Annotated in this window: 97 protein-coding genes, 1 tRNA gene and 3 pseudogenes (1 of these 101 running past the window's edge); 46 read left to right on the plus strand and 55 right to left on the minus strand. The window is 70.3% G+C overall.

The genetic code is table 11. The features are described 5' to 3' along the window. Positions 1-146 precede the first annotated feature (146 nt). The 4 genes from ABZX90_RS22200 to ABZX90_RS22215 all read right to left on the minus strand — a co-directional run bounded on the left by ABZX90_RS22200 (position 147) and on the right by ABZX90_RS22215 (position 3,818). On the minus strand, positions 147-1,043 hold the full coding sequence (locus ABZX90_RS22200; protein ID WP_351119378.1) for a class I SAM-dependent methyltransferase: 897 nt from the start codon (positions 1,041-1,043) through the stop codon (positions 147-149). 38 nt (positions 1,044-1,081) lie between these two features. Continuing rightward, complete coding sequence (locus tag ABZX90_RS22205) at positions 1,082-2,233, minus strand: glycosyltransferase family 4 protein (RefSeq protein WP_355207533.1); 1,152 nt, start codon at positions 2,231-2,233, stop codon at positions 1,082-1,084. Positions 2,234-2,301: 68 nt separating this feature from the next. Further along, the gene (locus ABZX90_RS22210; RefSeq protein WP_351119093.1) at positions 2,302-2,700 is read right to left on the minus strand and encodes a 6-carboxytetrahydropterin synthase; all 399 of its coding nucleotides are present in this window, start codon (positions 2,698-2,700) and stop codon (positions 2,302-2,304) included. Positions 2,701-2,837: 137 nt separating this feature from the next. Continuing rightward, positions 2,838-3,818, minus strand: coding sequence for a zinc-binding alcohol dehydrogenase (locus ABZX90_RS22215; RefSeq protein ID WP_351119092.1), 981 nt, complete (start codon positions 3,816-3,818; stop codon positions 2,838-2,840). A 108-nt stretch (positions 3,819-3,926) separates the two neighbouring features. Here ABZX90_RS22215 and ABZX90_RS22220 point away from each other — a divergent pair, with 108 nt between their 5' ends. Beyond that, complete coding sequence (locus tag ABZX90_RS22220; protein ID WP_351119091.1) at positions 3,927-4,736, plus strand: CDP-alcohol phosphatidyltransferase family protein; 810 nt, start codon at positions 3,927-3,929, stop codon at positions 4,734-4,736. 86 nt (positions 4,737-4,822) lie between these two features. Here the strand turns inward: ABZX90_RS22220 and ABZX90_RS22225 are convergent, their stop codons facing one another. After that, positions 4,823-5,821 (minus strand): hypothetical protein, encoded by a 999-nt coding sequence (locus ABZX90_RS22225; RefSeq protein ID WP_355207237.1) that lies wholly within the window; start codon positions 5,819-5,821, stop codon positions 4,823-4,825. Between ABZX90_RS22225 and ABZX90_RS22230 the strand changes: the two genes are divergently transcribed. The 4 genes from ABZX90_RS22230 to ABZX90_RS22245 all read left to right on the plus strand — a co-directional run bounded on the left by ABZX90_RS22230 (position 5,799) and on the right by ABZX90_RS22245 (position 8,573). Beyond that, positions 5,799-5,963 (plus strand): hypothetical protein, encoded by a 165-nt coding sequence (locus ABZX90_RS22230; RefSeq protein ID WP_351119089.1) that lies wholly within the window; start codon positions 5,799-5,801, stop codon positions 5,961-5,963. The genes ABZX90_RS22225 and ABZX90_RS22230 overlap by 23 nt on opposite strands. 92 nt (positions 5,964-6,055) lie before the next feature. Further along, complete coding sequence (locus ABZX90_RS22235) at positions 6,056-7,195, plus strand: ABC transporter ATP-binding protein (protein WP_355207241.1); 1,140 nt, start codon at positions 6,056-6,058, stop codon at positions 7,193-7,195. Beyond that, positions 7,192-7,902, plus strand: coding sequence for an ABC transporter permease subunit (locus ABZX90_RS22240; RefSeq protein WP_355207244.1), 711 nt, complete (start codon positions 7,192-7,194; stop codon positions 7,900-7,902). Before ABZX90_RS22235 ends, ABZX90_RS22240 begins: the two co-directional genes overlap by 4 nt. Then, a complete protein-coding gene (locus tag ABZX90_RS22245; protein WP_355207247.1) occupies positions 7,899-8,573 on the plus strand; it encodes an ABC transporter permease in 675 nt (224 codons plus the stop codon). Before ABZX90_RS22240 ends, ABZX90_RS22245 begins: the two co-directional genes overlap by 4 nt. Before the next feature lie 44 nt (positions 8,574-8,617). On the opposite strand, the gene ABZX90_RS22250 is transcribed toward ABZX90_RS22245, so the two are convergent. From ABZX90_RS22250 to ABZX90_RS22265, 4 genes are read right to left on the minus strand one after another with little or no spacing between them, the layout of a single operon-like run. Next, the gene (locus ABZX90_RS22250) at positions 8,618-9,145 is read right to left on the minus strand and encodes an ATP/GTP-binding protein (protein ID WP_351119376.1); all 528 of its coding nucleotides are present in this window, start codon (positions 9,143-9,145) and stop codon (positions 8,618-8,620) included. A 34-nt stretch (positions 9,146-9,179) separates the two neighbouring features. After that, a complete protein-coding gene (locus ABZX90_RS22255) occupies positions 9,180-9,611 on the minus strand; it encodes a DUF742 domain-containing protein (RefSeq protein ID WP_351119085.1) in 432 nt (143 codons plus the stop codon). Positions 9,612-9,669: 58 nt separating this feature from the next. Next, positions 9,670-10,143 carry a roadblock/LC7 domain-containing protein gene (locus ABZX90_RS22260; RefSeq protein ID WP_351119375.1) on the minus strand — a complete coding sequence of 158 codons (474 nt, stop codon included), beginning with the start codon at positions 10,141-10,143 and terminating at the stop codon, positions 9,670-9,672. Positions 10,144-10,145: 2 nt separating this feature from the next. Beyond that, entirely contained in the window at positions 10,146-12,593 is a 2,448-nt protein-coding gene (locus tag ABZX90_RS22265) for an ATP-binding protein (protein WP_355207250.1), read from the minus strand. Between the two features lie 454 nt (positions 12,594-13,047). Here ABZX90_RS22265 and ABZX90_RS22270 point away from each other — a divergent pair, with 454 nt between their 5' ends. Together ABZX90_RS22270 and ABZX90_RS22275 are read left to right on the plus strand one after the other, a co-directional pair. Then, positions 13,048-14,007 (plus strand): ABC transporter substrate-binding protein, encoded by a 960-nt coding sequence (locus tag ABZX90_RS22270; RefSeq protein WP_351119083.1) that lies wholly within the window; start codon positions 13,048-13,050, stop codon positions 14,005-14,007. A 101-nt stretch (positions 14,008-14,108) separates the two neighbouring features. Further along, positions 14,109-15,788, plus strand: a complete 1,680-nt coding sequence (locus ABZX90_RS22275) for an aromatic amino acid ammonia-lyase (protein ID WP_355207254.1) — start codon at positions 14,109-14,111, stop codon at positions 15,786-15,788. Positions 15,789-15,910: 122 nt separating this feature from the next. Here the strand turns inward: ABZX90_RS22275 and ABZX90_RS22280 are convergent, their stop codons facing one another. Next, positions 15,911-17,392: an MFS transporter gene (locus tag ABZX90_RS22280; RefSeq protein WP_355207257.1), complete on the minus strand. Its 1,482-nt coding sequence runs from the start codon at positions 17,390-17,392 to the stop codon at positions 15,911-15,913. Between the two features lie 314 nt (positions 17,393-17,706). On the opposite strand from ABZX90_RS22280, the gene ABZX90_RS22285 reads away from it, so the two are divergent. From ABZX90_RS22285 to ABZX90_RS22295, 3 genes are all read left to right on the plus strand, one after another. After that, positions 17,707-18,285, plus strand: coding sequence for a helix-turn-helix domain-containing protein (locus ABZX90_RS22285; RefSeq protein WP_355207260.1), 579 nt, complete (start codon positions 17,707-17,709; stop codon positions 18,283-18,285). Between the two features lie 167 nt (positions 18,286-18,452). Continuing rightward, entirely contained in the window at positions 18,453-20,015 is a 1,563-nt protein-coding gene (locus tag ABZX90_RS22290; protein WP_355207262.1) for a serine/threonine-protein kinase, read from the plus strand. Between the two features lie 137 nt (positions 20,016-20,152). Continuing rightward, positions 20,153-20,593 (plus strand): PAS domain S-box protein, encoded by a 441-nt coding sequence (locus ABZX90_RS22295; protein ID WP_355207265.1) that lies wholly within the window; start codon positions 20,153-20,155, stop codon positions 20,591-20,593. Positions 20,594-20,753: 160 nt separating this feature from the next. On the opposite strand, the gene frc (ABZX90_RS22300) is transcribed toward ABZX90_RS22295, so the two are convergent. Further along, entirely contained in the window at positions 20,754-22,010 is a 1,257-nt protein-coding gene (frc, locus tag ABZX90_RS22300; RefSeq protein ID WP_351119077.1) for a formyl-CoA transferase, read from the minus strand. Positions 22,011-22,075: 65 nt separating this feature from the next. Beyond that, entirely contained in the window at positions 22,076-23,827 is a 1,752-nt protein-coding gene (gene oxc / locus ABZX90_RS22305; RefSeq protein ID WP_355207269.1) for an oxalyl-CoA decarboxylase, read from the minus strand. Between the two features lie 296 nt (positions 23,828-24,123). Between oxc and ABZX90_RS22310 the strand changes: the two genes are divergently transcribed. Further along, complete coding sequence (locus ABZX90_RS22310) at positions 24,124-25,713, plus strand: FadD7 family fatty acid--CoA ligase (protein WP_355207271.1); 1,590 nt, start codon at positions 24,124-24,126, stop codon at positions 25,711-25,713. Positions 25,714-25,740: 27 nt separating this feature from the next. Here ABZX90_RS22310 and ABZX90_RS22315 read toward each other — a convergent pair whose 3' ends face one another. From ABZX90_RS22315 to ABZX90_RS22335, 5 genes are all read right to left on the minus strand, one after another. After that, positions 25,741-26,673: a LysR family transcriptional regulator gene (locus ABZX90_RS22315; RefSeq protein ID WP_351119073.1), complete on the minus strand. Its 933-nt coding sequence runs from the start codon at positions 26,671-26,673 to the stop codon at positions 25,741-25,743. 122 nt (positions 26,674-26,795) lie between these two features. Next, entirely contained in the window at positions 26,796-27,008 is a 213-nt protein-coding gene (locus ABZX90_RS22320) for a formate dehydrogenase subunit delta (RefSeq protein ID WP_351119071.1), read from the minus strand. A 1-nt stretch (position 27,009) separates the two neighbouring features. Further along, complete coding sequence (gene fdhF / locus ABZX90_RS22325) at positions 27,010-29,856, minus strand: formate dehydrogenase subunit alpha (protein ID WP_355207275.1); 2,847 nt, start codon at positions 29,854-29,856, stop codon at positions 27,010-27,012. Beyond that, positions 29,853-31,466 (minus strand): NADH-quinone oxidoreductase subunit NuoF, encoded by a 1,614-nt coding sequence (locus ABZX90_RS22330; RefSeq protein ID WP_355207277.1) that lies wholly within the window; start codon positions 31,464-31,466, stop codon positions 29,853-29,855. The genes fdhF and ABZX90_RS22330 overlap by 4 nt, the downstream gene beginning before the upstream one ends. Next, a complete protein-coding gene (locus ABZX90_RS22335) occupies positions 31,463-31,942 on the minus strand; it encodes an NAD(P)H-dependent oxidoreductase subunit E (RefSeq protein WP_355207279.1) in 480 nt (159 codons plus the stop codon). The genes ABZX90_RS22330 and ABZX90_RS22335 overlap by 4 nt, the downstream gene beginning before the upstream one ends. A 365-nt stretch (positions 31,943-32,307) precedes the next feature. On the opposite strand from ABZX90_RS22335, the gene ABZX90_RS22340 reads away from it, so the two are divergent. Beyond that, positions 32,308-32,997, plus strand: coding sequence for a GntR family transcriptional regulator (locus tag ABZX90_RS22340; RefSeq protein WP_351119066.1), 690 nt, complete (start codon positions 32,308-32,310; stop codon positions 32,995-32,997). Between the two features lie 66 nt (positions 32,998-33,063). Here ABZX90_RS22340 and ABZX90_RS22345 read toward each other — a convergent pair whose 3' ends face one another. Then, positions 33,064-33,915, minus strand: coding sequence for an acyl-CoA dehydrogenase family protein (locus ABZX90_RS22345; protein WP_355207282.1), 852 nt, complete (start codon positions 33,913-33,915; stop codon positions 33,064-33,066). Between the two features lie 281 nt (positions 33,916-34,196). On the opposite strand from ABZX90_RS22345, the gene ABZX90_RS22350 reads away from it, so the two are divergent. Beyond that, positions 34,197-34,889 (plus strand): GntR family transcriptional regulator, encoded by a 693-nt coding sequence (locus ABZX90_RS22350; protein ID WP_355207285.1) that lies wholly within the window; start codon positions 34,197-34,199, stop codon positions 34,887-34,889. A 78-nt stretch (positions 34,890-34,967) separates the two neighbouring features. Here the strand turns inward: ABZX90_RS22350 and ABZX90_RS22355 are convergent, their stop codons facing one another. From ABZX90_RS22355 to ABZX90_RS22365, 3 genes are all read right to left on the minus strand, one after another. Next, positions 34,968-35,519, minus strand: a complete 552-nt coding sequence (locus tag ABZX90_RS22355) for a carbonic anhydrase (RefSeq protein ID WP_351119063.1) — start codon at positions 35,517-35,519, stop codon at positions 34,968-34,970. 345 nt (positions 35,520-35,864) lie between these two features. Next, positions 35,865-37,331: a HupE/UreJ family protein gene (locus ABZX90_RS22360; protein ID WP_355207288.1), complete on the minus strand. Its 1,467-nt coding sequence runs from the start codon at positions 37,329-37,331 to the stop codon at positions 35,865-35,867. Further along, a complete protein-coding gene (locus ABZX90_RS22365) occupies positions 37,328-38,506 on the minus strand; it encodes a DUF3500 domain-containing protein (protein WP_355207291.1) in 1,179 nt (392 codons plus the stop codon). The genes ABZX90_RS22360 and ABZX90_RS22365 overlap by 4 nt, the downstream gene beginning before the upstream one ends. A 511-nt stretch (positions 38,507-39,017) precedes the next feature. Here ABZX90_RS22365 and ABZX90_RS22370 point away from each other — a divergent pair. The 3 genes from ABZX90_RS22370 (at position 39,018) to ABZX90_RS22380 (ending at position 43,450) form a co-directional block, all read left to right on the plus strand. After that, complete coding sequence (locus tag ABZX90_RS22370) at positions 39,018-41,117, plus strand: AAA family ATPase (protein WP_355207293.1); 2,100 nt, start codon at positions 39,018-39,020, stop codon at positions 41,115-41,117. Beyond that, a complete protein-coding gene (locus ABZX90_RS22375) occupies positions 41,110-42,360 on the plus strand; it encodes a PE-PGRS family protein (RefSeq protein ID WP_351119059.1) in 1,251 nt (416 codons plus the stop codon). The genes ABZX90_RS22370 and ABZX90_RS22375 overlap by 8 nt, the downstream gene beginning before the upstream one ends. Positions 42,361-42,568: 208 nt before the next feature. Next, complete coding sequence (locus tag ABZX90_RS22380; RefSeq protein WP_351119058.1) at positions 42,569-43,450, plus strand: ABC transporter substrate-binding protein; 882 nt, start codon at positions 42,569-42,571, stop codon at positions 43,448-43,450. Between the two features lie 51 nt (positions 43,451-43,501). Here ABZX90_RS22380 and ABZX90_RS22385 read toward each other — a convergent pair whose 3' ends face one another. Beyond that, positions 43,502-46,153, minus strand: coding sequence for a SpoIIE family protein phosphatase (locus ABZX90_RS22385; protein WP_355207297.1), 2,652 nt, complete (start codon positions 46,151-46,153; stop codon positions 43,502-43,504). A gap of 959 nt (positions 46,154-47,112) precedes the next feature. Here ABZX90_RS22385 and ABZX90_RS22390 point away from each other — a divergent pair. Further along, positions 47,113-48,333, plus strand: a complete 1,221-nt coding sequence (locus ABZX90_RS22390) for an Ig-like domain-containing protein (protein ID WP_355207300.1) — start codon at positions 47,113-47,115, stop codon at positions 48,331-48,333. 192 nt (positions 48,334-48,525) lie between these two features. Here the strand turns inward: ABZX90_RS22390 and ABZX90_RS22395 are convergent. Next, positions 48,526-48,610 (minus strand) — tRNA-Leu (locus tag ABZX90_RS22395). Between the two features lie 142 nt (positions 48,611-48,752). On the opposite strand from ABZX90_RS22395, the gene ABZX90_RS22400 reads away from it, so the two are divergent. Further along, positions 48,753-50,084, plus strand: a complete 1,332-nt coding sequence (locus tag ABZX90_RS22400) for a DUF2254 domain-containing protein (RefSeq protein ID WP_355207303.1) — start codon at positions 48,753-48,755, stop codon at positions 50,082-50,084. A gap of 258 nt (positions 50,085-50,342) precedes the next feature. Here the strand turns inward: ABZX90_RS22400 and ABZX90_RS22405 are convergent, their stop codons facing one another. The 3 genes from ABZX90_RS22405 to sucC all read right to left on the minus strand — a co-directional run bounded on the left by ABZX90_RS22405 (position 50,343) and on the right by sucC (position 54,183). After that, positions 50,343-51,956, minus strand: coding sequence for an aldehyde dehydrogenase family protein (locus ABZX90_RS22405; RefSeq protein WP_351119054.1), 1,614 nt, complete (start codon positions 51,954-51,956; stop codon positions 50,343-50,345). Between the two features lie 143 nt (positions 51,957-52,099). Next, a complete protein-coding gene (gene sucD / locus ABZX90_RS22410) occupies positions 52,100-53,041 on the minus strand; it encodes a succinate--CoA ligase subunit alpha (protein WP_351119053.1) in 942 nt (313 codons plus the stop codon). Positions 53,042-53,052: 11 nt separating this feature from the next. After that, complete coding sequence (sucC, locus tag ABZX90_RS22415; RefSeq protein ID WP_351119052.1) at positions 53,053-54,183, minus strand: ADP-forming succinate--CoA ligase subunit beta; 1,131 nt, start codon at positions 54,181-54,183, stop codon at positions 53,053-53,055. A 165-nt stretch (positions 54,184-54,348) separates the two neighbouring features. Here sucC and frc (ABZX90_RS22420) point away from each other — a divergent pair, with 165 nt between their 5' ends. From frc (ABZX90_RS22420) to ABZX90_RS22445, 6 genes and pseudogenes are all read left to right on the plus strand, one after another. Continuing rightward, a complete protein-coding gene (frc, locus tag ABZX90_RS22420) occupies positions 54,349-55,581 on the plus strand; it encodes a formyl-CoA transferase (RefSeq protein ID WP_351119051.1) in 1,233 nt (410 codons plus the stop codon). 1 nt (position 55,582) lies between these two features. Then, positions 55,583-55,918 (plus strand): annotated as a pseudogene (locus ABZX90_RS22425) (acetate--CoA ligase family protein); the annotation flags it as partial. A 151-nt stretch (positions 55,919-56,069) separates the two neighbouring features. Then, positions 56,070-56,987 carry a zinc ribbon domain-containing protein gene (locus ABZX90_RS22430; protein WP_355207307.1) on the plus strand — a complete coding sequence of 306 codons (918 nt, stop codon included), beginning with the start codon at positions 56,070-56,072 and terminating at the stop codon, positions 56,985-56,987. Positions 56,988-57,055: 68 nt separating this feature from the next. Beyond that, positions 57,056-57,259, plus strand: a pseudogene (locus ABZX90_RS22435) (hypothetical protein); the annotation flags it as partial. A gap of 118 nt (positions 57,260-57,377) precedes the next feature. Continuing rightward, positions 57,378-58,766 carry an OFA family MFS transporter gene (locus ABZX90_RS22440; protein WP_351119047.1) on the plus strand — a complete coding sequence of 463 codons (1,389 nt, stop codon included), beginning with the start codon at positions 57,378-57,380 and terminating at the stop codon, positions 58,764-58,766. Beyond that, positions 58,766-60,172 (plus strand): OFA family MFS transporter, encoded by a 1,407-nt coding sequence (locus tag ABZX90_RS22445; RefSeq protein ID WP_351119046.1) that lies wholly within the window; start codon positions 58,766-58,768, stop codon positions 60,170-60,172. Before ABZX90_RS22440 ends, ABZX90_RS22445 begins: the two co-directional genes overlap by 1 nt. Positions 60,173-60,305: 133 nt before the next feature. Here the strand turns inward: ABZX90_RS22445 and ABZX90_RS22450 are convergent, their stop codons facing one another. The 10 genes from ABZX90_RS22450 to ABZX90_RS22495 all read right to left on the minus strand — a co-directional run bounded on the left by ABZX90_RS22450 (position 60,306) and on the right by ABZX90_RS22495 (position 71,229). After that, positions 60,306-61,316, minus strand: a complete 1,011-nt coding sequence (locus ABZX90_RS22450; RefSeq protein WP_355207312.1) for a sugar phosphate isomerase/epimerase family protein — start codon at positions 61,314-61,316, stop codon at positions 60,306-60,308. 12 nt (positions 61,317-61,328) lie between these two features. Then, complete coding sequence (locus ABZX90_RS22455; protein ID WP_355207315.1) at positions 61,329-62,654, minus strand: Gfo/Idh/MocA family oxidoreductase; 1,326 nt, start codon at positions 62,652-62,654, stop codon at positions 61,329-61,331. Positions 62,655-62,731: 77 nt separating this feature from the next. After that, on the minus strand, positions 62,732-63,781 hold the full coding sequence (locus ABZX90_RS22460) for a substrate-binding domain-containing protein (RefSeq protein WP_355207318.1): 1,050 nt from the start codon (positions 63,779-63,781) through the stop codon (positions 62,732-62,734). A 20-nt stretch (positions 63,782-63,801) separates the two neighbouring features. Next, positions 63,802-64,821, minus strand: a complete 1,020-nt coding sequence (locus tag ABZX90_RS22465; protein ID WP_351119041.1) for an ABC transporter permease — start codon at positions 64,819-64,821, stop codon at positions 63,802-63,804. Further along, positions 64,818-66,356 (minus strand): sugar ABC transporter ATP-binding protein, encoded by a 1,539-nt coding sequence (locus ABZX90_RS22470; protein ID WP_355207320.1) that lies wholly within the window; start codon positions 66,354-66,356, stop codon positions 64,818-64,820. The genes ABZX90_RS22465 and ABZX90_RS22470 overlap by 4 nt, the downstream gene beginning before the upstream one ends. A gap of 139 nt (positions 66,357-66,495) precedes the next feature. Further along, positions 66,496-67,677, minus strand: coding sequence for an ROK family transcriptional regulator (locus ABZX90_RS22475; protein ID WP_351119374.1), 1,182 nt, complete (start codon positions 67,675-67,677; stop codon positions 66,496-66,498). A 200-nt stretch (positions 67,678-67,877) separates the two neighbouring features. Then, positions 67,878-68,552 (minus strand): GntR family transcriptional regulator, encoded by a 675-nt coding sequence (locus ABZX90_RS22480; protein ID WP_351119037.1) that lies wholly within the window; start codon positions 68,550-68,552, stop codon positions 67,878-67,880. 155 nt (positions 68,553-68,707) lie between these two features. Further along, on the minus strand, positions 68,708-69,655 hold the full coding sequence (locus ABZX90_RS22485) for a beta-ketoacyl-ACP synthase III (protein WP_355207323.1): 948 nt from the start codon (positions 69,653-69,655) through the stop codon (positions 68,708-68,710). A 136-nt stretch (positions 69,656-69,791) separates the two neighbouring features. Beyond that, positions 69,792-69,926, minus strand: coding sequence for a hypothetical protein (locus tag ABZX90_RS22490; RefSeq protein WP_266763888.1), 135 nt, complete (start codon positions 69,924-69,926; stop codon positions 69,792-69,794). Continuing rightward, entirely contained in the window at positions 69,895-71,229 is a 1,335-nt protein-coding gene (locus ABZX90_RS22495) for an OFA family MFS transporter (RefSeq protein ID WP_355207326.1), read from the minus strand. The genes ABZX90_RS22490 and ABZX90_RS22495 overlap by 32 nt, the downstream gene beginning before the upstream one ends. A 353-nt stretch (positions 71,230-71,582) precedes the next feature. Between ABZX90_RS22495 and ABZX90_RS22500 the strand changes: the two genes are divergently transcribed. Together ABZX90_RS22500 and fdhD are read left to right on the plus strand one after the other, a co-directional pair. Next, on the plus strand, positions 71,583-72,554 hold the full coding sequence (locus ABZX90_RS22500) for a 2-dehydropantoate 2-reductase (protein WP_351119034.1): 972 nt from the start codon (positions 71,583-71,585) through the stop codon (positions 72,552-72,554). 243 nt (positions 72,555-72,797) lie between these two features. Further along, on the plus strand, positions 72,798-73,661 hold the full coding sequence (gene fdhD / locus ABZX90_RS22505; protein ID WP_351119032.1) for a formate dehydrogenase accessory sulfurtransferase FdhD: 864 nt from the start codon (positions 72,798-72,800) through the stop codon (positions 73,659-73,661). A 73-nt stretch (positions 73,662-73,734) separates the two neighbouring features. On the opposite strand, the gene ABZX90_RS22510 is transcribed toward fdhD, so the two are convergent. Beyond that, positions 73,735-74,550, minus strand: coding sequence for a LysR substrate-binding domain-containing protein (locus tag ABZX90_RS22510; protein ID WP_355207330.1), 816 nt, complete (start codon positions 74,548-74,550; stop codon positions 73,735-73,737). Positions 74,551-74,694: 144 nt separating this feature from the next. On the opposite strand from ABZX90_RS22510, the gene ABZX90_RS22515 reads away from it, so the two are divergent. Then, positions 74,695-75,423 (plus strand): SDR family oxidoreductase, encoded by a 729-nt coding sequence (locus tag ABZX90_RS22515; protein WP_355207333.1) that lies wholly within the window; start codon positions 74,695-74,697, stop codon positions 75,421-75,423. A 112-nt stretch (positions 75,424-75,535) separates the two neighbouring features. On the opposite strand, the gene ABZX90_RS22520 is transcribed toward ABZX90_RS22515, so the two are convergent. Then, entirely contained in the window at positions 75,536-76,078 is a 543-nt protein-coding gene (locus tag ABZX90_RS22520; protein WP_351119028.1) for an isochorismatase family protein, read from the minus strand. A 354-nt stretch (positions 76,079-76,432) separates the two neighbouring features. Between ABZX90_RS22520 and ABZX90_RS22525 the strand changes: the two genes are divergently transcribed. Both ABZX90_RS22525 and ABZX90_RS22530 read left to right on the plus strand, forming a co-directional pair. After that, positions 76,433-78,424 (plus strand): sialidase family protein, encoded by a 1,992-nt coding sequence (locus tag ABZX90_RS22525; RefSeq protein WP_355207336.1) that lies wholly within the window; start codon positions 76,433-76,435, stop codon positions 78,422-78,424. Positions 78,425-78,434: 10 nt separating this feature from the next. Next, the gene (locus tag ABZX90_RS22530; RefSeq protein ID WP_355207339.1) at positions 78,435-79,673 is read left to right on the plus strand and encodes a DUF4185 domain-containing protein; all 1,239 of its coding nucleotides are present in this window, start codon (positions 78,435-78,437) and stop codon (positions 79,671-79,673) included. On the opposite strand, the gene ABZX90_RS22535 is transcribed toward ABZX90_RS22530, so the two are convergent. Further along, complete coding sequence (locus tag ABZX90_RS22535; RefSeq protein WP_355207538.1) at positions 79,606-80,727, minus strand: bile acid:sodium symporter family protein; 1,122 nt, start codon at positions 80,725-80,727, stop codon at positions 79,606-79,608. The two genes, ABZX90_RS22530 and ABZX90_RS22535, sit on opposite strands and share 68 nt — an antisense overlap. A 163-nt stretch (positions 80,728-80,890) precedes the next feature. On the opposite strand from ABZX90_RS22535, the gene ABZX90_RS22540 reads away from it, so the two are divergent. Further along, positions 80,891-81,760: a LysR substrate-binding domain-containing protein gene (locus ABZX90_RS22540; protein WP_351119025.1), complete on the plus strand. Its 870-nt coding sequence runs from the start codon at positions 80,891-80,893 to the stop codon at positions 81,758-81,760. 37 nt (positions 81,761-81,797) lie between these two features. Here the strand turns inward: ABZX90_RS22540 and ABZX90_RS22545 are convergent, their stop codons facing one another. After that, entirely contained in the window at positions 81,798-82,784 is a 987-nt protein-coding gene (locus tag ABZX90_RS22545; protein ID WP_355207342.1) for an Lrp/AsnC family transcriptional regulator, read from the minus strand. A 136-nt stretch (positions 82,785-82,920) separates the two neighbouring features. On the opposite strand from ABZX90_RS22545, the gene ABZX90_RS22550 reads away from it, so the two are divergent. From ABZX90_RS22550 to ABZX90_RS22565, 4 genes are all read left to right on the plus strand, one after another. Beyond that, positions 82,921-84,405: an MFS transporter gene (locus ABZX90_RS22550; RefSeq protein WP_355207345.1), complete on the plus strand. Its 1,485-nt coding sequence runs from the start codon at positions 82,921-82,923 to the stop codon at positions 84,403-84,405. 390 nt (positions 84,406-84,795) lie between these two features. Beyond that, on the plus strand, positions 84,796-86,622 hold the full coding sequence (locus ABZX90_RS22555; RefSeq protein WP_351129352.1) for an AMP-dependent synthetase/ligase: 1,827 nt from the start codon (positions 84,796-84,798) through the stop codon (positions 86,620-86,622). Positions 86,623-86,794: 172 nt separating this feature from the next. Then, the gene (locus ABZX90_RS22560; protein WP_351129349.1) at positions 86,795-87,664 is read left to right on the plus strand and encodes an aldo/keto reductase; all 870 of its coding nucleotides are present in this window, start codon (positions 86,795-86,797) and stop codon (positions 87,662-87,664) included. 178 nt (positions 87,665-87,842) lie between these two features. Then, a complete protein-coding gene (locus ABZX90_RS22565; RefSeq protein WP_355207349.1) occupies positions 87,843-88,538 on the plus strand; it encodes a glycoside hydrolase family 75 protein in 696 nt (231 codons plus the stop codon). A 46-nt stretch (positions 88,539-88,584) separates the two neighbouring features. On the opposite strand, the gene ABZX90_RS22570 is transcribed toward ABZX90_RS22565, so the two are convergent. The 4 genes from ABZX90_RS22570 to ABZX90_RS22585 all read right to left on the minus strand — a co-directional run bounded on the left by ABZX90_RS22570 (position 88,585) and on the right by ABZX90_RS22585 (position 93,877). Next, positions 88,585-89,286 carry an SDR family oxidoreductase gene (locus ABZX90_RS22570; RefSeq protein WP_355207352.1) on the minus strand — a complete coding sequence of 234 codons (702 nt, stop codon included), beginning with the start codon at positions 89,284-89,286 and terminating at the stop codon, positions 88,585-88,587. A gap of 129 nt (positions 89,287-89,415) precedes the next feature. Continuing rightward, the gene (locus ABZX90_RS22575) at positions 89,416-90,252 is read right to left on the minus strand and encodes a methyltransferase domain-containing protein (protein WP_355207541.1); all 837 of its coding nucleotides are present in this window, start codon (positions 90,250-90,252) and stop codon (positions 89,416-89,418) included. Between the two features lie 428 nt (positions 90,253-90,680). Further along, entirely contained in the window at positions 90,681-92,381 is a 1,701-nt protein-coding gene (locus ABZX90_RS22580) for a glycoside hydrolase family 6 protein (RefSeq protein ID WP_355207355.1), read from the minus strand. 11 nt (positions 92,382-92,392) lie between these two features. Next, entirely contained in the window at positions 92,393-93,877 is a 1,485-nt protein-coding gene (locus tag ABZX90_RS22585; protein WP_355207358.1) for a cellulase family glycosylhydrolase, read from the minus strand. Between the two features lie 255 nt (positions 93,878-94,132). On the opposite strand from ABZX90_RS22585, the gene ABZX90_RS22590 reads away from it, so the two are divergent. Both ABZX90_RS22590 and ABZX90_RS22595 read left to right on the plus strand, forming a co-directional pair. Beyond that, a complete protein-coding gene (locus ABZX90_RS22590) occupies positions 94,133-97,057 on the plus strand; it encodes a glycoside hydrolase family 48 protein (RefSeq protein ID WP_355207360.1) in 2,925 nt (974 codons plus the stop codon). A gap of 205 nt (positions 97,058-97,262) precedes the next feature. Beyond that, complete coding sequence (locus ABZX90_RS22595; protein WP_355207363.1) at positions 97,263-99,929, plus strand: cellulose binding domain-containing protein; 2,667 nt, start codon at positions 97,263-97,265, stop codon at positions 99,927-99,929. Between the two features lie 196 nt (positions 99,930-100,125). Here ABZX90_RS22595 and ABZX90_RS22600 read toward each other — a convergent pair whose 3' ends face one another. The 3 genes from ABZX90_RS22600 to ABZX90_RS22610 form a co-directional block, all read right to left on the minus strand. Then, a complete protein-coding gene (locus ABZX90_RS22600; RefSeq protein WP_351129328.1) occupies positions 100,126-100,557 on the minus strand; it encodes a helix-turn-helix transcriptional regulator in 432 nt (143 codons plus the stop codon). 53 nt (positions 100,558-100,610) lie between these two features. Continuing rightward, entirely contained in the window at positions 100,611-100,937 is a 327-nt protein-coding gene (locus tag ABZX90_RS22605) for a hypothetical protein (RefSeq protein WP_355207366.1), read from the minus strand. A gap of 367 nt (positions 100,938-101,304) precedes the next feature. Then, positions 101,305-101,448 carry a hypothetical protein gene (locus tag ABZX90_RS22610; RefSeq protein WP_351129324.1) on the minus strand — a complete coding sequence of 48 codons (144 nt, stop codon included), beginning with the start codon at positions 101,446-101,448 and terminating at the stop codon, positions 101,305-101,307. Between the two features lie 357 nt (positions 101,449-101,805). On the opposite strand from ABZX90_RS22610, the gene ABZX90_RS22615 reads away from it, so the two are divergent. From ABZX90_RS22615 to ABZX90_RS22630, 4 genes are all read left to right on the plus strand, one after another. Further along, positions 101,806-102,000: a hypothetical protein gene (locus ABZX90_RS22615; protein WP_355207369.1), complete on the plus strand. Its 195-nt coding sequence runs from the start codon at positions 101,806-101,808 to the stop codon at positions 101,998-102,000. A 58-nt stretch (positions 102,001-102,058) separates the two neighbouring features. Further along, positions 102,059-102,289 carry a hypothetical protein gene (locus ABZX90_RS22620; protein ID WP_351129319.1) on the plus strand — a complete coding sequence of 77 codons (231 nt, stop codon included), beginning with the start codon at positions 102,059-102,061 and terminating at the stop codon, positions 102,287-102,289. Between the two features lie 50 nt (positions 102,290-102,339). Further along, entirely contained in the window at positions 102,340-102,519 is a 180-nt protein-coding gene (locus ABZX90_RS22625) for a DUF397 domain-containing protein (protein WP_355207371.1), read from the plus strand. Between the two features lie 754 nt (positions 102,520-103,273). Next, complete coding sequence (locus tag ABZX90_RS22630) at positions 103,274-103,666, plus strand: IS5 family transposase (RefSeq protein ID WP_355207374.1); 393 nt, start codon at positions 103,274-103,276, stop codon at positions 103,664-103,666. 125 nt (positions 103,667-103,791) lie between these two features. Here ABZX90_RS22630 and ABZX90_RS22635 read toward each other — a convergent pair whose 3' ends face one another. From ABZX90_RS22635 to ABZX90_RS22645, 3 genes are all read right to left on the minus strand, one after another. Then, positions 103,792-104,220 carry a DUF4267 domain-containing protein gene (locus ABZX90_RS22635; RefSeq protein ID WP_351129309.1) on the minus strand — a complete coding sequence of 143 codons (429 nt, stop codon included), beginning with the start codon at positions 104,218-104,220 and terminating at the stop codon, positions 103,792-103,794. A gap of 496 nt (positions 104,221-104,716) precedes the next feature. Then, positions 104,717-105,067: an antibiotic biosynthesis monooxygenase family protein gene (locus tag ABZX90_RS22640; RefSeq protein WP_355207377.1), complete on the minus strand. Its 351-nt coding sequence runs from the start codon at positions 105,065-105,067 to the stop codon at positions 104,717-104,719. A gap of 181 nt (positions 105,068-105,248) precedes the next feature. Further along, positions 105,249-105,695 (minus strand): DUF1772 domain-containing protein, encoded by a 447-nt coding sequence (locus ABZX90_RS22645; protein WP_355207380.1) that lies wholly within the window; start codon positions 105,693-105,695, stop codon positions 105,249-105,251. A gap of 90 nt (positions 105,696-105,785) precedes the next feature. On the opposite strand from ABZX90_RS22645, the gene ABZX90_RS22650 reads away from it, so the two are divergent. After that, positions 105,786-106,364: a TetR/AcrR family transcriptional regulator gene (locus ABZX90_RS22650; protein ID WP_351129301.1), complete on the plus strand. Its 579-nt coding sequence runs from the start codon at positions 105,786-105,788 to the stop codon at positions 106,362-106,364. A gap of 189 nt (positions 106,365-106,553) precedes the next feature. Here the strand turns inward: ABZX90_RS22650 and ABZX90_RS22655 are convergent. Both ABZX90_RS22655 and ABZX90_RS22660 read right to left on the minus strand, forming a co-directional pair. After that, positions 106,554-107,116 (minus strand): annotated as a pseudogene (locus tag ABZX90_RS22655) (Tn3 family transposase); the annotation flags it as partial. Between the two features lie 62 nt (positions 107,117-107,178). Beyond that, the gene (locus ABZX90_RS22660; protein ID WP_355207383.1) at positions 107,179-108,123 is read right to left on the minus strand and encodes a YafY family protein; all 945 of its coding nucleotides are present in this window, start codon (positions 108,121-108,123) and stop codon (positions 107,179-107,181) included. 40 nt (positions 108,124-108,163) lie between these two features. Here ABZX90_RS22660 and ABZX90_RS22665 point away from each other — a divergent pair, with 40 nt between their 5' ends. Continuing rightward, positions 108,164-108,742 (plus strand): hypothetical protein, encoded by a 579-nt coding sequence (locus ABZX90_RS22665; RefSeq protein WP_355207386.1) that lies wholly within the window; start codon positions 108,164-108,166, stop codon positions 108,740-108,742. Continuing rightward, positions 108,739-109,290, plus strand: coding sequence for a hypothetical protein (locus ABZX90_RS22670; RefSeq protein ID WP_355207389.1), 552 nt, complete (start codon positions 108,739-108,741; stop codon positions 109,288-109,290). The genes ABZX90_RS22665 and ABZX90_RS22670 overlap by 4 nt, the downstream gene beginning before the upstream one ends. Positions 109,291-109,303: 13 nt before the next feature. On the opposite strand, the gene ABZX90_RS22675 is transcribed toward ABZX90_RS22670, so the two are convergent. Both ABZX90_RS22675 and ABZX90_RS22680 read right to left on the minus strand, forming a co-directional pair. Next, positions 109,304-109,609: a 4a-hydroxytetrahydrobiopterin dehydratase gene (locus tag ABZX90_RS22675; protein WP_351129291.1), complete on the minus strand. Its 306-nt coding sequence runs from the start codon at positions 109,607-109,609 to the stop codon at positions 109,304-109,306. Positions 109,610-109,963: 354 nt separating this feature from the next. After that, positions 109,964-111,031, minus strand: coding sequence for an ADP-ribosylglycohydrolase family protein (locus tag ABZX90_RS22680; RefSeq protein ID WP_355207392.1), 1,068 nt, complete (start codon positions 111,029-111,031; stop codon positions 109,964-109,966). A gap of 37 nt (positions 111,032-111,068) precedes the next feature. Between ABZX90_RS22680 and ABZX90_RS22685 the strand changes: the two genes are divergently transcribed. From ABZX90_RS22685 to ABZX90_RS22695, 3 genes are all read left to right on the plus strand, one after another. Beyond that, entirely contained in the window at positions 111,069-111,905 is an 837-nt protein-coding gene (locus tag ABZX90_RS22685) for a helix-turn-helix transcriptional regulator (RefSeq protein ID WP_351129287.1), read from the plus strand. 171 nt (positions 111,906-112,076) lie between these two features. Further along, positions 112,077-112,940, plus strand: coding sequence for a helix-turn-helix transcriptional regulator (locus tag ABZX90_RS22690; RefSeq protein ID WP_355207395.1), 864 nt, complete (start codon positions 112,077-112,079; stop codon positions 112,938-112,940). Positions 112,941-113,018: 78 nt separating this feature from the next. Continuing rightward, positions 113,019-113,834, plus strand: a complete 816-nt coding sequence (locus ABZX90_RS22695; protein WP_355207398.1) for an SAM-dependent methyltransferase — start codon at positions 113,019-113,021, stop codon at positions 113,832-113,834. A 20-nt stretch (positions 113,835-113,854) separates the two neighbouring features. Here ABZX90_RS22695 and dnaK read toward each other — a convergent pair whose 3' ends face one another. After that, positions 113,855-114,326, minus strand: the end of a protein-coding gene (dnaK, locus tag ABZX90_RS22700; protein WP_355207401.1) for a molecular chaperone DnaK. Its footprint extends 1,415 nt past the window's final position; 472 of the gene's 1,887 nt are visible here — the last part of the coding sequence; its start codon lies beyond the right edge, outside the window; its stop codon occupies positions 113,855-113,857.

A 114,326-nucleotide genomic window follows, 5' to 3' on the forward strand; every position in this document is an offset into this window, starting at 1 on the left:
CCGGGCCCCCGCGGGGGCCCCCGGGGGGCCCCCCGCGCGGCTGGGGCCCCCCGGGGGGGGGGGGTGGGTGTCGGGGGGGGGGCGCTGGCGCGCGGGGGCCGGCGCCGGGGGGGCGGCGGCCACGACCACCGTCTCCAGGCCCGCGCTCACACCGCACCCCCGGCCGGGTGCGGCAGGGCCAGCACATCGCTGTGGTGGACCAGCACGCGCAACTCGCCCGCGGCACAGGCCGTCAGACGGGACTCCAGATACGACTCCGCTCGTGCCGCCAGCTCGGGGCGCTGTTCCACCGCCGCGCCGACCCAGCCGCGCAGCCACTCCGCGGTGAGGTCGGCCTCGTCGGGGCCGAGCCGCCAGGGGCTCGGGTGCACCCGTACGGTCGCGTCGTAGCGGCCGAACGCCTCGCAGGCGGCCGTGACGGCCTCCGGGCCGAGCCGTTCGCCGCGCCGCTGGTGGGCGTTGAACGCCTCGCCGATCTCGGCGTCCATCGGGTCGGCCGGGGTGAGTTCCACCCGTCCGACGACGGACAGTGTCAGCAGGGCGGGCACACCGGCGCCGGCGCAGGCCGCCGCGAGCCGGTCGATCTCCTCGCCGGTGAGCACGTCGAGCAGTGCCGACGCGGTCACCAGGGAGGCGCCGGCCAGGGCGTCCGGGGTCAGCCGGCCGATGTCACCGCGCTGGGTGGTGACGCCGACGTGGCTGCCGTCGGCCGCCGCCTTGGGCGCCCCGACGGTGGCGAAGTGCAGCAGGTACGGGTCCCGGTCGTGCAGGATCCAGTGCTGGGCGCCGTCGAGACGGGGCGCCAGCCAGCGGCCCATGGAGCCGGTGCCGCAGCCCAGGTCGTGAATGACCAGGTCGCCGCCGCGCACCGGCCGGTTGGCCAGCCGGATGCGCAGCGGGTCGAGCAGGTCGGCCGCCCGCGCGGCGGCGTCGGCGGGTTCGCGCAACTGGAGCCACTGGGGCGCGTAGCGCGGCACCTCGTCGGCGCCCGGTTCCCCGACTCGCTGACCGGGCACGCCCGTCCTCACCTTCTCCTCGGGGATGCCGGAGTCCGGCCCGCTCGCGGGAGTCGTCGCGGTACTCACGCCGCCCTCCGGGGTTCCTGGGGCAGTCGGCCGAGCACGCCGGCCAGGCTGCGCGCCGTGGTCGCCCAGCCGTCGAGCGCGGCACGCCGTCCGCGGGCGGCGGCCTTCAGCCGGCGGCGTACGTCGGCCTCGCCGAACCAGCCGCGCAGCTCGGATGCGAGGGCCGCCGGGTCCTCCGGCGGTACGAGGATGCCGGGCACTCCGCCGTCGGGTGCGCGTCCGACGGCCTCGGGCAGACCGCCGACGTCCGTGGCGAGCACCGGGATGCCGCGTGCCAGGGCCTCGGTGACGGCCATGCCGTAGGTCTCCGCGTACGAGGTGAGGACCATGAGGTCGGCGGCGGCGTAGCTGGCGTCGAGTTCGGCGCCGGCCTGCGGTCCGGCGAGGTACAGCCGGTCGCCGAGGCCGTACTTCGCGATCAGGCCGCGCAGCTGGGCGACGTAGGCCGGGTCCTGGCCGAGGCCGCCGACGCAGACGCAGCTCCAGGGCAGGTCCTTGACGGTCGCCAGGGCTTCGATGAGCCGGTGCTGGCCCTTGCGCGGGGTCACCGCGGCGACGCACAGCAGCCGCGAGACGCCGTCGGTGCCGGAGGCGAGCGGTGCGATGTCGGCACCGGGCGCGGCGACATGGACGCGGTCGGGGGCGAGGCCGTGGTGGGCGACGAGCCGGCGGACGGCCCAGTCGCTGGTGGCCACGACGGCCGACACGGCCCGCAGGGTCGTCCGTTCCCGGGCGTCCAGTTCGGCGGCCACGGCGGGCTGGAGCCCGGTCTCGTCGCCGAGCGGCAGGTGCACGAGCACGACGAGACGCAGTCGGCCGGCCTCGGGGACGACGATCTCGGGGACTCCGCAGGCGACGATGCCGTCGAGGAGGACGACCGTGCCGTCGGGCAGGTCGGCCAGTGTCCGGGCGAGTTCCGTACGGGCGCCGGTGCCGGGGCGGGGCCACTCGCCGGGGACGGCGTGCCGGTGGACCTGCCAGCCGAAGCCGGGCAGGTCGAGGCAGAGCCGGCGGTCGTAGGCGTTGCCGCCGCTCGGCGCGGTCGCGTCGTCGACGCCGCCCGGCATCACGAAGTGCACTGAGCGCAGGGACATGGGGATGATCTCGGCGTTCTTGAGAGCCGCGTTCTGCACGGGCACGTAGTTCAGTGCGCCCGGGCCTGTGGTCGCGGAGGCGGGGCCGGGAAGCGGGGACGCCTTGTCGAGGGTCGCGTCGGTCACAGCACACGCTCGTAACTCGCCCAGGCGATGTGCGACTCGTGCAGGGTGACGGTGATGCCCGCGAGGCCGTGGGCGCCTTCGCCGAGGGCTCCGGCGTGCACACGGTTCGCGAGCCGGTCGGCGATGACCTTCGCCAGGAACTCGGTCGAGGTGTTGGTGTCCTTGAAGTCCGGCTCGCTGTCGAGATTGCGATAGTTCAACTCGCTGACGACGGCGCCGAGCTCCTGCGTGGCCAGTCCGATGTCGACGACGATGTTGTCGTCGTCCAGCTCGGCGCGGCGGAAGGTGGCGTCCACCAGGAACGTCGCCCCGTGCAGGCGCTGCGCGGGTCCGAAGACCTCGCCACGGAAGCTGTGGGCGATCATCAGGTGATCGCGGACGGTGATGCTGAACAACGGACGACCCTCCAGGTGCGGTGCGTCTGATCCTCTGCCGGGATCACGTCGTGTAGTACGGCTGTCCTGTTCACCTTGTTCAGCCGCCGGTCGGCCTTTCTTCGGCGTCCGCTGAGGTCAGGCCGGTTCTCGGCGGCTCAAACGTCTTCGTAGGCGACGCGGTGGCACAGGGCGGGTATCGATCCGGAGGCGAGTTTCCCCATCACGTCGGGGAGTTCCCCGAAGGCGCACTCGCCGGTGATCAGGGCGTCGAAGGATGGTTCGGCGAGGAGTTCCAGGGCGAGTGCGAGGCGGTCGGCGTAGGTCCTTCCGGCCCGGCCGGAGGGGGAAACGGAACCGACCTGGCTGCTGCGCAGGGTCAGGCGGCGGGAGTGGAAGGCCTCCCCCAGCGGCAGGCTGACCCGGCGGTCGCCGTACCAGCTCAGCTCGATGACGGTCCCCTCCGGGGCGAGCAGGTCCAGGGAGCGGGTGAGTCCGGCCTCGGTGGCGCTGGCGTGCACCACGAGGTCGAGGTCACCGGCGGCGTCCTCGGGGAGCGCGAAGTCGATGCCGAGCGCCCGGGCGACAGCGCCGCGTGCCGGGTCGGCGTCGACGAGCTGGACCCGTACTCCGGGAAAGCGGGCGAGCAGCGCGGCGACCGAGCAGCCGACCATGCCGCCGCCGACCACGGCGATCCGGTCGCCGATCAGCGGGGCGGCGTCCCACAGGGCGTTCACGGCGGTCTCGACGGTGCCGGCGAGGATGGCGCGGGAGGCGGGCACCGACTCGGGTACGACCGTCACGGCGCTCGCCGGGACGACGTACCGCGTCTGGTGCGGGTAGAGGCAGAAGACCGTGCGCCCGAGCAGATGCCCGGGACCTTCCTCCACCCGGCCGACGCTCAGATAGCCGTATTTCACGGGCGCGGGGAAATCCCCGTCCTGGAACGGTGCACGCATCGAGGCGTGCTGGTTCTCCGGGACTCCCCCGCGGAACACGAGGGTCTCGGTGCCCCTGCTGACTCCGGAGTAGAGCGCGCGGACGAGCACCTCCTCCTCCGTGGGCGCGGAAAGGGCGATGTCCCGGATCTCACCGTGGCCCGGCGACGCGAGCCAGAAGGCGCGAGCTGTGAGTTCCATGAGCGTCCCCCTGAACGATGGAGCAGATCTTCACGTACGGACCAGTGACAAGTCGCGCACACGGTACGCGGCGTTGATCGAATCTGTCATACGGCCGGAGGATGCGCGGTGGCCCTGAACAACATGTACGGAGCGAGGCTCCCCCAGCAGGAGACCATGGTGGGAGCCGGCGTGCAGCTCCTGCTGCTGGCGCTGCTGGGTGCGGCGATCGGGATGGGGCCCGCGGGCTGGCTGACCGGTCTGGCCTTCGCGATCGCCACCTGGGCGGTGCTCACCCGTGCCCTGCGGCGCACCCAGCCCCGCTCGTTCGGACCCGCCAACCGTGTGACGCTCGGCCGCGCGATCCTGGTGGGCGGCGTCACCGCTCTGGTCGCGGACTCCTTCCAGAGTTCGCCTCCGGTGAGTCTGCTGGTCGGTCTGACGGCGGTCGCCCTGATCCTCGACGGCGTCGACGGCAAGGTCGCCCGGCGGACCGGCACGTCCTCCGCCCTGGGGGCGCGCTTCGACATGGAGGTGGACGCGTTCCTGATCCTCGTGCTGAGCGTGTACGTCGGGATGTCGCTGGGGCCGTGGGTGCTGCTGATCGGCACGATGCGGTACGCGTTCGTCGCGGCCGCCCGGGTGATGCCGTGGCTGAACGGCGCGCTGCCGCCGAGCATGGCGCGCAAGACGGTGGCGGCCATGCAGGGCGTCATCCTGCTGGTCGCGGGTGCCGGGGTCCTGCCGTACGCGGCGACGATGGGGGCCGTGCTGCTGGCCCTCGCGCTGCTCGTGTGGTCGTTCGGCCGGGACATCGCGTGGCTGTGGCGGCAGAGCCGCCGTGGGCCCGTCGAGCGGGCCCTGGAGGCCGAGGCCGAGGCCGAACGGCCGCGGGAACTGGTCGGCGCGGCTTCGGCCCCGGCGCGTTCCGAGGGCTGATCCCCTGCCCTTGCAGGCAGTGGGTAGCGGTTGCAGGTGGCGGGTGGCAGATAGCTGGTAGCAGGTCATGGGGTCTACGGGGATGTTCAGTAAGTGATCTTCACGCCGCGAACCGTGTGGTTGTCCGTAGCGCTACCGGTGGCAGCGGCGAATCCGACCAGGACGTTCTGCGGCAGGGCGACGGCCGTGTCGATGACCTGTGTGCCGTCCACGGCGACCAGGACGTGTCCGGCGGTCGTCACGGTCACATCGACGACATGGGTGCCGGTCCGCAGGGCGGGCACGGCGGTCGAGGTGGCGGCGTAGGTGAACGGCGAACCGGTTCCGCCGACGGCCACCCCGACGAAGTTGGCCGACCGGTCACCGGTGTTGCGATGGGTGTCCAGGGTGACGGCGATGCCCGGCAGACCCGCGTAGCCGAGGCCACCGCCTCCCGCGCCCAGTGCCGTCGGAGTCGCCTTCGCCGCGTCGAGCAGCAGCAGGGCGAGACCGTCGGCGCCGGTGCCGCCGCCGATCGCGGCGGTGAAGGTCGCCTTGAGGCGGGCCGACGGTACGGCGGTGCCCTGGACGGCTGACCCCCTCGCGCCCTGCACGGCCTGGGTGAGCACCAGGTCGGTGCCGGACAGCGCGGCAAAACCGTTGCAGGTCCAGCGGTTGGGTCCGGGCGGCGGCACCGCGTACGAGGTCGCGGTGATGACCGCGTCCCGCTGCCCAGCGCGGTGGGGGTGGCGCCGGCCCGGGTCCAGCAGGCCGAAGGTGCGGCCGTCGCCGCCGCTGCCACCGCCGATGACGGTGGAGAACGCGGCCTTGAGACCGTCGGTGACCACCGGGACCGGGAAGACGGCCGAGCCCACCTGGCGGGCTCCGGTACGGGTGAGTTGCAGGTCGGCGCCGGACAACTGGGCGGAACCCTTGAGCTTCCAGCCGCCGTCCCCGGGCGCCGGGACGGTGACCCGGCCGGGCGCGGTTCCGGTACCGGTCAGTGATTCGTTCTGCGGTCCGCGGCCGTCGTCGGAGGTGAGCTGATAGGTACAACTGCGTTCCCTGGAACCGTTTAAAGCGATGCGGCAGGTCCAACAGGTCAAGGGACTGGGCGTCTTCGCCGCCGAACTGGTCGTCGTCCACGGCGCCAACCACCCCGACGTCCTGCCGTACAGGAACGCAGACTCGCCGCGGAGATCGCCGAGCGAAATCGGACGTCCGCCCGACCTTCGCGACCTGTCCTGACCGGGATCGAACATCAACTGGCTAGACTACGCACCCTTGTGCACGCGATCGCGCCAGGCGCGAGCAAGGCCGTTCCCGAAGGGTTTCGACGCTTGATAGCCATCGAAGATGTCAGCAAGCGATACGCCGACGGCACGGTGGCCGTCGATCGCCTGTCTCTCCAGATACCGAACCACTCCATCACCGTTCTCGTCGGACCTTCGGGCTGCGGCAAGACCACCACGCTCCGCATGATCAACCGTATGGTCGAGCCGAGCAGCGGAGCGATCCGCGTCAACGGCGAGGACATCCGGAGCCGGCCGGTCAACGCCCTGCGCCGCTCCATGGGTTACGTCATCCAGAACGCCGGTCTCTTCCAGCACCGGACGATCCTCGACAACATCGCCACGGTGCCCCGGCTGCTCGGCTGGTCCAAGCAGCGCGCCCGGGACCGCGCGGCGGAACTGATGGAACGGGTCGGCCTCGACCCGGGCATGGCCCGCCGTTATCCGTACCAGCTCTCCGGCGGCCAGCAGCAACGCGTGGGCGTCGCCCGCGCGTTGGCATCGGACCCGCCCATCCTGCTGATGGACGAGCCGTTCTCCGCGGTCGACCCGGTCGTCCGCCGGGGCCTGCAGGAGGAGTTGCTGCGCATGCAGGGCGAACTGGGCAAGGCCATCGTCTTCGTCACCCACGACATGGACGAGGCGATCACGATCGGCGACCGCATCGCCGTGCTGCGCACCGGGGGCAAGCTCGCCCAGTTCGCCGCCCCCGACGAGATCCTCTCGTCGCCGGCCGACGCGTTCGTCGAGCAGTTCCTCGGCGCGGACCGGGGCATCCGGGGTCTGTCGTTCCTGTCCACCCGCGATCTCGAACTCGACCGCTCGCGGGTCTTCCCCGTCGGCTCCGACTGGCAGGAGATCGCCGGACGCGAGACGGGAGAGGCTCCGGTGCTGGTGACCGACGCCGGCGGAAAGCCGCTCGGCTGGGCCGACCCCGGCACCTGGAGCGGTGACGTCGAGTCGCTCGAACCGTGCGGGCAGAGCTTCGTGGTGGGCCGGGACTCCCTGCGGGTCGCCCTGGACCGGGCCGTGCTGTCGCCGACCGGGCAGGCGGTCGCCGTCGACGGCGGCGGACAGGTGCTCGGGGTCGCCGGGCAGGAGACGGTCGCCGCGGCGATCCGGCTGGCACGGCAGCGGCGGGCGGCGGACGTCCCACAGGACACGACGCCGGCGAAGGCCGGGCGATGAACGGGTTCTTCGACATACCGAGCGACCTCCAGCACAGCTACGGCGGCCTGATCGCCATCCACATGCAGGAGGCACTGGTCCCGGTGCTGGTCGGCCTACTGCTGGCGCTGCCGATCGGCCTGCTGTGCGTCCATTTCGACTGGATCTATCCGCCGGTGCTGTGGACCTCCACGGTGCTCTACGCGATCCCGTCGATCGCCTTCTTCGTGGTGCTCATCGACTACACCGGCCTGACGCAGCTGACCGTGATGATCCCGCTGTGCCTGTACAGCCTGGTCGTGCTGGTACCGGCGGTCGTCGACGGCATCCGCTCGGTCCCGGAGGAGACGAACGCCGCCGCCTCGGCCATGGGCATCGGCCTCGCCCGCCGCTATTTCCAGGTCCAACTGCCCATCGCCGTACCGGCGATCATGGCCGGACTGCGGGTGGCCGTCGCGTCCAGCATCAGCCTGGTGAGCGTCGGCGCGCTGATCGGCAACCAAGGAGGGCTCGGCAATCTGCTGACCACCGCGCAGTTGTACGGCCGGCCCCGCCTCGCCGTGACCTCGGTGGTCACCACCGCCGCCCTCGCGATCGTGATCGACGCCCTGCTGGTCCTGCTGCGGCGGGTCCTCACGCCCTGGGAGCCGCCGTCCGCCCGCGCGGCTCGGCGCTCCGGGACCAAGACCGCGGAAGCCGTCGCCCGCACTCCGGAGGGTGTGTCGTGAACGTACTCGATTTCATGCGGTCCTTCTTCAGCGACGTCGCCCACTGGCACGGCTACGACGGCATCCCGCAACGTGTGTGGGAGCACATCCAGTACACGGCCGGTGCCCTGGCGATCGCCGCGGCGATCGGTCTGCCCATCGGTCTGGTCACCGGACACACCGGGCGCGGCGGCAACACGCTGGCCTTCGTGTCCGCGGGCGCCCGCGCGCTGCCGACCTTCGGGCTCCTGGTCCTGATGTTCGTCTGGCTGGGTCTCGGCATCGTGCCCGTGATGATCCCGCTCGTGGTGCTGGCGATCCCGCCGATCCTCATCACCACCTACGAGGCGATCCGCACCGTGGATCCCTCTCCCGTCGACGCCGCCCGGGGCATGGGCATGCCGGAGGGGCAGATCCTGTTCCAGGTCGAGGTCCCGGCGGCGCTGCCGCTGATCCTCAGCGGACTGCGCTCGGCGACGGTCCAGATCGTCTCGACGGCGACGATCGCGGCCTATGTGTCGCTCGGCGGAGTGGGCCGGTACATCCTGGACGGCCTGTACCAGCACGACTACGAGAAGGTGACCGGCGGAGCGGCCCTCACGGCCGTCCTCGCGCTGCTCGTCCTCGTGCTTTTCTGGGCCGTGGGCAAGGTGGCGGTCTCCCCCGGCGTGCGCAGGCGCCGGACCGCGTGACGGTGGCGACCACGGCGGGGACGGCCTTCGGGCCGTCCCCGTTCTCAGCGCTCGGCCGTGGCGAGGGCGTGCTCGAGCACGACGAGCAACGCGTCCCGCACGGACCCTCGTTCACGTGCGTCGAACACGGTCAGCGGCACATGGTCGGCGACGTCGAGTGCCCACCGTACGTCGTCCAGATCGTGTTCGAGTTTGCCGTCGAAGGCGTTGACGGCCACCGCGAAGGGGATCCCGCGGTGCTCGAAGTAGTCGACGGCCGCGTAGCAGTCGTCGAGCCGTCGGGTGTCGACGATGACGAGCCCGCCGAGCGCGCCCTCGACGAGGTCGTCCCACATGAACCCGAACCGCTCCTGGCCGGGGGTGCCGAACAGGTAGAGCTTCAGCGTGGGGTCGAGGGTCACGCAGCCGAAGTCCATGGCGACGGTCGTCGTCACCTTCTCCGGAGTGTGGCTGAGGTCGTCGACGCCGGCGGCGACCGAGGTGATGGAGGCCTCGGTGGTCAGCGGCTCGATCTCGGATATGGCCCCCACCGTGGTGGTCTTGCCCACGCCGAAACCGCCCGCGATGACCATCTTCACCGGCAGCGGCGGCCGCGGCCGCTCGTCGTCAGCCCTCACGGATCGCGCCTCGGGAGTCGGGGATAGCTCTGAGACCATCGATAACCCTTCGCAGAACGGTGACATCGCGGTGGGAGTGGGCCTGCGGTGCGTACAGGGCCAGTTGACCGTCGGCGCGCAGATCGTCGGCGAGTACCCGGATCACATTCAAGTGCATCCGGAGTTTCGCCGCGATCTCCGCGAGCGACTGCGGCTCACGGCAGACCGTGATGATGTCGCGATGCTGGTCGAACACGAAGGCGTCCAGCGCCGCCAGTCCCACATGGGTGGCCACCACCTGCGTCTCGATCGGGATCGGCGGTACGAGACTGTCACCGCCGGCGATCCGCCCCGCCGTCAGCAGGAACGGCCGGACCACCGAGGCGGGGCGCTCCACTCCCCACTCGGCGTCGTCACCGGCCAATGGCTCGCCGGACGTCATCACATCCTCCCCCTTCATCTCACGGGGTGTCACCGGTCATGTGCCACCCCGTCGGACGTCAACCGGTCGGTGCGATGCCCACGGTGTTCTTCAGCTCCATGACCAGCTGCGGGCTCAGTACCGCACCGGCCCGGTTGGCGAACAGGGTCATCTCGTAGGCGATGTTGCCGAGCTTCGCCTCCTTCGAGGCCACCACGCCGAGCACCGCTCCGGCGCCGAGGGCGGACACCAGGACGTGCCCTTCCTCCAGGTCGATGATGACCTTGTTGAGGCTGCCGAGGCCGTAGTTGCCGGAGGCGCCCATGGCGAGGCTGGTGATGCCGGAGACGATCGCCGCGAGCCGCTCGGAGTCCGCCTGGCCGCGCAGTTGGGAGACCGCGATGAGCAGTCCGTCGGAGGAGACACCGATCACGTCGACGACCCCGGCTGTCTCGGTGGCGAATCGATTGAGCAGCCAGTTGAAGTCGGCGGCGGCGGTCTTCACGTCCGTCGCGGGTTCCGCTGTCCGGGACTCCGGCTCGCCTGTCCACATGGTCACGTGCTCATGCCTTCCGGGGAAGAGGGTCTTCTGTTCTGGGTGTTGGGTCCGGCCGGGCCGCCGGGCCTGCCGCCCGGCCGGGTCGTCCCGGTCCGGACGTCCTCGGTCGCGCTCTCACGCTCGGCCCGCATGACGGCGGCCTCGAACTCGTCGAGCTCCTCGCGTGCCGCCTCGGCGTCCGTGGGCTGCCAGGAGGGCGGCCGACGGTGGGTGAGGTGTTCCTTGGGTCTGGGCAGCCGGCTCGACGCGGTGCCGGCCGACAGGGTCGCACCGCGCACCCGGCGGCGCAGCGGAGCGGCGTCGCCGGGCCGAGACGGAGCCGCGGGGTCCGGGGCGGCTCCGGTGCCGGGCCGGGCGCCGCCGTGTGTCGTCGCGCGCTCGGCGCCGGGGTCGGTCGCCGCTTCCGAACGGCGGGCGTGGCCGGGGGACTCGGCGGTCTGGGACCACGCGGGCACCCTGCGGGGCAGGCCCGCGGGTCCGGCCGGCGACTCGACCTGTGCCGGGCGCGGCTCCGTCGGGCCGGAACGGCGCACGGGTGCCTGGATGCGCGGGGCGCGGGGTACGGAGGGGCCGTGGTCGCCGAGCACGAGGTGGGACGTGGGCACCGCGACGGTGGCGGTGACGCCGCCGCCCGGGGTGCGGGACAGGACGACCTCGATGCCCCAGCGCCGGGACAGACCGCCGACCACGAACAGACCGAGGACCTCCGTCGGCGCCAGGTCGAGGCGTTCGCGCCGGATCAGCCGGGCGTTCTCCTGTTCCAGCCGCTCGGGGCTCATGCCGAGCCCGTGGTCGATGATCTCGACGAGGGCTCCGCCCCCTCCGTGCCGGGGCCGCAGGACCACTTCGACGGCGCTGGTCGCCGGGGAGAACATCACGGCGTTCTCCAGGAGTTCGGCGAGCATCAGCGTCAGGTCGCCGACGATGTCGGGGACGACTGTGACATCGCCCTCGGCGTGCGGGGTGACGCGCTGGTAGCCCTCGATCTGGCCGAGCGCGGCGCGCACGATGTTGCTGAGCCGCATCGGTTCGGTGTTGAGGCCGGTCTCGCTGATCCCGGCGAGCAGCATGAGGCTGTCGGCGTTGCGCTGGAGACGGACGGCGATGTGGTCGATGCGGTACAGCCGGTCCAGTACCTCGGGGTCCGTCTCGCCGCGCTCCACGGAGTCGATCAGGGCGAGCTGGCGTGCTGTCAGGTTGCTGACGCGGCGGCCGACGTTGCCGAACATCTCGGCGATGTTGCGCCGGCTGACGACCTGGCGTTCCAGCAGCGCGGTCGCGGTGATCTGAACCTGGTTGAACGCTTCGGCCAGTTCACCGATCTCGTCGCGCACCGGCACGGGGACGGCTTCGAGCCGCGGCGGGCTCGCGTCGTCGGCGTCGTCGTCCGCGACGCGGGCGAGCTCGCTCTGGGCGGCGCCGGCGACGTGCTGGGCCGCCGCCGTGAGGGTGCGTACGGTCCGCACCACGGAACGGCGGGTCAGCACGGAGAACAGCAGCCAGGCGGCGAAGGCGAGCAGGTTGCCGACGATCAGCCAGGCCAGCCGCCACCAGGCGGCGTTCGACGCTGACTGGGCGTCCGCGGCGATCTCGCCGATCAGGCTCTGGACGATCTTCAGCCGGTTCTCTGCCTGCCGCTCATAGGTGGGATCGGCCCGCAGCGCGTCGCCGAGCGCGGCGCGCAGTTGGGTGGCGTTCTCGGCGACCAGACCACCCGGGTCGACCTGGAGCGCGGCCCAGTGCTGGGTGATGACGCTCTGGTACGGGCTGCGCTCGATCCCGGCGAGATCGGTGCCCTGTTCCTGGCTGGCGAACCGGGTGAACCGCTCGGCCTGGTAGGTGTACTGGTCGTAGTCGCCGACGGCGTTGGTGAACTCGATGAGCGCGTTGGGGTCGCGGGTGCGGGCGGCGAAGACGCTGGTCTCGAAGGAGGCGTGGGCGGCGTCGGCGCGCAGCAGCGCGTCGAGCAGATTGCCGGCGGACGAGGAGGACTCACTGCCCGACTGGCCGAGACCCAGGCCGTTGATGAGGCCTTCGATCACCGCTCCGTACGCCGGGTCGATGTTGTCGGCGGGGATCGGCCCCTGCTCGACGGTCTTGCGGAGGCTGTCCAGGCCCTCCAGTTCCTTCAGCGCCTGGGCCTCGCCCTCGGGCAGCCGGTCGCTGTAGGCGTCCCGGACGGCCGCGATGCGGGTACCGACCTTCTCCTGCGCGTCCAGGTAGGCGGAGGTGTCGGGCGAACTCTCCCCCGAGCGGGCCGCCTCATAGCGCAGGGAGACCACGAGTGCCTGCCGGTGCTCGGTCTGCACGGCGTCGATGAGCTTGGTCACCTGCGCGCTGTCCCGGACGAGTTGGGCGGTGTCGGCGGCGGACCGGGCCCGGTCGATTTCGTCGGAGGCGACATAGGCGAGCATCACGGAGATGACCGCGAGCGGCACAATCACCAGAACATTGAGTTTCCGGCGGAAAGGCCAACGGTCCAGCAGAGATGGTGTCCGGCCGGTCCGAAGAGCCGTGGACGGCTGCCCCGAGGCGGCTTTTCTGTGCGCGGGCACCCAACCTCCTTGACTTCATTCCCCGTTGGAAGCCCATGGGCAGGCCTGCATGGATCAATGGTCACGAACAGCGCGATCGGCCCGGCAAGTGGAAGGGGGCCCTCGGCGCGGCCAACACTAGCGGCTGCCGTAAGAGTACGGCCATGATCAACCGAAAAGTGACACGCCCGGACGCCTGATTCGCTCGGTTTTCGGTCACGTTGCGCCTACGGGCTGAAGCTGTACGGTCCCCTTCAGTGATCTATTCGTGTCTTGACGGTAGTTGAGGCAGCTCGATTGGATCGTCAGGACCGTCACACCCGTGCCCACCGGCCACCAATGCCCCACTCATTGCCAAGTCTGGATGACCAACGTGACCATTGCCAGAAGCACTCGAATCTCCGCAACCTACGCTGTTTCCCTGCTGGTTGTGGCCGCGGCCGCACTGACGGGCTGCGGTTCCTCCGACGACTCCGGCAAGGACGACCCGTTGAAGGGCGGCGCCGCCAAGGGCGGTACGGTCGTTGTCGGTTCCAACAACTTCCCGGAGAGCATCCTGCTCGCCGACATCTACGGCGAGGCCCTCAAATCCAAGGGCGTCAAGGTCAGTTACAAGCTGAACATCGGCAGTCGCGAGACCACATACGGCCTGATCAAGAACGGCACGATCACGGTCCTGCCGGAGTACAACGGCGCCCTGCTCGCCTACCTGGACGCCAAGGCCGCCCCGACGACCGTCGAGGAGACCAGCAAGGCCATATCGGCCAAACTCGACGCGAAGCTCTCCCTGTTGACCCCGTCCGAGGCCCAGGACAAGGACGCGATCGCCCTCAACGAGGCCACGGCGAAGAAGTACAGCCTCACGGACAAGTCGACCATCAGCGACCTCGCCGACGCGGCGAAGGACCTGGTCATCGGCGGCTCCCCCGAATTCCAGACCCGGCAGCAGGGTCTGAAGGGCCTGAAGTCCGTATACGGTCTCGAATTCAAGAGCTTCAAGGCACTGGACGCGGGCGGCCCGCTCACCGTGGCGGCCCTCAAGGGCAACAACATCCAGGCCGCGGATATCTTCACGACTGACCCTGGAATCAGTAAGAACAAGTTCGTCGTGCTTCAGGACCCGAAGAATCTCTTCGGGTTCGAGAATGTAACTCCGCTGACATACAAGAGCGATCTGCCCGCGGCCGGAGTTTCCGTCCTCAATGACGTCTCGGCGAAGCTCGACACCGAAACCCTGGTGAAGCTCAACAGCGAGGTGCAGGACGGCAGCAAGGACCCGCTGGACGTGGCGAAGACGTGGCTGTCCTCGGCGGGACTCAGCTGACGTCGGCGTCGGCAGCCGGTCGACGGGTGCCTGCGGGCCGGGGAGCCGTGCTCCCCGGCCCGGCTTTCCGACGGCGCACGGCTGGGGGGTGAACGTCCGTCATGCTCGAACACACGGCCGACGCGGCCATCGGCGGCACGGTCGGCAAGGCCGCACCGCCCAGGGCCGCACTGACCAGCGCCCCACCGCCCACCACAACACAGTTCACCGTCGCAGGGCCCGGTGCCACCCTCTGCGGCGAGGGCCTCGATGCCGCCACGGTGGCCCGGATCGCCGACGGAGCGACGCCTCCGCCCCCGCATCCGGCGGCACTTGAGGCGATGGAGCACACCCGGCGCGCAGCGCGCCGGCTGGCGGCGGAGGGCGCCCGGGTCTACGGGCGCAGTACCGGCGTGGGAGCGCACCGGGGCCTGGCCGTCGAGGAACACGACGGCGCGGGCCATGATCTGCGGTTGCTGCTCAGTCACGCGGGCGGCGTGGGCGAGCCCCTGCCCGCCCGCCAGGTCCGCGCGATGATGGTCGTGCGGGCCAACCAACTCCTCGCGGGTGGATCGGGACTGGGCCCCGAGACAGCGGTGGCTGTCACGGACGCGCTCCGGGCGGGAGCGCATCCCCTGGTGCCCGAGTACGGGTCCGTGGGCACCGGCGATCTCACGGCGCTGGCCCAGCTGGGGCTCGCCCTCTTCGGCCACGGCACCTGGCTGTGGGACCGGACGGACTCCGTTAGTCCCTTCCCCGGGAGCCCTTTCGCCGAGAGCCCGCTCCCGGACCGCCCGTTCCCGGCGGCTCTGCCCATTCAACGAGGCGACGCACTGGCCCTGTTGAGCAGCAACGCCCTCACCCTCGGACAGTCCGCGCTCGCCTGTCACGACCTCGGCGTCCCGCTGCGCGCCGCGCACGTGGTGGCGGCGCTCTCCCTGCACGCGGTCGGCGGCTCCCTGGAGCCGTACGCGCCCGAGGTCCACCGAGCCCATCCGCATCCGGCGGTCGGGCTGGCGGCGGCCCAGGTCCGGGGACTGCTCGGTGTGCCCGACGGGAACGGAACGGTCGTACCGGGGACGTCGAGCGGAGTGGCGGCACGGGTGCAGGACCCCTTCGGCTTCCGCTGTTTTCCCCAGGCCCACGGACCCGCGACGGAGGCGTGGTCCGATCTGGACCGGGTGCTGTCGATCGATCTCAACTCCGCCACCGAGAACCCCCTCATCGGCTGGGACGAGACCACGGGCGACCCCGTCGCACGGCATCACGGCGCCTTCTTCGCCGCGCCGCTCACCCTCGCGCTCGACCGGCTGGGCCTCGCCGTGCTCGGCACGGCCCGGCTCTCGGCGGCCCGGCTGTCCGCCCTCGGCCGCCCCGAACTGACCGGACTGAGCTCCTACTTGGCCGACGACTCCTCGGCCGGGTCGGGAATGATGATCCTGGAGTACAGCGCCGCGTCCGCCCTCGCCGAGGTACAGGCGTGCGCCGCCCCGGCCGCGCTCGGGCACGTGGTGCTGTCCCAGGGCATGGAGGAGGCGGCTACCTTCGCGACCCAGGCGGCCCGCACGTCGCTGCGGCTGGCGCGGGCCTACCGGCTGGTCCTGGCCTGCGAACTCGTAGCGACGGTAAGGGCGTTGCGACTGCGCGGCACGCCTCCCGCTCCGGACACCCCGGCGGGCCGTGCCTACCTCCGCGCGGCGGCGGCCCTGGACCCGGACATGCGGGACCGCCCCCTCACGGGCGATGTGACCGCCGCTTCGGCCCTGCTCGACGAGTTCGCCGAACTCATCACCGACGACTGAGAGGACCCTGCTCGGCGAGGGCACCCCGGGACGGGGCGGCGCCGGACCTGACCGCGTCGGGCCCAAGCGCCGCTCCCGTCCCCCGAATCCCCGTATCCCCGTATCGTCGGTTCCGAGCACGGTCAGTTCCGCGCACCCGGTGCGACGGCCTCGGCTTCGGCCGTCGCACCCTCACCGGCACCGGGAGCACTGCTCACGGTCCGCCCCGAAGCCCGGGGCGCGCCGGAGAGGCGTACCGCGCGCTGGACGGGCACGAGGAGCGCGGCCAGTGAGGCAGCCAGGCAGAGCAGGGCGAGCAGGGTGAACCCGTGGGTGTACCCGGACTCGTGCGGCAGGCCCGAGGACTGGAGCCGGCCGGTCACCAGGACGCTGGTCACCGCGGCGCCGATGGACCCGCCGATGGTGCGGATGTTGGCGTTCATCCCGGTCGCGGCGCCGGTCTGTTCGGCCGGGACGCTGCCGACGATGAGGTTGGCCATCGCGGCGAAGGCGAGTCCGATGCCGAGGCCGAAGACGCCCGCCGCGAAGGCGATCTGCCACGGCCGGTCGTGCCAGAGTGCGAGGAATCCGCACGCGACCGCGCCGAGCCCCGCACCGGCGACGAGCAGCTTCTTGGCGCCGAGGACGGGCTCCAGCCGGCCGCTCAGCACTCCCGAGCAGAACATCGCGATCAGCATCGGCAGCATGAGCAGTCCGGCGGCGGTCACGCTCGCGCCGAAGCCGTAGCCAGCGGAGCTCGGGGTCTGGACGAACCCGGGGAGGAAGGACCAGATCGCGTACATGCCCGCGCCGAACAGCAGCGCGGCGGTGTTGGTGGTCCACACGGCGGGCAGCCGCATGATGCGCAGGTCGATGAGCGGGCTGCGGGAGCGGGCCTCGGAGCCGAGCCAGAGCGCGAAGAGCAGCAGGGCCGCGGCGAACAGACCGATCACCTTGCCCGATCCCCAGCCCCAGTGGGTCGCCTGGCTCAGCGGCAGCAGCAGCGCCACGAGCCAGCCCGACAGCAGCACGGCGCCGAGCCAATTGACCCGCCCCTGGGCCCGGTTGGGCGACTCGGGGACGTAGCGCAGGGCGATCAGCGCGGTGACCGCGACGACCGCGACGGGGATCCAGAACAGCCAGCGGTAGTCGAGCGCGGTGACGATCGGACCGGCCGCCACCATGCCGACTCCTCCGCCGGCGGCGATCACGGCGGACAGGTTGCTGATGCTGCCGCTCACCTCGGACGCGGCGAACTCGTCCCGGATGATGCCGAAGGACAGCGGGAACAGGGCTCCGCCGATGCCCTGCACGACCCGGGCGACGATCAGGACGCCGATGGTGGGCGCGAGCGCGGCGAGCAGACAGCCGGCGAGGACCGCCAGGAGTACGGCGACGAGGGTGCGTTTCTTGCCGACCAGGTCGCCGACCCGGCCGAGGATGGGCGTGAAAATCGAGGCGGACAGCAGATAGGCGGTCATCACCCAGGTCGCGGTGGACTGCGAGGTGTGCATCGTGTGCTGGACGGTCGGCAGGGCCGGCGCGATCAGCGACTGCAGCATGGCGAACACACCGGCACCGGTCGCGAGGACCGCGAAGGTGAGACGGGTGGACGTGCGGGGCATGAAGAGCCTCTCCGGACAGGATGCGGCCGAGGTCGTCGGGGCCACGGTCGTACGGGACGGGCGGTTGCGGGGAAGCGTCGGGCACGCCGACGGCCGCGAGGGCGGTCGCGGAGTGGACGGTCGGGGGGGTGGGCCTGTGCGGTGCGGTCACCGCACGGTCCGCCGGGATGCGAGGGCGGGGCGCGAACGCGTCGGCTCCGCGTGCGGCCGCACGCGTCCACGGCGAGCGCACCCCGACTGGTAAAGTGGAGGTACCCCTCCACTGTAGCGGAGGCATACCTCCGCTTCAACCTCGATCCAGCCGGGAGGCAGCAGTGACGGCACAGCCGTTCCCCGTCAGCGAGATCGTCGCGTCCCGGCGTCCGCATCGGAAGGACGCGGCCCGCAACTACGACGCGCTGCTGGCGGCCGCCCGCGAGGCGTTCGCGGAGAGCGGCGCGGAGGCGTCCCTGGAGGACGTGGCCCGTCGCGCGGGCGTCGGCATCGGCACGCTGTACCGGAACTTCCCGACCCGCCGCCATCTCTTCGAGAGCGTCTACGCGGGCGAGGTCGACGATCTGTGCCGGGTCGCCGAGGAGGTCGCCGACCAGGAACCGTGGGCGGCACTGACGTCATGGCTGCACCGCTTCGTGGACTACACGGTCACGAAGCGGGCCATCCGCGAGGCTCTCAACGACGAGTCGGAGATCTTCCTGGCCTGCCGGGAATCGATGTACGCGGCCGGCGGCCCCCTCTTCGAGCGCGCGCAGAAGGCGGGCGAGGCGCGGACCGACATGACCTTCGACGACCTGTTGCGCATGGTCGCAGGCATCACGGCGACGAACTTCCTGGACGACGCCCAGCGCGACCGCGTCCTGTCGGTGGCACTGGACGGGGTCCACACCCCCAGCTGACCAGGGATCCGGCAGGGATGATGCCGGGGGGCGGCCGCCTCCTCCTTTTCTCCCGGCGACCGCGCGAGCGACGGGACCCTCCGGCTCGCACGACTGGGCTAGAGTCGGCGCGGTCCCCGGTCTGACGTTCTGCCGTGGGGAGTTGCGCGCTGGGGGATGACAGCACCATGCGGTACGAAGACGTGGCACTCTCCGGATACGAGATCCAGGGAGTCCTGGGCCGGGGCGGCTTCGCCACGGTCTACCGGGCACACCAGTTGGCGGTGGGCCGGGAAGTGGCGCTGAAGGTGGACGGCAGGGCGCTGGCCTCGGACCGTGACCGGCAGCGCTTCCTGCGCGAGGTCACGGCGGCGGGCCGGCTGTCCGGGCATCCGCACGTGGTCCCGGTCTACGACGCGGGCGTCCTCGGTGACGACCGCCCGTACATGGTCATGGAGTTGTGTCCCGGCGGCTCGCTCGGCCAACGCCTGCACCGCCATGGACCGCTCACCGTCAAGGAGGCCCGCGACATAGGGCTGGGCATCGCCGACGCGCTGGCCGCGGCGCACGCCTTCGGGGTGCTGCACCGCGACATCAAGCCGGGCAACATCATGGTCAACCGGTACGGGGCCGCGGCCCTCACCGACTTCGGTCTGGCGGCCATCCCCAGGCCCGGCCGGGAACTGTCGGTGACACGCGAGGCGCTGACTCCGGCGTACGCGCCGCCCGAGGCCTTCCACCTGGCCGAACCCACGACGACCGGCGACGTGTACTCACTCGCCGCGACGCTCTACGCCCTCCTGCGGGGCCGTCCACCGCATCACCCCGAGGACGGCACCCAGCTCAGCCTCCCGGAACTCATCGTCCGGCACACCTGGCCCTACCCCGATCTGCCGGGAGTCCCGAGCGCCCTCAACGACGTGCTCAGACACGCCCTGGCGACGGATCCGGCGTCCCGGATGTCGGACGCGGGTACGTTGCGGGACGCCCTGGCCGCGGTGGACATCGACGGCACCGATGGGGGCGCGTTCGGGCCGGCGCCCCGCATGGCCACCGCCGTTCCCGCGCACCGGGACGCGCCGCCCACTCCGTACACGCCGCCCGGCGGGGCGAGCACGGTCGCGGAGCCCGGCGACCGCAGGTCTTCGCGGTGGCGGCCCGGACTGATCGGCGTGCTGGCGGCCGTGGTCACCGTTGGCGTGTCCGTCACCTTGGTGATCCATGAGTACGGGTCGCCGGGCAGCCCCGACTCCTCGTCCTCCGGGTCCCCGTCCCCGAGTGCCACGGGCCAGGGCTCGCCGGGCGGCGACGCGGCCTTCGGCGGCGTGCGGACCACCTCTCGCGGCTGCGTCGCCGCGGGTGTCGAGGGGGTGGGCGGCCGCTGCGTCACGAGCGCCGAGTGCTGGAGCGGCATCACCGACATCTCGGGGACGATCACCGTCAGCCGCGCCGACTGTCACATCGAGCATGTGTGGGAGACCTTCGCCATCGCCCCGCTGCCCAAGGACGGGATGACGTACAACGCGAGGGATCTCGCGAAGCATCCCGACGTACGGACACTGTGTTCGCAGCAGGTCATGCGGAACTCCCTGACGTCCGCCGGCCGCGCGGACGGCACCCGCTGGGAGGTGGACGTCCTGCCGCCGACCGCCGCGCAATGGGCCGAGGGACTACGGGTGTTCCGCTGCGTCGCCGCGGCGCTCACGGACGACGGGCAGACCACGAACAGCCACTTCGGAGCGGACGGCTGACGTGACGTCGCGCCGGAGTCCCTCTCCGGCGACGGCGCGCGGTGACCGCGTACCGCCGTCAAGTGCCGCCGCGGCAAGGGAACTTCGGACTGGATTCTGTATACTGTCGCCACCAATGGCCCCGGTTCGGAGGCGACATGGAGAATCTGGATCCCGCGGTGGTGCTGGGCATGGCTTCCCAGGCACCCGACGGAGTGGTGATCGTCGACAGTGACAACCTGATCCGCTACTGGAACCGGGGCGCCGAGCGCATCTTCGGGTTCTCGGCGGCCGAAACGGACGGCCGCAGCCTGGACGTCATCATCCCGGAGAAGCACCGTCGGCGTCATGGGGACGGCTTCCGCACGGCCATCGAGAACGGTGCCACCAAGTACGGCGAGGCGGACCTCCTGACGGTTCCCGCGCTCGCGGCGGACGGCAGGACGCTGTCCATCGAGTTCAGCGTGGTGCTCCTGGCCGGGAGCGACGGCGCCTCTTACGTCGGTGCCGTCATCCGGGACGTCACCGCGCGGCGCGCACGGGAGCGGGAGATGATGCGGCGCCGGTCCGAGGCCGGCGCGGAGCGCGCGACGGTGTGACCGTCGTGATCCCGTGATCCCGTGAAGCGAGGGGTGCCCGGCGCCCCCTCGCCGACCGAGGGCCGCTCCTACGCCCGAGTGCCTCCCCGCACTCAAGTGCCCCGCGAACGGACGCCGTTCGCGGGGCACTCGGGTGTGGCGAGGCGGTCGGCCGCCGGGGTCAGGCGACGACCTTCCCCTCGTGCAGCCTGCGGATGGCGTCCGCGTCGTAGCCGAGGTCCGCGAGCACCTCGTCGGTGTGCTCGCCGAGCAGCGGTGCGCCGGTGATCTCGGGCTTGAACCCGGAGAACTTGATCGGGCTGCCCACCGTCAGATAGGTGCCGCGCTCCTTCTGCTCGACCTCGACGATCGTGCCGCTCTTGCGCATGTCGGGGTCCTCGGCGAGCTCCTTCATGCTGAGCACCGGCGCGCACGGCACCTCGAAGGTGCGCAGGATGTCGACCGCCTCGTACTTGGTCTTGTCCGCGAGCCACTTCTCGATCTCGCCGAAGATGTCCATGATGTGCGGCTGACGCGCCAGGGCGGTGTCGTACTCCGGGTCCTCGGCCCACTCCGGACGGCCGATGGCCTCGCAGGTGCGGACCCAGTTCTGTTCCTGGACGGTGAAGTAGATGTAGGCGTTGGGGTCGGTCTCCCAGCCCTTGCACTTCAGGACCCAGCCGGGCTGTCCGCCGCCGCCGGCGTTGCCCCCGCGCGGCACCGCGTCGCCGAACTCGCCGTTCGGGTACTGCGGGTACTCCTCCAGGTACCCGACGCGCTCCAGGCGCTGCTGGTCGCGCAGCTTGACCCGGGTCAGGTTGAGCACGGCGTCCTGCATGGACACCGAGACCTTCTGGCCGAGCCCGGTCGCGTTGCGCTGGATGATCGCCGTGAGCAGGCCGATCATCAGGTGCATGCCGCTGTTGCTGTCGCCGAGCGCGGAGCCGCTGATGGTGGGCGGTCCGTCCCAGAACCCGGTGGTGGACGCGGCGCCGCCGGCGGCCTGGGCGACGTTCTCGTAGACCTTGAGGTCGTTCCACGGGGAGTCGTCGTTGAAGCCCTTGACGGAGCCGAAGATCAGTCGCGGGTTGAGCGCGTGGATGTGGTCCCAGCCGAGGCCCATGCGGTCCATGGCGCCCGGCGCGAAGTTCTCCACCAGGAGGTCGGCCTCGCGGATCAGCTTCTCCATGACCTCCTTGCCCTCGGGGGACTTGGTGTTGATGGCCAGGGAGCGCTTGTTGCTGTTCAGCATGGTGAAGTAGAGGGCGTCGAGGTCGGGGATGTCACGAAGTTGACGGCGCGTCACATCGCCTCCGGCGACACGCTCGACCTTGATGACGTCGGCGCCGAACCAGGCGAGCATCTGCGTGCACGCGGGACCGGCCTGGACGCCGGTGAAGTCGATCACCTTGATTCCGGCGAGCGGCTTTTCACTCATGGTGGATTCCTTCTCGTGAATGATCTCGGTGCTGAAGTCGGCCGTGCGGGAGGGGAGTTCGGAGTTCACTTCCGGGCCGGCGTGATGTTTCCGCCGGTGATGCCCTTCGGGTTCAGGTGCGCGATGTGGCCGCTCTCGGTCCCGGCGGAGGGGTCGATCACGCAGTCGATGAGCGAGGGACCGCCGGAGGCCAGCGCCTCGGTGAGGGCGGCGGTGACCTCGGCGGGCGTGGTCGCGCGGTAGCCCTTGCCGCCGAACGCCTCGATCATCCGGTCGTGGCGGGCCGCCGGCATCAGGGTGGTCGGCGAGGGGGCGTCGTCGAGGGGATTGACGTCGTCGCCGCGGTAGACACCGCCGTTGTTCATGACGACCGTGACGACGGGGAGCTTGTAGCGGCAGATCGTCTCCAGCTCCATGCCGCTGAACCCGAAGGCGCTGTCGCCCTCGACGGCCACGACCGGGGAGCCGCTCTCGACGGCGGCGGCGATCGCGTAGCCCATGCCGATGCCCATGACACCCCATGTGCCGCTGTCGAGGCGGTGCCGGGGCACGTGCATGTCGATGACGTTGCGCGCGATGTCCAGCGCGTTCGCGCCCTCGTTGACGATGTACGTCTCCGGGCGCTCGTGCACGACGTCACGTACGGCCTTCAGCGCGCCCATGAACTGCATGGGGTGCGGATCCGCCTTGAGTCGCTCCGCCATCTTCGCGACGTTCTGTGCCGACCGCGCGGCCAGTTCCTCGCGCCAGGCGGCGGGCGCCGCGATCCGGCCGGGCTTGGCGCGCTCGGCGATCGCGTCGAGCACCGACTCGATGTCTCCGACGAGCGGGGCCGCGATGGGCTGGTTGCTGTCCATCTCCCTGGCCTCGATGTCCACCTGGACGAACCGGGCGTCGGGGTTCCACTGCGGTGCCTCGCCGTGGTTCAGCAGCCAGTTGAGGCGGGCGCCGACGAGCATCACGACGTCGGCCTTCTTCAGGGCCAGCGAACGGGCGGTGGCCGCCGACTGCGGGTGGTCGTCGGGCAGCAGGCCCTTGGCCATCGACATCGGGATGTAGGGGATTCCGGTGGACTCGACGAACTCGCGGATGCGGTCGTCGGCCTGCGCGTACGCGGCTCCCTTGCCGAGTACCACCAACGGCCTTTCGGCGCCCGCGAGCAGCTCGATGGCGCGGTCGACGGCGTCGGGCCCCGGCAGCTGGCGCGGGGCGGGGTCGACGAGGCGGCTCAGGGTCTTCGCGCCCGCCTCCGCGTCCATGATGGAGCCGAGCACCGCGGCGGGGATGTCGAGGTACACGCCGCCGGGGCGCCCGGAGACCGCGGTGCGCAGCGCGCGGGCGATGCCCCGGCCGATGTCCTCCACGCGGCTCACCCGGTAGGCGGCCTTGCAGAACGGCTGCGCGGCGGCGAGCTGGTCCATCTCCTCGTAGTCGCCCTGCTTGAGGTCGACCAGGTGCCGTTCGCTGGAGCCGGAGATCTGGACCATGGGGAAGCAGTTGGTGGTGGCGTTCGCCAGCGCCACCAGACCGTTCAGGAAGCCCGGCGCGGACACGGTCAGGCAGATGCCGGGCTTCTTCGTGAGGTAGCCGGCCGCCGCCGCGGCATGTCCCGCGTTGCTCTCGTGCCGGAAGCCGATGTAGCGGATGCCCCGCGCCTGCGCGAGGCGGGCCAGGTCGGTGATCGGGATGCCGACGACGCCGTAGATGGTGTCGACGTCGTTCATCCTCAGCGCGTCGACGACCAGGTGGTACCCGTCGGTGAGCTCGGTCGGCACGTCGGCGTTCGCCGCGGTCTCCAGTGTCGAGGGGGCGGTCATGGTCCGAGGTCCTCCTTGGGCAGGTCCTGCCGGTGCGGCTGCTCCTCCCACCTTCCGCAGCCCGCTCGCCCGCGTCCAAGACCCATCGGCGACCAGCCGATAAACAGCGTCTATCGAACGGCAGGTCCAGGCCTCACAACTCCCTTGATAGACAGCTGCTATCAGCCGTTCGCCAGTACGTATTGGACGTGCACCGAGTGCCGCCGCAGGCTCGCAGGGGACCGCTTCGCCGAAGCGGTGGCCCGCCGCGTCGGGCGTACGACGCTTCATCGGACCTGGTGTGAGGGGGTGCGGTCATGGCCGCTGCGGCCGCGGCTCGGGTGCGCGACGCCGACGGATACCGGCCTCCGTCGGTCACGGGACTCGCCGATCTCCTGGACCGGCAGGTCCGCGAACGCCCGTACGCCCGGGCCCTGATCGTCACCGGGGACCGTGTGCACCTCTCGTACCGGGCCCTCGCCGCGCTGGCGGACGACCTGGCCGCGCGCCTTTGCGCCACCGGACTGCGCCGCGGAGATCCGATCGGTCTGATCGGTGCCAACACCGCTGAATTCGTCGTCGCGTTGCTGGGGGCGGCGCGGGCCGGGCTGGTCGTCGTGCCGCTGGACCCCGCCCTGCCGGAACCCGAACTGTCCGCCCGGCTCGACGCGCTCGGCGCACCGGCGGTCCTGGTCGGTCCGGCCCCGGCCGACGCCCCGCGGGTCGCACCGTCGCGTGTTCCCACCTGGCCCCTGCGCGTGGACGCCTCGTGGGCCGGGACGGCGGCGGTCGTCCTCGACACCGGCGCGTCGGTTCGTCAAGTGCGGGGTGTCGGACGGGAATTGACGTCGAACGACGCCCTGGTCCTGCACACCGCCGGGACCTCAGCCCGGGCCAGAATGGTCCCGTTGACCCACGCCAACGTCGCCGCGTCCGTACGGGCCATCTGCACCACGTACGCGCTGGGGCCCGGCGACGCCACGGTGGCGGTGATGCCGTTCTTCCACGGTCACGGACTGTTCGCGGCGCTGCTGGCGTCCCTGGCCGGCGGGGGATGTGTCCTGCTGCCCGCGCGCGGGCGGTTCTCCGCGCGGACGTTCTGGGACGACCTGCGGGCCGCGGACGCCACCTGGTTCACCGCGGTCCCGACCGTCCACGAGATCCTGCTCGACCGGGCGGAGTTCGAGCACCCGGGACCGCGGGTGCCGCCGCTGCGTTTCGTGCGCAGTTGCAGCGCCCCGCTGAACCCGGCCACGCAACGGGCCCTGGAGCGCACGTTCGGCGCGCCGCTGCTCTCGGCGTACGGCATGACCGAGTCCACGCACCAGGCGACCAGTGAGCCGCTGCCGCAGTACGGCGTCCTCAGGCAGGGGTCGGTCGGCAGGCCGACCGGGGTGGAGGTGCGGGTGGTCGACCGGAACGGGCGGCCGTGCCCGCACGGTGTCCAGGGCGAGGTGTGGGTGCGCGGTCCCACGGTCGCCCGCGGCTACCTCGGCGAACCGGCGCGGACAGCACGACGGTTCACGGCCGGCTGGCTGCGCACTGGCGACCTCGGGTTCCTGGACATCGACGGCTGTCTCTCCCTCACGGGACGGATCGACAACATCATCGACCGTGGCGGCGAGAAGATCTCCCCCGAACATGTAGAGGACGTCCTCGCCGGATGTCCCGGGGTCGCCGAGGCGGCCGTGTTCGCCGTCCCCGACCCCGTGTACGGGCAACGCGTCGGCGCCGCCGTCGCGATCCGCGAGGGGGAGACCGTCGGTCCGGACGAGATCCTGCGGTACTGCCGCGACCGGCTGGCGGCCTTCGAGGTGCCCGAGCGGCTGGAGCTGGTCGCCGCGCTGCCGCACACCGCCAAGGGCGGCCTCGACCGGCTCGCGGTCGAGGCCCGGTACGTTCGCTGATGGCCGCCTCCCGTGCCGTCCGCCGTGTCAGCGCACGCGGTGCTCGCTCGGCAGGGGCTGCCCGAAGAAGTCGTCCAGCGCCAGGCCCGTCGCCGCGTTCACGAAGGCCCGGGCGGCGACCGACCCGGGGGTCGCCGCGTGGATCGCCACCGAGACCTGGGCGCCCGCCTCCGGGTCCACCAGCGGCAGCGCGCGCGTCCGGCCGACCACCGGCATCGCGCGCAGCCAGGTGTGCGGAACGATGCTCGCCCACTCACCGCCGCCGACATGTGCGTAGAGCGAGGCGATCGAGTCGGTCTCCACCTGGGGGGTCACCACGAAGCCCTTGTCCGCGAAGACCCCGTCGACGATCTGCCGGATCCGCATGTCGGGGGTCAGCAGCGCGAGCGGCAGCTGGGCCGCGTCGGCCCACGTCATCGTGGCGGTCTGGGACATCAGCTGGTCGTCCGAGACCAGCAGCATGTACCTCTCCTGGTACAGGGGCACCACTTGAAGGCCCTCCTGGTCGCCCGGATCGAAGTGGGCGATGGCCACATCCAGCTCGAAGTCACGCAGCTGGCGGTGGAGTTCCTTCGTCGACAGGCGGGAGCGGACCTGCACCTTGGCCAGCGGGTGCGCCGCGCAGAACGCGGCCACGGGCATCGCCAGGGTCGTCGAGGCCGTGGGGTCCGTCCCGAGGCGGAGTGTCCCGGTGATGCCCGACTGCACCGCGGCCACCTCGGCCTTGAACGCGTCCTGCTCGGCGAGGATCCGCTTGGCCCAGACGACGAGTCGTTCGCCTTCGGGGGTGAGTCCCTGGTAGTTGTGTCCGCGGTTGATGAGCGTGACGTTCAGCTCCCGCTCCAGTTTGGCGATCGCCGCCGAGAGCGCGGGCTGCGAGACGTAGCAGGATTCCGCGGCCCGCGCGAAGTGCCGCTCCCTGGCCACCGCCACGAAGTATTCGAGCTGCCGGAACAGCATGAACGACTCCTCTCTCGCTCGCGCCGCGCACCGGCACCGCGGACGGACCGACCGGCGGCCCCGTGATCACCCAGAGCCTACCGAGCCGGCCGTGTCCCGCCTCCTGCCGTGCGCGGCCGCGTTCAGCGCAGGAGCCGTACCGCCGCGATCACCAGGGGATGCAGCCCGTCGGCTCCGGCGTCGGCGTACGCGAGGAGCCGGGAGCGCATGCGGGGGTCCCAGAACCGGCCGATGTGGCCCGCGATCGCCTCGGCGGCCAGGTCCCCCGGCAGATGGCCGAGGTTCACGGCGATGTCGTTCGCCATCCGGCGTTCCGGTGGAACGGTCGCGGTCATCTCAGTCCACCGCCGTGAGTACGTCGTCCACGGCCTGTTCCGGCTGTTCGTCCCGGGCGTGCTCCGGCCGCTCGTCGCCGTGTCCGAGCGGATGGGCGAGACCGACCTGTACGGCGGTCACCTTGTACTCGGGGCAGTTGGTCGCCCAGTCGGAGTTCTCGGTGGTCACCACGTTGGCGCCGGTCACGGGATGGTGGAACGTGGTGTAGACGACGCCGGCCGGCATGCGGTCGGAGATCTCCGCCCGCAGTGTCGTCCGCCCGACCCGGCTGGCCAGCGTCACGAGCGCGCCGTCGGTGATGCCGCGCACCTCGGCGTCGTGCGGGTGCAGCTCCAGGATGTCCTCGGGATGCCAGGCGACATTGTCGGTACGCCGGGTCTGCGCGCCGACGTTGTACTGGCTGAGGATGCGCCCGGTGGTGAGCACCAGCGGGAAGCGCCGGGTGCTGCGCTCGTTGGTCGGCACATAGGCGGTGACGACGAACCGCCCCTTGCCGCGCACGAATTCGTCCACGTGCATCACCGGTGTCCCCTCGGGGGCCGAGGCGTTGCACGGCCACTGCACGCTGCCCAGCTTGTCGAGCACGTCGAAGGAGACGCCGGTGAAGGTCGGGGTGACCGAGGCGATCTCCTCCATGATCCGGCTCGGGCTGTCGTACGCCATCGGGTAGCCCATGGCGGTGGCGATCTCGCACACGATCTGCCACTCGTGCTTGCCCGTCTTCGGCTTCATCACGGAGCGCACCCGGTTGATCCTGCGCTCGGCGTTGGTGAAGGTGCCGTCCTTCTCCAGGAAGGACGCTCCGGGCAGGAAGACATGGGCGAACTTGGCCGTCTCGTTGAGGAACAGGTCCTGGACGACGACGAGTTCCATCGCTTCGAGCGCGGCGGTGACGTGCTGGAGGTTGGGGTCGGACTGGGCGATGTCCTCGCCGTGCACGAACAGGCCGCGGAAGGTGCCGTCGATGGCGGCGTCGAACATGTTGGGGATGCGCAGTCCCGGCTCGGCGAGGAGGGTGCCGCCCCACAGGTTCTCGAACACCTCGCGCACGGCGTCGTCGGATACATGGCGGTAGCCGGGCAGTTCGTGCGGGAAGGAGCCCATGTCGCAGGAGCCCTGGACGTTGTTCTGCCCGCGCAGCGGGTTGACCCCGACGCCGTCGCGGCCGATGTTGCCGCACGCCATGGCTAGGTTGGCCATTCCCATGACCATGGTCGAGCCCTGGCTGTGCTCGGTGACGCCGAGGCCGTAGTAGATGGCCCCGTTCGGCGCCTTCGCGTACAGCCGGGCGGCGGCCCGCAGTTGAGCGGCGGGTACCCCGCTGATCCCTTCGGTGGCCTCGGGGCTGTTCTCGGGCAGGGCGACGAACTCCGCCCATTCGTCGAACCCTTCGCACCTGCGGTCCACGAAGGACCGGTCGACCAGGCCCTCGGTGACGACCACGTGCGCCATGGCGTTGACGACGGCGACGTTGGTGCTGGGCCTGAGCTGGAGGTGGTGCGCGGCCTCGATGTGCGGGGAGCGCACCAGATCGATACGGCGCGGGTCGACGACGATCAACTCTGCGCCCTCACGCAGGCGTCGCTTCATCCGGGAGGCGAACACCGGGTGACCGTCGGTGGGGTTGGCCCCGATCACCATGATGACGTCGGCCTCCGCCACGGAACGGAAGTCCTGGGTGCCGGCCGACTCGCCGAAGGTCTGCTTGAGTCCGTATCCCGTCGGGGAGTGGCAGACGCGGGCGCAGGTGTCCACGTTGTTGTTCCCGAACGCGGCACGCACCATCTTCTGGACGACGTACACCTCTTCGTTGGTGCAGCGCGACGAGGAGATGGCGCCGATCGAACTCGGTCCGTACCGGCTCTGGATGAGCCGCATCCGCCGGGCGACCGTGCCGATCGCCTCGTCCCACTCGACCTCGCGCCAGGGATCGGTGATCCTGTCGCGGACCATGGGCCTGAGCACCCGGTCGGGGTGGGTGGCGTAGCCGAAGGCGAAGCGGCCCTTCACGCACGAGTGGCCCTCGTTGGCGCCGCCGTCCTTGTACGGCACCATCCTGACGAGTTCGTCGCCGCGCAGTTCGGCCTTGAAGGAGCAGCCGACGCCGCAGTAGGCGCAGGTGGTGACCACCGACCGGGTCGGCATGCCGAGTTCGACGACCGACTTCTCCTGGAGCGTGGAGGTCGGGCAGGCCTGGACGCAGGCCCCGCAGGAGACGCACTCGGAGTCCATGAACGTCTCCGCCGCGCCGGGCGAGACCTTGGAGTCGAAGCCGCGCCCCTCGATGGTCAGCGCGAACGTGCCCTGTACCTCGCCGCAGGCGCGCACGCAGCGGGAGCAGGCGATGCACTTGGAGGGGTCGAAGTCGAAGTACGGGTTGGACGCGTCCTTCTCGGCGTCGAGGTGGTTCTCGCCCTCGTAGCCGTACCGCACCTGCCGCAGGCCCACCACGCCCGCCATGTCCTGCAGTTCGCAGTCGCCATTGGCCGGGCAGGTCAGGCAGTCGAGCGGGTGGTCGGAGATGTACAGCTCCATGACGCCCTGGCGGAGCTTCTCCACCTTCGGCGTCTGGGTGCTCACCGTCATCCCGTCGGCGCACGGTGTGGTGCAGGACGCCGGGGTGCCCCGCCTGCCGTCGATCTCCACGACGCACAGGCGGCAGGAGCCGAACGGCTCCAGGCTGTCGGTGGCGCACAGTTTGGGTATGTCGATGCCGGCCTGCGCGGCGGCGCGCATCACGGACGTCCCCTCGGGGACGGTCACGGCCAGCCCGTCCACCTCGACCGACACCGTGGCCTCGCCGGGGCGTTCCGGGGTTCCGAAGTCGGGTTCCTTGAGCAGTGTCATGCCGTGCCCTCCGTCCTCGCGCCGCTCGTCTGCCTGGGTGGGGCCTTCCGGCCCGGTTCGCGGGCGAGGAAGTCGTCGGGAAAGTGGGTGAGGGCGCTGCGTACGGGCATCGGTGTCAGCCCGCCCATGGCGCACAGCGAACCGTCGGTCATCAAGTCGCACAGATCTTCCAGCAGCGCCAGGTTCTCGTCCCGGTGCCGACCGGCCACGATCTTGTCGATCACCTCGACGCCGCGCACCGAACCGACCCTGCACGGCGTGCACTTGCCGCAGGACTCCTCGGCGCAGAACTCCATCGCGAAGCGTGCCTGGGCGGCCATGTCGACGGTGTCGTCGAAGACGACGACGCCGCCGTGGCCGACCATCGCGCCGGCCGCCGCGAAGGCCTCGTAGTCCATCGGCAGATCGAACATCGACGTCGGCAGATAGGCGCCGAGCGGTCCGCCGACCTGCACCGTGCGCACCGGGCGCCCGGAGAACGTGCCACCGCCGTAGTCCTCGACCAGTTCGCGCAGCGTGACGCCGAACGCGGTCTCGACGATGCCGCCGTGGGCGATGTTGCCGCCGAGCTGGAAGACCTGGGTGCCGCGCGAGCGGTCGACGCCGAGTTCCTGGTATGCCTGCGCGCCGGACGCGAGCACGACGGGCACCGTCGCGAGGGTGAGGACGTTGTTCACCACGGTCGGTCTGCCGAACAGGCCCTCGATCGCGGGGATCGGGGGCTTGGCGCGTACCGTGCCTCGTTTGCCCTCCAGGCTCTCCAGCATGGAGGTCTCCTCGCCGCAGATGTACGCGCCGGCGCCGACGCGGACGTGCAGGTCGAAGTCGAGCGCGGAGCCGAGGATGCCTTTGCCGAGCCAGCCCTGTTCGCGGGCGATGCCGATCGCGGCCCGCATGGTGGCCACCGCGTCCGGGTACTCGGAGCGGATGTAGAGGTAGCCCTCGTTCGCGCCGACCGCGTGGGCGGCGATCGTCATGCCCTCGATGAGCATGAAGGGGTCGCCCTCCATGACCATCCGGTCGGCGAAGGTTCCGCTGTCGCCCTCGTCCGCGTTGCAGCAGACGAACTTCAGCTCGTCCGCGCAGTCGAGCACGGTCTTCCATTTGATGCCGGCGGGGAATCCCGCGCCGCCCCGGCCGCGCAGTCCGGACGCGGTGACCTCGGCGACCACGTCGGCGGGCGGGCGCTCCAGCGCGGCGCGCAGCCCCGCGAGGCCGCCGTGCGCCAGGTAGTCGTCCGTGGACAGCGGGTCGGTGACCCCGACCCGGGCGAAGGTGACCCGGTTCTGGCGGGCCAGCCAAGGGAGTTCGTCCACCACGCCGAGTCGCAGGGGATGGTCGGCGCCGTCGAGCATGCCCGCGGCGAGGAGGTCCTCGACGTCGGACGGGGCGACGGGGCCGTATCCGACGCGGCCGTGCGGGGTCACCACCTCGACGAGGGGTTCCAGCCAGAGCATGCCGCGTGATCCGTTGCGTACGACGTCGAGGGCGAAGTCACCACGGGCCGCCGCCTGTTGCAGGGCGTCCGCGATGTCGTCCGCGCCGACGGACCGGGCCGCCGAGTCGCGGGGGACGTAGACCGTCGCCACGGGGTGCGCGGTGTTGTTCATGATGAGACCGTCCCGTCGAGGATCGAGCCCAGCCGGGCCGGGCCGACCCGTCCGTACAGCCGGCCGTTCACCTCGACCGCGGGGCCGAGGGCGCAGTTGCCGAGGCAGAAGACCTGCTCGACGGTCACGGCACCGTCCGCGGTCGTCTCCCCCAGTGTCAGCCCGGCCTCGCGGGCGTAGGTCACCAGGCCGTCCGCGCCCAGGGCCTGGCATGCCTCGGCCCGGCAGATGCGCACGGTGGTGCGCCCGGCGGGCTCGCGGCGGAAGTCGTGGTAGAAGGTCACCACTCCGTGGACGTCCGCCCGGGAGAGGTTGAACTCGTCGGCGAGCACCGGAATCGCCTCCTGTGGAACATGGCCCAACTCGGCCTGTACGGCGTGCAGTACGGGCAGCAGCGCGCCGCGCTGATCCCGATGGCCGGCCGCCACCCTCCGGACCACGCTCTCGACCGTCACGTCACTCGCGCTGGTCGTCATGATCGCTCCGCCTTCCGTCACGCGGGTCCCCGGCGATGCTCGCTGGAGACTGAGACAATACCCCATACAGGCTTCTGTATACAGAACTCAATCCGACTCGATCCTGGTCGCGGAGACGGGAATTGGCCGTGCGGGAGGGCGGAGGATCGAGCGAGCGTGTACGACCGCGCCCGCCTGCGACCTGCCCGAGGACGGGCGGCGGACGGCTCGGGCAGCACCCCGGCCGACCTGGGACCACCCACGGAGCAGCCCACCATCTTGCATACCAAAACCTGTATGCTGACGCAGCCGTCGGCGACCCTCTCGGCGGCCACCACTTGGCAGAGCCGTCGGCCCCGCGGGCCCGGTGGCAGAACGGGGCTCCCATGCGTGAGGCACTCACGGCCGCCGCGTCCCGGCGCGTCACCCGCCCGGCGCCACTGCGGCAGGCCGTGTACGACGCCCTGACCGAGCTGATCGTCAGCGGCTCCCTCAAGCCCGGCCAGCACCTCGTCGAGGCAGAGCTCGCCGAACACCTCGGCGTCAGCCGCCAGCCCGTACGCGAAGCACTTCAACGACTCCAGACCGACGGCTGGGTCGACCTGCGCCCGGCCCAGGGCGCGTTCGTGCACTCCCCCACCGAGGAGGAGGCCGCCCAACTCCTGGGTGTTCGCGCGGTCCTTGAGACGTACTCGGCCCAGCTCGCCGCCCAGCACGCGAAGCCCGAGGACGTGGAACGGCTCTGGGAGTTGCACCAGGAAGGCGTCGACGCCCTCGCCGCGAGCGATGTCGAGCGGCTGGTCGCGGCCAACACCGCCCTGCACGCCTTCATCACCTCCATCGCCGACAACGCCGTACTGGCCGAACTGATCGCGGGTGTCAGCCAGAAGGTGCGCTGGTACTACACGCCGATCGCCCGGCCGCGCGGCAAGGAAGCCTGGAACGAGCACGCGCAGCTCATCAGGGCCATCGCCAAGGGCGACGCCGACCGCGCCGGCGAGGTCATGCGCAAGCACACCGAACGCACCACCGGCTTCTACGGCAAGCAGCTCGCCGGCGGGGCGAACCAGGACTGACCCGACGGGCCCTCGCACAGAAGTCATCGCACTGTCCGCCGGGTCACGCCGTCCGCCGGGCCGGCGTCACGTCGACGCGAGAGAGTCGGCCGGACGGGGCACGGCGCCGAGGCCGAAACCCTCGGCACCGGGTCGGACGGCGTCGGCGCCGGGCTCCTTCTCACCGGAGTCCTTGGCACCGGACCTGAGGGCGTCGGCGCCGATGGCGGCCCTCAGCTCCAGCAGCCACGGCCGCACAGTCCGCAGCAGGATGTCGAGCCCTCCGCCGTCCCGTCCGAGCATCGCGTCGGCGGGAAGCAGCACCGGATCGGCGCACACCGTGGAGGTCGCACTGCCACTGGGCCCTCCCCCGCCGGGCCTGGCCGGGACGAACAGGTCCGGAGCCTGCGCCGGAACCACCCACAGCGTCAGGCCGTCCGGCCCGGCGAGCGGCCGGGAGGACCAGAGATAGCTGTCGGCCTCGCCCGCCGCGACCACCTGCCGCTTACGACCCCGCAGGGCGACGACATCGGCGAAGCGCGTGGCGGCCGAAGAGGGCATCCCGTACGAGACCTCCACCCCTTGGTCGCCGGGTCCCCCCTCGGAAAGGGCGAGGCCGGCGAGGTGCCGTCCGGCGGCGACCTCGCCGCGCACCCAGGATCCGCCGCAGGATTCGACACCGGCGACCGCCGCGAAGTGGGACGCGAGCACGGCAGCGGTCGCCGGGCAGACGCGCGATGTCCGCGCCACCACTTCGGCGGCCTCCGGCAGCCCGAGCCCGCCACCGCCGAACTCCGGGGAGACGGTGAGCCCGAGCAGTCCGGCACGGCCGAGCGCCGTCACGGCCGCGCGCGGGAACCTGCCTTCCAGGGCGGTCACTTCGGCGGCGGGCGCGACGACTTCGACCAGGACGGCGGAGAGCGAACTGCGGTACGACACTGGGCGACCCCCTCCTCGGGAACGACCTCCTACGGAAATTGCATACAGTATGTTGTCTGCTCTCGCGATGCGCCAGAGGGCCGCCGGGGCGAATTCCACGGAACACACGGAACACACGGGGGTCGGGTCCGGGACGGGTCGGGTGCGGACCGACGGCCCGGCGGATCCCGGGACTTCGCCACGAGGGACACCCAGACTCACGGGGTTATTGCATACTGAAGTCCGTATTCCGAGGCCTCGGTGCGCAGGGGCGTCGGCAGTCCGACGACGGGAAGGGTTCCATGCCCGACACGCCCACCGTGGCGGCCCACGGCCCGATCGCCAGGCCCGCCCCACTGCGTCAGGCCGTCTACGACGCCCTGACCGAGCTGATCATCAACGGTTCCCTCAGGCCCGGCCAGCACCTCGTCGAGGCGGATCTCGCCGAGCGGCTCGGCGTCAGCCGCCAGCCCGTACGCGAAGCACTTCAGCGGCTCCACACCACCGGCTGGGTCGACCTGCGCCCCGCCCAGGGTGCCTTCGTCCACTCCCCCACACCGGAGGAGTGCGCCCAACTCCTCAGTGTCCGCGCGGTCCTTGAGACCCATTCCGCCCACGGCGCCGCCCTGCACGCCACCGCCCACGATGTCGCCCGCCTCTGGGAGTTGCAGGGGGCGGGGCTCTCGGCCCTCGCGGCCGGCGATGCCCGGGCGATCGTCGAGGCCAACGCCGCGCTCCACGGGCACATCACCCAGCTGTCCCGGAACACCGTCCTCGCCGAACTCATCCCTCAGGTCGACCGGCGGGTGCGCTGGTACTACATGCCCATCGCCAAGCCCCGCGGCACGGACGCGTGGAGCGAGCACGCGCGGATCATCGAGGCCATCGCCGACCGCGACGCCGAGCTCGCGGAGGAGCTCATGCGGCGGCACACGAGCAACACAACCGACTTCTACTGCAAGCAGATCGCCGCGATGGCTGCCCAACAGCATTGATCTGCCGGTGAGATGAGGCCGGACGAGATGAGGCCCTCTTGTCACGGACGCCCGCCGACGACAAGAGGGCGGGGCGGCTCAGGCTCGCGGGTCGATCTCCCTCAGCAACCCCGTCGTGACGTCGAAGACGAAGCCGCGGACATCGTCGGTGTGCGGCAGGAACGGTGACGTACGCACCCGCTGCATCGACTGCCGTACGTCCTGGTCGACGTCCTGGAAGGCCTCCACCGCCCAGGCCGGCCGCTGCCCGACCTCCATCTCCAGCTCGTACCGGAACTCCTCGGTGAGGCTCTGCAGTCCGCAGCCGGTGTGGTGGATCAGTATGACGCTGCGGGTGCCGAGTGCGCGCTGGCTGATCGTCAGGGAGCGGATGGTGTCGTCGGTGACGACCCCGCCGGCGTTCCGGACGGTGTGGCAGTCGCCCAGTTCGAGACCGAGCGCGGCATGAAGGTCGATCCGGGCGTCCATACAGGCCACGACGGCGACGCGCTGGACGGGACGGGCCCCCATACCGGGGTCCACGAACCCGGCGGCATACGCGCGGTTGGCTCTCACGAGCCGGTCGATGACCGTCCCGCGGTCAGGAAGACGGTTGACGGACTGGGCGAGACGGGGTGCTGGAGTCGCCATGCTGGGCTACCTCACTCCGGTCGGTATCGAAAGGACCACTCATCACGTCGCGAACACAGGCTCGCGCACACACGGTCGCGGCCACGGCAGGAACGCCGTGGACACGACCGCACCGGTGAGCATTCCCACGCGGCGACTCCCCAGGCACCCACCGCGGAGCGGGGGCCCGAGGTCGGGGGCCAGCGCGAAGACGCGCCCGCCCGCATCGCCACTCTGCATACAGTATGGGATGGTCGTATTCTCAAACCCGCACCGCGCCTTGTCCAGGGCACAGCACCGACGACCCGCACCGTCCCCCTCCCGCCGCGAGATGGTCCAAGGCCTGGCCCCGGATCGCGCAAAGACCTACCCACCACCGGATCTTGAGTCGGCCGACACATGTCCGGCGTGCTCGCGCGGACCGGGTGAGGGCGCCGGTCCCGGAGCGGCCGCAGCCTCCGGGGGGGCTCCCGGCCGGAGCCGGGCAGCACCGCCCGGTTCACCCCGCGCGCGCCGACGGGCGGACAGCGCCCAGCCGACGGCGACGACCGCGGCCAGCGCGAGGGTGGCCGGCATCAGCGTGGTGTTCGATCCGACGCTGTCGGCCGTCCGGGCGACCGGGTTGGGCACGCCGAGCCGGTCGACCAGCCAGCCGACGGCGGCCGTGCCGGTGAGCAGCGCGCCGCCCACCCGCAGCGCGGGCTGTACCCGCAGCCGCGCGATCACCAGCAGTACGGGCAGGGCAAGGCAGACCAGCAACAGCTGGACCAGTTCGATGCCCAGGTTGAAGCCCAGGAGGCTGAACACGAGCTGTCCGGTGGACAGTTGCATCTCGGCGAGCACGAGGGAGAACGCCATGCCGTGGCCGAGGCCGAAGACGCCCGCCACCAGCGCTTCCCGGCCCGGGAACAGCGGGCGGATCGCGTGCACGGCGCCGACGAGGATGCTGGCCGCGATGAACACCTCGACCGGCCGGCCGGGGATCTCCAGGCGACCGAGGGCGGTGGCGGCCAGGGCGACGGAGTGGCCGACGGTGAAGGCGATCGTGATGCGGCCGATGCGCCCGAGCGCGGCGCGGGCGCCGACGAGGCCGTGCCAGCGCCGACCGGTGGCCAGCAGCGGTGCGGGCAGCAGCAGGATGAGCAGGAACAGCAGGTGGTCGGTGCCGGTGAGGATGTGGTCACCGCCGAGTTCGGTCATGGCGAGGAGGCCGCGCCAGGCGCTGCCGTCGCCGAGGTCGACGGTCAGGGGCGGGACCTTCATGTGCCGGATGTCGAGACCGACGGTGCCGACCTGGGTGGCACTCCCGCCGCCGACCCGACCGGCGGCCCAGTCCTGTCGTACCGTCACCAGCGTTGTATGGGTGACGACCTGATGGACGATCACGTCATAGTGCAGGGTGAAGTGCCGCACGTCCCCGCCGGGCGGCGGAGTGAGCACGGCCTTCACGACCAGCTCGCGGTAGGGGCCGGTGGACGTCTGCTCGGTGCGGCTGAGGCCGAGCGAGCCTATGCCGACCTGCCACGCCTCGCCCTGGAGGGTGGTCGGGCGGATGTGCTTGCCGAGGTAGGCACGGACGGCCTTGGCCTTGGCGGGCAGGGCCGACGGTTCGATGCTGGTCAGATCGATCCCGCTGGCCGTGGCCAAGTCGCCGACCGGCAGTTCCAGCCGCGCGGTGACCGATGCCTTGTGCACGTCGAGCTGGACCACCGAGTGCGGCATCGGGTGCGCGGCGGCCGGCGGCGCCCCGAGCAGGAGCGCCGCCGGTACCGCGATCGCGATCCCGGCCACCAGGCGTAGAGCTGTGGTCAGCCAGTTCCGCGGTCGGGTCATGAGAAGGTGAACTCGCTTCCGTAGTCGCGGGTGTGGTCCCGGTACACGGTGTGATAGTGGATCTGGTCCCGGAAGACGACGCCGCCCTGACAGACGAACTCGATCCACACGCCGGGGCCGTCGATGCGCACGTAGTCGCCCTGGCTGTCGAGGCCGGTGCCGCCGGAGTAGCCGACATAGGTCTGGTTCAGCTCATGCTCGTACGTCTTCATGAGCTGCTTGGCGGTGGCGTCGTCCACGTTGGCGACCCAGGGGTGGATCGCCTTCAGGACCAGTTGCTTCTGCTTGGGTGTGAGCGAGCTGACCGGGATGCCTTCCTTGGTCTCCGGGAACTGGCCGTCCTTGCCCGGTCCGAGGAGCACGTCGCTGAACGACGCGGCCAGCTTGGCCTTGGCCAACTGCTCCGTGTTCAGGCTGCCGGTGAGCGCGACAAGACCGTTTCGCTGGTTCGCCATCGGCGTGTAGGTGGTGCCGTCGTCCGCGGTCCACGTGGTCGGCTCGACCCCGATGAAGAACGGGCTGGCGCCCGCCGGCTTGCCGTCCCGGTAGGTGAGGTTCACGGCGAGGTGGTGGCCGCCGAAGTGCAACTGCCAGGTGCCGTCCGCCGAGGGGGTGCCCAGGAACGCCATGAAGTAGTCACCGCTGCCGTAGCCGAACGCGCCACCGCCGGGGCCGCCGGGACCGCCGGACGGCGGGGTGCCGGTCGGCGCGTCGGTGGCCGACGTGCTCGGATCCGCGGAGGCGGACGGGTCCGTCGAGGGCGTGCTGGACTCGCTGCTCGTAGGCGCCGGAGCGGACGCGGAGCTGGAGTTCTGGGCCGCGTCGAGCACGTCGTCGGCCTTGAGGATCTGCGTGATCTGGTCGTACCCGGTGCCCTTGCCGGTCCCCGTGGACACCTTCAACACGTTCATGGCGGCGGCCAGTTGAGTGTCGGTCAAGGAACCGAGCCGGATGCCGGGCCGGCAGGACGAACCGCACGGCAGATTCGACCACGCCGTCGCGTTCGCCTCGGTGAGGTCCAGCAGCACCTCCGACTGCTGGTCGGCGTCCAGTGTGTTCAGGAACGCGTTGGCGGCGCTGACCACGGCCTTCGCGCCGGTCGCATGCTTGTCGACCGGGCGCTTGGCACCCGCAGCCGATTTACCCGCCTGCACGTCCGTCGAGGCATTTGCCACAGCAAAACCACCGCCGAGCAGCATTATTGCCGCGACGGCGCCGCCTATACCTTGCCAAGTCCGTCGTGTGCGCACTTGACGGGTTCTTTCTCTACTCACGAACCACTCCTTTGAATCTGGAATGACGTTCCGGCCATACGGGCAGCACCCGTCGGCCGGTTTCGAGATCACTGCGTCCGCACAGATATCGGACAATTCTCCATATCTGCAGGCCGCTCGTCAGCGGTTGCAGGCAGGACCGATGCGCACGACAGGCATCCAGCCACCTCCGTGCGATTGTTGACAACATTATCAACGTTCTTATCGGAATTTCAATGCACCGTCAGATGGACCAGACATTCTTGGGCCACACACAGAACGGCGTGAATTCGTGGAATTTGCTTATGGATTTGACAGGTTTCTCTTATTGCTTAAATAGAGTTGCCTGCTATTGCGGACGATCGGGGGCGTCTCGGGCTGATCACGGAGTCCGCAGGGAGCGTTGCCACCGGGCTCGGGCATCATGGCCTGCATGACGGACGGGGTGGATGTACGCACGGCTGCGGGCGAGTTCGACCGTGGCGCCGTGGCAGAAGTCGAGTCGGCCGCCGAGGACGAGCGCGAGCAGGTACTGTCGCGGTTCCCGCTGGAGCAGTGGGCAGAACTGCCCCTGGAACGCTATGCCCTCGGGCAGGCCACGCCGCCCGGATCGGGGTCGACGTACTGCCGGCTCATGGAGTTCGGCACTCCACGCCTGGGCAGCATCAAGGGCGGCAGCGCCGCGAAGCACATCATGTATCACCACGTCTCCGGCGAGTGGCGGCTGGCCGCTCCCCTGCGTGGCATGGAACCGCAGGACGCCTGGGCGGAACTGCGCGGTCAGTTCGTCCAGGCCTTCGACGCCGCCGCGGCAGAGGATTTCGAGGCCATCGACGACCTCGAGGTGCTGCGGTTCGGGCCGACCCTGGTGACGAAGTCGCTTGCCACCTACTTCCCCCAGCACTTCCTGCCCATCTACGCGGGAGAGCATCTTCGCCGGTTCGTCACCTTGCTGGGTGGCTCGGCGCAGGGTGACGCGCCGGCCTGGCGCAACAACCGCCGCCTGCTGGAACTCGTCAGGTCCCGCGCGGAGTTCGAGGGCTGGTCCGGGCGGGAGGTGATGCACCTGCTGTACGCGCGCTTCGACCCTCGCCCGCGGCAGCGCACCATCTGGAAGATCGCCCCCGGTGAGCGCGGCCGTCTGTGGGACGAGTGCCGCGAGGATGGAGTCATTCGCGTCGGATGGGAGGAGGTCGGAGACCTCGGCCTGTACCAGAGCGACACGGATCTGAAGCAGGCTCTGGACGCGCACTGGCCCCGCAAGAGCGGGGGCAGCCTGGCACTCGCCCGTCGGCTGCTGGCCTTCCGTGACTTGGAGGAAGGCGACCGGATCGTGGCGAACCGAGGAATGGACGAAGTCCTGGCGACCGGTACGGTCAGCGGGAGTTACCGCTTCGCACCGGACCGCCCCGAGTACCAGCACGCCGTCCCGGTGGACTGGGACGTGTCCCACGCACAGAAACTGGCGGAACCCAGACAGTGGCGGTCCACCTTCGCCAAGGTGGACCCGGCCTTCTTCGCCAGACTCACCGCTCATCAGCCCGGGCCCGACGCGCACACGAACCACGCTCCGCAGACCACGCCGGTTGCTCTGCCGGAGGACGTGCAGGACGTACTGGACGCGCTGAAGCGCAAGGGGCAGGTGATCCTGCACGGGCCGCCCGGAACCGGCAAGACCCGGCTCGCACTCGGTGCCGCTCTCGCCCTGGCCGACCGCGCGGCCCTGCTCGGCGCCGGTCCAGGCCAACGTGCCGAGGCGCACGCCGAGATGCTGAGCGGTGACCGGATCCGCATGGTCACCTTCCACCCCTCGTACGGCTATGAGGACTTCGTCGAGGGCTTCAAGCCAGATCTGAGTGCCACAGGCCCCGGGCTCACCCTCGCTCTCACGGACGGCCTGTTCCACACCCTGTGCGGCCGGGCGGCCGCACACCCCGACGAGACCTTCCTGCTGGTCGTCGACGAGATCAACCGTGGTGACCTGCCACGGATCTTCGGTGAGCTGATCACCCTCCTCGAACTCGACAAGCGGAACCTGCCGGTCGCCCTGCCCGTCAGCAAGCGGCGCTTCTCCGTGCCGCCGAATGTCCGGATCATCGGCACGATGAACACGGCGGACCGCAGCATCAGCCACCTGGACGCCGCGGTCCGCCGCCGCTTCGCCTTCCTGCACGTGGGCCCCGACTCCGACGCCGTCTCGGGAACGGTCGGTCCGCTGGACCTGGCCGCGTTCTTCGACGCCCTCAACACCCGCATCACCCACCATCTTGACGCCGACCACCAGATCGGACACGCGTACCTGATGCGCGACGGTGAGCCGATCGCCGCGGAGGAGGATCTGGCCGCGGCCTTCCACCACGAGGTGATCCCGCTCCTGGAGGACTACTGCCTCGGCCGGGCCGATCTGCTGCACCGCATCCTCGGCGACCTGGTCGACGCGGACACCGGACGCCCGGTCACCATGTCCCCGCAGGACCTCGCGGACGCCCTGGCGACCGAGTTCACCAGCGGCACACCGGGGCCCGATGCCTGACCGCACCGAGGTCCGGATCGGCGAATACGAGTCCGTCAGGCTGAGCTCCGGGCTCCTCACTCCCCGGGACGTGGACCGCCTGCACACCCTCCAGGCACGCGGCTGCCTCTCCCTGACCCCGGACCGCACCGGATGGCGGCTCAAGGCCGACGCGACGGTCGGGATTCTGGCCCTGGACCGTATTCACCTGACCATCGAGCCCAAGTTCGCCATCCCGGGCCGACAGCTCATGAACTGGCTCTCCTACGCCCTCGGCACGCCGGTCCCGGCGACGGCCCGACGCTGGACCACCGGCCCGGACGGCTACGCCGACCTGGTGGCCGCCGCTCTTCTCGCGGAGTGCGAGCAACTGCTGCGGGAGGGACTGCGCAGGGACTACGTACGACGGCAACGAGTCGAGCCGGTTCTCCGGGGACGCCTGGACGTCGTAGCCCAGGTCACCCGCCGCTACGCGGAACTGGACCAGCTCCACGTCCGCACGTTCGACCGCGAGGCGGATATCTGGGACAACCGCGTCCTGGGCACCGCACTGAAGGCCGCTGTCCCCTTGGCCCTCCGTCCCGACCTGGCCCGCGAGCTGCACGGAATCGCCGATGCCTTTCCGCACGCCTCCACCCCGGCCGCCGCGCTCCGCGCGCTGGACCGCACCCACTACACGCGCCTGAACGCCCGCTACCGCGCCGCCCACACCTGGGCCCGCCTGCTCCTGCGCGGTGGTGGTGTGACCGACCTGCTCACCGACCACGGCACCAGCGCGGACGGCCTCCTGCTCGCCATGCCGGCGCTGTGGGAGGCCGTCGTCCGCCGTCTCGTCACCGAGGCGGCCACCCCGCACGGCGGGCGCGCCGTCCCCAGTGGCGGCGGGGCCGGGATCACCGTCCGCGGAGACCTCGGCAGCACCTCCACCTTCCGGCCGGACCTCCTGCTCAGCCTGCCCCTCTGCGACTCGGCCCACCATGTGCTGCTGCCCGTCGATGCCAAGTACAAGCGCTACGACCGACACGGCGTGAGCGCCGCGGACGTGCACCAACTCCTGACCTACGGCGCCGGTTACGACCCTGGGAACGCCCCGACAGCGGTGATCGTCCATCCCCGGACCGGCGGGCACGGACATCGCGCTCTGACCGTCGAGGGCCCCCGAGGCGGACTCGGCACGATTCACGTCCTCGGCATCGACACCCACGCGCTCCCTGAGAAGGCGGCCCCGTGGATCTGGTCGACCCTGCGCCGAACTCCCCCGTGAGTCGGCCCGCAGCCTGTTCCGGGGTCCGGCACGACCGGGACACGCCGCGGCCGGGAAATGGCTCGCGCTGCCGGACCGCCACTGCGACACCGCCGGAAGACGGGTGACCCGACCCCCGCCCCGGCGTCCTCCCACGTGGCTCCGGCAGTCGTATGGTTCGGGGTGATTTATGGTGACTCAAGGAGTAGCCCCTACCGGAGGTGCAATGATGCGCGCCACGGCAGCGATCGTCTCTCTGGCTGTCGGCGTGGCGCTCATCGTCGCGACATCGGCTTGCGACCAGGGTGGGTCGGAGTCGTCGAACGCCCAATACGGCGACTGCCCGATCTCGGGACATCACGGGGAGTTCCACCTGTCGCCCAAGACGGCGGACGCCCTCACGGTCAAAACGACCCTGCCGGCGCCCGGCTGGTGGAACGGCGGCACCACACCGGACTCCATCAAGAACGGCTACGAGTACTGCATGGCCGCCAACATCGCCTACCGGTCCGGACTCGACCGGGTGAAGGTGGAGAACGCCCCCTTCCCGGAGGTCGTGTCCGGCCGCACCAAGGACTTCGACCTGGCCCTGGCGCAGATCACGATCACCCCGGAACGGAGCAAGGTCGCCGACTTCTCCCCGCCCTACCTCTCCTCGACCCTGGGAGTGCTGATCAGGGACGGTGAGAAGATCAACGAATCCAACGTCCGAGACGTCCGCATCGGAGTGGCCGAGGGCACCACGGGCGAGGAGTTCGTCAAGAAGCGCCTCAAGCCGACCAAGCCCGTCACCGCCTTCCCCAACGACCCGGACATGGTCACGGCGCTGGAGGAGGGACGGATCGACGCGGTCGTCCACGACACGACGATTCTGCTGGCGTATCCCCAGAAGCGGGAGGGCAGGGTGCGCCTCGTGGGCCAGTACAGGACCGACCAGGGTTACGGCGCCCTGTACCCGAAGGGGTCACCGAACAAGGACGAGCTGGACCGGATCATCAGGCAGCTGATCGACGACGGAACGCTCACCAAACTGTCGGCCGTCTATCTCGGGGCCGCTTTCGGCCAGGACCCGGCCAAGATCCCGTACTTCACGGTCGACGACGGCTCCTGAACGCTCCGGGCGTGCGCACCCCCGGGGCGGCGGTCCGGTTTCCGCCCCGCTTCACAGGTCCGCCATCAGGAGAGCGCCCAGGTCCCCGGCGGCTCCGGCGTCGAGCGCCTGCTCAGCCCAGATGATCTTGCCTCGGTCGGTGTAACGGGTCCCCCAGCGGCGGGACATCTGCGCGACGAGGAACAGACCGCGGCCCCCCTCGTCGGTGAAGGCCGCGCGGCGCAGGTGCGGGGAGGTGCTGGTGCCGTCGGCGACCTCGCAGATCAGGCTGTCGCGGTCGCGCAGCAGCCGCAGACTGATGGGGCTCCCTCCGTACCGGATGGCGTTCGTCACCAGTTCGCTGAGGATCAGCTCGGTGGTGAAGACTGCGTCGCCGAGCCCCCAGGATTCCAGCCTGCGGGTGGCCTCGGCGCGGATCCGGGAGACGGCCGCGGGGTCGTCGGGCACCTCCCACTCCGCGACCTGCTCCGGGTCGAGCAGCCGGGTGCGTGCGACCAGCAGGGCGACATCGTCGCTCGACCTGGTGCGCAGCATCGCGTCGAGCACCGCCCGGCAGGTTTCGTCCGGGGTGTCGCCGTCCGTGTCGGCGAGCGCCTCCCTCAGCATGCCGAGCCCGACGTCGATGTCGCGGCCGCGGGCCTCGACCAGGCCGTCGGTGTAAAGGACGAGCCGGCTGTCGGCGGCCAGCCGGAGTACGGCCGTCTCGACCGGCAGGCCTCCTCCCACGCCAAGTGGCGGGGCGACGGGGATGTCGGGGAAGGTCACGGAGCCGTCGGGCGAGACCAGCGCCGGACCGGGATGACCGGCGCGGGCGAGAACGCACCGCCCGGTCACCGGATCGTAGACCGCGTACAGGCAGGTGGCACCGGTGACGGCCTCGCTGCTGCCCTCTGCCGCCGCGTCCTGGTCGATCCGGGCGATCAGGTCGTCCAGGTGCGCGAGAAGCTCGTCCGGGGGCAGGTCCAGGGCGGCGAAGTTGTGCACCGCGGTCCTCAGGCGGCCCATCGTCGCGGCGGCGTGCAGGCCGTGTCCGACGACGTCGCCGACCACCAGGGCCACCCGGGCGCCCGGCAGCGGGATGACGTCGTACCAGTCGCCGCCCACCCCCGCCTGGGCGGGCAGGTAACGGTGCCCGACCTCCAGGGCGGACAGCTCGGGGAGTATGCCGGGCAGCAGGCTGCGCTGGAGGGTGACGGCCGTGGTGTGCTCACGGGTGTAGCGGCGCGCGTTGTCGATGCACACGGCCGCGCGGGCGGCGAGTTCCTCGGCGGGGGACAGGTCGTCCGACTCGAAGGGGTCCTGCTCCGAACGCCAGAAGTCCACTACCCCCAGCAATTGGCCTCGAGCCCGGAGCGGCACCGAGATCATGGAGTGGATACCGTATTCGATGACCTTCTGGGCCCGCTCCGGGTCCTGGGCCCGCCATCCGTCCGCCAAGGCGAGCTGCGTCACCAGGACCGGTCGGCCGGCGGTCATACCGATGGCCACGGGGTTGTCGGCCACGTAGGGCATACGCGTCCCGATGGGGTAAAGGGGCGCGTCGTCCCGGATGCCCTCGGCTGCGATGCGGCGCATTTCCATGTTCGCCCCCGTCGGGTCACCACCGCGCATTACGGGCTCCCCCAGCTCGACGGTGGCGAAGTCGGCGAAGCGCGGGACCGCCACCTCGGCCAGTTCCTCGGCGGTGCGCTTCACGTCGAGGGTGGTACCGATCCGCGTGCTGGCCTCGTAGAGCAGTTGCAGGCGTCCGCCCGCCACGTCCGCCCGGCCCGCGAGGGCGCGCAGCTCCGTGGTGTCCCGCAGGGTGGCCACGCTGCCCCCGTGCGAGCCCACCGGCCGCACGCTGACCGCGAGCAGGATGTCCCCGGCCAGGAAGACCTGGTCCGTGGCCGCCCGGCCCGATCCCAGCAGTTCGGCCAGGGCCGGGTTCAGCCCGAGTCCGGTGACCGGACTGCCCTCGGCCTCCGGCGGCAGTGCGAGCAGCCGGCGCGCCTCGTCGTTGACCAGCAGCAGCCTTCCGTCACCGTCCAGAATGATCACGCCTTCACGGACCGCGTGCAGCACCGCGTCGTGGTGCTCGTACATACGGGTCATCTCCACCGGCCCCAGGCCCTGGGTCTGGCGCCGCAAACGCCCGCTGACCAGTGCCGACCCACCCGCTGCCAGCAGCAGCGCGACACCGCCGGCGGCGAAGATCACCGGCAGTTGGTGCTGCACCACGCTGGTCACCTTGTCGACCGTGACCCCCACGGTGACGAGGCCGACCGCGTTCCCCTTCTCGTCGAAGACGGCCACCGTCGAGTCGACCGCCTTCCCCAGACTGCTGTCGAACGTGGTCTGGTGGGGCTCGCCTCCGAGCGCCTGGCCGTAGGAGGTGGAGACGTGCTTCCCGATCTGGTCCGGGTCCGGGTGGGTCCACCGGAAGCCGTATGGGCTCAGCGCCACGACGTAGTCGACGCCGGTCTTCTTGCGCACCACCTCGGCATGTGGCTGGAGTTCCGCCGTCGGGTCATCGCTCTTCATCGCCTCCGCGGTGCCCGGGGCGTTCGCGAACGACTCGGCCGCCACCAGTGACCGGTCGCCGGCTTCCTGGATCGCGCGGTTGCGGTCCTGGATCACGAGCACCACGACGGCCGTGGCGATGAGCAGCAGGACGACCACCAGTTGCAGCAGGAAGACCTGACCGGCGACGCTGCGCGGCATCCGCAACGGCAGCACACGTCGGCCGGCCGAATGGGGACGGGCCTTCGGGCCGGCTTCCGGCGGCCCGGCCTTCGGTGGCACGCGGTCGCCCCGTCGGCTCGCTGGGACGTATCGCCCAAGTTTGCCCATTTTCCCAGTATCAGTGACCTGCTCGGCGGGCGCGGCTCAGGACGGACCGGCCGGCCCGGTCGGGCCGGTGCCGCAGCAAGCGGGGAGCCGTCCGCACGTGGACCGGCCCCAGGAACGACGAAAGACCGGTGAGTCATGCGACTCGACCGGTCATTCGTGAGCGTATCGGGGACGATCTCGCGAACGTCCCAAGTGTGCCCCAGACACTCTGCTTGTGTCTCACGGCCCGCACGGGCAACGTGAGCCGGAGAAGCCTTGCCGATTGCCCCCGATCGGGCCAAGGATCGAATGGGCCAGCACATGTCACCGTTGGTCACGTTGACCGTAGACAGTCACACCCGAGGCGCGTCGGGTGCAATGGTCCCGAGTTCCGCATTCGTCCACAGCTCCCTGGCGCCGCCGAGAGTGCCTGGACCTGGACCTGGACCTGGACCTGTTACCTCTTCCGGGCCACGGTCGCCCTGCGCACGGGCGAGGTCCGCCGGCTCCCGCACCCGGCCTCCAAGCGCCCGGCCCGGAGGACACGGCATGGCTCTCCGAGATCTCCGACAGGTGAGGCCACGGCCGGGCGGGCCGGTGGCCGGCCGGTCGCCGGTCACGCCGGACCTCTCGCCTCCCTGTCGCCGTACGCCCTGCACCGGTCGGGAGAGCGGATCGATCACACGCCATCCGGCCGTCGGGCGGAGTCTCAGCGACGCGCGCGTAACGCGTGAAACCCGCCACAATCCACCCACCAAAACGGGCCAATACGCAAAAATGCTTCTTTGGAGCTGATTACCCCTCTGTCAATCAGCCGAGGGATTCAACGACCAGCGGCATGGGAGAAGCGTTTGATCACCGCACGCAAGCGACGCACCGGGCTGATGGCTACGGCCGGAGCACTCGCACTCACGGCGCTGGGCGGTACCAGCTACGCCGCCACCGACGACACCGGGGCTCACCCGGAAACGCAGGCACAGGCGAATCAGGCGGACACCCAGGACGTTTCCGACGCCCGAATAAAGATCACGCCTGGCCAAGCCCACGGCATCGGAATCAACGACCCCGTGAACGTCACCGTCAGCGACGGCAGACTCACCAAGGTGACCATGACCGCCGTCGCGACCGGCACCGAGGTTCCGGGCACCCTGTCCGCGGACGGCACGTCCTGGAAGCCGAACGGCCCACTGAAGCAGGCCACCCGATATCAGGTCGCCGCGGAGGCCGAGGACGCGAAGGGCCGCTCCGCCACCGAAAACGCCGCGCTCTCCACGGTCTCTCCGGCCAACGACTTCCTCGGGCACCTCTCCCCCGAGAACGGCTCGACCGTCGGTGTGGGCATGCCGGTGACCTTCAACTTCGACAAGGCGATCGGAGACAAGGCCGCCATGGAGTCGAAGATCCAGGTCAGCTCCAGCAGCGGCGAGCAGGTCGTCGGTCACTGGCTCAGCAACAGCCGCCTGGACTTCCGCCCCGAGCACTACTGGAAGCCCGGCTCCACCGTCACCGTCAAGATGAGCCTCGACGGCGTCCAGAAGACGGTCACGTTCAAGATCGGCCGGAGCCAGATCAGCACCGTCGACGCCAAAACGAAGCAGATGTCCGTCGTGCGGGACGGCAAGACGATCAAGACCATCCCGATCTCGTCCGGCAGCCCCGAGCACCCGACGTACAACGGCCGGATGGTCATCTCCGAGAAGTACCGGCAGATCCACATGAACGGTGCGACCGTCGGCCTCACGGAGAAGAACGGCAAGCCCTCCTACGACATCGAGGCCGTGCCGCACGCCATGCGCCTGACCGCCTCGGGCACGTTCATCCACGGCAACTACTGGGGCGGCGACTCGGTCTTCGGCAAGGTCAACACCAGCCACGGCTGCGTCGGCCTGAAGGACGTCAGGAACGCCGGCGAAGGCAAGCAGCCCGCCGCGTGGTTCTTCGACAACTCGATGACCGGTGACGTCGTGATCGTCAAGAACTCCGCGGACAAGGCCACCGTGGCCCCGGACAACGGCCTCAGCGACTGGAACATGCCGTGGAGCCAGTGGGTCTCGGGCAGCGCGTTGAACTGACGCCACGCCACTCGCGCACGCGAGCCTGAGTCCCTTCCGCCAGGCGGCGGCCGACACACCACCGGCCGCCACCCCCGGCGCCCGGGACGCTCGGACGGCCTCCCCGGGGAGTCCTCGAGCCAGGAAAACGCAACGAGGACCACGGCCGTCAGGTCGTGGTCCTCGTTCGTGTATCGCTACACAAAGAAAGTGTGTCCGAGGGGGGACTTGAACCCCCACGCCCGATAAAGGGCACTAGCACCTCAAGCTAGCGCGTCTGCCATTCCGCCACCCGGACCAGGTGTCTGCCGCCTGGCCGAGGGTGTTCCCCGCGGCGACATGGACAACAATACCAAGGTTTCGGAGTGCCTTTCACCTGCATATCCGGGCCTCCGGAGCGGGTCCACGGGACGGCGTGGGGGTGCACCTACAGTCTCACCATGGGTGACTGGGTGGATACCGGGGGTTCGCGGGAAGGGCGGCGGCCAAGGGCGCTGTCGCCGTTGCGGGAGCATCTGCGGGACACGTTCTGGTTCGCGCCCACCGCGGCCATGGTGCTGGTCTTCGTGGTGTGGGCGGTGGCGTCCGAGCTCGACACCGCGATCGTCGAGGCACTGCAGAAGGCGCAGGACTACGACACCCTCGACGATCTGCTGCGTCTGGCCGACGACGCGAAGACCGTGGTGACCGTGGTCAGCTCGGCGATGATGACCTTCATCGGCGTGGTCTTCAGCATCTCGCTGGTCGCCGTGCAGATGGCGAGCGGGCAGTTCAGTCCGCGCGTGGTGCGGATCTTCGTGCGGAGCCGGATCACCAAGGCCACGTTCGCCGTCTTCCTCGCGACCTTCCTGCTGTCGCTCCTGGTGCTGACCTCGTACGAGGGGCACGCCGAAGCGCGGTATGTGACCTCGGTCCCCCTGGTGCAGTCGGTTATGACGCTCCTGATGCTGGGGCTCAGCCTCCTGCTCTTCGTGATGTACGTGAACCAGACCCTGCGGCTCATGCGCATCAGCCATGTCATCGACCGCATCACCCGTGAGGCGTTCAAGGTCGTCGCGCGGATGCCCGTCGCCCGCTCGTCCGGCGAGGAGGAAGCGCTCGGTCCGGTGACCGCCCGGGTCATCCACCACGGGCGGGCCGGTGTCCTGCGGGACGTGGACATCGCCCGGCTGGTGAAGGCGGCCCGGCAGCAGGGTGTCGTCCTGCGGCTGATCCCGCGGATCGGGGACTTCGTCGTACCGGGCACGCCGCTGTTCGCCGTGCACGGAGGTGCTGCCCCCGCGGGGCGGTCGCTGAGCTACACGGTGTCCGTCGGTGTCGAGCGCACCTTCCACCAGGACTTCGCGTTCGGGCTGCGCCAGCTGTCCGACATCGGGCTACGGGCCCTGTCGGCCGCGGTGAACGATCCGACCACGGCCGTGCAGGCGATCGACCGCATCGTGCAGTTCCTGGCCGCCGTCGCCGGCCGTCCCCTGGACGCGGCGCTCCACCACGACCGGCGCGGGACCGTACGGCTGGTGCAGCCCGTGCCGGGCTGGACGGAGCTGGTCGATCTCGGGTTCGCCGAGATCCGGGGGTGCGCCGTGGGCAGTCCGCAGGTCACCCGGCGCCTCATCGCCGGGCTCGACGATCTGGCCATGATCGCTCCCGCGGACCGGCGCGAGCCGCTGCTCCGGCACCGCGCACTGCTCACCGAGGCCGTGGAGCGCACGGTGTCCGAGGCGTCGGACCGCGCCTTCGCCCTGCGGCCGGACCGACAGGGCATCGGGTAACCGGTACCCGGTAGCCGGTGCGGCATCCGGTAGCCGGTAATCGGTAGCCGGCAGGGCATCCGGTAATCGGTAGCCGGCAGGGCATCGGGTGGCCCGCTCGGCGCACCGGGCGCACCGCCCCGGCTCGGCGCACGCGGTCATCCCCGAAGGGCGGCGTCCCGTCGCAGGCCCGGTCGGGCGGCGCCCTTCCGCAGACGCCGCCCACGTTCACCTCACGAGGCTCGCAGCACTCTCCGAGCAGGGCTCACCAGGCCGCACTCACGGCATCAAGTGATAGTCCGGGAAGTTCCCCGGCAACCGCTCCCCCGCCGGCCCCCGGGTCACCGCGCGCACCAGGAGTTCCCCGCCCACGAACGCGCCGCGCCACGACGCGCCGAAGCCGCCGAAGAGTTCGTCGCGGTCGCCCCGGGAGCGGGGCTTTCCGTGGCCGACCTTGAACGCGCGGATCTGCGGGGCCAGTCGGCTGTACGTCGCCTCGTCGTCCGTGGACAGCGTGGCGACCAGCGCGCCGTTCGACGCGTTCATCGCGGCGAGCAGCTCGGCCTCGGTGTCGACCAGGACGATGGTGTCGACCGGGCCGAAGGGTTCCGCGTGGTGCAGCGGGGAGGAGGGGGGCGGGTTGAGGAGCGTGACGGGCTGGACGTACGCCGCCGTGTCCTGGCCGGGCAGGAAGCGGGTGTCGGACAGCTTGCCGCGGTGCAGCGGGACGGCGCCGCGGTCGATGGCCTCGGCGACCTGGTCGTGCAGTTCCTTGGCCTTGGCCGCGTTGATGACCGGGCCGAAGTCGAGGGACGGGTACGGGTCGTCCGGGTGCTCGACGGCCAGTGGGTGGCCGGTCCGCAGGGTGCGGACAGCCGGGAGGTACGCGGCGAGGAACTCGTCGAACGACGAGCGCTGGACGACGAAGCGCGGGTAGGCCGTGCAGCGCTGCTTGCCGTAGTCGAACAGCTTGGGGACGACCGCCGTCAGCGCGTCCCAGTCGGTGTGGTTCCAGATGCCCCAGGTGTTGAGCCCCTCCTGTTCGAGGACATGCCGCTTGCCGAGGTCGGCGACGGCGGTGGCCACCGCGGCGCCGGTGTCCCGGCCGCCGACGAAGGAGACACAGCCGATCTCGGGCGCGCGCACGAGCGCCTCCGACAGCTCGCCCCCGCTGCCGCTGACCAGGGTGACGGGGATGCCCTCGCGCGCGGCGAGCGCGCAGGCCAGGGTGAGGCAGGCGACGCCGCCGTCGGTCGGGGTCTTGGCGATGACCGCGTTGCCCGCCAGCGCCTGGACCAGCATCGCGTGGACGAGCACGCTCATGGGGTAGTTCCAGCTGGCGATGTTGGAGACGGGTCCGTCCAGCGGGGCCCGGCCCTCCAGCATGGGCTCGATGCCGTCGACGTACCAGCGCACACCGTCGATCGCCCGGTCCACGTCGGCCTGGGCGAGTCGCCAGGGCTTGCCGATCTCCCAGACCAGCAGGAGGGCGAGGAGTTCACGGTGTTCGGTGAGCGCGTCGAGGGTCGCCGCGACGCGGGCCCGGCGTTCCGCGAGGGGTACATGGCGCCAGGCGCGGTGCTGGTCGAGCGAGGCGCGGACGGCCTGCCGGGCGGTGGCGCCGTCGAGCCGCGGCGGTCCCGCGATGGGGCCGGCGTCGACGGGGCTGGTGGCGGGCAGTGCCCGGCCGTCCGCCTGCCAGCCGGAGTGCCAGAGGTTGAGGACCCGGTCGTCGCGGAACGCCTCGGGGGCGACGGTGAGGCATCGCCGCCAGGCGTCGGTCCAGGACGTACCGGCCTTGAGGACAAGGGGGGCGGTACGGATGGAGGCGGGATCGAGGAGGGTGGGATCCAGGGAGTCGGGGTCGCGAGGGTTGGTGTCGAGGGTTGTCATGCGTGTCTCCGCTCTCGGTGCACAGTCGGGGGCGGGGGGCCCGGTTTCTGCCGAGTGGCAGGTCTTACGGGCCCGCGCGAGCAGTCGTCGCGTACGTAAGGGGACGGTAGTGAGGTCGTACGGCTTCCGGCAGTCACCTCACGTCAACTATGAGTGACATCACGCGGGGTCGCAGGCTCGTGCAGCCGGGCCAGGACCAGCCGGGCCGTCTCGGTCGGGGTACCGCCCACGCTCACCCCGGCCGCCTCCAGGGCCTTCTTCTTGGCCCGGGCGGTGCCCGAGGAGCCGGAGACGATGGCGCCGGCGTGGCCCATGGCCCGGCCCTCGGGGGCGGTGAATCCGGCGATGTAGCCGACGACGGGCTTGGTGATGTGGTCGCGGACGTACGCGGCCGCCCGCTCCTCGGCGTCGCCGCCGATCTCCCCGATGAGAACGATCAGCTCGGTGTCGGGGTCGTCCTGGAAGGCCGCGAGGCAGTCGATGTGGCTGGTGCCGACGACGGGGTCTCCGCCGATGCCCACACAGGTCGAGAAGCCGATGTCCCTCAGTTCGTGCATCAGTTGGTAGGTGAGGGTGCCGGACTTGGAGACCAGGCCGATGCGTCCCGGCCGGGTGATGTCGGCGGGGATGATGCCCGCGTTGGACTGTCCGGGGGTGATGAGACCGGGGCAGTTGGGCCCGATGACGCGCGTGCCCCGGGTGGCGGCGTGGGCGCGGAAGGCGACGGAGTCGTGGACGGGGATGCCCTCGGTGATGACGACGGCGAGTCCGATCCCGGCGTCGGCCGCCTCCATCACGGCCGCGCGGGCGAAGGCGGGCGGCACGAAGACGACGCTCACGTCCGCGCCGGTCGCCTCGATTCCCTCGCGCACCGATCCGAAGACGGGGACGGCCCTGGGGGCGCCTCCCAGGTCCTCGGGGCTCCGGGGGACGGCGAAGTCGACGGTCCGGCCCGCCTTGCGCGGGTTGACGCCGCCGACGACGTTCGTACCGGCCGCGAGCATCCGCCGGGTGTGTCTCATGCCCTCGGAGCCGGTCATGCCCTGGACGAGGACCTTGGACGCCTTGGTGAGAAAGATGGCCATGTCCCGCTCCTTCAGCTGGCGTTGGCTAGTCGGGCGGCGAGGTGTGCGGCGGCGTCCATGGTGGTGGCCTGCCGCACCAGGGGGTGCGCCCGGTCGCCGAGGACGGCGCGGCCCCGTGCGGCGTTGTTGCCGTCGAGCCGGACCACCAGCGGCTTGGTCGGCCGCACGGTGTCGAGGGCCCGTACGATGCCGTCGGCGACGGCGTCGCAGGCGGTGATCCCGCCGAAGACGTTGACGAGGACGGACTTGACGTCCGGGTCGGAGAGGACGACGGACAGGGCGTCGGACATGATCCGCGCGGAGGCTCCGCCGCCGATGTCGAGGAAGTTGGCGGGGCGGGCGCCGCAGCCGGCGATCACGTCGAGGGTCGACATGACGAGGCCCGCGCCGTTGCCGATGACGCCGACCTCGCCGTCCAGTTTCACGTAGTTGAGGCCCTTGGCCGCGGCCGCCGCCTCCAGCGGGTCGTCGCGCGAGACATCCTCCTCACCCCAACGCGCTTGGCGGAAACGGGCGTTGTCGTCGAGTGTCACCTTGCCATCGAGGGCCAGGAGCTGTCCCTGGACGGTGCGGACGAGGGGATTCACCTCGACGAGGAGGGCGTCCTCGCGCGTGAGCACCTCCCAGAGCCGGATGAGGATGTCGGCGGTCCGCGGTGGCAGCCCGGCCGCGCGGACGATCTCGGTCGCCTTCGCCGAGGTGACGCCTTCCGCCGGGTCCACGGGGATGCGCGCCACCGACTCCGGCCTGGTCGCGGCCACTTCCTCGATCTCCGTGCCGCCCTCGGCGGAGGCGATCGCGAGGAAGCCTCCGGAGGCGCGGTCGAGGACGTACGAGACGTAGAACTCGCTCTCGATGTCGACGGGTTGGGCCAGCATCACCGTACGGACCGGGTGGCCCTTGATGTCCATGCCGAGGATCTGCCGTGCCGTCCGCTCGGCGGCGGCGGGGTCCTCGGCGAGCCGCACGCCGCCCGCCTTGCCGCGCCCGCCGGCCTTGACCTGCGCCTTGACGACGGCGCGGCCGCCCAGTCTGCGGGCGATCGCGCGGGCCTCCCGGGGCGAGTCCGTGACTTCGGCGCGCGGCACCAGGATGCCGTGCTCCTCGAAGAGTTGCCGCGCCTGATGCTCATACAGGTCCACGATTCGGCTCCTGTCCTGAAAGTGGTGCACGACCCCTGGACATCACCCATCGGATGCGGGATAACAATCTTCATACAGTATCCGTCGACTGTATGCAATGTGCGAACCTGGCCCACCGCCGGCGGCATCGGGGCGGCTCAAGCCAACGGACAAGTGAGGTGACCTGTGACGTCCAAGGCTCTCGAAGGCATCCGCGTCCTGGACATGACGCACGTTCAGTCCGGCCCCTCGGCGACCCAGTTGATGGCCTGGCTCGGCGCCGACGTGGTCAAACTGGAGGCGCCGTCCGGTGACATCACCCGCGCCCAGTTGCGGGACATCCCGGACGCCGACTCCCTCTACTTCACCATGCTCAACAGCAACAAGCGCAGCATCACCCTCAACACCAAGACGGAGCGCGGCAAGCAGCTCCTGACCGAGCTGATCCGCCGCTCGGACGTCATGGTGGAGAACTTCGGCCCCGGCGCGATCGACCGCATGGGCTTCACCTGGGACCGCGTCCGCGAGATCAACCCGCGGATCGTCTACGCCTCCATCAAGGGCTTCGGGGACGGTCCGTACACCAACTTCAAGGCGTACGAGGTGGTCGCGCAGGCCATGGGCGGGTCCATGGCCACCACCGGATTCGAGGACGGCCCTCCGATGGCCACCGGCGCGCAGATCGGTGACTCCGGCACCGGCATCCACGCCGTCGCCGCCATCCTCGCCGCGCTGCTCCAGCGCACCCGCACCGGACGCGGCCAGCGCGTCAACGTCGCCATGCAGCACGCCGTCCTGAATCTCTGCCGGGTGAAGCTGCGCGACCAACAGCGCCTCACCCACGGGCCGCTCGCCGAATACCCCAACGAGGACTTCGGCGACGAGGTGCCCCGCTCCGGCAACGCCTCGGGTGGCGGCCAGCCCGGCTGGGCCGTCAAGTGCGCGCCCGGCGGCCCCAACGACTACGTCTATGTCATCGTCCAGCCCACCGGTTGGAAGCCGATGACCCGGCTGCTCGGCCGCCCCGAACTCGCCGACGACCCCGAGTGGGCCACCCCACAGGCCCGGCTGCCCAAGCTCGCCAAGATGTTCCAGCTCATCGAGGAATGGACCAGCACCTTGCCCAAATGGCAGGTGCTGGAGAAACTCAACGCCGAGAACATCCCCTGCGGGCCGATCCTGTCCACCAAGGAGATCATCGAGGACGCGTCGCTCGCCGCGAACGACATGGTCGTCGAGGTCGAGCACCCCGAACGCGGCTCCTACGTCACCGTCGGCAATCCCCTCAAACTCTCCGACTCCCCCGTCGACATCACCGCCTCCCCGCTGCTGGGTGAGCACAACGAGGAGATCTACATCGGCGAACTCGGCCTCGGTGACGAGGAACTGCGGCTGCTCAAGTCGGGCGGGGTGATCTGAGGTGCCGGACCGGGACCGGGTGGCGAGGGTGCGGGCGCTCCTCGACGCCGTACGGGACGAGGGGCGCACCGCGCTGACGGCGCCCGAGGGCAAGCTGGTCGCCGACGCGTACGGGATCGCGGTGCCCGGCGAGGAGATCGCCCGCGACCAGGACGAGGCGGTGGCCCACACGGAACGCTTCGGCGGCCCGGTGGTGATGAAGATCCCGCCGGACCTCGACACATCCTTCAGGAAGTTCATCCCGCCTTTCTGCTCCGCGGGCAACCCGGTGGACATCACGGGTGGCGAGCCGCCGTCGACGTACGAGGCGACGATCCGGCTCGGCCCTACGAACCCCCGCATCGCGTCGCGTCGGATGCCGGTCGGCGAGGACGAAGGGTCGGTGCCTGTTGACGAAAAGCGAGCGGGCGTCGGGCCGGAAGACACGGTGGCGACCTGTATGAATGTTCCCATAGGTGACCGTAAATCGATTTTGTATCGTGCCCGGTGTGCAGCTTCGGTATACCTTCCGAATCGAGCCGGGCCCCGGTCAGCGCATGGCGCTGGGCCGCGCGTTCGGGTGTGCGCGGGTGGTCTACAACGACGCGCCACGGGCCCGGGAGACAGCCCGCAGGCACGGCCTTCCTTTCCCGAAGACGGGGGACCTGTCGAAGCTGCTCATCACCGACGCGAAGCACAAGCCCGAACGGGCCTGGCTGAGCGAGGTTTCCGCGGTAGTTCTCCAGCAGTCTCTGCGGGACCTGGACACCGCGTACAAGAACTTCTTCGACAGCCTGAAAGGCACGCGCCCCCGCATGGGCGCACCCCGCTTCAAGTCCAGGCGGGACAACCGGCAGGCCGTCCGCTTCACCGCGAACGCCCGCTGGTCACTCGCGCCGGGCGGAAAGCTGCGCCTGCCGAAGATCGGCGACGTCAAGGTCAAGTGGTCCCGCACCCTTCCCTCGACGCCCTCCACGGTGACCGTGGTCAAGGACGCAGCCGGCCGGTACTTCGCGTCATTCGTGGCGGAGACCTACGGCTCCGAGGTCCTGCTCCGCAAAGCGCAGCAGGACCTGAGCCGTAAGGCGAAAGGGAGCAGCAACCGCAAGAAGAAAGGCCTCGCCCGTACGAGCCTGGCCAAGTCCGTCCACGACGCCGGCTGGTCGACGTTCGTGACCATGCTGGAGTACAAGGCCGCCCGCCACGGGCGCACCTTCAACCGCGTGGACCGGTTCTTCCCGTCCTCGCAACTGTGCTCCGCCTGCGGCTTCAAGGACGGCCCCAAGCCCCTCGCGGTCCGGGAACGGACCTGCACCGGCTGCGGCACCATCCACGACCGCGATGTGAACGCCGCCCGCAACATCCGTACCGAAAAATCCAAGGTCGCCGCAGGACGTGCGGAGACCCAAAACGCCTGCGGAGGGTAAGTAAGACCCTCCGCGCGAGCGAAGGGCGTCACCCGATGAAACAGGAACCCGACTCAAGGCGAGCCGTCGGCGACGTCGAGGTCGAGGAGGCCTGCCGGTACCTGTACGAGCGAGGGGTCGTGGCCTACCCGGACACGACCGAAATGCCGGTGGCCGTACTCGGCGCGAAGTACCGCTGGGCGCGCGCGGCGGAAAGGCTGCGGGCCGAAGGCCCGTCCGGCAGGGCGGTTGCGGGAGACGGGCGGGATGTTGGGGGGCCGTTCATGACATGAGTGTGCGCGGGGGCGGCCGACGGTGCGCGTCGGCCGCCCCCGGGACCCGTGGGCGCACGAAAGGCATTTGGCAGGGGGCGCTGACCAGATCTTTCGACGCAAGGGGTGCTAGAGCCACATGACAACCACCGACTACTCGACATCGGTCCCCTATCAAGAGGTGAGGGACCACAACGGCCGTGTGTATCGCGTCGGCGAGTCCGACATCGACATCATGGGCCGCAAACGCGCATGGATGGTCTTCCTGCCCTGGGCGGGCATGCTGGGCATCAGCTCCGCCGAGTACGCGTTCACGTCCGCGGAGGACACACTCCACGAGGCACATCTGTGGAGCAGCGGACACATCTTCTGGCTGATGGGCGTCTGGATCTTCTTCCAGGCGGCCGTGGCCTTCCCGGCCGGGCAACTGCGCGAGAGCGGCAGGCTCCCCGCCCGGACGGCGATGCTCCTGGGCGCACTGGGCACCCTGCTCGGCTATGTGTCCCTGGCGTTCGCCCCGCATGTGGCGGTCGCCTATCTCGGCTTCGGCATGTGCAGCGGCATCGGAGCGGGTCTCGTCTACGCGACCTGCGTGAACATGGTCGGCAAGTGGTATCCGGAGCGCAAGGGCGGCAAGACGGGCTTCGTCAACGGCGGTTTCGCCTACGGGTCCGTGCCCTTCGTCTTCCTGTTCACCTCGTACATGGATCTGGGCAACTACCGGGGCGTCCTGGTGGCCGTCGGTCTGCTCTGCTGCGCCGTGGTCGCGGTGGCCGGCTTGTTCTTCAAGGACCCGCCCAAGGGCTGGTGGCCGGCGAACGTGGATCCGCTGAAGGTGTCGGACGACCCGAAGATCCGGCGGGCGCTGGAGAAGAACCCGCCGGCCGTGAAGCAGTACACCCCCAAGGAGGCCGCGCGTACCCCCGTTCTCTGGATGATGTGGTTCTGTCTGCTGTGCACGGCCGGGATCAACATCTTCGGCATCGCGTTCCAGGTTCCGTTCGGCAAGGACATGGGCTTCGCGGGCGGGATCGTGGCCACGGCGATGTCTCTGAAGGCCATCGTCAACGGCACCGGGCGCGGTGTCATCGGCTGGATATCCGACCGCTTCGGACGGCGCCACACGCTCATCATCGTGTGTCTGGTGCTGGGCTCCGCGCAGTTCGGCGTCCTGGTCTCCGGCCAGATGGGCAGCATGCCGTTCTTCCTGTTCTGCTCCATGGTCTCCGGCTTCGGCGGCGGCGCGATCTTCCCGCTGTTCGCGGCCATGACGGCGGACTACTTCGGTGAGAACAACAACGCCTCCAACTACGGAATGGTCTACAGCTCGAAGCTGATCTCGGGTCTCGTGGGCTCCGGCATGGGCGCGGTCGTCGTCGGCGCGTGGGACTACCACGGCGCCTTCGTGCTCGCCGGGTCCATCGGCCTGGCGTCCGCCGTGCTGGCCCTGTTCCTCAAGGCTCCGGGCCGGCCGCAGGCCCGGACCATCGTTCCCAATCCGCACCCGCTCGGCGAGGAGATGGCCTGATGACGACGGAACCCATCGCGGAGAAGGACGCGGCGGACGACCCGGACGCCTCGATGCGCGCGTACCGGGAAGTGACGGACGCCCGGGGCCGTGTCTACCGGATCGGTGAGACGGACCGGGACATCCTGGGCCACTCACGTAAGTTCATGGTGTACCTCCCCTGGGCCGCCATGATGGCCATCAGCGTCTTCGAGTACGCGTACGGCTCGGCCGAGGACACCCTGTCCCACGCACACGGCTGGACGCAGAGCAACACCTTCTGGATCCTGAGCGTCTGGGTCTTCTTCCAGGCCGGCATCGCCTTCCCCGCCGGCTGGCTGCGGGAGAAGGGCATCCTGACGGCCCGCAAGGCCATGTACCTGGGCTCGGTCATGTGCGCGGCCGGCTTCCTGGCGCTGTCGCACCTGAGCAACGTCCTGCTGGCGATCCTCGGCTTCGGCGTCGTCGGCGGTCTCGGGTCCGGCCTGGTGTACGCGACCTGCATCAACATGGTCGGGAAGTGGTTTCCCGAGCGTCGCGGCGCGAGGACGGGATTCGTCAACGGCGGATTCGCGTACGGCTCCCTGCCGTTCATCTTCATCTTCAACTACGGGTTCGACACCGCCAACTACCACCGCGTACTGGACCTCATCGGCTGCTACGTGATGGTCGTGGTGCTGTCCGCCGCTTTCTTCTTCAAGGACCCGCCGAAGAACTGGTGGCCCGCGGACATCGACCCGCTGACCTACGGCGGTTCCGAGAAGGGGGCCGCGAGCCTCTCGAAGAACCCGCCCGCGGTGAAGCAGTACACGCCCAAGGAGGCCATCAGGACCGGCATGCTCCCGCTGATGTGGATCGCGCTCGTGATGACCGCGGGTGTGTCGATCTTCGGGATCTCCTTCCAGGTCGACTTCGCCAAGGAGGTGGGCTTCGGCCCGCTGGTGGCGGCGTCGTCGATGGGCGTGATGGCGGTCATCAACGGCGTCGGCCGGGGCGTGGTGGGCTGGCTGTCCGACACGTACGGCCGCAAGCAGACCCTGGTGTTCGTCATCGTGGTCCTCGGACTCGCGCAGTTCGGTGTCATCTGGGCCGGTGACATCCACAGCGAGGCGCTCTTCCTGTTCTTCGCGTTCCTCTCCGGGTTCGGCGGCGGGGCCTTCTACCCGATGTTCGCGGCCCTGACTCCGGACTACTTCGGCGAGAACTACAACGCCACCAACTACGGGCTGGTGTACAGCGGAAAACTGATCAGCGGTCTGTTCGGCGGCGGACTCGGCTCGATGGTGGTCGCCGCCTGGGGCTACGACGGCGCCTACGCGCTGGCCGGCGGCATCTCCATGGTGGCGGCCGTGATCGCCCTGCTGCTGCGGCAGCCGGGGCGCAGCACGGCGCACACCTCGGCGCCCCGGCCACAACCGGTGGGCTGAGCACGGGCCACCCTTACGGGGGTGGCCCGTCCAGGGCCCGTACGAGGGTGCTCGTCCGGGCTTGTACGACGGTGGCCCTCCCCGAGACTCGGGGAGGGCCACCGTTGTGTGCCGTATGTGTGCCGAACGGCCTCTACGGACTGTCGTTGCCGCCGAACGCCGCGTCGAACGATGCCGTCGGGGGCTCGAAGTCGTACGCCTTGAGGCGGGTCAGGGCCTCGGGGGCGCCCTGGAGCCGGTCCATGCCGGCGTCCTCCCACTCGACCGAGACGGGCCCCGTGTAGTCGATGGAGCGCAGCATGCGGAAGACGTCCTCCCAGGGGACGTCTCCGTGGCCCGCGGAGACGAAGTCCCAGCCGCGGCGCGGGTCGCCCCAGGGCAGGTGGGAGCCGAGCCGGCCGTTGCGGCCGTCGAGGCGCTTACGGGCTTCCTTGCAGTCGACGTGGTAGATGCGGTCGCGGAAGTCGTAGAGGAAACCGACCGGGTCGAGGTCCTGCCAGACAAAGTGGGACGGGTCGAAGTTGAGGCCGAAGGCCGGCCGGTGGCCGACTGCCTCCAGCGCCTTGTGTGTTGTCCAGTAGTCGTACGCGATCTCGCTCGGGTGGACCTCGTGCGCGAAGCGGACGCCCTCGGCGTCGAAGACGTCCAGGATCGGGTTCCAGCGGGTCGCGAAGTCCTCGTAGCCGCGCTCGATCATCGACTCGGGTGCGGGCGGGAACATCGCGACGAGGTGCCAGATCGCCGAGCCGGTGAATCCGATGACGGTGTCGACGCCGAAGGCGGCCGCCGCGCGGGCGGTGTCGGCCATCTCGGCGGCGGCCCGCTTGCGCACACCCTCGGCCTCGCCGTGGCCCCAGATGCGGGCGGGCAGGATGGCCCGGTGGCGTTCGTCGATGATGGCGTCGCAGACGGCCTGGCCGACCAGATGGTTGGAGATGGCCCAGCACTTGAGGCCGTACTTGTCGAGAAGAGCGCGCCGGGAGTCGACGTACGACGGATCGTCGAGCGCCTTGTCGACCTCGAAGTGGTCGCCCCAGCAGGCGAGTTCGAGGCCGTCGTAGCCGAAGTCACGGGCCAGGCGGCAGACCTCTTCGAGGGGCAGGTCGGCCCACTGGCCGGTGAAGAGCGTGTAGTTGCGCGGCATTCCGGGGCCTCCTCAGACCGCTACGGGGGTGTAGAGGGAGTTCTTCTCGGCGCTCTCCTCGACCGCGGCGAGGACGCGCTGCACCTGCAGGCCGTCGGCGAAGGACGGTGTGGGCGGGCGGCCGGCCGCGATGGCGTGCACCAGGTCGCGGGCCTGGTGCACGAAGGTGTGCTCGTAGCCGAGGCCGTGTCCCGGCGGCCACCAGGCGTCGAGGTAGGGGTGGTCGGGCTCGGTGACGAGGATGCGGCGGAAGCCCGCGTGGGTGCCGGGTTCGGTGTGGTCGTGGTAGGCGAGTTCGTTGAGGCGTTCCAGGTCGAAGGCCAACGAGCCGCGCTCGCCGTTTAGTTCGATGCGCAGGGAGTTCTTGCGTCCGGTGGCGAAGCGGGAGGCCTCGAAGGAGGCGAGGGCCCCGGAGGCGAAGCGGGCCGTGAACAGGGCGGCGTCGTCGACGGTGACGATTCCCGAGCGGGAGCCCGGAACAGCACCAGGACCGGAACCCGGGCCGGAGCCAGATCCGGAGCCAGATCCGGACAAGGAAGTCGAGGCGGAGCCGGGGCTCGCGTCGGAACGCGGGTCGTCCGACGGTGTACCCGGCTGCGGCACGGCGGACAGTCCGCTGGACGCCCGTGCGGGCAGCGGGCGTTGCCGTACGAAGGTCTCGGTGAGGGCGGAGACCCCGCCGAGCGGCTCCCCCGCCAGATACTGCGCGAGGTCGACGATGTGGGCCCCGAGGTCACCGAGGGCGCCCGAGCCGGCGACGTCCTTGCGGAGCCGCCAGGTGAGGGGGAACTCCGGGTCCACCAGCCAGTCCTGAAGGTACGTCACCCGTACGTGCCGCAGCGGTCCGAGCCTGCCCTCGGCGACCATGGAGCGGGCGAGCGCCGTGGCGGGGAGTCTGCGGTAGTTGAAGCCCACCATGGACATCTGACCGCGTCCAAGGGCGGCGGCGGCCGCCGCCGCCATCGCCTCGGCCTCGTCGACGGTGTTCGCGAGGGGCTTCTCGCACAGCACGTGTTTGCCCGCCGCCAGTGCGGCGACGGCGATCTCGGCGTGGCTGTCGCCGGGTGTGCAGATGTCGACGAGATCGACGTCGTCCCGGGCGATCAGCGCACGCCAGTCGGTCTCGGCGGCCCCCCAGCCGTGCCGGTCCGCCATCGCCCGCACGGCCTGTCCGTCGCGGCCGCAGACGGCGGCGAGGACCGGGCGGTACGGCAGGTCGAAGACGCGGCCCGCGGTGCGCCAGCCCTGGGAGTGGGCGGCGCCCATGAACGCGTAGCCGACCATGCCCACGCCCAATGGCGGCTTCGCGGCCTCGTCGCCCTGGTGCGGCTGTCCCATGCGGATGTCTCCTCGTCGTCGTGGCGCGGTGGGGATGGGGCCCGGACCCCCGTACCGGGCCCCTGGAACAGGGCGCCTCACTTGAAGCCGGTGGCCATGTACTGCTCGACGTTGTCCTTGTCGACGACGGCCGAGTAGAGCGTGAGCGACGCGGGGATCTCGAACTCGGCGAGCCCGCCGATGCCCTTGCCCTGCCCGAGCGTGCGGGCGAGGTCGATCGCGGACGCGGCCATGGTCGGCGGGTACAGGACCGTGGCCTTCAGGACGCTGTTGTCGGCGTCGATGGCCTGGAAGGCGGAGAGCGCTCCGGCCCCGCCGACCATCAGGAAGTCGTCGCGGCCGGCCTGCTCGATGGCCCGCAGCGCTCCCACACCCTGGTCGTCGTCGTGGTTCCACAGGGCGTCGAACTTCGGCTGCGCCTGCAGGAGTTGGGACATCTTTGCCTGGCCGGACTCGACGGTGAACTCGGCGGCCTGACGGGCCACCTTCTTGATGTTCGGGTAGTTCTTCAGCGCCGCGTCGAAGCCCTGGGTGCGCTGCTTGGTGAGTTCCAGGTTGTCCAGCCCGGCGAGCTCGATGACCCGGGCGCCCGTCTTGCCCTTGAGCTTCTCACCGATGTAGTGACCGGCGCTCAGGCCCATGCCGTAGTTGTCGCCTCCGATCCAACAGCGGTACGCCTGCGGCGAGTTGAAGATGCGGTCCAGGTTGATGACGGGGATGCCCGCGCGCATGGCCTTGAGGCCGACCTGGGTGAGGGCCTTGCCGTCGGCCGGCAGCACGACCAGGACGTCGACCTTCTTGTTGATCAGTGTCTCGATCTGGCCGATCTGCGCGGCCGTGTCGTTGGAGCCCTCGGTGATCTCCAGGCTCACGTCCGTGTACTTCTTGGCCCGGTTCTTGGCGTTGTCGTTGATGGCGTTGAGCCAGCCGTGGTCGGCCTGCGGTCCGGCGAAGCCGATGGTGACGTGCTTGCCGGGCTTGTCATCGGCGGCCGGCTGGTCGTTCGCGGCCGGCTTATCGTCCTTGGTGTCGTTGCTGGTGCAGCCGACGAGGAGGGCACCGGCCGAGACGGCGGCGGTCCCGAAGAGCAGTCCTCTGCGACTGGTCAGGCTCATGGGTTCTGGCATGGCGGTGGACCCTTCCCGTGTCAGGTCGTGCTTGCTGTACGCCGCTGGACCAGGACCGCGGCGACGATGATCGCTCCCTTGGCGATCTGCTGCACGTCGCTCTGGAGGTTGTTCAGCGCAAAGATGTTGGTGATCGTCGTGAAGATCAGGACGCCGAGCACCGAGCCGGTGATGGTGCCGCGGCCCCCGCTGAGCAGGGTGCCGCCGATGATCGCCGCCGCGATGGCGTCGAGTTCGTAGAGATTGCCGTTGGTGTTCTGGCCGGAACCGGACAGGATGATCAGCAGGAAGGCGGCGACGCCGCAGCACAGTCCGGAGAGCAGATAGAGGTACAGCCGCTGCCGTCGTACGTCGATGCCGGCGAGCCGTGCGGCCTCGGCGTTGCCGCCGACGGCGACCGTGCGCCGGCCGAAGGTGGTGCGGTTGAGGACCAGCCAGCCGATGACGGTGACGACGGCGAAGACGAGGACCAGCGGTGGGACGCCGAGCACGTAGGAGTCGCGCTCGCCCAGCTTGAGAATGCCGTCCACCGAGACGATCTGGGTCCTGCCGTCCGTGATCTGGAGCGCGAGGCCGCGGGCCGAGGCGAGCATGGCGAGCGTCGCAATGAAGGGGACCATCCCGCCGTACGCGATGAGCAGTCCGTTGACCAGGCCGCAGCCCAGGCCGACGAGCACCGCGGTGAAGAGGATGCCCGCGAAGCCGTACTCCTGGGTGGCGACGGTGGTCGCCCAGACCGAGGAGAGCGCGACGATCGCGCCGACCGACAGATCGATGCCGCCTGAGGTGATGACGAAGGTCATGCCGACGGTGACGACGCCGATCACCGAGGCCTGGGTGAGGACGAGTTGGAGGTTGCGGGTGTCGAGGAACTCGTCGGGCTTGGTGATGCCGCCGATGACGATCAGGGCGGCGAGGACGCCGAGGAGCGAGAGGGTGCGGACGTCGGCGCGGGCCACGACCGTGCGCCACGCGGGGAGTTCACCCATCGAGGGCACCTTGCCGGTGCCGTCCCGGGGCGGGGACACGTGCTGCGTCATGACGCCGGGCTCCCTTCACTGGCCACAGGGCTTCCTTCCATCACTAGGTCGAGTACGCGGTGTTCGTCGAGTTCACGGGCGGGTGCGGTGTGCACGACGTGCCCTTCGCGGAGCACCAGGACGCGGTCGGCGAGCCCGAGCACCTCGGGCACTTCGCTGGAGACCAGCAGCACGGCGAGCCCCTCGTCGGCGAGCCGGCGGATCACCGCGTACAGCTCGGCGCGGGCTCCGACATCCACGCCGCGGGTGGGCTCGTCGAGGAGCAGGACACGGCAGCCGCGCAGCAGCCAGCGCGCCAGCACGGCCTTCTGCTGGTTCCCGCCGGACAGGGTCCTGACCGGTACCGCCGGGTTGTCGGGGCGCAGCGAGAGCTCGCGGGTGGCGGCCCGGGCGGCGCCGCGTTCGGCCCGCCGGTCGATCCAGCCCGCGTAGGCGAAGCGGGCCATGGACGACACGGAGACATTGCGGGTGACCGACTCCAGCATCAGCAGGGCCTGCCCCTTGCGCTCCTCGGGGGCCAGTCCGAGTCCGGCACGTACGGCGGCGCGTACGCTGCCGGTGCGCAAAGGCCTCCCGTTCACGCTGACCTGACCGGTGGTCGGTCGGCGTGCCCCGTAGATCGTCTCCAGGATCTCGGAGCGGCCGGAGCCGACGAGTCCGGCCAGACCGACGATTTCGCCGGGGCGCAGTTCGAGGTCGAGCGGGGCGAACTCTCCCTGACGGGAGAGGTCTCGGACCGTGAGCACGGGGTCGCCCGGTGGCCGCGCGGGGGGCCGGTCGGGGAAGAGGTACTCGACGTTGCGCCCGGTCATCAGGGCCACGACGTCGCGGGTCGGTGTCGACCTGGCGGGCAGTCCGCCCGCCACCGCACGCCCGTCCTTCAGCACGGTGACACGGTCACCGATGCGGCGGATCTCCTCCAGACGATGGGAGATGTAGACCACGGCGACGCCGTCCGCGGTCAGATCGCCGACGATGCGGAAGAGGTTGTCGACCTCGTCGGGGTCGAGAGCGGCCGACGGCTCGTCCATGACGATGAGCCGTACGTCGTGGGAGAGCGCCCGCGCCATGGACACGATCTGCTGCTGGGCCGCCGACAGGTCGCCGACGAGCCTCGCCGGATCGATCTCCGGGTGCCCGAGCCGCTTGAGGAGTGCGGCGGTCGACGCCTTGGCGGCCTTGCCCCGTACGACGAATCCGGCGGCGGTGGGCTCATGTCCGAGGTGGACGTTCTCGGCCACCGACAGCCCCTCCACCAGGTCGAGTTCCTGGTAGATGGTGGCGATGCCGAGGCGCATGGCGGCGATCGGGGACTTGAGGGTGACGGGCTCGCCGCGCCAGTCGATGGTTCCCTCGTCGGGCTGGTGGGCACCGGCCAGGACCTTGATGAGCGTGGACTTCCCGGCACCGTTCTGGCCCAGCAGGCAGTGCACTTCACCGGCCTGGACGTCGAGGTCGACGCCGTCGAGGGCCCGGACTCCGGGAAACGACTTCGTGATGCCGGACATGGTGAGCAGCGGTGGTTCTGGTGCCATGACGGCTCCCTTGGGCAGGCGTGCGGGCCGGTTGCCGGGCGGTGCGCGTACGGGGCGAGTGGATTCGGGCACGGCGGAGCCGGCCCCGTGCCGGTGGTCCGATTCCTGGTGGTGGATCGCGCGGGCGAGAAGAAGGGGCTTACGCGGGCGAGAACAGGTGGTCGCTGATCAGCCGGGCCCCGCCGATGACGCCGGCGGCCGGCCCCAACTCCCCGAGGACAATGGGCAGATTGCCGGTCGCGAGCGGAAGCGACTGGCGGTAGACCTGGGTGCGGATCGCGGCGAGCAGGGTGTGGCCGAGACCCGTCACCCCACCGCCGATCACCACCAGGCCGGGATTGAAGAAGCTGACGAGTGCTGCGATGACCTGACCGGTGCGGTTGCCGCCCTCCCGGATCAGATCGAGCGCGGTGGCGTCGCCCGCCGCGGCGGCCGCGGCGACGTCGACGGCGCTGAGCGCGCCGTTCGTCTCCAGCCGCGAGGCGAGTTCGGCCGACAGGCCCTGCCGGGCCGCTTCCACTGCGTCACGCGCGAGCGCGGCGCCACTGAAGTGGGCTTCCAGGCAGCCCCGGTTGCCGCAGGCGCACGGCCGGCCGTCGGGCACGGCCTGGATGTGTCCGATGTCGCCGGCGCTGCCCGTCGCACCGCGATGGACCTCACCGCCGACGACGATGCCGCAGCCGATGCCGGTGCCGATCTTGACGCAGAGGAAGTCGCCCACGGAGCGCGCGACGCCCGCGTGCTGCTCCCCCATGGCCATCAGGTTCACGTCGTTGTCGACCATGACCGGGCAGCCGAGTTCCTGGCTGAGCGCCTCGCGGACCGGGAAGCCGTCCCAGCCGGGCATGATCGGCGGGGCGACCGGGACGCCCTCGGGGAAACGGACGGGACCCGGAACGCCGATGCCGGCGCCGTCGAAGCCCTCCGCGAACCCCGAGGCCTTCAACTTCGCTGCCATGGCCAGCACTTGCTCCGACACGACGACCGGTCCCTCGCGCACGTCCATGGGCTGGTTGATGTGCCCCAGGATCTCCAGTTCCGCGTTGGTGACGGCCACGTCGATCGAGGTCGCGCCGATGTCGACGCCAAGGAAGCGCAGCGCCGGTGCGAGCCGGACGTTGTGCGAGCGGCGTCCGCCTCGCGAGGCGGCGAGTCCGTCGGCCACCACGAGCCCGGTCTCCAGCAGCCGGTCCACCTCGACGGCCAGCTTCGACCGCGAGAGGTCGACCTGATCCCCCAGCTGGGCACGGGAGTTGGGGCCACCGTCACGCAACAGCCGTAGCAACCGGGCCTGATGGGCGTTCGCGGGTCGTGCCGTCATACGTCTCACGAGCCCCTCCCCGCCCAGATCGGCCTGCGTCCGTCAGGTTCCGGCCACCCTCACCGGCCGCGCTTTCGAGGGGAACGTAGCAGCGGGTGCCGGGAGTTGGAAGAAGTCGCGCACGAATTACCGTCGACTTTCTCCACTCCCAGGACAAAGGGAGATCGTGAATGAGCAGAACAGGAGTGTCCGTCGGCCGGCTACTTCTCTCGCTCGTGGTACATCTTCCGCGTGTGTTCCGTGTGGGCCCGCATGACCGCGGTGGCGCGCTCCTCGTCCCGTTCCGCTATCGCGGCGATCAGTTCCCGGTGTTCGGTCCAGGACTGCTGTCCGCGCTGCCGGGCCACCGGCGTGTAGTACCAGCGGACCCGACGGTCGACCTGTGCGGCGAGCTCGGCGAGCACCGTGTTGCCGGCGAGTTCCATGATCTTGGCGTGCAGTCGCGCGTTCATCGCGACCGCGCCGTCCACGTCGTCGGCGGCGACCGCACGCTCCCCCTCCGTGCACAGGGCTTCGAGCGCGGTGATGGCGGCGGTGCCCGCGTTGGCGGCGGCGAGCCGGGCGGCCTCGGCCTCCAGGAGCGTACGGACCGTGAGGAGCTGGTCGGCCTCCTCCTCGGTCGGCTCGTGCACGAACGCGCCCTGGGCCGGCCGCAGATCGACCCAGCCCTCGGTGCTCAGCCGCTGGAGGGCCTCACGCACGGGCTGCCGGGACACCCCGAGGTGACCGGCGAGTTCGCTCTCGACGAGGTGCTGGCCCGGCTTGAGGGCGCGGGTGGTGATGAGTTCGAGCAGCGCCTCGTAGACGCGGTCACGCAGCGGGCCGGGCCGCTCGAGCTTGGGTACCGCTCCCTGAGGCAGTCCTGTCGACAACATCACGGTCCCTCCTGGGCAGCGCCGTCGCCGCGATAGGAAAGTCGATTATCAATTGTCTTTCGCCTACAGTCTACGGCGCACAAACGCCGCCAGGCACAGGAGTTGGGCTTGTCACACTCGGGTGCGCGAGGGCCGGACGAGCAGCTCAGGCCGCCTCACGGACAGCGGACGACCTGACCCGCGTACGACAGGTTGCCGCCGAAGCCGAACAGCAGGACGGGGTCACCGGTGGAGATCTCTCCGCGCTCGACGAGCTTGGAGAAGGCGAGCGGGATGCTCGCGGCGGAGGTGTTCCCGGACTCGACGACATCCCGCGCGACGACGGCGTTGACCGCGCCGATCTTCAGGGCGAGCGGCTCGATGATGCGCAGGTTGGCCTGGTGCAGGACGACCCCGGCGAGATCCTCGGGCACGAGGCCGGCCCGCTCGCAGGCCTTGCGGGCGAGCGGCGGGAGCTGTGTGGTGGCCCAGCGGTAGACGCTCTGCCCCTCCTGCGCGAACCGCGAGGGGGTGCCCTCGATGCGCACGGCGTTCCCCATCTCGGGCACCGAGCCCCACAGCACCGGTCCGATGCCGGGCTCCTCGCCCGCGGGGCAGGCCTCGACGACGGCGGCCCCCGCGCCGTCCCCGACGAGGACGCACGTCGTGCGGTCGGTCCAGTCCGCCACGTCGCTCATCTTGTCGGCGCCGATGACCAGCGCCCGGGTCGCGGCACCGGCGCGCACGGCGTGGTCGGCGGTGGCGAGGGCGTGGGTGAAACCGGCGCAGACGACGTTGACGTCCATGGCGGCCGGCGAGGGGATGCCGAGGCGGGCGGAGACCCGGGCTGCCATGTTCGGGGAGCGGTCGACGGCCGTGGAGGTGGCGACGAGGACGAGGTCGATGTCGCTCGGCGTCAGGCCCGCCGCGGCGAGCGCCTTGGCGGCGGCGTGCGCGGCGAGCTCGTCGACCGGTTCGTCGGGCCCGGCGATGTGGCGCGTCCGGATGCCCACCCGGCTCGTGATCCACTCGTCGCTGGTGTCGACCAGGCCCGCCAGGTCCTCATTGGTGAGTACCTTGGCGGGCTGGTAATGGCCGACGGCGGCGATCCGTGAGCCGTTCATGAGTGGTCCCCCTTGTGCTTCGGGTAGCCGGATCCTCCAGTCTGATCAATGACTCACGGGTACGACGGCAGGTGATGCCACAGGAAAGGGACGCCAGGCTTGTCGGCTTCTGTCAGACCCTCGGACGCCCGAACACCTAGCCCGAGAACAGTTGCGTCGCCTTCTGGACGAGCTCGTAGAGGCCGTAGCACAGGGGTGCGCCCACCCACAGCCAGGCGAAGGCGATCAGCGGTCGCCGGTCAGGCGGACTCGGGCTGCTGTCGTGCGACATCGGCGGCCTCCCTCGGTGCGGGGATGTGGTGGCGGGCGTCGACGGGCCGTACGAACTCGTTCGCGACGAAGCCGACGGCGAGCAGCCCGATCATGATCAGGAACGACAGTCCGTACAAGGAGGAGCCGTGTTTGCCGGCCGCTTCCTGGTGGTCCGCGATCCAGTTGACGATCAGCGGGCCGAGGACGCCGGCGGTGGACCAGGCGGTGAGCAGCCGACCGTGGATGGCACCGACCTGGTAGGTGCCGAAGAGGTCCTTGAGGTACGCCGGGATCGTGGCGAAACCTCCGCCGTAGAAGGAGAGGATCACCAGCGCGCCGAGGATGAACAGCGGTTTGGAGGAGTCCCCGAGCCAGGCGATGAGCGCGTACATCAGCGCTCCGACCCCGAGGTAGACGCGGTAGATGTTCTTGCGCCCGATCAGGTCGGAGGTCGAGGACCAGCCGATCCGGCCCGCCATGTTGGCCGCGGACAGCAGGGCGACGAACCCGGCGGCCGCGGAGGCTGACACCGGTGTGGAGGTGTCCGCGAAGAAGTCCGTGATCATCGGGGCGGCCTTCTCCAGGATGCCGATGCCGGCGGTCACGTTCATGCAGAGCACGATCCACAGACACCAGAACTGTGGGGTCCGTACGGCGTTGCGCGCGGAAACCTGGACCCCGTCGAGCGCGCTCGGCCCGGACGACGCGGTCGGCTTCTCACCGCGGGGCACGCGCACCAGCAGCACCCCGAGGGTCATGAACACGGCATACGTCAGCCCGTGCACGAGGAAGGCGAGCGCGATCCCGGAGGAGTCGGAACCGAACGACTTCAGCATCTGGGCGGACCAGGGCGAGGCGATGAGCGCGCCGCCGCCGAAGCCCATGATCGCGATGCCGGTGGCCATGCCGGGCCGGTCCGGGAACCACTTGATCAGCGTGGAGACGGGTGAGATGTAGCCGATGCCGAGGCCCGTTCCGCCGACGAAGCCGTAGCCGAACACGATCAGCCAGTACTGCTCGGTGGCGGCGCCGAGCGCGGCGATGAGAAAGCCGGAGGAGAAGCAGACGAGGGCGACGGTCATCGCCCAGCGCGGTCCGTTGCGCTCGACGAAAGTGCCGCCGAACGCGGCCGACAGACCGAGCATCACGATGCCGAGCTGGAAGGGCAGCGCGCTCTGGGTTCCGCTGAGACCGAGCGCGGATTCGAGCGGCGGCTTGAAGACACTCCAGGCGTAGGCCTGGCCGATGGAGAGATGGACCGACAGGGCGGCCGGCGGGACGAGCCAGCGGCTCCAACCGGGGGGTGCGACAGGAGGGCTCATGATCCGGAACGATAGGAAGCGGTTGCCCGGCTGTGAAGCGGCGCGACGCAAACTCGTCGACCGTATGCGATGAGCGGTCTCCCTGACGCGACGAACGGTCACGGAGCGGACTGGAGGGTCCGGCCCAGCGGCCACGGCACGCGGGTGCGGCAGGCGAGTGCGGCGCGCGGGTGCGGCACGCTCTCCTGGGCCCAGGTTGCTCAGGAGCCCTCCGCGCCGCGACCCACCAACGGCTTCCGGCACCCCTGCCGCTGTGCCGCCCCTTGCCCTCGCTCATTCCATCCTGTAGACAATATTTCGTCGACAGAGTTCGGAAGTTCCTCGGTACCCTCGACCGAACGGAGCGCCACACAGTGAAAGTCGCCGTTCTCGGCGCCGGTGCGATCGGCGCCTACGTCGGCGCCGCGCTGCACCGCGCAGGCGCCGACGTCCATCTCGTCGCCCGTGGACCGCATCTCGCGGCCATGAGGCAGCAAGGCGTCCACGTCATCAGCCCGCGCGGGGACTTCACCGCGCGCGCCCACGCCACCGACGACCCGGCCGACATCGGTCCGGTCGACTACGTCTTCCTGGGCCTGAAGGCCAACTCGTACGCGGCGTGCGGGCCGCTCATCGAGCCGTTGCTGCACGACACCACGGCGGTGATCGCCGCCCAGAACGGCATTCCCTGGTGGTACTTCCACCGGCACGGCGGACCCTACGACGGCCACCGGGTGGAGAGCGTGGACCCGGGCGGCGCGGTCAGCGCGGTGCTGGCGCCGGAGCGGGCCATCGGCTGTGTCGTGTACGCCGCGACCGAACTGGAGGGACCGGGAGTCGTCCGCCATCTCGAAGGCACCCGGTTCTCCATCGGGGAGCCCGACCGGTCCGTCTCGGCGCGCTGCCGGGCGTTCAGCGATGCCATGCAGGAGGGCGGGCTGAAGTGCCCGGTCGAGCGGGACCTGCGCAATGACATCTGGCTCAAGCTGCTCGGCAACATCTCGTTCAACCCGATCAGCGCGCTGTCCCGGGCCACCATGCGGCAGATGTGCCTGCACGGCGGGACGCGCAAGGTCATCGAGATCATGATGACCGAGACGCTGACCGTCGCCGAGGCGCTCGGCTGCGAGGTGGGAGTGTCCATCGAGCGGCGCCTCGCGGGTGCGGAGCGCGTCGGCGACCACCGCACCTCGACGCTCCAGGACCTGGAGCGGGGCAAGCCGCTGGAACTCGACGTGCTGCTCGCGGCCGTCGTGGAACTCGCGGAGATCACCGGGGTGCCGGTGCCGACGTTGCGCACGGTGCACGCCATCTCGGATCTGCTCGCGCTGCGGACGGCGGCATGAGCGCGGAGCGGGTCGCCGGCCGAGGTGGCACGCGGCCCGCTCCGCACGGGCGGGACCGGCCCACTCCCGTCGTGCAGGACCGGCGCGCTCCGTACGGGCAGGACCGGCCCGCTCCGTACGTGCAGGACAATGAGTGCGTGAAGGTCACCCTCCCCGCACGACGATCCGGTGACCCGCACGACAACCGCCGTATGAAGGGCCGATCCGGCCAGCCGCACGTACAGAAGCGGGACTGATCAGGACATGGGACGAGTCACGGAACGACGCAAGGTGATCCGCATCCGGGACGGGGCCGTGAGCACCCGTCCGGACACGCTCGTCGCCGAGGAACCGCTGGAGATCCGGCTCAACGGCAAACCCCTGGCGATCACCATGCGCACCCCGGGCGACGACTTCGCGCTGGCCGCGGGCTTCCTGGTGAGCGAGGGCGTGCTGGGCCGGGCGGACGAGCTGCAGAACATCGTGTACTGCGCCGGGGCCACGGTGGACGGCTCCAACACCTACAACGTCGTCGATGTGCGGACGGCGCCCGGCGTCGTCATTCCCGACATCACGCTCGAACGCAATGTGTACACGACGTCCTCCTGCGGTCTGTGCGGCAAGGCGAGCCTGGACGCGGTGCGTACGACGGCCCGCTGGACCGTCGACGACACGGAGGGCGGCACCACTCCCCCGGTGCGGCTGGAGCCCGAGTTGCTCGCGAGCCTCCCCGACCGGCTGCGCGCGGCGCAGCGGGTCTTCGACCGGACCGGGGGCCTGCACGCGGCGGCGCTGTTCACCGAGGAGGGCGAGCTCATCGACGTACGCGAGGACGTGGGCCGGCACAACGCGGTCGACAAACTCGTCGGCCGCGCCCTGCAGAACGGCACGCTTCCGCTCTCCCGGACGGTCCTGCTGGTCTCCGGCCGGGCCTCCTTCGAGCTGGCGCAGAAGGCGGTGATGGCGGGCCTCCCGGTGCTCGCCGCGGTCTCGGCCCCGTCGTCCCTGGCCGTCGACCTGGCCGCGGAGACCGGCCTCACCCTGGTCGGCTTCCTGCGCGGCGCCAACATGAACGTGTACGCGGGCGAGCACCGCATCGCCCTGCGGGCCGCGGCCGCCCAGGGCTGACACCGGCTCCCCGCGACACGGCGGTGGGGCCCCGAACGGCGGGGAGCGCCCCCTGCGCCGGAGGGGCCCCGCCTCAGCCCCGAACCGTCGCCACCTCGGCGAACGCGGCGATCAGAGGCGTGCGGCGACTCCCCTCCCAGGCCAGGAACACCTGGTCACGTGACGCGTCCGTGACCGGAACGTACGTGATGTCCTGGCGCGAGTACTGCTCGGCGACGGACTCCGGTACGAGCGTGATGCCGGCCCCGCCCGCCACGCGCTCGAACTTCTCCTCGATGGTCCGGATCGGCAGCTCGTCCGGCCCGGGGTCGGAGTAGCGCAGCCAGGTCTCGCCCTCCAGGTCGGCGAGGGCGAGTTCCTGCTTCCCGGCGAGCCGGTGGGCCGCCGGGAGCATGGCGACACGGGCCTCGTCGAACAGGGGCAGCAGGGCGAGTCCCTGCTCCTGGATCGGCCGGCGGACGTAGGCGAGGTCGACGGTCCCGTCGAGGATCAACTGTTCCTGGTCGTCCCATTCGACGCGGCGTGCCTGCACGTCGACATCGGGATGGGCGGCGCCGAAGGCCCGCAGGGCGTGGGTGACCACCACTCCGGCCCGGAAGCCCACGACGAGCCGGCGCGGGCCGCGGGCCGCCCGCCGCACCCGGCGCCGGGTCGCGTCGGCGGCGGCGAGCAACGGGTGTGCGTCGTCGAGGAGTTGGCGCCCCGGCACGGTCAGGGTCACACCGCGACTGTCGCGTTCGAAGAGCACCGCGTCCAAGTCCTTCTCCAGCGCCCTGATCTGACGGCTGAGCACCGGCTGGGCGATGTGCAGCCGCTCCGCCGCGCGCCCGAAGTGCAGCAGTTCGGCCACCGCCACGAAGTAGCGGACCTTGCGCAGGTCGAGATCCATGACCGCCCCTTCCGTCGCAGCACCGGCGATGCCTTCAGGGTATCGCCGGCGCCGAAAGAGGTCTTGGACGGCGGGGCACGGCCGCGCGCAGGCTTGCAGACACCGGGAAGAACCCGGGAATGGCGGGGAAGGAAGGGAACCGACATGGGTAGCAGGGGTCTGCGAGGACAGCGGGTCGTCGTGATCGGAGGCACGGCGGGCATCGGGCTCGCGGTGGCGGAGGCGGCCGCACGGGAGGGAGCCGAGGTGGTGGTCGCCTCGCGGCGCCGGGAGAGTGTGGACGCCGCCCTGGAGCGCCTGCCGTCCGGCGCCGAGGGGTATGCGCTGGACGCGACCGACGAGGACGGTGTCCGCGGCTTCTTCGGCCGGATCGGCGATTTCGACCATCTGGTCTACACGGCCGGTGAGTCGCTGCTGCTGGAGAGCCTCGCCGAGTCCGATCCGGCCCGGGCCCGGCGCTTCCTGGACACCCGGCTGTGGGGCGCGTACGCGGCCGTCAAGTACGGCTCCCCGGCGATCCGCGAAGGCGGCTCGGTCGTCCTGACCACCGGCACGGCCGGGCGCCGGCCGATGCCGGGGACCAGTGTCGCGGCAAGCCTGTGCGGGGCGATGGAGTCGCTGACCCGCGCCCTGGCCCTGGAGCTCGCGCCGGTCCGGGTGAACGTGGTCTCGCCCGGAGTGGTCCGCACCGAGCTGTGGCGGGATCTCCCGGAGGAGGACCGCGACGGACTGTTCACGTCCGCCGCCGCGTCGCTCCCGGTCGGCCGTGTGGGCGAGCCGGAGGACATCGCCGAGGCCTATCTGTACCTGATGCGCGGGGGCTACAGCACCGGCTCGGTCGTCGTGGTCGACGGGGGCGCCGTACTGGTGTGAGAGCCGCCTCCGGCACTCCGGCGCGGCTCGTCCCCGGCCCGCCATGAGGCGAACCTCGTCGGCGGTCACGACCGTGCCCTCTCGTGAAGGGCACCTGGCCGACGCTCTCGGCTCACCCCGTCGAGAAGCGCACCTCGTCGGCGGCTACGACCGTACCGAGCCGCGGGAAGTCCAGGCGGATGGAGGCCTCGTGCTCCGGGGCGGTGAACGCGGCCATCGCGTCCTCCACAAAGACGAGGTCGTAACCGAGGTCTCCGGCTGCGCGCGCGGTCGACTCGACCCCCAGGTTGGTGGCGATTCCGCCGAACACCACGGTGGAGACGCCATGTTCGCGCAGGCGCTCGTCGAGGCCGGTGCCCTGGAACCCGCCGATCGTCCGCTTCACGATCTCCAGATCACCCTCCGCGACCAGCCCGGCGACGAGTCCGCTGCCGGGCGGCTGCTCCGGGACTCCGGACCGCTCGACCCGGATGAGCACGACGAGCGCGCCCGCCTTCCGGAAGGAGGTCGCCAACTCCTCTGCGGTGGCAAGGACTTCGGTCCCCTTGTGCGGCGCCAGGGGCAACGCCACGATGCGCTCCATCAGATCGACGAGCACGAGGGCGGTGCGCGCCGGATCGAGGGCGAGGCGGGGTTCGGCTTCGGGTGCGGTCATGACGGAACGTTAGCCCGCATCAGCCGTCCGTACCGGAAATCCGGATCAACAAGCCCGTGAACTCCCCTGTCCGATGGCAATGACCCCGCCGATCGGCCGTCCGTATGGATCTGTCCATTCGGGTGAGCGGCCCGCCACTCGGCCGTGTCAGGCCCGCGGCCGTCCGCGGGTTCGGCATATCGTGCGGGCTCCCTCGCCGGACACCTGGCCGCGAAAATCTGGCGTGAACACGACCGGTACATGCTTCTTGTGGGGTGCGTGAGGGCCCAAGTAGCGTCTGCGGCGCGAACGTTGGACGTGGGATGTCCAGAGAATCCGGATTGCCCAGCCGCCGTACGAAGGGCAGGTCGCACCATGCCGTCACGCCTCCGCTCCCGTCTGAGATCCACCTTCGCCGTCCGACCGGGACCTGTCTCCCTCACCCGTCCGGGACCTGTCTCCCGCACCCGTCCGGGATCCGCCTTCCTCTCCCGTCCGGGATCCGGCTCCCGCACCCGCCTCGGGGCCGCCCTGACGGCCGCTCTCGGCGTCGCCGCGCTGCTCGCGCTCCCGGGCACGGCGCGGGCCGAACCGGCCGCCACGACCGGCGAGTTCGAGCAACAGGTGTTGTTCAAGGCCTCTCAGGACCCGGGCTACGCCTGCTTCCGCATCCCGTCCGTCGTCCGGACGACCGAGGGAACGCTGCTGGCGTTCGCCGAGGGGCGCGTCCTCAACTGCGGCGACGCGGCCGACATCGACATCGTGGTGAAGCGCTCCGCCGACGGCGGGCGTACCTGGAGCCCTCTGCAGGTCGTCAACGAGGGGGGCGGGGACACCCACGGCAACCCCACGCCGATCGTGGACCGCGAGACCGGCCGGATCGTACTGGCCCAGACGTACAACACGGGCCGTACGGACAGCGCGAGCTGCACGGTGCCGTGCGACCGGACCCCGCATCTCCAGTACAGCGACGACGACGGTCTCAGCTGGTCGCAGCCGCGTGACCTGAGCGACGAGATCCTGCCCGCGAACTGGAACTCCTGGTACGCCACCGGTCCGGTGCACGGCATCCAGCTCACCCGCGGGCGGCACGCGGGACGGCTCGTCTTCGCGGTCAACACCGAGACCTGGAACGGCAGTCGGGTCACCACCAACAACGCCGCGCTCATCACCAGCGACGACGGCGGCGACCACTGGGACATCGGTGCGACCGACTCCTGGCCGATCGCGGACGACGGCACCTTCCGGCAGAAGCCGTCCGAGATGACGCTCACCGAACGCACCGACGGATCTGTCCTCATCAGCGGTCGCGAGCAGGACGGCACCGACCTCGGGCACCGCACCCAGGCGGTCAGCAGGGACGGCGGCGACAGCTTCGTCTCCGCTTTCCGTGACGTCCCCGACCTCTACGCGCCCCAGGTGCAGGGCTCCACCCTGCGCGTCGGCGACCGGATCCTGCTGGCCTGCCCCGGCGACCCGGACCGCCGCCGGACCATGATGATCCGCTCCTCCTACGACGGCGGACACACGTGGGACAGCGTGGACCGCGGCACGGTCGTCACCACCGACTGGTCGGGCTACTCCGACCTGGTGCGGATCGACGGCGACACCGTGGGCCTGATGTACGAGGGCGGCGCGGTCGACGCGCGCGACGAGATCCGCTTCGCCCGCTTCACCGAGGACTGGCTCCGGCCGCGCCGGGGCCCTGACCCGACGACGGCCGACTTCGCTCCCTTCACCCGGCGGGCGGCGGTCCTCGGCGGCGCGCAGCGGACGGCGGGCGTCCTCGGGGACGCGCTGGAGTTCGACGGCGCGGACGACGCCGTACGACTGCCGTATCAGGACCGGCTCCCGCTGGGGACGAAGGACTTCACGGCGTCCCTGTGGTTCCGCTACACGGGCACCAGCGGTGAGCAGCCGCTGCTGTGGATGGGCGGGATCGGGACGACGCAGCCGCAGGTGTGGCTGCGCGGGGAGCCCGCCTCCAACCGGATCACCGGCCTCATCACCACCCGGAACGGCGCGGCGCCCCCGACCACGGCGTTCGTGCGGACCGCGGGCGCTTTCAACGACGGCCAGTGGCACCATCTGGCGCTGCGGCGCGGCGGGGGACAGCTCACGCTGTTCATCGACGGGACGACCGTCAGTACGGCGGACGTGCCCGGATCGGTCAGCCGGAACTCGCCGTTCGGGGTGCACATCGGCCAACGGATGGACAGCCGCGCGTACTTCACCGGCGCGATCGACGATGTGCGCGTCTACGACCGCGCGTTGAGCGACGAGGAGCTGTCGGTGCCGGCCGCGAAGCAGGTGACCCGGGACACCGTCCTGTGGCTCCCCATGGACCATGTGAGCGGGGACCACTAACGTCCGGTCCGTGCCCGACGACGCACGAGCGCGACGACGGAACGGGACCGGGCTCGGCATCCTGCTGGCCCTGGTCTCGGCGGCCGTGCTGCTGACCGCCCTCCCGGACCACGACCGGGAGGGCGGTGGCACGTGCCGCGCCCGCACCCTGACGTCCTGGACCGCGAACGCGCGGCTCACGGGCGAGTTCGCCCGGTACGGCGACGACGCCGGCCGCGCCGACGACTGGACCGGCGGCGACGGGACCCACTCGGTGCGGCTGCCGGACGGCCGGGTGCTGTGGCTGTTCTCGGACACCTATCTCGGCCAGGTGCACGGACCGCCGAACCCGGTGGGCGAGTCGTACGCCTGGCGCGACACGAGCGCGCCCCTGGTGCGCAACTCGGCGGTCGTGATGTCGCGCGACGGCCGGCTGCTGGCCACGCTGCCCGCGCCCGTCTTCCCCGATCCGGCCCCTCAGCAGTGGCGCTGGCCGGTCGCCGCCCGTGTCGAACCCCGCTCCCCCGGCTCGGACCGGCAGGTCGTCCGGGTTCTGCTGTGGAGCCGGACGGCCGGCCAGGCGCCGTGGATCTACGGGGTGCCCACCGCCACCGAGGTCGCCACGCTCTCGCTGCCCGGGCTGCGTCTCGAAGGCATCACCACGGTCCTGGACCAGCGTTCGGTGGTGGACGCCTCCCGGCGCGTGCTGTTCGGTACCGCGGCCGTCGACGCCGGCGCGTGGACGTACGTCTTCGGGGGCGACGACGGGCGGGCCGCCGCGCGTCCCGCCTCACAGGCGTACGTGGCGCGGGTGCCGCGCGGGAGCCTCGGCGAGGCGGGGGCGTGGGAGTACTGGGACGGTTCGGCGTGGACGGTGCGCGGGCGTGCGGCGCCGGTGCTCGGGGACGGCCGGCGCACGGGCGTCGGCAGCGCGTTCACGGTGGTACGGGACGGCGGCACCTATGTCCTGTTCACGATGGCGGCCGGTGCCGCGGGCCTGAGCACGATCACCTCGTACTGGGCGTGCGCGCCGACCGGGCCCTGGCACGGGCCCACCCGGAGCTTCAGCCCCTCGCTGCCCGGGGGCGACGTGGCGGCGTACAACCCGCAGGTGCACCCGGAGCTGAGCGACGGCGACCGGCTCGTCCTCAGCTATGACGTCAACTGGCTCGACGCGACGGGCACGGTGGCGCAGGCGAACATCAGCCGGAACGTGTCCCTGTACCGGCCGCGATTCGTGACGTTGCGACTGGGGACAGCCGGCTCCTAGCGGACCCCACGCTCCCGCCTGCGGCGGACGGATCGCCCGCACCGGCCGTTCCGTCCGGGTCCGTCGCCCCTCCCGTCCCGGACGGCTGGTCCGGGCCGTTCGGGCCGGTCGCCTCGGGGTCGCGGGCACGGCGCTTGGCGATCACCGCGCACACCATGAGCTGCATCTGGTGGAAGAGCATCAGCGGGAGCACGGCGAGCGAGGCGTGGGCGCCGAACAGCACACCGGCCATGGGGAGTCCGGAGGCGAGGGACTTCTTGGACCCGGCGAACTGGATGGCGATCCGGTCCTCCCTGCCGAAGCGCAGGGCCTTCGCCCCGTACCAGGTCAGGACGAGCATCACGCCGAGCAGCAGCGCCTCCACGACGAGAAGTCCCGCCAGTCGGGCGGGGCTCACCTGGTGCCAGATGCCCTGCACCATGCCCTCGCTGAACGCGGTGTACACGACGAGCAGGATCGAGCCGCGGTCGACGTAGCCGAGGACCTTCTTGTGGCGGGTGATGAAGGCGCCGATCCAGGGGCGCAGCAGTTGCCCGGCCGCGAACGGCACCAGCAGTTGGAGCACGATCCTGACCAGCGAGCCGGCGGAGAACCCGCCGCCGCTGTTGCCGAGGAGGACCGCCGCGAGCAGCGGGGTGATGACGATGCCCGCCAGCGACGAGAAGGAGCCCGCGCAGATCGCGGCGGGCACGTTGCCGCGGGCGATCGAGGTGAAGGCGATCGACGACTGGATGGTCGACGGGACGAGTGTGAGGAAGAGGAGGCCGGTGTAGAGGTCGTGTGTGAGGAACACCGGCTCCAGGCCGCGGGCGGCGAGGCCGAGCAACGGGAACACCACGAAGGTGCAGACCAGCACCGTGCCGTGCAGCCGCCAGTGTTTGAGACCGTCCACCGCCTCACGGGTGGAGAGGCGCGCGCCGTACAGGAAGAAGAGGAAGGCGATCGCGGCCGTGGACGCGCCCGAGGCGATGTCCGCTCCCGTACCGCTCGCCGGGAACAGGGCGGCGAGGCCCACGGTCCCGAGCAACAGCAGTATGTACGGGTCGATCGGCATCCAACTCGGCCACTGCAGGCGTTTCACGGTGCTCCACTGCTCGGTTCGGTGCGTCCGGTGGTCCTGGGCGGGTCGTGCCCTCTCCATCGTCCTCTCCCGGGTCGCGATCGGGAATCCGTCATACCGCTCTGACTGTCATCACGTTTCGCGATAACGTGGTCCCATGTACGACCCTTCCCAGCTGCGTACGTTCCTGGCGGTGGCCCAGACCCTGAGCTTCACGCAGGCCGCCCGGCGGCTGGGGGTGCGTCAGTCCACGGTCAGTCAGCATGTGCGCCGGCTGGAGGACGCCGCAGGGCGGCAGTTCTTCTCGCGTGACACGCACTCCGTGGAGCTCACCGAGGACGGCGAGGCGATGCTCGGGTTCGCCCGGCGGATCCTGGAGGTGCAGGAGCAGGCGACGGCGTTCTTCACCGGGACACGGTTGCGCGGCCGGCTGCGCTTCGGCGCGTCCGAGGACTTCGTGCTGACCCGGCTGCCGGAGATCCTGGAGGGCTTCCGCTCCGACCATCCCGAGGTGGACCTGGAGCTGACGGTCGAACTGTCCGGCACCCTCCACGAACAGCTCGCCGCGGGCCATCTCGACCTGGTCCTGGCGAAGCGGCGGCCGCAGGACCCGCGCGGCGAACTCGTGTGGCACGACCGCCTGGTGTGGATCGGCGCCCAGCGGCTGCGGCTGGACCCGGACCGTCCGGTCCCGCTGATCGTCTACCCTCCCCCGGGCATCACCCGCGCGCTCGCCCTCGAAGCCCTGGAGCGCCAGGGCCGGCCGTGGCGCATCGCCTGCACCAGCGGCAGTCTCAACGGCCTGATCGCGGCGGCCCGCGCGGGCCTCGGGGTGATGGCCCACTCCCGGGGACTCGTGCCGCCGGGCCTGGTCCGCGTATCGGATCGGGCCGGGCTCCCGGAGCTCGGCGAGGTCGACTTCGCGCTGGCGCACGGCCGTCGGCGGCCGTCCGCGCAGGGTGCCGCGGACGCCCTCGCGGCGGCGATCCTCGCGGGCGGGGACCGGCTCCGGGAACGACGGAGCTGACCGGGGAACGGAGCCGGGGGCTGCCCGGCCGAGGGGCTCAGCGGGATTTGGCGTAGGTGAGCTGCTTGACGCGGCGCATGAACGGCGTCGTCTCGACGTACTGGACCCCTTCGAGGCGGCCGAGCGGACCGCTCAGGTACGCGTAGAGGCCGGCCGTGTCGGGGACGACCGCGGTCACGACGATGTTGGAGGGGCCCGCCGTCGCGGAGGCGAAGGCGATCTCGCCATGGGCGGCCAGGGCCTGTCCGACGGAGTGCAGGGCGGCGGGGGCCGCGGTGATCCACAGGCAGGCGGCGAGGCCGTAGCCGAGGTGCTCCGAGTGGTATTCGACGTCGATGTACACGGCGCCGGAGGCCAGCAGCGCGGCGAGCCGGCGCTTGACGGCGGACTCGGAGCGCCCGGTGGCGCGTTGCAGCTCCGGGTAGGTGGCGCGGCCGTCGCGTTCGAGCGCGGCGACCAGCGGCTCGTCCTCGGGGTCGATGCGGGCCGGGCCGTTCGCCTCGGGCGGCTCGGGCAGCTCGGGGCGCAGCGCGGCGGTCTGGTCCGGCGAGAGGACGGCGAACTTGCCGATCCAGCCGTGGGGTCCGCCGAAGTAGCGGTGGATCAGCTGATGGGCACGGATCTCCATGATGTTCGGGGTGCGCGGGAGTTTGCCGAGCAGCAGGTCGTCGTGGTCGGCGGGGCTGCGCGGGCGGGTCATGCAGATCACCTCGGTGCCGCCCGAGGCGAGGCCGATCCAGGCGGTGTCGGGGCGCTTGGCCAGGGCGTCCGCGATGGCGCCGGCGCTGTCGGGTGCGCAGCGCAGCCGCAGCATCCACTGGTCCTGGCCGAGCCGCTGCGCGTCGCGGACCGCGACGACCCGGAGCCCGGCCTCGGCGGACAGCCTGCGGTAGCGCCGGGCGATCGTCTGGTCGGAGGCGCCCAGTACCTCCGCCATCCGGCTGAAGGACGCCCGCCCGTTGGCCTCCAGGGCGGTGAGCAACTGCAGGTCGAGCTTGTCGAGACTGTGGGATTCCAGCTTCATGCGGCCCACCTCTGTCGGATTCCGTCGATCCGGCATCCGAGACCACCGTGATCGACCAGCGCGGCTCCATCGTACGGAGACAGCTCGGGTGACACACGCATCCGTGGCACGGGGAGACGCACAGGGAGATGAGGACATGCGTACATGGGGGCCGCTCACGGCGGTGTGCCTGGGCACGTTCATGTTGTTGCTGGATGTGACGGTCGTCGTCGTCGCGCTGCCGGACATCGCGCGCGGACTGCACGCGTCGCTGAGCGATCTGCAGTGGGTGATCGACGGCTACGTGCTCGCGCTCGCCGCGCTGCTGCTGGGGGCGGGGGCGGCGGCCGACGTCCTGGGCAGGCGGCGCGTACATGTGGCGGGGGTGGTGGTCTTCGCGGCGGCCTCGCTGTGGTGCGGGCTCGCGGCCGGCCCGGGAATGCTGGTGGCCGCTCGTGCGGTGCAGGGCGTGGGCGCGGCGGCGATGCTCGCCACGACGCTGCCGCTGCTCGGCTCGGCGTACCAGGGGCGGCAGCGGTCGGCCGCGCTCGGGGTGTGGGGCGCGGTCAGCGGCAGCGCTGCGGCGGTCGGTCCGGTCCTGGGCGGGCTGCTGACCGAGGGGCCCGGCTGGCGGTGGATCTTCTTCGTGAACCTGCCGGTGAGCGTGGCGGCGGTGTGGCTGACGCTGAAGGTGGTGCCGGAGACGCGGGGGCCGCGCGGCACGCGGATCGACTGGGCGGGCACGGTGGCGTTCGCCGGTTTCGCCGGGGGGACGACGTACGCGGTGGTGCGGGCGGGCTCCGACGGCTGGACCTCGCCGGTCACCACGGGCTCGTTCGCCCTGGCTGCTCTGGCGCTCGTCGCCTTCGTGCTCGCCGAACGGCGGGTGGCACATCCGCTCCTGGACCTGGCGCTGCTGCGCAAGCCCGCCTTCGTGGGCGTGATGCTGGGCGCGCTGGCCTTCAACGGAGCGGCGTTCGGCGTCGTCCCGTATCTCTCGATCTGGACGCAGACGCTGCTGGACATGAGCCCCGTGCGCGGCGGGCTCACGCTGCTGCCGATGACGGGAGCCTCGGTGGTGGTGGCGATCCTCACCGGGAAGCTGCTGCACGGTGTTCCCGCGCGGCTGACGATCGGCGGTGGGCTACTGCTGATCGGCTCGGGGGGCTTCTGCCAGGCCGTCCTCGACGCGGGCACGCACTGGACGGTACTGGTGCCGGGTCTGGTGCTCGTCGGGATCGGCGTCGGGCTGGTCGCCCCGGCCCTCGCGGGCGCCGCGCTCGCCGCCGTGCCGCCGGAGCGGGCGGGCATGGCGAGCGGCGCGGTCAACACGGTCCGGCAGCTCGGGTTCGCGCTCGGGGTCGCCGCCTTCGGTACGGTCCTGACCTCGCGAATGCGGGACACGCTGAATCACGACGCGGCCCACACGCTGGCGAGCGGGGGCGCCGGGGCGCTGCGGGGCGCGGTCTCCGAGCACGCGCTGCGGGCCGCCTTCGCCTCGGGGCTCGACGCGGCGTCGGTGGCGGCCGGTGTGACGGGGATGATCGCGGGCGCGCTGGTCCTGATGTTGGTCCGGACACCGCGCGCCGAGGCGAGCGCGGCCAGGACACCCGCCGAGACGGTGACGGCGCCTCGCGGGTGAGGCCGACGAGGGCCGGTCCCGGAACCACCGGGACCGGCTCGGCCCTTGTCCGGGGGTGCGGGGGTGCGGGGGTGCGGGGGTGCGGGGGTGCGGGGGTGCGGGGGTGCGGGGAGAGGTTGTACGGGGTCCTCATCGGTCCCGGAATCAGATGCTCCACATCTGCTCTGCGCGGCGCCGCGCACCAGGGGTGGGTCGTAGCGATTCCGTGGAGATTACGGACATGAAACCTACGGAACCGTAAGGAATTCTGTCCGGCCGTTCCCCTTGTGCGGGCATTTCCGCGACTGACCTGTGCAGACGCCGCACCCCTCGGCGATCCGAGCCCCCTCCCGCCCGGTCGCGCGGTGGGGTAGCTTTCACGGCGCTGTGCGGAGGCCACGAGGAGCGGTATTGCGCGAGTTCACCAACCCCCCGTTGGCGTCGGCGCCGCCGGTGGGCGGCCTGGCCGACGTCGTCTTCGATCATGCCCAGGAGGACCCGCTCCACATCGCGCTCGGCCGCAAGGACGAGCAGGGCCAGTGGCGCGACGTCACCTCGGCCGAGTTCCGGGACGAGGTCCTGGCGCTGGCCAAGGGTCTGCTCGTCCAGGGCATCCGCTTCGGCGACCGGGTCGCCATCATGTGCCGCACCCGCTACGAGTGGACGCTCTTCGACTTCGCCCTGTGGACGATCGGCGCCCAGGTCGTGCCCGTCTACCCCACGTCCTCCGCCGAGCAGGTCTTCTGGATGCTGCACGACGCACAGGTGTCGGCGGTCATGGTGGAGCACGAGGACCACGCGATGACCATCGCCACGGTCGTCGACCGGCTGCCCCAGCTGCACAAGCTGTGGCAGCTCGACGTGGGCGCCGTGCACGAGCTGTACGAGGCGGGCGCGCACCTCGACGACGAGGTGGTCCACCGGCACCGCCGCGCGGTGACCCCCGAGTCGACCGCGACGATCATCTACACCTCGGGCACCACCGGACGCCCCAAGGGCTGCGTCATCTCGCACGCGAACTTCATGTTCGAGGCGGACACCGTCATCCAGCGCTGGGAACCCGTCTTCCACTCCAAGCGCGGTGACGAGGCGTCCACCCTGCTGTTCCTGCCGCTCGCGCACGTCTTCGGCCGGATGGTGCAGATCGCCGCGTTCCGCGGGAAGGTCAAGTTCGGGCACCAGCCCGAGCTGAACGCGTCCGCGCTGCTGCCGGATCTGGCCGCCTTCCGGCCCACGTTCTTCCTGGCCGTGCCGTACATCTTCGAGAAGGTCTTCAACGCCGCCCGCCGCAAGGCCGAGAAGGAGGGCAGGTCCGGCCCCTTCGAGAAGGCCGTCGACGTCGCCGTGCGCTACGCCGACGCCGTCGAGGCCAAGGCCTGGGGCACCGGGGCCGGCCCCTCCGCGAGCCTGCGCATGCAGCACCAGGTCTTCGACAAGCTCGTCTACTCCAAGGTGCGGGCCGCGATGGGCGGCCGGGTCAGGCACGCGATGTCGGGCGGTTCGGCGATGGACCGGCAGCTCGGGCTGTTCTTCGCGGGCGCGGGCGTCACCATCTACGAGGGGTACGGGCTCACCGAGTCCACGGCTGCCGCGACCGCCAACCCGCCCGAGCTCACCCGGTTCGGCACCGTCGGACAGGCGATCCCCGGCACCACGGTGCACATCGCGGACGACGGCGAGGTCTGGCTGCACGGCGCGAACGTGTTCCAGGGCTACCTCAACAACGACAAGGCCACCGACGCCACCCTGCACGACGGCTGGCTGGCCACCGGCGACCTGGGGTCCCTGGACGAGGACGGCTACCTCACGATCACCGGGCGCAAGAAGGAGATCCTGGTGACCTCCGGCGGCAAGAGCGTCTCACCGGGCGTGCTGGAGGAGCGGGTGCGTGACCATCCGCTGGTCGCGCAGTGCATCGTGGTCGGCAACGACCGGCCGTACATCGCCGCGCTGGTCACGCTCGACTCCGAGGCCGTCGAGCACTGGCTCCTGATGCGCGGCAAGCCGCAGTTGTCCGACGGCGATCTGGTGCGCGACACCGATCTGGAGACCGAGGTGCGGCGCGCCGTCGTCGCCGCGAACACGCTGGTCTCGCAGGCCGAGTCGATCCGTACGTTCCGGATACTGGCGCACCAGTTCACCGAGGAGCACGGGCTGCTGACCCCCTCGCTGAAGCTGAAGCGCAAGGCGATCGAGAAGGCGTACTCGGCGGAGGTCGAGGCGCTCTACCAGGCGTAGTCCAGGGCGGGCCCCGGAACCTCGCGAGGACCGCGCGGACGCTCCCCGAGAACCTGTGCGCGGAACTCCGGGGCGGACTCCACGACGGGAACGGACCCATTTCGGCCAATCCTTGATTCCTCGGACCGGAATTCCGGTCAGGAATGCATCACGGCCGGTGATCGTTGACGATATGAGTACCATCCGACGACTGAAGGATCGAGAGCTCGTGAGCAAGGTCCCCCCGACCATCCTGAACAACGGCGTCGAGATGCCACAGCTGGGCTTCGGTGTCTGGCAGGTGCCGGACGACGAGGCGGAGCGAGCGGTCGCCACGGCGCTGGAGTCCGGGTACCGCAGCATCGACACCGCGGCGATCTACGGCAACGAAGAGGGCACCGGCAAGGCCATCAACGCCTCCGGCATCGCCCGCGAAGAGCTCTTCGTCACCACCAAGCTCTGGAACAGCGACCAGGGGTACGACTCCGCACTGCGCGCCTTCGACACCTCGCTGGAGAAGCTCGGCCTGGACTACGTCGATCTGTACCTGATCCACTGGCCGACGCCGTCCCGGGGCAGGTACGTCGACACGTACAAGGCTTTCGAGAAGATCCACGCGGACGGCCGCGCCAAGGCCATCGGCACCTCGAACTTCCTCCCGGAGCACCTGGCGAAGCTGATCGACGAGACGTCCGTCATCCCGGCCGTCAACCAGATCGAGCTGCACCCGCACCTCCAGCAGCGCGGGGCCCGTGAGTACCACGCCGAGCAGGGCATCGCGACCGAGGCCTGGTCGCCGCTCGGCCAGGGCAAGGGCCTCCTGGAGGTCCCGGCGCTCGTCGCCATCGCGCAGAAGCACGGCCGCACCCCCGCGCAGATCGTCCTGCGCTGGCACCTCCAGCTGGGCAACGTCGTGATCCCGAAGTCCGTGACCCCGTCCCGGATCAAGGAGAACATCGACGTCTTCGACTTCTCCCTGGACCTCGAGGACATCGCGGCGATCTCGGCCCTGAACGAGGACCGCCGACTGGGCCCGGACCCGGCCAAGTTCGACATGGGCTGACCAACCCGCCCACGCCACCCGCCGGCCCGGATGCGCTGACCGCATCCGGGCCGGCGGCTTTTTTACGCCCCTGGACCGGACCGACTCCGCGGAAAGTCTTGACGCGGTCATGCAAGCAGGGCCACCTTGTACGGCAACCCGGTAAGGAAAGTTTCCTAACAGAAGGGTTTCCCCCACAGTGCGCACTCGAACACTGACCCTGTCCGCGGCCGCCTGCGCCGCGCTGCTGGCCACCGCCACCCTCCCGTCCCATGCCTTCGGCACCGCCAACCCCCGCTCGGCCCAGGAGGGTTCGGTCAGCGCGGCCTCCCTCCTCGCCAAGGTGACGTCCTGTTCACAGATATCGAGCGGCAAGTACCGGACCGACGACGAGACTTCGGCCACCATCCCCGTCTGCGGCAAGAACGGCGCCGTGTTCTGGAAGGCCGACATGGACGTCGACTGCGACGGCCAGATCACCAGCAAGTGCAACGCCGACACCGACCCCTGGTTCCAGGACGACACCGCGTTCCACCAGTCCAACGGTCAGCCGCTGCGCGCCGACTCACTGCCCTATGTCGTCGTGCCGAGCACCAGCAGCATCTGGAAGTACACGAGTTCGGGCATCAAGGGCGGTGGCGTGGTCGCCGTCATCTACAACGGCAAGGTCGAGTACGCGGTGGTCGGCGACACCGGACCGACGAAAATCATCGGTGAGGCGTCCTACGCCACGGCGAACGCGCTCGGGATCGACCCCGACCCGGAGACGGGCGGCACCGATTCGGGCGTCACCTACATCCTGTTCAAGAACTCGCAGGTGTCGCCGATCGAGAGCCACAGCGCGGCCGTGTCGCTCGGCGACTCGCTGGCCAAGCAGTTCATCCAGAACAACTGAGGTCCTGCCCGGCGGGGATGCCCGTCCCCGCCGGGCACGGATCGGATCAGACGGGCTGGCCGATCGGGCGGACGACGACCGTGTTCACGTCGACGCCCGTCGGCTGTCCGACCGCCCAGACGATCGAGTCCGCGAGCTGGTCCGCCGTCAGCAGGTGCCCCGGCGGCAGGCTGCCGTAGCTGTCCCAGAACGGGGTCTCCACGCGGCCGGGCGAGATCAGCGTCACGCCCACGCCGTACTCGGTGACCTGGCGCCTGGTGTTCTCGGCGAGCCCGGTCACGGCCCACTTGGTCGCGCCGTAGATGTTGCCGGGTGTGTTCACATGCCCGGCGACACTGCCGATCAGCACAATGCGGCCACGGGTCTCCTTCAGCGCATCGATGGACGCCCTGATCAGCAGCGCGGGACCCAGCACATTGGTCAGCACCATCTCGGACCAGCCTGCGGGGTCGCCCTCCGCGACCGTGTCATGGGTGGCGAAACCGGCGTTGGCGACGACGGTGTCGAGCCGCCCGAACTCCTTCAGCGTCGCCTCGACCGCCGCCCGCACCTGGTCGTACTCGGCCGCGTGACCGACGACCGTCAACAGCCCCTCGGGGTTGCCGAGTTCCTCGGCGAACCCGCGCAGCCGCTCCGCACCGCGACCGGTGACGGCCACTCGGTGCCCGGCGTCGAGCAGCCGACGGGCGACCGCGGCTCCGATACCGCTTCCGCCTCCGGTGATCAGCGCGACAGGAGAGTCGGTCATGGTCTACCCCCAAGAGTGTCCGGCCGGGCGCCGGCCGACTGTACGGCGAACTCCGGGAGTTCATCAGTTGGAGCACGCTCGATGTCAAGGCCCGGCGAACGCCCGCGCGGCCGGGTGACACCACCGGGGCTATTCCGGCTTCACGCCCACGTACACCGTCATCGCCGTCAGGAGGAACGCGTCGGTGCGCTGGTGCACGCTCGCCTTGTCGTCCGGGTCGAGGAGCCGGTCGAGGGTGGCGAGGTCGTCCGCGTCGAGCCCTTCGGCGAGGCCGTCGCGCCGGCGGGTGAGGGCGGTGACGACGAAGGCGCGCGCCTCGTCCGAGAGCGGGGCGGGAAGGTCGAGGAGGAAGGTGCGGGTCGCCGTGTGACGCAGGCCGACGGCGGTGAGCAGGGCGGGCCAGTCCTCCGTCTCCTGCACCGCACCGGGCAGTTCGGCCCGCATCCGGGTGAACCACTCGTCGTGCACCGCGTCGATGCGGGCCTCGAGGCCGGGCCGGCCGATGCCGATGTCGCGCGGGAGGAACCGTGTGGGCAGGCCGCCCTCCAGCAGGGCGAGGACGCCGCCGGGTGCCAGGCCCCGGACGAAGCCCGCGAGGGCGGCCCGCTGGTCGCCGACATGGTGCAGCGACCTGCTGGCCCACAGCAGGTCGGCGGGGTACTCCACCTCGCCGATTCCGTCGGAGAGTTCCGCCTCGACCGTGCTGAAGCGGTCGGCGAAGCCTAGCCGCTCGGCGCGGGCGCGGGCCTCTGCCAGCAGGGGTTCCACGCCGTCCACGGCCACGACCCGCGCGCCGGGGAAGGTGTCGGCGAGCAGGCAGGAGATGACGCCGGGGCCACTGCCCGCGTCCACGATCAGACCCGGCTCGGGCTGCTGCTCCCGGAGCCACTCGGCGGCCTCGACGTACGCCGGGGTGAACAGCTCCGCCTCCTGCACCAGCAGGGGCAGCATCTGGGCGAAGTCCATCTGGGTGTGGTCGTGCCCCTGGCCCTGCGCGGGGCCGTGGCCGTGCGCGGGGCCGTGGCCGTGCGCGGGGCCGTGGCCGTGCGCGGGGCCGTGGCCGTGCGCGGGGTCCTGGTGGTGCGCCTGGCCGTGGTGGGGGCCGTGGTCGTGATCGTGGTCCTGTGCCATGGGACAAGCCTCTCTCTCGGGGTGGGGACAGCGTGCGCCGCCACTCCCGGAAACGGCTAGTCGTGTTGCTCGAACGGCAAAATTGGCTCGGCGCGGCCGCACCGCGGCAGGCGGCCGCGGTTCATGGCGCAGCCGCCGTTGTACCCGGCGGCTCCCTGTGAGCCGGAGCGGGCCGACGGGCACAACACGGCGGTGGCGTTCGCGGTCCGCCAGGGGCCGGGGAAGGGGAACTGACCCCTGGCGGACACGACGCGGTCAGCCGGTCACAGTGCCGGGTACGCGTTCTTCATGAGCTCCTGGAACTGGGCGGAGAACCAGTGCCCGGAGAGCGGGGCGTTCGGCAGCGCGCCGGAGAGGCTGTTCCCGTTGCGGGCGTTGCCCGTGTACGTGGGGTCGCACATCCGGTCGAAGCCCTTGCCCTCGTCGTTCGCGATCGCCGAGCTGGAGCCGTCGGACTCGCCCGGAGGCTTCATCCACACATAGGCGTCGATGCCGGTCGCCGGTGCCGCCTTCGGACGCTCGCCGAGACCCGCGCCCGACTGGTTGCACCAGTTGCCCATGTGGATACGGCGGTCGTAGCGCCCTCCGTCGACGTACGTGTCGACGCTGGTCGTCGCGCCGGGACCGGCGGGCCGCGCCGTACCGCCCCAGCCGTTCCGGGAGGTGTCGATCAGCATGCCGATACCGGAGTTGAAGCCGACCGAGACGAGCTGGTTGCGGAAGGCCTGGGCGTAGGACAGCTCGTCGACGTAACGGTTCCAGTCCACCCACTTCGACTGGCGCACGGAGGTGCCGTTCACCGTGTCGTTGATGGTGAAGTTGTTCTCCTTCAGGGCGCTGTAGTTCGCCGTGTTGGTGATGAACCCGTGCACGTCACCGACGGTCGCACCCTCACTGGTCGCGGCCTGCTTGAACAGGGTCGCCGAGGGGCCGAAGTTGTCGTCCCAGCCGAGCCAGCCGTGGTGACCGGCGTCGATGTAGTTGTAGACGTTGGGGATCGCGCCCAGCTTGGCGAGCGCGTAGCCGACGCCCTTCACGTAGTTGCCGTTGGCGAGCATGGTGTCGCACGCGGGGGTGGCGGTGGCACGGCTGCCGGTGTTGGTGACGAGGTTCGGCAGGGAGTCGATCTCGATGGTCGTGACGATGCGCAGCGCCGCGTACTTGCTGTCCGCGAGAATCGCCGCGATCGGGTCGATGAACTGCGTCTTGTACTTGTCGATCTCCGTCGGGCCGAGTTCGCCGTTGGAGGCGAGGGCGGCGCAGTCACGTCCGGGCAGGTCGTAGACGACGAGCTGGACGACCTCTTCACCCGTGCCCTTCTGGGCGAGTGCCGCGTCGAGGTGGGCGCGCAGGCCCATGCTGGTGGACGAGCCGTTGATCGCGGCGATCCGGTCGAGCCAGACGCCGGTGGGCTGGTTGGAGATCCGGCTGCCCCCGGTCTCGGCGGCGGCCTTCGCCGACCACTCCGGGTTCACGTACACCTTGGCGCCGGCGTACGGGTTGTCGACCTTGCCGGAGGGGTCGGGGTCGGTGCCTCCGCCCCCGCCGCTGCCGTCGTCGACGTTGCAGGTGACTCCGTCGAGCGTGAAGACGGTGGGCAGCGCGTTGGTGCCGCTGTAGGAGGCGTTGAAGCCGAAGCTGACCGAACTCCCGGTCCCCAGAGAGGCGTTGTACGTCTCGTTGGCGGCGGTGACGGCCGTCCCGCTCTGGCTGATCTTCGCGTTCCAGCCGGAGGTGACCTTCTGGTTCCCGGCGTACGACCACTTGACCGCCCAGGAGGACTTGGCGGCGCCGTTGTTGGTGACGGTGACGGCGGCGGTGAAGCCGGTGTCCCACTGGTTCTGCACCTTGTAGTCGACGGTGCAGGGGATGGCGGCGACGTCGGCGGGGACGGCCGAGGCGGCGCCCGATCCCGCGGCGATCAGGGCGAGTGCCCCGAGAAGTGCTGTTCTTGCACGGCTCATGTGCGGCTTCCTTATCCGTTGAGGGCGCGCAGGTGGTCGCGCAGCCCGATGCCGTACGAGGTCGGTGTTCCGTCGTAGTTCGAGATCAGCGACGGACCGGAGGAACAGTCCCAGGTGTTCCAGGTCCAGCCGAGGTAGGAGAGCCCCCGGTCGTCGAACCACTTCATGACGGTGTCGACGAAGGAGTGGGAGCAGGTGTTCTCCCCGATCTCGCCCGCCACGAGAGGCACTTGGGCGGCGACAGGGGCGAGCGTCGAGTTCCAGCAGCTCTCGCTCGCGCAGGTGTTGAAGTTGTAGACGTGGTACGCGGCGACGAGATTGCCCGTCGGATCACTGGGCTTGTACGTCAGCCACTGGCTCAGGTCGTTGGAGTAGGCGAGGCCACCGGCCAGGATCAGGTTCTTGGCGCCGGTGCCGCGTACCGCGTCGACCAGGCTCTGCATTCCGGCCACCGGGTAGGAGATGCCGGGGCAGGTGCCGCCGTCGCGCCAGCAGGTCCACGCCTGGGTGGTCGTGGAGGTCGCGCGGTCCGGGTAGGGCTCGTTGAACAGGTCGAACGCGACGGCCGGGTCGTCCTTGAAGGTGCTCGCGACCGAGGCCCAGAAGGACGGGGTGTACTGCGCGTCGGGCATCGGCTTCTGGCAGGTGGCGTGCACGTCGGAGCAGCCCGCCGAGTTGCCGGTGTACTGGCCGTACGTCCAGTGCAGTTCGACGAGCGGGGTCATGCCGTGCGCCTCGACCTTGGCCACCAGGTCCTTGACCGCGGCGATGTAGTTGGCGCCGGCGTACTCCGGTTTGATGTTGGACAGACCCAGCCAGCACTCCTCGTTGAGCGGAATGCGGACGGTGTTGACCCTCCAGTCGGCGATCGCCTTGACCGCCGCGTCGTCGACGGGACCGTCGAAGAAGCCGTAGCCCTGGACGCACATGAACTCGCCGCCGGAGCGGTTGACACCGAGCATCCTGCGGGTGGCTCCGGCGGAGTCGACCAGCTTGTTGCCCGAGACGTGCAGTTTCGGCGCCTCACCGCCGGTCGGCGGCGGGTCGGTCGGGGTGGGTGTCGGCGTGGGCGTCGGCTGGGCGTCCACGTTGCAGGTGGTGCCGTTGAGCTTGAAGGCCGTCGGTGCCGTGTTGCTCCCCGACCAGGAGGCGAGGAAGCCGGCGCTCACGCTCGCGCCGGTGGCCAGCGAGCCGTTCCAGCTCTCGTTGGACGCGGTCACCGTCGTACCGGACTGGGACCACTTGGCGCTCCAGCCCTGGGTGACCTTCTGGCCGCCGGAGAAGTCGAAGCCGAGGCTCCAACTGCTCAGTGCGGCCATGTTGTTGGTGATTTTCACGGCGCCCTGGAAGCCGGTGTCCCACTGTCCGGTGACCGAGTACTCCACCGTGCAAGCGGGCGTGGCTCCGGAGGCCGTGACGACCGGCGCGATCGCGGTGCCCACGAGGGCGACCGCGGCGCCGACCACTAAGAGAGAAAGACGCGGGGGGTGACGCATGAAGCGACTCCTTGCAGCTCTGGCGCGCCTTGATCGACGCGTCGACTGATGGAACCGCTCCCACTGGTGCCGATGAAGCTAGCGCCAAGTTCTGTTGTTGCACAGAGAAGTTGCACTGTTGATCAATCGAATCATTTCGACTCTTCAAGCACCTTGACCCCTCACACCCCTCTCTCCAATATGGGAGCGCTCCCACTGGTTCAAGGCTTGTTGCTCCTCCCCCCATTCTCCGAGCCGCAAGGAGGAACCAGCACCATGGATCCCAGCCCTCGATGGAGACGTCGTCGCAGCTCGCGGCGCCTGTGGACCGCGGTAGTGGCGGCCCTCGCCCTCCCGCTCGCGACTCTGGCGACCGGTACGACTCCCGCACACGCGGCCACGGTTCAGTGCAGTGTCGACTACAAGACCAACGACTGGGGCTCCGGCTTCACCGCGGATCTGACGATCACCAACCGGGGCACGGACGCCATCAACGGCTGGACCCTGACGTACGCCTACACGGGCAACCAGACCCTCACCAACGGCTGGAACGGGATCTGGTCGCAGTCCGGCAAGACGGTCACCGCGAAGAACGCCGCGTGGAACGGGACGATCGCCGCCGGGGCCGCCGTGACCGCCGGCGCGCAGTTCACCTACAGCGGCACCAACACCGCCCCCGCCTCCTACGCGGTCAACGGCACGACCTGCACCGGCGCGCACCAGCCACCGGTCGCCGTGCTGACCAGCCCCGCGGCGGGCGCCGTCTACACCCAGGGCGACGCCATCCCGCTGGCCGCGACCGCGGCGGCGGCCGACGGGGCGACCATCGGCAAGGTCGAGTTCTACGACGACACGACCCTGCTCGGCACCGACACCAGCTCGCCGTTCACCCTGTCGGCCTCCGGGCTGGCCGTGGGCAGCCATTCGCTCGTGGCGAAGGCGTACGACAGCCTGGGCGCCTCGGCGGATTCCACACCGGTCGGCATCACGGTCGCCTCGGGCCCCGCGGTGGTCGCCTCACCGACCCAACTCGGCGTCCAGCAGAGCAAGTCGGGGACGTTCGGCGTGAAGCTCTCGACCCAGCCGAGCGCGAACGTGACGGTGGGGGTGGCCCGTACGGACGGCAACACCGGCCTGTCCGTCACGGGCGGTTCCAGTCTGACGTTCACACCGTCCAACTGGAACACGGCGCAGACGGTGACCATCACCGCGGACGCCTCGGGCACGGGATCCGCGACCTTCACGGCCTCGGCGACCGGGCACGCCAAGGCCACCGTCACCGTGACGGAACTGGCCGCGTCGAAGGCGTACGACGCGCGCTTCCTGGACCTCTACGGCAAGATCACCAACCCGGCGAACGGCTATTTCTCCCCCGAGGGCATCCCGTACCACTCGGTGGAGACACTGATCGTCGAGGCGCCGGACCAGGGTCATGAGACGACATCGGAGGCGTACAGCTATCTGATCTGGCTCCAGGCGATGTACGGGAAGGTCACCGGCGACTGGTCGAAGTTCAACGCCGCGTGGACGACCATGGAGACGTACATGATCCCCACGCACGCCGACCAGCCGACGAACTCCTTCTACAACGCCTCCAAGCCGGCCACCTACGCACCCGAGCTGGACACTCCCAACGAGTACCCGGCCAAGCTCGACACCGGTGTCTCGGTCGGCCCGGACCCGATCGCCTCGGAGCTGAAGAGCGCGTACGGCACGGACGACGTGTACGGCATGCACTGGCTCCAGGACGTGGACAACACCTACGGCTACGGCAACGAGCCGGGCAAGTGCGAGGCGGGTCCGACCGCCACCGGCCCGTCGTACATGAACACCTTCCAGCGCGGTGTGCAGGAGTCGGTGTGGGAGACCGTGCCGCAGCCGACCTGCGACGCCTTCAAGTACGGCGGAAAGAACGGGTACCTGGACCTCTTCACCGGGGACTCCTCGTACGCGAAGCAGTGGAAGTACACGGACGCTCCGGACGCCGACGCGCGTGCGGTGCAGGCCGCGTACTGGGCCGACCTGTGGGCCAAGGCCCAGGGCAAGAGCGGTGACGTGTCGGCCACGGTCGGCAAGGCTGCGAAGATGGGCGACTATCTGCGCTATGCCATGTACGACAAGTACTTCAAGAAAATAGGCAGTTGTGTCGGTCCGTCGACGTGCCCGGCGGGTACCGGCAAGGACGCGTCGCACTATCTGCTCTCCTGGTACTACGCCTGGGGTGGCGCGACCGACACCTCGGCGGGCTGGGCCTGGCGCATCGGCTCCAGCCACACCCACGGCGGCTACCAGAACCCGCTGGCCGCCTACGCGCTCAGCACCAACGCCGACCTGAAGCCCAAGTCGGCCACGGGCGCCTCGGACTGGGCCACCTCGCTGACCCGCCAACTGGAGTTCTACCGCTGGCTCCAGTCGAACGAGGGCGCCATCGCGGGCGGCGCGACCAACAGCTGGGCCGGCCGCTACGCGACACCTCCGACCGGGACGCCGACCTTCTACGGCATGTACTACGACCAGCAGCCGGTGTACCACGACCCGCCGTCCAACCAGTGGTTCGGATTCCAGGCGTGGTCCATGGAGCGGGTCGCCGAGTACTACCAGCAGACGGGGAACGCTAGCGCCAAGGCGGTCCTCGACAAGTGGGTCGCGTGGGCGCTGTCCAAGACCACGATCAACCCGGACGGCACCTACCAGATCCCCTCCACACTCCAGTGGTCCGGCGCCCCGGACACCTGGAACGCGTCAAGTCCGGGCGCCAACAGCGGACTTCACGTCACCGTCGCCGACTACACGAACGACGTCGGGGTGGCCGCCGCGTACGCCAAGACCCTGTCGTACTACGCCGCCAAGTCCGGCAACACCCAGGCGAAGACGACGGCGAAGGCGCTCCTGGACGGTATGTGGAGCAACTACCAGGACGGTCTGGGCATAGCCGTCCCGGAGACCCGCGCCGACTACAACCGCTTCGACGACAGCGTGTACGTGCCGAGCGGCTGGACCGGCACCATGCCGAACGGCGACGCGGTCAACTCCTCCTCGACCTTCGCCTCGCTGCGGTCCTTCTACAAGAACGACCCGGCCTGGTCGAAGATCGAGAGCTATCTGGCGGGCGGCGCCGCGCCCTCCTTCACGTACCACCGGTTCTGGGCGCAGGCGGACATCGCCCTCGCCATGGGCTCGTACGCGGAGCTTCTCGAATAGTCCCCGCTGTGGCTCCGCGTACACGGCCCTGTCCCTGACGGCAGGGCCACCGGCCGGGCGGTCCCTCACCGGATTGAGGGCCGCCCGGCCATCACGCCTTTCCAGCCCCGTCTCATCCCCTCACTTCCCTCATTCCCCCTCCCCCCTTTCCCCCTCTTTCCCCCTCCCCCTCTTTCCCCCGTTCGTTCCCGGAGAGGACCCCACCGTGCGAAGAACCCGCATCCTCACGGCCGTGCTCGCCCTCGCCACCGGATTACTGGCCGGCACCCCGCCCGCACTGGCCGCGAACAGCCCCGAGGCCGCGGTCCCGGCCGTCGCGGCCGACACGTACACCTGGAAGAACGCCCGCGTCGACGGCGGCGGCTTCGTCCCCGGCATCGTCTTCAACCGCTCCGAGAAGAATCTCGCCTACGCCCGTACGGACATCGGCGGCGCCTACCGCTGGGTCCAGTCGTCGAAGACCTGGACCCCGCTGCTCGACTCGGTCGGCTGGAACGAGTGGGGCCACACCGGCGTCGTCAGCCTCGCCTCCGACTCCGTCGACCCGAACAAGGTGTACGCGGCGGTCGGCACGTACACCAACAGCTGGGACCCGACCGACGGAGCCGTCCTGCGCTCCGCCGACCGGGGCGCGAGCTGGCAGAAGGCCGACCTGCCGTTCAAGCTGGGCGGGAACATGCCGGGCCGGGGCATGGGCGAGCGCCTCGCCATCGACCCCCACAAGAACAGCGTGCTGTATCTCGGCGCGCCCAGCGGCAAGGGCCTGTGGCGGTCCACGGACTCCGGCGCGAGCTGGTCGCAGGTCACCGGCTTCCCCAACGTCGGCAACTACGTACAGGACGCGACCGACACCAGCGGCTACGCCTCCGACAACCAGGGCATCGTCTGGGTCACCTTCGACGAGTCGACCGGCACCTCGGGGAGCGCGACGCAGACGATCTACGTGGGGGTCGCCGACAAGGACAACGCGGTCTACCGCTCGACGGACGGCGGGGCGAGCTGGTCCCGGCTCGCGGGTCAGCCCACCGGCTACCTCGCCCACAAAGGCGTCCTCGACGCGACGAACGGCTACCTCTATCTCGCCTACAGCGACAAGGGCGGCCCGTACGACGGCGGCAAGGGCCAGTTGTGGCGGTACGCGACCCGGACCGGGACGTGGACGAACATCAGCCCCGTCGCGGAGGCCGACACCTACTACGGGTTCAGCGGGCTGAGTGTCGACCGGCAGCACCCCGGCACCGTGATGGCGACGGCGTACAGCTCCTGGTGGCCGGACACCCAGATCTTCCGGTCCACGGACAGCGGCGGCTCCTGGACGAAGGCGTGGGACTACACCTCGTACCCGAACCGCTCGAACCGCTACACGATGGACGTCTCGTCCGTGCCGTGGCTGACCTTCGGCGCGAATCCCTCACCGCCCGAACAGACCCCCAAACTCGGCTGGATGACCGAGGGGTTGGAGATCGACCCCTTCGACTCCGCCCGGATGATGTACGGGACGGGCGCGACGGTCTACGGCACCGAGAACCTCACCAACTGGGACACCGGTACCCAGTTCACCGTCAAGCCCATGGTCCAGGGCCTGGAGGAGACGGCGGTCAATGACCTCGCCTCTCCCCCGTCGGGTGCTCCCCTGCTCAGCGCCCTCGGTGACATCGGCGGCTTCCGGCACACGGATCTCACCAAGGTCCCGTCGATGATGTACACCTCGCCGAACCTCACCACGACGACCAGCCTCGACTACGCCGAGGCCAACCCGAACACGGTGGTCCGGGTCGGCAACCTCGACTCCGGGCCGCACATCGGCTTCTCGACGGACAACGGCGCCAACTGGTTCGCGGGCAGCGACCCTTCGGGGGTCACCGGCGGCGGGACGGTCGCCGCGGCCTCGGACGGCAGCCGCTTCGTGTGGAGCCCGGCCGGGACCGGAGTGCAGTACACCACCGGGTTCGGTACGTCGTGGTCGGCGTCGAGCGGTATCCCGTCCGGCGCGGTCGTCGAGTCGGACCGGGTGGACCCGAAGACCTTCTACGGCTTCAAGTCGGGCAAGTTCTATGTCAGTTCGGACGGCGGCGCGAACTTCACGGCGTCCTCGGCCGGCAACCTGCCCAGCGGGGACAGCGTGCGCTTCAAGGCGCTGCCCGGCACCAAGGGCGATGTGTGGCTCGCGGGCGGCGCGAGCGACGGCGCGTACGGGCTGTGGCACTCGACGGACGGCGGCGCGAACTTCACCAAGCTGTCCAACGTCGAGCAGGCCGACACCATCGGCTTCGGCAAGGCGGCGACCGGCGCCGCGTACCAGACGCTCTACACCAGCGCGAAGATCGGGGGCGTCCGCGGGATCTTCCGCTCGACGGACAAGGGAGCGACCTGGACGCGCATCAACGACGATGCCCACCAATGGGGTTGGACGGGTGCGGCCATCACCGGCGACCCGCGGATCTACGGGCGCGTGTACGTGACGACGAACGGGCGCGGGATCGTCTACGGCGACAGCTCGGACGCCGGGGGCGGCGGGGGCGGCGGTACGGACCCGACGCCTCCGCCGACGGGGGCGTGCTCGGTGACGTACAAGATCACGAACCAGTGGTCGGGCGGCTTCCAGGCCGACGTGTCCCTCACCAACACCGGCTCCACCGCCTGGACCGGCTGGACACTGGGCTGGACCTTCCCGGACGGCCAGAAGATCACCCAGCTCTGGAACGCCGACTACACACAGTCGGGCGCGACCGTGACAGCGAAGAACGTCAACTGGAACGCCAACGTGGCAGCGGGTTCGTCGGTCGGCTTCGGCTTCACGGGGAGCTGGACGGGGGCGAACGCGAAACCTGCGGCTTTCACGTCGGGGGGTGAGACTTGTGCGGTGAGTTGACCTCGCCCTCGTTCCCCTTCGGGGCACGTTCCCGAAGGGGATTTCCCTGATTCTGAGGGTGAGGTCGTGCTGAACTTCCGCTCCGGGTCGAATGGTTTCGATTGCCTCGTGCAGGTGGCGGCGCAGTTCGAAAAAGATGCCGTTCACGGCGTAGCGCCCTCGGCCGAGACGCCGCTGAACATGCTGTCCCGGCAGGTTACGGGAGCCGGGGCTCGGGCTCACCCTTGGGGCCGATACTGCAGTCCACCCCGCCCTGACACCCTGACCACCCCGGCGGCTGAGGCGGCTCGATCCGGCCCACGCCGCACACGGCCATGATCAGAGCAAGGATGGCGAGCAGCGCAGCCTGGAGGAGTCGCTTCCAGTCCAGCGTCACGTAGTCGTGATCGTCGCGGCCCGCTCCCGTTTCCGACCCGGTCGCACCATTCTGGGTCTCGCGAGTCTTCATGCTCGCGCGTTCCTCCCTGGTGGCCGTAGAGCGCAGGATGCTGTTCAGCGTCTTCGGCGCCGGCTTGCGCTGCCCGCTGAGCACCAGCGAGAGCATGCCGGGACTGACATTGGCATCGCGAGCCGCCAGCCGAAGACTCTTGCCGGACCGGCCGAGCCTCGCCCGGAGCGCCTCGGACAACTGCCGTCTCCCCTCAGGAAGATCCCCCGCCAGGGGCTTCTGACGAGCGGTCATCAGCTGCCTGCCTCGTCCGGCACGGCAGGCCCCTCGTCCTTTTCGGCCTCGCTGCGAGCACACTGTTCAGCGTCCGCAGCTTCGAACGACGCGAGCTTCGCAGCCTCACCGTCGTTCTGCTCCGGTGCCCCGGCCCTCAAGACGCTCGGTGCCTGCTGCGCAGCACCCGCCGCGGCGGGCAGCCACATGTCCCGCGCGATGAACACGATGGCCGCAGCGGCACTCAACGCCACAGTCGGCCCCACACCCATCGTGATCAACACCACCACGAGGCCGCTGATCACCCCGAAAAACGTCAGCCGTTGAAAGAAAGATGTCCAGGTCAAAGACGTTCAACTCCTCTGTGCAAGCCCGGATACGTACCGGCCCCACCGTGTTTGCCCACAGTGACTTCGGGCCGGTAGCCCTATCGTTCACGGGCGAGGAGTGGATCGACCAGCAACTAGAGGATCTAGTAAACACTTTTCGCAAACCCTTGAGATCCCGCTTCGGACTGGTGCCCAATAGAGGTGTTCGACAACTCCGCAGCCCGGATACGTCGGCCCCGGCCCCCCGTTTTGCCGCGGGGGGCCATGCCGTTTCCAGGGACGTACCGGTCGGCGTGGGTGTCTCGTCAGAGCAGGTGGATCACGAGTTCGGCGGCCGTCCGCTCGTGTCGGACGGCCGCCTCTCGATCTCGCCCCAGATGGATGTTCAGCAGCTCACGGCGTATACACCGTCGGCCGAGGCGCCGTTGACGACGCCCACAACCGCGGTGGAGACCTCGCCCTTCTCGGGATGCCGGAAGCAGATCGCGGGCGCCCACTCGAAGAGGTCGAGGATCTGCCTTCGGTCCATGCCGTCTCCCTGGTGCTGCGTTCTGTTGGGCGGTCCTGCCGTGGTTCCCGGGTTGCCCAACGGGATACGCAGGTCAGGGATTGTTCACCCGATCAGGTGAACAAATTTTTGAATCTCGGCCACTACCTGTAGCCCTACGGCCTACACCACACCACAGGGCTGGCACCTCATCCTCGCCGTCCATCCTGATCTGCGACGAGTTCGGGATCAGCCCCGTCACCGCGAAGCGCGTGCTGAAGGAGCTGCGGGCCAGCGGCTTGGCGGAGATGCAGCCAGGCATCGGCCCGTTCGTCACGGAGCTGCAGCAGCCTCCCGCCGAGGGCTGACCGCCGTCAGAGGTGGCTCTAGAATTTGATCATGCCTCCCACTCCTCCGACTTCGGGTTCGACGCGGTCCGCCGCGGTGCTGAACGCGTTGATCCGGGGCTTCTGGTCGCACCCGGATAAGCGGCTCGACGCGGCCGAGCGGGCCGAGTATGCGGCGCTGGTGACGGACTGGGCCATCGCGGATGCGGCGGAGCGCCGACGTGGTGACGTCGTGAAGGCAGCTTAGGATTCGCTCTCGTGAGCGAGCACCTTCTGACGATCTGATCCGCCTCGAACAGGCCGCCGTGGACGCGCACGCCGCGCTTCTCGAACTGCAGGAACGGTACGGCAGCCCCTCCGCCGGTGACGGCTGGACCGAGGAGCAGCACGCCGAGTACGGGCGTCTGTGGAACGCCTGGCGGGACGCGGCCACCATGTTCCACGCGGCGCTACCCGGCGGGAGCGACCGGTACACGGAAGAGATGCGGGTGAAGAGCGCCGTGCGGCACGCAGCCGCCGAGGCGGAGGCGGCCTAGCTCTCCCCCGGGAACACGCCAGATACTGCAGCAACCACGAGGAGGTGGCTATGCCCTATTCATGGCAGAAGAGCTCGTACAGCGTTACGGGCGCCAACTGTGTAGAGGTGGCGAATCTGAATTCGTCAGTCCTGGTCCGCGACTCGAAGGACACTGCACTACCGCACGTCCACATCAGCGCGGCCAGCTGGGATCTCTTCCAGCGTGGCGTGACGAGCGGCGAGATCTGACAGCAGCAAGCCCCGCGTCGGGCATCACTCCGGCGCGGGGCATCAGCAACAACCCGACTGGCTAGTCGTTATGTTGACGACCACTCTACGAGCCGCCACTGACAACGCCGGACTAGCAAGGGAGCGAGGACCATCTGCCCGGCCTCGCGCATTCTGCCGCCCGCGCGGCAGCATCGGACATTGCCTGAGAGTCAGCCCGAGCGGCGATCTCATCCTTCGCCGTCTGCGCCTGCGCCCGGAGGCTTGCGCTGAAGCAGTCCGGGTTCTGCAGGATCACGTTCGAGGCGATCGCAATCCGCTTGCCCTTCGCGTCCTGCGGCTCGCTCGTGGGCGCTTCACTTGCCTCATCGAGCAGCTGCTCGTCAGCGGCGTTTGCCGACGTGCAGGTGGCGGCATCGTCGTCGCCTGCTGGCGCAGTCGCCCTGCCCGCAACGAAACCGCAGGCTAGAGATCCGGCAACGAGGGCGGCAGCGATTGCGATGAGCACACCGGTTCACTCTCGGCTCTTCTGCGGCGCGGGCGTCGACGGTGCGGGTCTGGCGGGTTCTGCTTCGCTCATCGTGTCCCTCTCGGAACGTTCGAGGGCAGGATCGTAAATGCGCAGGCCGCGGCCAGCGAGTCACGGGGCGCCCCCGATAACGAGGTGCCCCTCGCCGACGGGGGACGGCAACGAGAGGCGGGACGAGTCTCGCAGGCGCGGGGCCGGGGGTCGGCTAGAGCACTTCTTTCCGATCATCGGATCGTTGGTCTGGCCGTGCCGTTGACTGACGCGCAGTGGGCGCGGATAGAGCCGTTGTTGCCTGATCGGACGCCGTGGCTGGGCGGGCGGTGGCGTGATCATCGACAGGTGATCGATGCGATCGCCTGGAAGTTCCGGACCGGGTCTCAGTGGGTGCACCTGCCTGCCGCGTACGGCTCGTGGAAGGGCGTCTATACGAGGCTGAGGAACTGGGCCATCGATGGCACTTGGGAGCGTGTGTTCACCGCGCTTCTCGCCCAGGCCGATGCTGACGGCGACCTGGATTGGGTCGTCGCGGTTGACTCCACGATCGTGCGTGCTCACCAGCACGCGGCCGGGGCTCGCAAAGAGGGGCCTCGACCGAGGAGCCCGGCGACCATGCCATCGGCCGCTCCCGCGGCGGGCTGACTACGAAGATTCACCTCGCCGCCGACCGTAACTGTCGGCCGATGGCCTTCGTGCTCACCACCGGACAGGCCGGTGACGCACCCGCTTTCGGGGTGGCCCGGCCACCCCTTCGGGGCATGCAGCTGTCAGGCGGGCTGCGCAGCGGGCGCTGAGGCAGGGGCCTTGTGGGCCTTGCTGGTTTCGCGGAGGATCAGCAGGCCGGTGATCGCGATCAGCGCCGAGGTCAGGCCGTGGATGCCGAACGCGGCGGCGATGGAGCCGTGGTGGGCCAAGACGTTGATCATGTCGCCGAACGGGGCGACGGCCTCCATCAGCAGGACCCAGCCCAGGGCTCGGCGGTGGCCCGTCACCAGCAGGATGCCGATGACCAGGCCCATCGCGAATTCGCGGATGCCCTTCATGATGAGGAAGCCGTCGCCGTCGCCGTCGGGCCAGTTCGGCAGGCCAACGCCTGGAGTGGACGTCTCGGGGGTCAGGATGAAGGACAGCCCGAGGTAGAGGACGAACAGGGCGCCGGCGGTGGCCAGGACGGTGTTGACGTTCTTCAGCGACATGGTGCTTCTCCTTTGACGTTCAGCCTGGGGTGGGGCAGGGTTCAGCGGCGGGCGTAGCTGGGGCGGCCGATGACTTGCCAGATGACGCGGACCGGTGCGGGTGGGGCGGACAAGATCGCTTTACTCGGAACATCTCTGACCGCGCCGGCCTGCCGGTTCGTCTTCGCCGATGCCGGTTTTGCCGGGCGTCTGGTCGACCGGGCCGCTCAGCGCAGAGCCACCAGCGAAGCCGTGATCCGATGGGCTGCCATCGGCCTCACGCCCCGGCGCCGCCCGGGGTGAGGATTTCCGCCAGGAACTGCGCCGAGGCTTGCGGGGCACGGGCGGGGACGATGGTGTGATTCAGCTCCACGGCCATAGAGACTCCTTGTCAGGGACAGGGCTACGCGTGGTGGGGTTGGTCGGCGGTCTTGGCGACCCGGCATGGTGCGGATGCGTGACTGCCCGGGGGAGGGCAGGGCTTCTCCGGCCGCCCTCCCCGGCTACAGCTGCCGTGTCATGCGTCGATCTGCTCGAAGATATGCGGGTACGACACGATGTCGTCGGGGAACTCGGCAGCCATGCGCTGGAACTCCGGGCTGCCGAACGCCGCGGCGAGAGCCTCGGTCGATTCCCAGACCGCGACGTTCATCAGAAGCTGGCTGTCCGCCGTTCCCTTGTGCATCCGCAGGGAGACGAATCCCGGCTGAGCCTTCATGAACTCGGCCTGCCTGCGAAAGAGGGCCAGGAACGATTCAGTCCTCGCCTTCGGGACGACGAAGGTGTTGGCCAGGACTACGGGACCGGTCTTCTCCTTGAACTGCGCGAACATCGGTGTGTTCGGGTCGAGACTCTGCAGCTTGGCCATTTGCGGAACTTCCTCTCGCTATCGGTGAACGGGTGTCGATGGGGCCCGCGTCCTGCGGGGTACCTGCGGAGTTCGAGGGTGTTGGTGTCCGGGTCCTGGATGTAGCTGGAGGTGGCGGTGCCGCACTTCGGGCGCACGGCCGAGCAGTTGCGGCTGACGACCGGGCAGGTGACCCGTGGGCTCAGGTGAGGGCGGCGACCAGCAGGGCGAAGGCGGCGACGATGACGGCGACGCGGACGTAGTGCCAGCGCTCCCAGGCGTTCAGCTGCTCCTTCCAGTCGGCGGGCCGGTTCTCGGGGGTCCACGTCTTGTTCCGGTTGTTGATCGGAACGAGCAGCAGAATCGACATGACCACGCTGAGGATCAGAAGCGCGCCGGCGGTGACGACGAGTCCGGCGCCGTGGTGGTGCCACCCGGCGACAGCCCAGATGCCGACGAGGACGAGCGAGCCGATGTACCAGACCGGCATCACGGCGCCGAGCATCCGGCCCCCGTGGGCGTGGCCGAGTTGGCCACTGTCCTCCGGGAGAGCGTTGAGGATCGGGTTGATGACGAAGGCGACGGAGAACTCCACCCCCACCATCACGCCGACGACCACGGTGGTGACGACCTCGAGCGCGTTGAGCATGACGACCCTTCCGGTATCTAGCGTCGCTAGCTGACAATGCAACGCTAGCGCTGCTGCCGCTCTCGTGTCTAGCGCTGCTAGGATCGAATCATGTCGGTACAGGAACGCAAGCAGCGCGAACGGGCGGAGCGCGAGCGCCTCATCGTGGCGACGGCCCGCGAACTCGCCGAGCAGCAGGGCTGGGACGCGGTCACCACCCGCCGGCTCGCCGAACGCATTGAATACAGCCAGCCCGTCCTCTACAGCCACTTCCGCGGCAAGCGCGAGATCATCGGCGCCGTCGCCCTCCAGGGCGCCACCGAGATGGCCGCGGCGGTGCGGGCCGCGACCGCCGCCGCGGACGGCCCGCGCGCCCGGGGGTACGCCCTCGCCCGCGCCTACCTCGACTTCGCCGCACGCAATCCGGCGGTCTACGACGCCCTCTTCCAGCTCGACGGCGGTCTCCCGTACGCACAGGAGGACACCCCGGAACCGCTCAAGGACGCCTTCGCCGCGCTGCTGGAGAGCCTCGGCGAGGTCGCCGGGGACGGCGTCGACCCGGGACTGTTCACCGAGGTGTTCTGGGCGTCCCTGCACGGGCTGGCGACCCTGACCCGGTCGGGACGGCTGCCACCGGAGGACACCGAGCCGAGAGTGGAGCTGCTGGTGGACCGGCTCGCCGTGGTCTGACACACCATCCCAGCGGGCACGCAGCCGGGGCCCTCGGGCCCCGCCGCTGCCTGCCTGCGGCAACGCTTCTGGTCACTCGCGCCCACACGGTGCAGCCGCAGATCACCGGGCCCCGTACCCCAGACGGACACCCGCCCCGGAAGCTGCGATGCTTATGGATCAAGACCCGATACGCGCCCTGACGCCGCGTCATTCGCCGGTGCCCTCGTCCTCGTCGAGGTGGACTGTCGCCGGGTAGCGCAGTGGGCGCAGGCCCTCGCGTGGCGGGCGGGCGGGCGGGCAGCGAAGCTGTATCGGCCCAGACAGTTGAGGTTGGCGTGCTTCAGCGGGGAGACCCGGGCGACGTCCTCGCCCAGGACGTCATGCTCCCGCCCCTCGGGCGGCAGGGCCCGCAGGTGGTCGACGGCGGCGTCGAGGTAGCGGGTCGTCCAGAGCACGGCGGCATTGAGGACCAGGCCGAGCGCCCCGAGTTGGTCCTCCTGCCCCGTCCTGTACGCCTGCATGATGTGTCCGCGCTTGCCGTGGCAGATGTCGCGGGCGAGCTTGTGACGTGACTCCTGGACGGTGAGCTGCCGGTTCATCTGGCGCCGTTAGGTGTCGTCTACCGGGTCGGCGACCCGGAGCAGGTGCAGGGTCTTGGCGATCCGTCCGTACTCGGCGAACGCCTGCCCCAGGGGCGTCGGTCGCCCCTCGCGGCCGAACATCCGCAGCAGGTCGTACGCGCGGACCTGCCCGGTCACCATCGAGCCGGCTGCCTCTGTCCCCTCAGTCGCCGCTGCCCGCACGGGAGTTGCCGCCCATACATAAGCGCTCTCTACGCGTATCTGCGGGCCAGCTCGACGATCGTCGCGGCGATGCGGGCGCGCAGTTCGGGCGGCTCCAGGACCTCGATCGCCGTCCCGAGCCGCAGGAAGTCGTCGTGGGCCTGGTCCACGGATTCGACGGGAACGGTGGCGCACGTCCAACCATCCTTTTCCGTACGGCCGTTGACCGTCACCGCGTGACCCGCGGGACCACTCAGACGGGTTCCGGGCGCGATCCGCACGACCGCCTCCGCCCGGTGCAGCCGCTCGTGGAAGTCCCGCTGGTAGGCGGTCCAGTACGCCGCCAGGTCGAATCCCTCGGGGCGGGTGAACTCCTCGCCCGATGTGCTGAGTTCGAGGATCTGGTCCACCCGGAAGGTACGCGGCCCCGGGCCGGCGACGACGTACCAGCGGCCCGCCTTCAGGACGAGGCCGTACGGCTCCAGGCGGCGCTCCACGTCGGTGGGTTCGCGCCAGCGGCGGTAGAGGAAGTGCAGAACACGGCTGTTCCAGACGGCGTCGGCGACGGCGGGGAGGTACGGGGTCTCGTCGGCGTCCGCGTACCAGCCCGGCGCGTCCAGGTGGAAGCGGCCGCTGACCCGGTCGGCGTGCTCGCGCAGCTCGTGCGGGAGAGCGGCGCGCACCTTGAGCTGGGCGGCGGCGAGCACCGACCCGAGACCGAGTTCGGCGGCCGGTCCGGGCACTCCGGCGAGGAAGAGCGCCTCGGCCTCCTCGGTGGTGAGGCCGGTGAGGCGGGTGCGGTAGCCGTCGAGCAGCCGGTAGCCGCCCGCGTGCCCCGCGTCGCCGTACAGCGGAACACCCGCCGCGCTCAGCGCCTCGACGTCCCGGTACACCGTCCGCACCGACACCTCCAGCTCCTCGGCGAGCTGGGCGGCGGTCAGCCTGCCGCGGGTCTGGAGCAGCAGCAGGATCGAGATGAGACGGCTGGACTTCACTGACACATGGTGTCAGTGAAGCGGGCTTAGCGTCCCCATCATGGCTTCGACGACCTCCACTGCATCTACGGCCTCCGCGCCGCCCACGGGCTCCTCGGGCTCTCCGGCCTCTCCGGCCTCCCCGGGCTCCCAGCCACCCACGCTCTTCAGGGAGAAGTTCCTGACCGTGCCGCCGCCCATCGAGGTGACGGGGCGGCGGATCAAGCGCTACCACGTCACGGCGGACCCGGCCGGTATCGAACCCGAGGTCGAGCGGGCGGCGTACGCGATGCTGCCGCGGCTGCTCCCCGAGCCGGACGGCACCCCACCGGCCACCTTCATCGTCCTGCACCGCGGCGGTGACGACGGCGCCTACCTCAACGCCTACAGCTGGGTGTGGGACAACGTCCTGCACTTCCGGGGCGCCGCCGCGGGCCAGCCGGTGCTGGGCTGCCCCGACCGGGACCCGGCCCACTTCATCACCCCGGACCTCCCGTGGATCGGCTGCGTCTGGGAGCTGCCGCCGATCCTGCACGAACGGAATGCCTGGGTACGGCACTTGATCGCCTCCGAAGTACCCGATCTGGAGGCCTACTTGACCGACTCGCTGCCCGAAGGAACCACAGGGGACCGCACATGAGCAACACCCGGGACAACGCCGTCGCCCTCCGCGACTTCGACTTCCTCCACGGGGACTGGGACGTCGTCAACCGTCGCCGTACCGACTTCCTCGACCCGGAGAGCGACTGGGAGGAGTTCCCGGGCGTCAGCCGCTGCTGGGACCTGTTCGACGGGGCGGCGAACATCGACGAGATCGACGTGCCGAGTCAGGGCTGGAAGGGGCTGACGTTGCGGCTCTTCGACTTGGAGACCGAGCGGTGGTCGCTGAACTGGTCCTCCAGCCGCAGCGGGAAGCTCTTCCCGCCGGTGCTGGGGCGGTTCGGGCCGGACGGGTGGGGCGAGTTCCACGGCGACGACACCCATGACGGGAAGGACGTGCGGGTGCGGTTCGTGTGGTCGGGGATCTCGGAGACCACGGCCCGCTGGGAGCAGGCGTTCTCCCTGGACGGGGAGAACACGTGGCTGACCAACTGGACCATGGAGTTCACGCGCACGGCGTCGGCGGCCGCGGCGGCCCGTGGCTTGCTGCCCCGCGTCGCGTCGTACCCGTCGACTTCCTTGTCGTAGTCCAGCACACAGGTCAGTGTGCCCCGTGCCCCGGCGCGAGTTTCTCCACCCGGCGGGCGAGATCGAAGTCGAGTGCGGTGACGGCGCCGCCGACGCTGTGCGTGTTCACCGTGAGGGCGATCGTGTTGTAGCCGAGGGTGAGGTCGGAGTGGTGGTCGAGCTCCTCCTGCACCTGGGCGATGTGCACGACCATGGCGGTCGCCGCGAAGTGCGAGCCGAGCCGGTAGGTACGGGCGAGCCGGTCACCCTCCAGCGACCAGCCGGGCAGCTCCGCCAGCCGCTCCTCGATCTCCTTCTGCGCCAGCGGTTCGACGGCCATGAACGTGATCCCTTCGTACGGCGGTGAGGTGTGCGGGACGGTGTCCGCGGAGTGCGGCGTGTGACGTGTGGAGTACGGAGTGCGGGGCCTGGAGCGCGCAGTGCGGTGTACGGGGCCGGGTGTACCGGGTCGGGCTTACGGGTGAGCCCTTTCCTCAGCCTGCCACAGCCGTCCCCGGTCGGCAGGGCATCAGGGCCGGTCACGGGCGGCGGCAGCCCCGAGTGCCTCGTCGTCGGCGGGGCGGCGTCCGCCGTGCCCGGCACGGCGGCGACGGCGACGGCGGGGCGGCCCGGCGAGTTCCGCGCCGCGGCAGATCGGCGCAGGTCGGCGCAGGTCCGCGGCTGTTTCCGGTTCTCAGCGTCTCACGCACTCCGTCGCGAAGTCGTCGGCCAGGACCGTGATCGTGGAGCGGCCCTCGATCCGTTCCAGCCACTCCTGGGGGAGCCCGTGGTCGCCGTGGCGGGCGCCGAGGAGGTTGCCGCAGACGGCGCCGGTGGAGTCGCTGTCGCCGGAGTGGTTCACGGACAGGAGCAGGGCGTCGGTCACCCGGGGAGCGGCGAGAGCGCAGTAGACGGCGATGGCCAGGGCCTCCTCGGCGATCCAGCCCGCGCCGAGGGACTCGACCTTGCCGGCGTCCGGGGTGCCTTCGGAGGCGAGGTCGAGGGCGCGGTTCAGGGCGGCCGTGGTCTCCTCGTGCCCGGGATGGCGGGCGAGCAGCCGCAGCGTGCGCAGGACGGCGCCCTCCAGGGAGTCCCCGGAGACGAGGTGGGTGACGATCGCGGCGAGGGCTCCGGAGGCGTAGTAACCCGTGGGGTGGCCGTGGGTCATCTGGGCGCAGCGGGCGGCGATGCCGAACACGGTCTCGGCCGAGGTGCGGGTGAGCCCGAAGGGCGCCGAGCGCATGACCGCGCCGCATCCCTTGGAGTCCGGGTTGACGGGTCCGGGCGGCCCGAGTTCGCTCGTCGGGTCGGGAAAGTGGTCCTGCTGGAGCCCGGAGAGGCAGGCGTTGCCGGGCGCCCGGCGGGCGTACAGCCAGCTCTGCGCGGCGAGTCCGCCGTGGACGTCCGGGCCGGGTCCGGGCCCGTTCTGCGTGTCCAGCCAGCGCCCGTACGCCCATCGCACCAGCCGTGACCAGCCGCCCCCGATGCCCTTGAGCCGCTCGCGTACGTGCGCCTGCTGGATGCCCTCCACGGTGAACAGGGTCATCTGGGTGTCGTCGCTGATCCGGCCCACCACCCCGTCGGCGTCGGGGACCGGTCCGGTCACCCCGCGCGGTCCGTGCGCGGCGCGGATCCCTTCGAGGGAGTCGAACTCGACGGGGTAGCCGAGGGCGTCCCCGAGCGCGCCGCCCAGCAGACAGCCGCGTACGCGTGCCCGGTAGAGGGCCTCCGCCTCCCAGGACAGGTTCCACAGGTCGTTCACGTGCCGCTACTCCCGACTCCTCGACTACGGTCCTCGCATGAGCATTGTCCCGTCCGGTTCCGCCGCCCTCTCAAGCGCCTCTGCCGAGAAGGGTGTCGGGCCGCTGCTGCGCGGCTGGCGGGAGCAGCGGCGGGTGAGTCAGCTGGAACTGGCGCTGCGGGCGGGCTCCTCGGCCCGTCACATCAGTTTTGTCGAGACGGGCCGCTCCCGCCCCAGCGAGGAGATGGTGCTGCGGCTCGCCGAGCACCTCGACGTGCCGGTGCGGGAGCGCAACGCGCTGCTTCTCGCGGCAGGTTACGCCCCGCACTATCCGGAGACCCGGCTCGACGATCCCTCGATGGACGCGCTGCGCGACGGCGTGGAGAGGCTGATCCAGGGCTACGAGCCCTATCCGGCGCTGGTGGTCGACGCGACGTACGACGTCCTCGCCGCGAACCGTGGCATCGCGATGCTGCTGGACGGCGTCCCGGACCGTCTCCTCCGGCCGCCGCTGAACGCGATGCGGCTGACACTCCACCCGGAGGGCCTGGCGCCGCGCATCCGCAATCTGCGCGCGTGGCGGGATCATCTGCTCGCCCAGATGGACCGGCAGATCGCGCTGCGCCGTTCGCAGCCGCTGCGCGCTCTGTACGAGGAGGTGGCGGCGTATCCGGTCCCGGAGCGGGACGCGGCCGAGGACGACGAGTCTCTCGGCACCGCCGCCCCCTTCGCGCTCCCGATGCGGATCGAGCACGAAGGCCGTGTGCTGTCGTTCATCTCGTCCATCGCGACGTTCAACACGCCGATGGATGTGACGGTCGCCGAGCTGGCCATCGAGACGTTCCTCCCGGCGGACCCCGCGACGGTCAAGTTCCTTCATTCACTGTCGTCGTGATGCTCGGTCATTTCCACGCGCGCAGGTGGTCCCGGGCCCGGGTTCGGGGACCTCGTCAGGCTCGTTTTGCCTCAAATCGCCCTGGGTGTAGATGTGTTGAGGCCAACCTCTGATGGTTCTCCACGAACATGGCACACTGCACGCATACTTCGGCGCGTGGGGAGGCGTGGCGTGAGTGAGCGGCGACCGGCGCCCACGGTGGGGCAGGTGGTTCTCGGGCGGCGGCTGCAGGAGCTGCGCGAGGCCGCGGGCCTGAAACGGGAAGAGGCGGCCCGTGTGCTGCGCGTCGCCCCGGCGACCGTGCGGCGGATGGAGATGGCCGAGGTCGCCCTCAAGATCCCCTACGTGCAGGTGCTGTTGACTACGTACGGTGTGGCCGACGACGAGGCGGACGTCTTCGTGGCACTGGCCGAGGAGGCGAACCAGCCGGGCTGGTGGCAGCGTTACTACGATGTGCTGCCGGACTGGTTCAGCATGCACGTCAGCCTGGAGGGCGCCGCCCAGCTGATCCGCTCGTACGAACCGCACTTCGTGCCCGGTCTGCTGCAGACCGAGGAGTACGCGCGGGCCGTGCTGGAGGCCGGGACGGTCGGGCATACGGGCCCCGAGGCCATCGAGCGGCATGTGGCGCTGCGGATGAAGCGGCAGGCGCTGCTCACGCGGGCGAACCCTCCCCACCTCTGGGTGATCATGGACGAGACGGCGTTGCTGCGTCCGGTGAGCCCCCGGGGTGAGGTCATGCGCGACCAGATGGACCGGCTCCTCGAATGGGTCGAGCTCGATCACGTCACGCTCCAGGTCGCGGAGTTCGCGAACGGCCCGCACCCGGGGACGTACACGTCCTTCGCGCTGTTCCGGTTCGCCGAGCCGGAGCTGCCGGACATCGTCTACAGCGAGTACGTGACCGGCGCGCTCTACCTCGACGCGCGCGAGGAGGTGGCCCTGCACCTGGAGGTGCTGGACCACATGTCGGCCCACGCCGCCTCCGCCCAGCGCACCAAGGAGATCCTCCGGGAGTTCCGCGGGAACTACTGAGCACGCCGGCCGGGCCGGACATCCACGCGAAGACGATCGCAGCACCGGACACCCCGAAGACGACCGAGGAGCAGACGTATGACCGGACCCGACGCCGCGCCCACCAGGATCGACACCAGCCGGCCCCATCCGGCCCGTGTCTACGACTGGTGGCTGGGCGGCAAGGACAACTACCCGGTGGACGAGGACCTGGCCCGCAAGATCCTCGCCGCGGACTCGACCGTCGTGCGCGGGGCGCGGGCCAACCGCCGCTTCATGCACCGCGCGACGCGGGCCGCCGCGCAGGCCGGTGTCCGTCAGTTCCTGGACATCGGTACGGGCATCCCCACCCAGCCCAATCTGCACCAGGTGGCCCAGCAGGTCGCCCCGGACGCCAGGATCGTGTACGCGGACAACGATCCGATCGTGCTGCGCCACGCGGAGGCGCTGCTGCACGGCTCCCCCGAGGGCAGCACCGACTACGTACACGCCGATGTCCGCGACCCCGAGACCATCCTGCGGCTGGCGGGCGAGTGCCTGGACCTCAAGCAGCCCGTCGCGCTGTCACTGGTCGCGCTCACCCACTACCTGGACGCCGACACCGACGGCGACGACGTCTATGGCCTTCTCGAGCGGTACGTCGACGCTCTCGTCCCCGGCAGCCACCTCGTCCTGTCGCAGGTCACCGCCGACATCAGCCCCGAGGGTGTCGCTAAGGCCGCCGAGTTGTTCCGGCGCAGCGGCACCCCCTTCTTCCCGCGCGCCCGGGACGAGTTCTCCCGGTTCTTCGACGGCCTGGAGCTCCTCGACCCCGGGGTCGTGCCGGTCTTCGACTGGCGGCCGGACAGGGAGGACGTGGTCGCCGCCAAGGAAGGCGTCGCCCCCGTGTACGCCGGGGTCGGGCGCAAGCGCTGAGCAGGTCGCACCGCTCGTGATCAGTCCGTCCAGGCGGCGCCGTCCTTCGGGTTGCGGTCGCGGTCCTCGTCCACGATCTCCGCGTCCACCACGCCCTCGTCCTCGCCGGGGACGTGCTCGGTGGGCCGCTGGTCATCGGGGGCCGTCTCCTGCTGGGCCCGGGCGTACATGGCCTGGCCCATCTGCTGGCTGACGGTGGCCAGTTTCTCGATGGCGCCCCGGAGGGCCGCGGTGTCGGTGGAGGAGTCCTCCAGGAGCTGTTTCAGTTCGGCGGCCGCCGAACCGACCTCGGTCTTCGTGTCGGCGGGGATGCGCTCATCGTTGTCGCGGACGAACTTCTCCGTCTGGTAGACGAGTTGCTCGCCCTGGTTGCGGGTCTCCGCGGCCTCCCGGCGGCGCCGGTCCTCCTCGGCGTACTGCTCGGCCTCGCGCATCATGCGGTCGATGTCGTTCTTGGGCAGCGCCGAGCCGCCGGTGACGGTCATCTTCTGC

Source organism: Streptomyces sp. NPDC002935, from assembly GCF_040611295.1.
Taxonomy (GTDB): Bacteria; Actinomycetota; Actinomycetes; order Streptomycetales; family Streptomycetaceae; genus Streptomyces.

What these genes read in the sequence shown, in the direction of transcription:
- ABZX90_RS22215 (WP_351119092.1), bottom strand. Translation starts at nt 3,818, where the DNA reads ATGGAACTCACAGCTCGCGCCTTCTGGCTCGCGTCGCCGGGCCACGGT.
- ABZX90_RS22230 (WP_351119089.1), top strand. Translation starts at nt 5,799, where the DNA reads ATGCGGCAGGTCCAACAGGTCAAGGGACTGGGCGTCTTCGCCGCCGAA.
- ABZX90_RS22240 (WP_355207244.1), top strand. Translation starts at nt 7,192, where the DNA reads ATGAACGGGTTCTTCGACATACCGAGCGACCTCCAGCACAGCTACGGC.
- ABZX90_RS22250 (WP_351119376.1), bottom strand. Translation starts at nt 9,145, where the DNA reads ATGGTCATCGCGGGCGGTTTCGGCGTGGGCAAGACCACCACGGTGGGG.
- ABZX90_RS22255 (WP_351119085.1), bottom strand. Translation starts at nt 9,611, where the DNA reads ATGACGTCCGGCGAGCCATTGGCCGGTGACGACGCCGAGTGGGGAGTG.
- ABZX90_RS22260 (WP_351119375.1), bottom strand. Translation starts at nt 10,143, where the DNA reads ATGTGGACAGGCGAGCCGGAGTCCCGGACAGCGGAACCCGCGACGGAC.
- ABZX90_RS22270 (WP_351119083.1), top strand. Translation starts at nt 13,048, where the DNA reads ATGACCAACGTGACCATTGCCAGAAGCACTCGAATCTCCGCAACCTAC.
- ABZX90_RS22275 (WP_355207254.1), top strand. Translation starts at nt 14,109, where the DNA reads ATGCTCGAACACACGGCCGACGCGGCCATCGGCGGCACGGTCGGCAAG.
- ABZX90_RS22280 (WP_355207257.1), bottom strand. Translation starts at nt 17,392, where the DNA reads ATGCCCCGCACGTCCACCCGTCTCACCTTCGCGGTCCTCGCGACCGGT.
- ABZX90_RS22290 (WP_355207262.1), top strand. Translation starts at nt 18,453, where the DNA reads ATGCGGTACGAAGACGTGGCACTCTCCGGATACGAGATCCAGGGAGTC.
- ABZX90_RS22295 (WP_355207265.1), top strand. Translation starts at nt 20,153, where the DNA reads ATGGAGAATCTGGATCCCGCGGTGGTGCTGGGCATGGCTTCCCAGGCA.
- frc (WP_351119077.1), bottom strand. Translation starts at nt 22,010, where the DNA reads ATGAGTGAAAAGCCGCTCGCCGGAATCAAGGTGATCGACTTCACCGGC.
- oxc (WP_355207269.1), bottom strand. Translation starts at nt 23,827, where the DNA reads ATGACCGCCCCCTCGACACTGGAGACCGCGGCGAACGCCGACGTGCCG.
- ABZX90_RS22310 (WP_355207271.1), top strand. Translation starts at nt 24,124, where the DNA reads ATGGCCGCTGCGGCCGCGGCTCGGGTGCGCGACGCCGACGGATACCGG.
- ABZX90_RS22315 (WP_351119073.1), bottom strand. Translation starts at nt 26,673, where the DNA reads ATGCTGTTCCGGCAGCTCGAATACTTCGTGGCGGTGGCCAGGGAGCGG.
- ABZX90_RS22320 (WP_351119071.1), bottom strand. Translation starts at nt 27,008, where the DNA reads ATGACCGCGACCGTTCCACCGGAACGCCGGATGGCGAACGACATCGCC.
- fdhF (WP_355207275.1), bottom strand. Translation starts at nt 29,856, where the DNA reads ATGACACTGCTCAAGGAACCCGACTTCGGAACCCCGGAACGCCCCGGC.
- ABZX90_RS22330 (WP_355207277.1), bottom strand. Translation starts at nt 31,466, where the DNA reads ATGAACAACACCGCGCACCCCGTGGCGACGGTCTACGTCCCCCGCGAC.
- ABZX90_RS22335 (WP_355207279.1), bottom strand. Translation starts at nt 31,942, where the DNA reads ATGACGACCAGCGCGAGTGACGTGACGGTCGAGAGCGTGGTCCGGAGG.
- ABZX90_RS22340 (WP_351119066.1), top strand. Translation starts at nt 32,308, where the DNA reads ATGCGTGAGGCACTCACGGCCGCCGCGTCCCGGCGCGTCACCCGCCCG.
- ABZX90_RS22350 (WP_355207285.1), top strand. Translation starts at nt 34,197, where the DNA reads ATGCCCGACACGCCCACCGTGGCGGCCCACGGCCCGATCGCCAGGCCC.
- ABZX90_RS22355 (WP_351119063.1), bottom strand. Translation starts at nt 35,519, where the DNA reads ATGGCGACTCCAGCACCCCGTCTCGCCCAGTCCGTCAACCGTCTTCCT.
- ABZX90_RS22360 (WP_355207288.1), bottom strand. Translation starts at nt 37,331, where the DNA reads ATGACCCGACCGCGGAACTGGCTGACCACAGCTCTACGCCTGGTGGCC.
- ABZX90_RS22370 (WP_355207293.1), top strand. Translation starts at nt 39,018, where the DNA reads ATGACGGACGGGGTGGATGTACGCACGGCTGCGGGCGAGTTCGACCGT.
- ABZX90_RS22375 (WP_351119059.1), top strand. Translation starts at nt 41,110, where the DNA reads ATGCCTGACCGCACCGAGGTCCGGATCGGCGAATACGAGTCCGTCAGG.
- ABZX90_RS22380 (WP_351119058.1), top strand. Translation starts at nt 42,569, where the DNA reads ATGCGCGCCACGGCAGCGATCGTCTCTCTGGCTGTCGGCGTGGCGCTC.
- ABZX90_RS22385 (WP_355207297.1), bottom strand. Translation starts at nt 46,153, where the DNA reads ATGCCGCGCAGCGTCGCCGGTCAGGTCTTCCTGCTGCAACTGGTGGTC.
- ABZX90_RS22400 (WP_355207303.1), top strand. Translation starts at nt 48,753, where the DNA reads ATGGGTGACTGGGTGGATACCGGGGGTTCGCGGGAAGGGCGGCGGCCA.
- ABZX90_RS22405 (WP_351119054.1), bottom strand. Translation starts at nt 51,956, where the DNA reads ATGACAACCCTCGACACCAACCCTCGCGACCCCGACTCCCTGGATCCC.
- sucD (WP_351119053.1), bottom strand. Translation starts at nt 53,041, where the DNA reads ATGGCCATCTTTCTCACCAAGGCGTCCAAGGTCCTCGTCCAGGGCATG.
- ABZX90_RS22440 (WP_351119047.1), top strand. Translation starts at nt 57,378, where the DNA reads ATGACAACCACCGACTACTCGACATCGGTCCCCTATCAAGAGGTGAGG.
- ABZX90_RS22445 (WP_351119046.1), top strand. Translation starts at nt 58,766, where the DNA reads ATGACGACGGAACCCATCGCGGAGAAGGACGCGGCGGACGACCCGGAC.
- ABZX90_RS22450 (WP_355207312.1), bottom strand. Translation starts at nt 61,316, where the DNA reads ATGCCGCGCAACTACACGCTCTTCACCGGCCAGTGGGCCGACCTGCCC.
- ABZX90_RS22455 (WP_355207315.1), bottom strand. Translation starts at nt 62,654, where the DNA reads ATGGGACAGCCGCACCAGGGCGACGAGGCCGCGAAGCCGCCATTGGGC.
- ABZX90_RS22460 (WP_355207318.1), bottom strand. Translation starts at nt 63,781, where the DNA reads ATGCCAGAACCCATGAGCCTGACCAGTCGCAGAGGACTGCTCTTCGGG.
- ABZX90_RS22465 (WP_351119041.1), bottom strand. Translation starts at nt 64,821, where the DNA reads ATGACGCAGCACGTGTCCCCGCCCCGGGACGGCACCGGCAAGGTGCCC.
- ABZX90_RS22470 (WP_355207320.1), bottom strand. Translation starts at nt 66,356, where the DNA reads ATGGCACCAGAACCACCGCTGCTCACCATGTCCGGCATCACGAAGTCG.
- ABZX90_RS22475 (WP_351119374.1), bottom strand. Translation starts at nt 67,677, where the DNA reads ATGACGGCACGACCCGCGAACGCCCATCAGGCCCGGTTGCTACGGCTG.
- ABZX90_RS22480 (WP_351119037.1), bottom strand. Translation starts at nt 68,552, where the DNA reads ATGTTGTCGACAGGACTGCCTCAGGGAGCGGTACCCAAGCTCGAGCGG.
- ABZX90_RS22485 (WP_355207323.1), bottom strand. Translation starts at nt 69,655, where the DNA reads ATGAACGGCTCACGGATCGCCGCCGTCGGCCATTACCAGCCCGCCAAG.
- ABZX90_RS22490 (WP_266763888.1), bottom strand. Translation starts at nt 69,926, where the DNA reads ATGTCGCACGACAGCAGCCCGAGTCCGCCTGACCGGCGACCGCTGATC.
- ABZX90_RS22495 (WP_355207326.1), bottom strand. Translation starts at nt 71,229, where the DNA reads ATGAGCCCTCCTGTCGCACCCCCCGGTTGGAGCCGCTGGCTCGTCCCG.
- fdhD (WP_351119032.1), top strand. Translation starts at nt 72,798, where the DNA reads ATGGGACGAGTCACGGAACGACGCAAGGTGATCCGCATCCGGGACGGG.
- ABZX90_RS22510 (WP_355207330.1), bottom strand. Translation starts at nt 74,550, where the DNA reads ATGGATCTCGACCTGCGCAAGGTCCGCTACTTCGTGGCGGTGGCCGAA.
- ABZX90_RS22515 (WP_355207333.1), top strand. Translation starts at nt 74,695, where the DNA reads ATGGGTAGCAGGGGTCTGCGAGGACAGCGGGTCGTCGTGATCGGAGGC.
- ABZX90_RS22520 (WP_351119028.1), bottom strand. Translation starts at nt 76,078, where the DNA reads ATGACCGCACCCGAAGCCGAACCCCGCCTCGCCCTCGATCCGGCGCGC.
- ABZX90_RS22525 (WP_355207336.1), top strand. Translation starts at nt 76,433, where the DNA reads ATGCCGTCACGCCTCCGCTCCCGTCTGAGATCCACCTTCGCCGTCCGA.
- ABZX90_RS22535 (WP_355207538.1), bottom strand. Translation starts at nt 80,727, where the DNA reads ATGCCGATCGACCCGTACATACTGCTGTTGCTCGGGACCGTGGGCCTC.
- ABZX90_RS22540 (WP_351119025.1), top strand. Translation starts at nt 80,891, where the DNA reads ATGTACGACCCTTCCCAGCTGCGTACGTTCCTGGCGGTGGCCCAGACC.
- ABZX90_RS22545 (WP_355207342.1), bottom strand. Translation starts at nt 82,784, where the DNA reads ATGAAGCTGGAATCCCACAGTCTCGACAAGCTCGACCTGCAGTTGCTC.
- ABZX90_RS22550 (WP_355207345.1), top strand. Translation starts at nt 82,921, where the DNA reads ATGCGTACATGGGGGCCGCTCACGGCGGTGTGCCTGGGCACGTTCATG.
- ABZX90_RS22560 (WP_351129349.1), top strand. Translation starts at nt 86,795, where the DNA reads ATGAGTACCATCCGACGACTGAAGGATCGAGAGCTCGTGAGCAAGGTC.
- ABZX90_RS22570 (WP_355207352.1), bottom strand. Translation starts at nt 89,286, where the DNA reads ATGACCGACTCTCCTGTCGCGCTGATCACCGGAGGCGGAAGCGGTATC.
- ABZX90_RS22575 (WP_355207541.1), bottom strand. Translation starts at nt 90,252, where the DNA reads ATGGACTTCGCCCAGATGCTGCCCCTGCTGGTGCAGGAGGCGGAGCTG.
- ABZX90_RS22580 (WP_355207355.1), bottom strand. Translation starts at nt 92,381, where the DNA reads ATGAGCCGTGCAAGAACAGCACTTCTCGGGGCACTCGCCCTGATCGCC.
- ABZX90_RS22585 (WP_355207358.1), bottom strand. Translation starts at nt 93,877, where the DNA reads ATGCGTCACCCCCCGCGTCTTTCTCTCTTAGTGGTCGGCGCCGCGGTC.
- ABZX90_RS22590 (WP_355207360.1), top strand. Translation starts at nt 94,133, where the DNA reads ATGGATCCCAGCCCTCGATGGAGACGTCGTCGCAGCTCGCGGCGCCTG.
- ABZX90_RS22610 (WP_351129324.1), bottom strand. Translation starts at nt 101,448, where the DNA reads ATGGACCGAAGGCAGATCCTCGACCTCTTCGAGTGGGCGCCCGCGATC.
- ABZX90_RS22615 (WP_355207369.1), top strand. Translation starts at nt 101,806, where the DNA reads ATGCCTCCCACTCCTCCGACTTCGGGTTCGACGCGGTCCGCCGCGGTG.
- ABZX90_RS22625 (WP_355207371.1), top strand. Translation starts at nt 102,340, where the DNA reads ATGCCCTATTCATGGCAGAAGAGCTCGTACAGCGTTACGGGCGCCAAC.
- ABZX90_RS22635 (WP_351129309.1), bottom strand. Translation starts at nt 104,220, where the DNA reads ATGTCGCTGAAGAACGTCAACACCGTCCTGGCCACCGCCGGCGCCCTG.
- ABZX90_RS22640 (WP_355207377.1), bottom strand. Translation starts at nt 105,067, where the DNA reads ATGGCCAAGCTGCAGAGTCTCGACCCGAACACACCGATGTTCGCGCAG.
- ABZX90_RS22645 (WP_355207380.1), bottom strand. Translation starts at nt 105,695, where the DNA reads ATGCTCAACGCGCTCGAGGTCGTCACCACCGTGGTCGTCGGCGTGATG.
- ABZX90_RS22650 (WP_351129301.1), top strand. Translation starts at nt 105,786, where the DNA reads ATGTCGGTACAGGAACGCAAGCAGCGCGAACGGGCGGAGCGCGAGCGC.
- ABZX90_RS22665 (WP_355207386.1), top strand. Translation starts at nt 108,164, where the DNA reads ATGGCTTCGACGACCTCCACTGCATCTACGGCCTCCGCGCCGCCCACG.
- ABZX90_RS22670 (WP_355207389.1), top strand. Translation starts at nt 108,739, where the DNA reads ATGAGCAACACCCGGGACAACGCCGTCGCCCTCCGCGACTTCGACTTC.
- ABZX90_RS22675 (WP_351129291.1), bottom strand. Translation starts at nt 109,609, where the DNA reads ATGGCCGTCGAACCGCTGGCGCAGAAGGAGATCGAGGAGCGGCTGGCG.
- ABZX90_RS22685 (WP_351129287.1), top strand. Translation starts at nt 111,069, where the DNA reads ATGAGCATTGTCCCGTCCGGTTCCGCCGCCCTCTCAAGCGCCTCTGCC.
- ABZX90_RS22695 (WP_355207398.1), top strand. Translation starts at nt 113,019, where the DNA reads ATGACCGGACCCGACGCCGCGCCCACCAGGATCGACACCAGCCGGCCC.